Here is a 113,644-nt window from a genome sequence, read left to right on the forward strand (position 1 = left end):
GCGCGACAGCACTACCATCGCGCGTCCCGGCGTATATAAGGGCGAGGCAAGAGGCCTGCAAGCACCGTAGAGTGCAGGTTTTCGGGAATTTGAGGTCTTTTTTGGCAAGAAATTGGAAAGGTTTGGGGTTTCCGGAATGACGCGAGTTGTCTTGCGAGGGTTCGAAATCAGGAAAGGCTATATTGACCCTGCTGCCCAGGCACGGCTGATCGCGGCCCTTCGACCGATTCTGAAAGCGGCACCCTTGTTTCGACCCGTCACGCCTTCGGGCAAAGAGATGTCGGTAAGAATGACCTCGGCCGGGGATCTGGGATGGGTGACCGACAAGGCAGGCTATCGCTATCAGGACAAGCACCCGAAAGGCGGGGTCTGGCCTGAAATCCCCCCGGTCATTCTTGGTATCTGGCACGATCTGGTCAGCACCGAGCGCGCACCGGATTGCTGTTTGATCAACTACTACGGGGAAGGCGCCAAAATGGGCCTGCATCAGGACAAGGACGAGGCAGATTTTTCCTGGCCCGTTCTGTCGGTTTCCCTAGGCGATGACGCCCTGTTCCGGATTGGGAACACGACCCGTGGCGGCAAGACCGAGTCGATCTGGCTCGGCTCGGGCGACGTGGTAGTGATGGGCGGCCCGGCACGATTGGCCTATCACGGAGTCGACCGGATCAGATACGGATCATCCCGGCTGTTGCCAAAAGGCGGACGGATCAACTTGACGCTGCGGGTCGCATGTTAGCGGCGCGCGTTCCAGCTTTGTGAAACATGCTGGCGCGTGAAAAACTCAGCCATCAAACCGATCATCAACAAAGCTATCCCGACCCATAGCGCGTATTCCCAACTTGTGTTTCGCGGAAAGTAGTTTCGGAAGATGAAGCCCCGGCACTGGTCGATAATATGAAACAGCGGGTTCCAGGCGAACATCATCAGCAATCCGCCGCCCAGCGTGTTTGCGACGAACATCTTTCCCGAAAACACCATGTTCAGGCGACGGTAGATATTGGTGAGCATTCCCACAGTCGTCGGAAACCAGGGTTTCATCGCCATGAACACCAAACCCACGGCGCATCCGGTAAACCAGGCCAATATCAGCATCGCGAAAGCACCGCCGGGATCCTGCACCTCGATCGGGGCGACCGCGACGCTGTAGATGAACAGGATCACGAACATAGCCAGCAGTTGCTTGTAAAGAATACCGAGCGCCGCAGACAGGATCGTCACCATCACATTCATCGGCGAATGGAGCATCATCGGATTGTTCGCGGACCCAACCCCTGAAATCGCGCCTATTGACTGGATGTGCAGCATGAAGGGGAACACGCCGGACAGAACATACAGCAGAAATTCGCCCCTGATCTTTGGAATTCCGCCTCGGCCCATCAGTGACATGAGCAGGTAGAAAGCGGTTCCCATCACCACAAGCTGCAAAACATTGATCAGGATGGCGACTATTGCATTCGGATGTTGCGAGCGCACCTTTCGCACGGTGGCATGGAATACCAGCTCAGCCGTCGTGAAAGCGCCGCCCAGCAGCGTTTGGTTGCGCTTGAAATAGAACATTCAAAGGGTCTTTTCTGCTTCGTCGCCTCTAAACTGGCATGAATATCTTGCCGTTCCGTAACCGCCGCATCATAAGTCGATCGCGATTTTGGATCAACAAACCACAGGAACGGAGCTTTTTTGTGACCTACGATGCGCTTATTCCCGTCATCCGGCGACTGGCTCTGGAGGCAGGCGACAAGATCATGGAAATCTACGAGGCGGATGATTTCGATGTCAAAGTCAAATCCGACTCCAGCCCTGTGACCGAGGCAGACGAAGCCGCTGACGCATTGATTTCGGCAGGCTTGCGTGCGGCATTCCCGGATATTCTTCTGATCACCGAAGAACAGGCCGCTTCGCATTCGGAAAAAGGCGATACTTTCCTCATTGTTGATCCGCTGGACGGCACCAAGGAATTCATCAACCGTCGCGGCGACTTTACCGTCAACATCGCGCTTGTCGAAAACGGAGTGCCAACCCGGGGAGTGGTCTATGCCCCGGCGCGGGGTCGTATGTTCTTCACGTTGGCTGATGGCCGCGCGGTCGAGGAAACGGGCGCTTTCGACAAAAACAAGACCGGTCCTTTGACGCCCATATCAGTCTCTGAACCGGATAATTCCGGGCTTTTGGTCGTGGCGTCGAAGTCCCACAGGGATCAGGCCACCGAGGACTACATCAACAAATATCATGTGAAGGACAGCAAAAGCGCGGGTTCGTCGCTCAAGTTCTGTCTGGTTGCCACGGGCGAAGCGGATATCTATCCGCGCGTCGGGCGCACGATGGAATGGGATACGGCGGCAGGCCACGCGGTACTGGCCGGAGCCGGTGGCCAGGTTGTGCGTTTTGAGGACCATACTCCGTTGGTTTATGGCAAGGATGGCTATGCAAATCCGTTCTTTATTGCTTACGCTCCGGGTGTTGAACTGAAGGAAGCCTGATGTCCGTTCTGATTGCCATTCCCGCCCGTTACGCCTCGACCCGCTATCCCGGCAAGCCACTGGTTCCCCTGACCGGCGCAAAAGGCGCATCCATGACACTGATCGAACGGTCCTGGCGTGCAGCCATGTCAGTCTCGGGTGTCGATCGCGTTGTTGTTGCGACGGATGATGAGCGCATTCGCGACGTGTCCGAGGGTTTTGGGGCCGAGGTCGTGATGACCTCGGAAAACTGTCAGAACGGCACCGAACGATGCGCCGAGGCGCATGAGGTTCTGGGTGGCGGGTATGAAATCATCGTCAACCTGCAAGGCGACGCTCCGCTGACCCCGCATTGGTTTGTCGAAGATCTGGTTTCCGGCCTGCGCGCCGCCCCGGATGCCGGTGTTGCGACCCCTGTCCTGCGCTGTGACGGCAGTGCGTTGAACAGTCTGCTGAACGACCGCAAGCATGGCCGTGTAGGTGGCACGACGGCAGTGTTCGGACGCGATCACAGTGCGATGTACTTCTCGAAAGAGGTCGTCCCCTTCACGTCGCAGACATACGCCGGCGATGAAGCGACACCCGTGTTTCACCATGTCGGCGTTTACGCCTATCGGCCCGACGCCCTTGCGGCGTATCCGGGCTGGCCAACCGGGCCTCTGGAACAGCTGGAAGGCCTGGAACAGCTCAGGTTCATGGAAAACGGGCGCAAGGTTCTGTGCGTCGAGGTCGAGGCAAGGGGCCGTCAGTTCTGGGAACTGAACAACCCGCAGGACGTGCCCAAGATCGAAGAGATGATGGCAGCCATGGGGCTGGAGTGACGTCTTTTCCCCATGACTCTGACGGCGCCCCTGTAGAAACTGTGCCTCAACCAGCCCCAATGGATATGCCATGAAGACAATTCTTGTCACCGGTGGTGCCGGGTATATCGGCTCACATGCCTGCAAGGCGCTTGCGCAGGCAGGTTACCTTCCTGTGACCTACGACAACCTGATCACGGGTTGGCAGGATGCGGTGCAATTTGGCCCTTTTGAACAGGGCGACCTTTTGGACCGGGACCGCCTGGATGAGGTGTTCGCGAAACACAAGCCAGATGCGGTGATGCATTTCGCGGCGCTCAGCCAGGTTGGCGATGCCATGCGCCAGCCCGGCGTGTATTGGTCGAACAATGTCACGGGCTCGCTGACTCTGATTGAAGCAGCCGTCGAGGCCGGCTGTCTGGATTTCGTATTTTCGTCCACATGTGCAACGTATGGCGAGCACGACAATGTGGTTCTTGATGAATCCACGGCGCAGTATCCTCTGAACGCCTACGGGGCATCAAAACGCGCGATCGAAGATATCCTCAAGGATTTCGAGGCGGCTCATGGGCTGCGCCATGTCATCTTCCGGTATTTCAACGTTGCAGGTGCAGACCCCGAAGGAGACGTGGGCGAGTTTCACCGCCCCGAAACCCATCTGATCCCGCTGATGTTGGACGCGATTGACGGCAAGCGGGACGGTCTGACCGTCTTTGGCACAGATTATGATACGCCCGACGGCACCTGTATCCGCGATTATGTACATGTTTGCGATCTGGTAGATGCGCATATTCTGGGGCTGGGCTGGCTGGAACAGGGCAAAGGCAGCCGTGTCTTCAATCTGGGCACCGGGTCCGGGTTTTCCGTTCTTGAGGTGATCGAGCAATCCAGGTCCGTCACCAACCGTCCCGTGCCGTATACAGTGGGCCCTCGTCGGGCAGGAGATTGCACCAAGCTGGTATCTGGTTCTGTGCGGGCTGAAAATGAACTGGGATGGAAGCCAAAAAGATCTACGTTAGAGACGATGATCGCAGACGCCTGGCGCTGGCACCAGAACGGCCACTACGAAAAATGAGGACCCGGTGACATCCAGCTCTGCTTTGACACTTCCCCGGATCGGATGGGCACGGAAGTACAGGTTGCGCTGGAAACGCCGGCGGCTGCTCTGGAGGTCGCTGCGCAGCCGACATCAGTTGTCCTGCCAGAAGGATCAGACATCCCGAATCCAACGGGGTGACTTATTGGCCTTCGTCACCTTGCGCAATGAAATCATCCGCCTGCCCTGGTTCTTTCGTCACTATCGCGCCTTGGGCGTCGATCATTTTCTGATCGTCGACAACGGCAGCGACGATGGATCATCCGAGTATCTGCAAGATCAACCGGATGTCTCGGTGTGGAGAACCCATTCCAGCTATCGTGGATCGCGGTTTGGCCTGGACTGGCTGACCTGGTTGCAGATGCGCTATGGCCACCGCCACTGGTGCCTGATGGTGGATGCGGATGAACTGCTGGTCTATGCCCACTGCGACACCCGGTCCCTGCATGACCTGACAACCTGGCTGGACCGGCACGGGAAGATCGGGTTCGGGACGCTGATGCTGGACCTCTATCCCAAGGGCCCCTTGGGGGATGCGGCTTATGACCCGGACACCGACCCCACAAATCTGCTGTGCTGGTTTGATGCAGGACCGTATCGCGCGCAGCGGCAAAGCCCGATGGGCAATCTTTGGGTGCAGGGTGGCGCGCGGGAACGTATTTTCTTTACGCAAACCCGGCAAAGATCACCCACGCTGAACAAGATCCCGCTGATGCGCTGGTCGCGGCGCTATGCCTATGTGAACTCATGCCATTCTGCCCTGCCGCGCCGCCTGAACGAAACCTATGATGGCCCGGGCGGCGATACCCCGTCGGGCGTGTTGCTGCACACGAAGTTCCTGCCGGACGTTATCGAGAAATCCAATACCGAAAAGCAGCGACGCCAACATTTTCATGATCCGGACCAATTCGGGCCATACTACGATGGGATAATCAACCAGCCGGACATGTGGACCCCACAATCGGTGCGCTACACCGGGTGGAGCCAGCTGGAACAGTTGGGTCTGATGAACGGCGGAGGCTGGGATTGAAAACGAAAACAAGGGCATCAACCGCACGTTTACAGTTTGCGGGTTTTAAAGACGTTGCGTCAGAAGATGCAAAGATGGCATAAACCGGTGATGCCATGTCGTGCCAACTGTCACGGCTGGTTCGGGGAAAGCTCGCGTTATAAAAAGGTTGGGCAGTCACGTGAGCCTGTTTGAGTCCTACAAAATGAGATTGCGGCGCAAGCGCCGTATTCTGCGCTGCCTCAAACGACGCCGCGAGCTCAAGCCAGTCAGCAACAACACACAGGCCATACGGCGTGATGATATCCTGCTGATGAGCGTTGTGCGGAACGAGAAAATTCGCCTGCCCTTCTTTCTTGAATATTATCGCAAATTGGGCATCAACCATTTTCTGTTTGTCGACAACAACAGCGATGATGGCAGTTTTGAATTTTTAAAAGAACAGGCTGATGTTTCGGTCTGGCGGACGACGACCAGCTACAAACGGGCAAGCTATGGTCTGGACTGGTCGAACTATCTGCTGCGCAAATACGCGCACGATCACTGGGTGCTGAGCGTCGATCCGGACGAATTCTTCATCTATCCGTTCTGCGACACCCGTCCAATCCGAGCCTTGACGGACTGGCTGGATGGCAGTGCCGTGCGCAGTTTTGGCACGATGCTGATCGACATGTACCCCGAAGGTCCAGTGGACGCCGACCCCTATGCCGAAGGTCAGAACCCGTTTGAAATCGCGCGCTGGTTCGATCCCGGGAATTACATGATCACCAAGAACCCCGAATACAAGAACCTTTGGATTCAAGGGGGTCCACGGGCGCGCGTGTTCTTTCAGGACAACCCCTCCAAAGCACCGGCGCTGAACAAGATTCCGCTGGTAAAATGGAACCGGCGCTATGTTTATGTCAGCTCGACCCATTCGCTTTTGCCGCGCGGGCTCAACCAGGTTTACGACGAATGGGGCGGCGAAAAGGCCAGCGGGTCACTGCTTCATGCCAAGTTGATCAATACTCTTGGGGAAAAAGCCCGCGAAGAATTGCAGCGTGGCCAGCATTACCGGGGCTCGGGCGAATACAAGGCATATGCAACCCGGCTTGAGGAAAAGCCTGTTTTCTGGTGCGAATGGTCCGAGGCCTACATCAACTGGCGACAGCTTGAGATCCTGGGCCTCATGTCGAAAGGAAACTGGGCATGAGCGGTCTGGGTATTGTCATGTTGGTTCATACTTCGCTGGACCGCGCCGAGCAGGTCGCACGCCACTGGACAGCAGCAGGGTGCCCGGTGGTCATCCATGTGGATCGCAAGGTGGCAGACACTGTTTTTTCCCGGTTTGTTGCGTCCTGTTCGAACAATCCATCGATCGTGTTTTCTGACCGACATCGCTGCGATTGGGGTGGCTGGGGTATCGTTGCCGCCTCGCAAAGCGCGTCCGAGTTGATGCTGGAGCGTTTCCCCGAAGTTCGGCATGTATTTCTTGCCTCGGGGGCCTGCCTGCCCTTGCGACCGGTTCAGGAACTGATCGATTACCTGTCAGACCGGCCGCGTGTCGATTTCATCGAAAGCGCGACGACATCCGATGTCAGCTGGACCATCGGCGGGCTGGATCATGAACGGTTCACCCTGCGGTTTCCGTTTTCGTGGCGCAAGCATCGCAAACTATTCGACGCACATGTAAAACTTCAGCGTCTGATGGGCTTTCGCAGGAAAATCCCCGACGGACTGGTTCCGCATATGGGAAGCCAGTGGTGGTGCCTGACCCGCCAAACGCTGTCGGCAATCCTTCAAGACCCCAGGCGCAAGCTGTATGACAAGTATTTCCGTCATGTCTGGATTCCGGATGAAAGCTATTTCCAGACGCTGGCGCGCTTGTATTCCACGCATATTGAAAGCAGGTCCCTGACGCTGTCCAAATTCGATTACCAGGGCCGCCCGCACATCTTCTATGACGATCATCTGCAATTGCTGCGCCGATCGGATTGTTTTGTCGCCCGTAAAATCTGGCCCCGCGCAGAGCGATTGTACCAGGCATTCCTGACAGATCAGGCCGGGGCGATGAAACCGGCAGAGCCCAATCCGGGCAAGATCGATCGCGTGTTTTCCAAAGCGGTGGAACGGCGAACTCGTGGGCGCGACGGGCTGTATATGCAAAGCCGGTTTCCCCGCCATGGCAGTGAAAACGGTCTGACATCGTCACAATATTCCGTATTCCAAGGCTTTTCGGAACTGTTCGAGGATTTCGAACCTTGGTTGGCCGCAACCACCGGGGCCAGAGTCCACGGGCATCTATTCGGGCCGGAACGCGCCGAATTTTCGAAAGGAGAAGCCATAACAAATGGCGCCCTCAGCGACAGTGCGGCGCTGCGGGACTATAACCCGACCGCCTTTTTGTCGAACCTGATCTGGAATACGCGCGGTGAACGCCAGTGTTTCCAGTTCAGCCCGCGGGACACTCAGGAAATCAACTGGTTTCTGGCACGGGACAAGAACGCTCAGATTTCGGTCATCACCGGCGCTTGGGCGATCCCATTGTTCCGGTCCAATATGAATTTCTCGGAAATCCGAAGTGAGGCGGCGCGCCTGCAACAAATTGAAACCAAGCAGCTGGAGGTGCTGACATCGGTCTGGACCAAGGCGCGGATGCGCAGTTGGACGCTGGCCGACTTCATTGAATCTCCGATGGATGCCTTGCTGGGCATTCTAGAAGAAATCGGCATGCAGCAGACCAGCCATCTGACCGAAGTGCCAACCATGGTCGAACTGTCCGGATTCGGGAAGTTCCTGCAAAACCTCAAGAATCAGGGAATGCACCCATATCTGATGGGTGATTTCCCGGCGGACGATGTGTTCGGTCGCCAGGAAAAGCCATACCGAAAACCGTATCTGGTGCAGTGATTGCCCATGTCAGCCCATTTTGATTACTTCGTGATTCTGGCCGCCATGCGCACAGGTTCGAACCTGCTTGAGGCCAACCTGAACGCGCTGGAAGGGGTCACCTGTCACGGAGAGGCGTTCAATCCGCATTTTGCGGGCAGCCTGAAATCCGATCGTCTGCTTGGCCTGTCGCTGGAAGACCGGGATGCGGACCCCGTACGAATGCTCAAGGCGATCAAATCAGCACCGGGTGACATCAATGGCTTTCGATATTTCGAAGACCATGACCCACGTATCCTGAAACCCATGCTGAACGATCCGCGCTGCGCCAAGATCATTCTGACCCGCAACCCATTGGACAGCTACCTGTCGCTGAAAATAGCACAGAAAACGCAGCAGTGGCTGCTGAAGAATGTGAAACGCCGCGTCGACGCGCAGGTTGACTTCGACGCCGACGAATTTTCGGATTACCTGAACCAGCTGCAAGACCATCAGCTTATGGTGCAACGGCACCTGCAAAAGACAGGCCAAACCGGGTTCTTCATTCACTATGACGACCTGACCGAGCTGGAGGTCATAAACGGGCTGGCTGCATGGCTGGGGGTTGAGGGGCGGCTGACCCGACTGGATGATACCCTGAAACCGCAAAACCCGGCGCCGGCTTTGTCGAAGGTCACCAATCCTGATGAACTGAAACAAGCCCTGTGCGATCAGGATCGGTTCGGATTGCATCGGTCAACAAGCTTTGAGCCGCAGCGCGGCGCGTCGGTACCGCTTTATGTTGCCGCTGCAAGGTCTCCTTTGATGTATTTGCCCATTCGGGGCGGGATAGAGCCTGTTATCGTGCAATGGCTGGCTGATCTGGATGGATGTCAGACCGACAAGCTGATCACGGATCGAAATCGCAAACAGGTCCGGTCATGGAAGCAGGGCCATCCCGGTCATCGGCAATTTACCGTCCTGCGTCACCCTCTGGCCCGGGCACATACGGCGTTTTGCAGTCATATTCTGAATACGGGGCCGGGCAGCTATAAGATGGTGCGGAATTATCTTCGCAACCGGCTCAAGCTGCCGATTCCGGGGCAAGTGAGGGACAACAATTATTCTGTCGAACAGCACCGCGAAGCGTTTTCGGGCTTTCTGAACTTTCTGCGCCTCAACCTCAACGGGCAGACACCGGTCCGTGTGGACGGCACGTGGTGCAGCCAGTCCAGGACGTTGGAAGGGATCGCATCCTTCACTCTGCCGGATCTGATTCTGAGAGAGGAGGATCTGATGACCGATCTGCCGAATCTGGCGCGCAGCATGGGGCATTCAAACCCGCCTCAGCCTGGCTCCTGCGCACCGGATGAACCCTACGCTTTGCAGCTGATCTACGACAAAAACCTCGAAGCGCTGGCGGTTGACGCCTATCAGCGCGACTATGAGGCATTCGGGTTCAGTGACTGGGCGCCAAAAACGGCCTAAGGGCGCAGGGTTATCAGCGTACCTTTGTTAACCATCGCGTAAATCTCTTCGATTTCGTCATTCTTGACCGCGATGCATCCAGCTGTCCAATCCCGCTTCTTTTTTGCGCGTCTCCGCTCAGAACGCAGATTGGGTTCACCGTGGATGAAGATATCCCCACCCGGATCAACGCCCGCAGCCTTGGCTTTGGCGACATCCTGCGAGTTGGGATAAGAAATGCCCAGCGATAGGTGATACCGGCTTCTGGGGTTGCGACGGTCGATCAGATAGGTGCCCTCGGGCGTTCTACCGTCACCGCGCTGGTTCTTCGTTCCATTCGGGGCAAACCCCAAATCGACGTCATATTCCTTAAGGATCTTTTCGTTGTGCAACAAGTAAAGTTTGCGCGTGCCCTTGTTGACCACCAAAGAGGTCACCTCGGGTCCGTTGTAAGTCAGAAATCTTGGGCCGCTAGAGGCACAAGCCGAAAGGCTCAGCGTTGCCAACGCGCCTAAACCGAATACTCGACGATCCATGTTTCACTGCCTGCTCTGCTTTTTTTCGATCATTATGCCAAAAATTGGAAAAACTGAAATCACATTTTGATGTTCGACTGCTCGGCCAGTCTACGTTCAATGCTTTCCAGCCGTTCCAGAACCTCGTCGCGATAGGCATCGGTTTTAACCTCATCCTCGGCATGATGGGCATCCTGCATCGAATTGACGATCAGACCCACCAACAGGTTCACCACCGCAAAGGTCGTGACCATGATGAAGGGAACAAAGAAGACCCAGGCATAGGGATAGACCTCCATCACCGGGCGCACGATGCCCATCGACCAGCTTTCCAACGTCATGATCTGGAACAGCGTATAAGCAGACAGGCCCAGATCGCCGAACCAATCCGGGAACGTTTCCGAAAACAGCTTGGTCGAGATTACCGAACCGATATAAAACAGAATTGCCATCAGCAGAAACACGCTGGCCATGCCCGGAAGGGCCGAGATGAACCCTTCGACCACGCGACGCAGACGAGGCGCCACGGAAATCACGCGCAACACCCGCAGAATTCGCAGGGCGCGCAGCACCGACAGCCCCCCGGCGCTGGGAACCAGGGCAATTCCAACGATCAGGAAATCGAATATGTTCCAGCCATTTGTGAAGAACCTGCGCCCGGTGGCAATCAGCTTCATGGAAATTTCAGCCACAAAGATCGCCAGGCAAAGCCTGTCCAGCGCCACGATCAAAGGACCTGCCAGTTCCATCAGGGTCGGCGATGTCTCCATCCCCAAAAGAATGGCATTGAAAATGATCACGGCCGTTATGAACCGCCCGAAAACGGGCGCTTCGATAATATTCAGCAAACGCTGTTTGGACCCCATGTGTCAGCTTCCCCAGTAAGATCAAGATGCGGCGTTCAGAACAAACCGCGCAGCGAGTTCCGTATGTGACGACCACCGAAATTGGTCAACGACCTGTACCCATTCAAGGGTGTAACCCGCGTTAACCAGCGTTTTTGCATCGCGCGCAAAGGTGACGGGATTGCACGAGACATAAGCGATCACCGGGCGTTGCGCCTGTGCTATCTCGTTTACCTGCGCTTCGGCACCGGCGCGAGGCGGGTCCAGAACAATGGCGTCGAAAGATTTCAGCTCGTCCGGCATCAGCGGGCGGCGAAACAGGTCGCGGGCCTCAGTCGTGACGCGTTTCAGCCCCTGTGCCCTGCGCCAGCCCTGATCCAACGCCTCGATCATAGCGGCCTCGCCTTCAACCGCGTGAACTTCGGCGCTTTCCGCCAACGGCAAAGAGAACGTTCCGCTGCCTGCAAACAGGTCAGCGATACGTTTCGCACCCCGTGTAGCCTCGGAAACTGCCTTTGACAGAGCCTTTTCTCCGTCCTTTGTTGCTTGCAAGAAAGCTCCGGGGGGTGGCGTGACTCCGGCTGCTCCAAAGCGCTGAACCGGCGCATGCCGCATGGCAATAACCTCATCATCCCAACTGAGCCGGGCCAGCCCATGTTTCTCGGTCGCCTGCGCCAACGCCAGTTCCAAGGGGCCGTCCAGCGGCTTGCCACCTGTTACGGCCACATCCAGACCAGCTTCGGACAGTGTGAGCGTGACAGCCAGAACGCCCTTGCGGCTTGCGCCCAGGGTGGCCAGCGCCTCGGCCACGGGAATGGCCACGATCAAGGCCGGGTCAAGCAAGCGGCAATCGGGTATCTCGGTGATCGTGCCGGATGCACGACCGTGAAACCCCGACAATGTGCCCTTTTTCGTGCGCCTTACGGCAATCGTAGCCCGCCGACGTGACCGTTCGGGCGATGTGTGTATCGGGCGCAGGAGTGCTTCGAGATCCTGCGCCGTCAGCGCCTTGCGGACGACTTGCAGTTTCCAGTCGGCCACAAATGCATCGGATGCGTGCTGCAACTGGCAGCCACCACACGCTTTGTAGTGGCGGCAAGGGGCTTTGACACGGTGTTCGGACGGTGTCTCGACCCGGATATCGGTCAATTGCTGGCCAACAAGGGTGCCGCTGACGATCTCGCCGGGAAGGGTACGAGGGGCGTAAACAGGGCCATCGGCAATACCGTCGCCCTGATGTCCAAGCCGTGTGATTATGAATTGCTGCGTCATAAGAGGCCTGATAGCCGGGCTTTCGCAGCAAAAAAACCCTTATTCCGCAGCTTCTGCCTGAATGAACCCGCCCGACTGGCGGTGCCAGAACCGCGCATACAGCCCACCCAGGTCCAGCAGCGCCTCATGCGTTCCGGTTTCGGCGATCCTGCCCTCGTCCAAAACAACAATCCGGTCCATTTCGCTGAGTGTCGACAGCCGGTGCGCAATGGCCAGCACCGTTTTACCCTGCATCACCCGATGCAGCGCGGTCTGAATCGAAGCTTCAACCTCGGAATCCAGCGCCGATGTCGCCTCGTCGAGAACCAGAATTGGAGCATCTTTCAGAATGGCGCGCGCCAGAGCGATCCGTTGTCGCTGCCCGCCGCTGAGTTTCACGCCCCGTTCACCCAGATGAGCATCATAGCCTTTTCGACCATGAGCATCTTCAAGACTCAGGATGAAATCATGCGCTTCGGCCTTTTTTGCGGCCTCAATCATCTCGGCCTCTGAGGCGTCCGGCCGGCCATACAGAATGTTCTCACGAGCAGACCGGTTGAACATCGCCGTTTCCTGCGTGACCATACCTATCTGTCGGCGCAGGCTGTCCTGCGTCACCTGTGACACGTCCTGGCCGTCGATACGAATGGCGCCACTTTCCCAGTCATAGAGCCTGAGCAACAGTGAGACGAGCGTGGATTTCCCCGCCCCGGATGCACCGACGATGCCCAGCTTTTCGCTCGGGTTGACGGTCAGGCTCAAGTCCGTGACGCCACCGATATCGCGCCCGTAAGCAAAGCTGACGCCTTCGAAAGAAATCGACCCTTCGGTCACGTCTAGGTCCTTCGCCCCGCACATATCTTCGACCCGGTCACGCTTGGCCAGCGTTTTCATCCCGTTTTCGATTTCACCGACATTGGCATACAGCCCCATCAAGGTGAAACTGACCCAACCGGTCATCTGAGCAATACGGATCGAAACCGCCCCGGCAGCCACGATATCCCCGGCGGTCGCCATACCGCCCTGCCACAGCCACAAAGTCGCGCCCAGCAGCAAGACAGGCAGGACACCGGCCAGTGTCATGAGGATGAACCGGAAACTCGCCGACAGCTTGCCGAAATCCAGCGATTTTTCACGCAGATCCACCATCGATTCACGCGCCGCCTGATCTTCGAATTCCGAGTGGGCGAACAGCTTCACGGTTTTGATGTTGGTGATCGTATCGACCACCTGCCCGGACACCATCGCCCGCGCCCCGGCCCGCGCGGCGGAACGTTTGCGGATGCGCGGCAGATACCAGCGCACCAGCATGAAATACACAGCCAGCCATGCCGCGAAGGGCAGCATCACCAAAGGATGAATAGACCCTAACAAAAGCAAAGACCCCACCAGAGACGCCAGGGCAAACACAATCGCGCTGATCGTTTCCGACACGACCGAAGCCATGGCGTTCGATGTCTGCATCTGCTTTTGCGCGATCCGACCGGCAAAATCATCGTCGAAATAGGTCACCGACTGACCCAAGGTCCAACGGTTCAACTTGGCCAGAACCAAAGGTGTGATGTTTGGCATGACAATATAATTGTTCGACAAGGATGACAGGCCAAACAGGATCGGGCGAAGCAACATGAAGAAGGCGACCGCACCGAGGATCATCCACATATTAGCAGCGGTCAGAAAATTCTCGGGTCCGCTGGCGGTCGCCACATCAATCACGCGGCCCAGTATCCATGCCGTGACCGCCTCCATCGCGCCTGCAATGGCCGAGAAGAACGCCGCAACAAACAGCATCGGCCACGCCCCGGAAAGGCTCCAGCGGATGAACGCCCCCAACGTCTGCGGTGGGGGCGTTTCGGTGTTCCTGAACGGATAGATGAGGTCGGCAATCCTCATTCAGCGGCCTCCGGGTTCATGAAGCCACCAGATTGCCGCGCCCAGAATTGGGCGTAAAGGCCACCTTGCGCCAGAAGATCAGAATGCGTGCCTTCCTCGACGATACGGCCTGCATCCATCACCAGAATGCGATCCATCTGCGCGATGGTACTAAGCCTGTGGGCAATGGCGATCACGGTTTTTCCTTGCATCATGCCGTAGAGAGTTTCCTGAATTGACGCTTCGACCTCGGAATCTAGGGCGGATGTCGCCTCATCCAACAACAAGATCGGTGCATCCTTCAGGATCACCCGCGCCAGCGTCACACGCTGCCGCTGGCCACCTGACAGCTTCACCCCCCGTTCACCGACATGCGCGTCGTACCCGGTGCGACCCTGCGGATCCTGCAAATCGAGGATGAACTCATGTGCTTCGGCCTGTTTGGCGGCGGCGATCATCTGTGCCTCGGACGCATCCGGACGGCCATAGAGGATGTTGTCGCGCACCGACCGGTGCAGCAACGCGCTATCTTGCTGAACCATGCCGATATGGCTCCGCAGACTGTCCTGCGTGACATCCGCAATGTTTTGATCGTCTATCAGAATTGCGCCACGCTCAACGTCGTAAAACCGCAAAAGCAGCTTTACTAGGGTCGATTTTCCCGCGCCAGACCGCCCGATCAAACCAATCTTTTCGCCGGGCCGGACGGTCAGGTCGATATGGTCCAAACCGCCGGCCTCGCGACCATAGTGATGCGAGAGATCGCGGATCTGGATCTCACCCTTGCTGAGTTGCAGTGGCTTCGCAGTCGGTGCATCAAGCAAATCGATGGGCTGGGCAATGGTCTCCATCCCCTCGGACACGATACCAAGTTGGCGGAAAAAGCTGGTCAGGGCCCACATGATCCATCCGGTCATGGCATTCAGGCGCAGAGTCAAGGCCGTAGCCGCCGCAACAACGCCGACCGAAGCGCTGCCTTGCATCCACAAGGCAATCGCCCAGCCCACAACACCCACGATCAGCATACCGTTCAAAGTGACCAGAACGGCATCCATAATAGTGAAAATCCGCATTTCAATCTGAAATGTCCGACGGGTTTCCTCGATCGCCTCGCGGGCATAGTCCAGCTCTTGCGGGCCATGGGCAAACATTTTGACCGAATGGATGTTGGTATAGCTGTCCACCACCCGCCCCGTGACCGTCGAACGCGCATCCGAGGCCGCTTTTGACGCCGGACCAACACGCTGAACGGTCCAGCGCACCAGCATGGCGTAGAATCCGAACCAGATCAGCAGCGGGATCAACAAACGCGGATCCGCCGCATACAGCAGGATCGCCGCACCGATCAAATAGGCCAGCGAAAAGGAAATCGCGTCAAAAACCTGAAAGACCACTTCACCCGCCGCCGGAGGTGTCTGCATGATCCGGTTTGCAATCCGCCCGGCAAAGTCGTTTTCGAACCAGCCAACCGACTGACGCAACACGTGTTTGTGCGCACGCCAACGGATCAGCGTACCGAAGTTCGGCAAAATCGTATTGTTCAGCAGAAGTACGTCGACCAAATGCAGAAGCGGACGCAACAGCAACACAAAGGCTGCCATCAGCAGCAATTCCGTTCCGTGATTTTGCCAGACCTCTGCCGGCGTGCCGCCCAACAGATCCACGACGCGACCCATGTAGTAGATCAGCCCGATTTCAACACCCGCGACGATTATGGAAACCAGCGCCGCCCAGAAAAATACCCGAATAAAGGGCCGCGAATAATCCAGCATGAAGGGCCACAACCGCGTCGGCGGAGTGTCAGCCTCACGGTAGGCAACAAAAGGGTCAACAAGGTTTTCGAAATAGCGAAACATGGATAGTGCTCCGATTGAGCAGGAAAATAGACGTGCGAAGAAAGATGGCGCCTGAACACCACCCTTTACGGGGCAGGTGTCCCGGCTTTAGCCGAACCAGATCCCGTAATACATTCGCATTCCTCCATCCATGTGACAGGCGCACCTAAGCACAAAGGATCCGAGATGTCATCCCCTTTTGAGACTTCGCGCTAATGTGCCAGCAACTCTTCGCGTGACAGCGCAAAACCGGATGCGATCCAGCGTTTTTCCAGCTCGGCCAGCTTCTTGCCCAGCGCCGGGCCGGTGAAGTTGGGGATCAGATCCCTGGCCTGGACAGGGAAACGCGCTGCTGCGCCTGCATGCAGATCGCGCCGCAAATCTTCGGACCAGGGTTGTTCCAGAAAGGCGCAGCGCAAAAGCGTCTCGTGCAATCCCCCTTCATCGCCATAGCGGTATCCCAGTTCAGCAAAACTGGTTGTGGACTGTGCTTCTTCACGCATCCTGATCAGGCGTTGCAACTGCGAACGGCTCAACCGCAATGTCGCGGCATCATCGGGCGAGGCAATGGCTGCCAGACGACGCACCGGATCGGGATCGGCACCAGCCGCCTGTTCCAGCGCGATCAAAGGGGCCAAAGACCGATCGTCCGCCCCCGGCAGCACACGGGCCAAAACACCGGTACTGCGCATGGTCGCAACGGCAGTGGCCGGATCAGGTGACGCCAGCAATTTCAGCAGCTCTGCCCCGATCCGCTCGCGCGACAATGACTCCAGCCCGTCAAGATTGGCGCCGATGGCGGCCAGGGCATCGGGGTCGAAACCGCCATCCGGATCCCCGTACCAGGCGTGAAAACGGAAGTAGCGAAGCGAGCGGAGATAGTCTTCTCGAATGCGGTTCTCGGCGGTTCCGATGAACCGCACCAACCGGGCCTCGAGGTCGGGAAGACCACCCAGAGGGTCCAGCACGGTGCCATCAGGTTGGGCGTAGAGCGCGTTCATGGTGAAATCCCGTCGCGCCGCGTCTTCTTCGACATGATCGGAAAAAGCCACGACCGCGCGGCGGCCATCGGTTTCCACGTCACGGCGGAAGGTGGTGACCTCGTGCGGGATGCCCGCGCTGATCACTGTGATCGTACCATGCTCGATGCCGGTCGGAATGGCCCTGAGCCCGGCAGCCTGCGCCAGTTCGACGATCTGCCCGGGCTTTGCATCGGTGGCAATGTCGATATCCGACACTGGTGCGCCAAGCAGCGCGTTGCGCACGCATCCACCCACGAAAAGCGCCTGAGCCCCGGATGAGGTCAGCGCCGAACAGACCTTTTGGGTCGCTGGTTCACTGATCCAGGCTTCGTCAATCAGCATCATTCATTCACCCGTGCAGCAAGCCCGCGCAATATTCGGGCGGTCGCGCCCCAGATGTAATAGGGGCCGTACGGAACTGCGTAGTATCTGCGTCTTTGGCCGCGCCATCGGCGCGACTCGACCAGATAATTCTCAGGATTCAAAAGATGGGCAAGGGGGGTCGAGAAAACTTCGTCCACTTCTCCGGGTTCAGGCACGGGTTGGAACCTGTCCCGCAAAACTGCGACAACCGGTGTCACAGTGAACGAGGTCACGGTCTCATGCGTCGACAGAAATCCCAGGATCTCGGGCATTTCCGGGGGCAGGCCGATCTCTTCCTCAGCTTCCCGCAGCGCCGCAGCCGTAACATCAGCATCGGTTTCGTCCTGTTTGCCACCGGGAAAGGCGATCTGGCCCGGGTGATGCTTCAACGCGGATGAGCGTTTGGTCAGGATGACCTGCGGTGTGTCATCAGCCAGCGAAATGGCCACCAGAACACCGGCGGGTCGCAACCGTCGTCCGGGCGGCAGAACGGTATCCGGGTTCAGGTCAAAGTCGCTGGACCCGTGACCGGGGCGGCGCAGGGCCGCCCGGATCTTTTCAACCAGGTCATGCACCTTTGGGGTCTTCGGCATCGAACCCGACAGTTGCCGGGTCCAACACATAATGAGCCCCGCAGAACTGACAATCCGCGGTGACTTCGCCCTCGGGCGTGGTCATCTTTTCGATATCCTTGGCCGAATAGATCGACAGGCTCTGTCGCACACGATCCTCGGAACAGGTACAGCCAAATTGCACGGACTGCGCATCATAGACACGCGGCTGTTCCTCGTGAAACAGGCGAACCAGAAGGTCGGTCGGCGCAACAGAGGGGCCGATCATCTCCAATTCCTCGACGGTATCCAGCAGGATATTGACGCGACCCCAGTTTTCACCTTCTTCGCCGTCGACCAGTTCGGCAGCGGTCAGAATGTCACCGGTTCCTTCGCCCGACGCGGCAAAGGGCGACGCTTTGGGCATGTGTTGCAGCATGATGCCGCCTGCACGCCAATGCTCGCCCACGCCCGGCTCGGTCGATTTGCCGAAGCTCAGCGAAAACCGCGTCGGCAGCTGTTCGGATTGTGCAAAATACGCCTCGGCGCACGCACTCAGTGATCCACCGGCCAGCGGGGTAATGCCCTGATACGGCTGCGTGCCCTCACCCTGATCGATCATGATGGCAAAATACCCTTCGCCCACCTGATCGAACGGTGCGGAATTGGAAAGCCGGTCCCGGTCAAAACTGGCATAAGCCCGAATCTGGGCGGGCTGGCCCTCTTTCTGCGGCGCATAATAGTCGGTTGCGATCATGCGCACCGCCCCTTTGGACTGTACCTGCAACGACAGTTTCCAGCGCAACGCAACCGTTTGGCCGATCAACGCGGTCAGCAAGGCCATCTCGGCCACAAGCGCCTCGACCTGCTCGGGATAGTCATGCTGTTTCAGGATACCTTCCAGCACGCCATCCAGACGGGCCACGCGGCCGCGCATGTCGGATGCATCAAGTTGAAAGGGCAGGACAGTATCGTCCCACGCGATTTTTGTTCCAAGAGACATGGGGTTTCCTTACACGCCACGGGTTGGCATACCGGCACCATATAGGTCGTACAGATCGGGTTGAAAGGGGCCATACATGATCAGGCGGTTCGGTGAAACCCCCGAGACGGGGCGGAAATACACCCGAAGGGTTGGCGTATATGCCCTTTTGCCACGTGGCGGCCAATTGCTGTTGACCTGTCAGACCGAACCGGGCCCGGATCTGCAATTGCCGGGTGGAGGCATCGATCCGGGCGAATCACCGATTTCGGCCTTGCATCGCGAAGTCTATGAAGAAACCGGGTGGCACGTTGCCAACCCGCGTCGCATCGGCGCTTTTCGTCGGTTCACCTATATGCCCGAATACGATCTGTGGGCCGAAAAGGTCTGCCTGATCTACCGCGCCCGTCCCGTACGCCGCAAGGGCCCGCCGAGCGAGGCATTCCACGAAGCACTGTGGATGGAAGCCGCCGATGCCATTGAATTGCTGGGCAATGACGGTGACCGGCACTTTGCGGAAATGCATCTCAGTTCGCTTTAAGGCCCGTTATATTCAAAGAAAACGGCGGATACGTCATCCCCAATGCCATCTTTGGGCGAAATCTCCTGGGTCAATCGCCAGAACATGTCGTCCAGAAACTCCGACCCGCCCTTTTCAGAAATGCACTGCTGGGCCATCTGTCGCAAACCGTCTTCCTCTAGCAAACCGCCTTCGGCAAGCTGACATTCGGTAAACCCGTCTGAATACACCAACAGTTTGTCGCCGGGTTTCATGTGAATCTCGATTTGCTGAAAACTCGCATCTTCGATCAGCCCGATCGGCAACCCGCCATCACCCAGAAATTCAGTGCTGCCATCCTGCCGCAGCAGAAGCGGATGCGGATGCCCGGCCTGCACCATCTTGAGATGCCCGTTTCGAAGATCCACAATGGCGTAGACCATCGTAAAATATTCCTCGATCCCCTCATCCGCCATCAATCGGGAATTGAGCATGCTTGCGACGTCTTCCGGAGGCAGCAGTGCATAGAATTTGTTGAACCTCTTTTCCATTGCGACATTTTGATCGAAATGCTTGCTGGAAAGATAACCGCCCAGACGCGCCGTCATCATGGCCGAGGTGATGCCATGCCCGGATACATCTATGCTGTAGAACCCCAGCCGATTGACCCCGGGCGAGAACATGCCAACAAGGTCTCCTCCGATATGGCCGCAGGGTTTCAACAACAGGCTGACCCGGGATTTTCCAAAGCTCCGCGTAAATTCCGGAACCAGCGATTCCTGGATTTTTCGGGCCTGCATGAGGTCCTTGTCGATCGCGTCATGCGCCAGCCTGAGTTCTTCCAGCGCGGATTCGATCAGGCGGTTTTTCTGTGAAAGCTCGCGCTGCATGTCCAGAATGCGCGCGCCTGCGGATATGCGCGCCCGCAACTCATCCGCCTCCAGGGGTTTGATCAGAAAGTCGTCTGCCCCGGCATCCAGTCCGCGCGCAACCTCCTGCTTTTCACTTTTGGAAGTCAGAAGGATGAAATAACAATATTGATCGGTATCCAGGGCGCGAAACGCATTGCAGAACTCAAGCCCGCTCATCCCCGGCATGACCCAATCGCTGAGAACAAGATCAGGCGGATCGTCCAGACAATGCGCCAGGGCCGCATCGCCCGTATCGGCCTCGACCACCTCAAAGCCCCACTTTCTGAGCGATGCAACCAGGATGCGCCGCTGCAAACGGCTGTCATCAACAACCAGCACCTTACGGATCGCGCCGAAATCCAGATCTGATCTGGTTTCCTCAAGACTCGCCCTTGGCACCATTTACCCTCTGACCTGATGCGTTCATTCACACAGGGCGATCCTAGTGGCGACGGTTTTAACATCCGGTGAAGACCGAAGGCCGCAATCCCGCTTGGCTGTTAACCCGGTTTTTACTGGTGTTGCCTATTCCTGAAACCGCATGTTCAACAGCAGGTGACGCAGTATGATCCACTGGGGCAGAGTCCGACAATTGCGGGACGAGGTTGGCCCGGATGAGTTTGATGAGGTGGTCGACATCTTTCTGGAGGAAGTGCAGGAGGTCATCGCCCGCCTGCATCAGGATACAAGCCGGTCCGAGCTGGAACAGAACCTGCATTTCCTGAAGGGCAGCGCGCTCAGTCTTGGATTCGACCAGTTCTCGAAACTCTGTCAGGACGGCGAACGGCAGGCGGCCGCGGGTCAGGGCGAGGATGTCGATCTGCCCGCTATTCTGGCCGTATTTGACAGCTCGAAACAGAAATTCGAGGCTGAGCTGCGCCAGAATCTGGATTAAATCACGAACTGCGCCAGCGTTTCGTCTTCGGTTATATCCGTGTAGGTGAACCCTGCCTCATCCAGATGCGCGAACAGACGCATGAAGTTTTCAGGCTTGCGGGTTTCAATCCCGATCAGAACCGAACCGAAATTGCGCGCCGATTTTTTCATGTATTCAAAGCGGGCGATATCGTCCTCGGGGCCGAGAATACCCAGAAACTCCTTCAACGCGCCGGGGCGCTGCGGCAGGCGCAGGATGAAATACTTCTTCACCCCGGAATAGCGTTGGGCGCGTTCTTTGACCTCGGGCAGGCGTTCGAAATCGAAATTGCCTCCGGATGTCACGCAGACCACGGTCTTGCCCCGTACAAAGCTTTGAATATCGCCCACCGCTTCGATCGCCAGCGCGCCGGCGGGCTCCAGAACAATGCCTTCGACATTCAGCATCTCGATCATGGTGGTGCAGATTCGGTCCTCGGACAGAACCAGCACATCCGACAGATGGCGTGATTTCAACAATTCGAACGGTTTCTCGCCAATTCGGCCGACCGCAGCGCCATCGACAAAGGTATCCACATGATCCAGCGAAACAGGGTGCCCTGCAGCCAAAGCAGCGCGCAAACAGGCACCTCCGGCCGGTTCGACAAACAGACAATGGCTGCGATCCCCGAACCATGTGGCCACGCCAGAGGACATGCCACCGCCGCCAACCGGCAGAACGATATGATCCGGCACACCGCCCAATTGCTCTTCGATCTCGACCGCCAGTGAGGCCTGGCCTTCAATCACATCCGTATCGTCGAATGGCGACAGGAAATATCCGCCCTGTTGCGTGCACCAGGCTTGAGCGGCCGCCAGAGTATCATCGAAATAGTCGCCGGTCAGATGGATCTCGATATTGTCGCCGCCGAAAATGCGGGTCTTTTGAATTTTCTGCTGCGGTGTCGTTACCGGCATGAAGATCACACCCTTCACGTCCAGATGCTTGCACATGAACGCCACGCCCTGCGCGTGGTTGCCAGCACTGGCACAGACAAACAGGTCCTGCCCCTGCTGCTTGCGCATGGCATTGAACGCACCACGGATCTTGTAAGACCGCACCGGGCTGAGGTCCTCACGCTTGAGCCAGATATCGGCGCCGTAGCGGTCAGACAGATGGGCATTCCGCTGCAATGGCGTCGCCGGAAACACAGAGCGCATCGCCTGTTCGGCAGCGCGGGCGCGGGTCATGAAATCAGTCATGTCGATTTCCCTGCCCCATCATCGCGATAAGGGCAAGGAATACATATGTGTACGCCGCTCAGGACAGTTCGCGCTTTTCGATGAAGACGCCGTACATTGTGGTAAAGATACTGACGTTGATCATCGGAAGGATGAGCGTGCCGAAGAACACGGTCAGTAAAACGCCCAGCACCGGTATTATTGCCAAGGCGGCGAAAGCCAGCTGCACCAACACCTGGAACAGGAATGCAATGAGGAGCAGCAACAAGATTGCACCACTGACCCCGGATGTGTTGTTCCATGCCTCACCGAGCGATATGGGATTTCCTATCGCCGCCGCGGGCAGAATAATTGACAGGCGATAGAAGCATACGACCAGAAAAACGGAGTATGCAATCATCAGAATGATCGAAAGCCCTGCAAAACCTTCGCCTAATGCAGCAGCGACCAGACCGATGGGGATATAAGCGATCACCATCAAAATCCCCAACATCAGGAAGCGACCGAAATAGGCAAGAATCCTGTCGAAACGGAATGTCGGAAGTATTCCCGTGGGGTACTCTTCCATCAGGATGAAGCGGTGCCATGACACCGCGATCCAGAACATGGTGACGAACATTACCGCCAGCAAAACAACCACAAAAACAAAGGCTGAACCTGCGGTTACACCCGGTGGCAGATCGACTGCGTTTTCATCCAGCGCCTCAAGCGGAATACCAAGCGCCATGAACACGCCCACGATGATGATTGTCGCAATCAGGGCAGGGCCAACCGTAATCTGCAGCACCTGCTTGATGTTTCCAAATACCATCCGCACCGAATGCACAAATATTTGCCATCCCAACATTTGAAACCGCCCCTTCAACCAATGCTTGTTATTCTCTGCACCCGTTTCACCTCAATTCAGGTACTGCGTCAATCCTCACAACTTGCCCCCACGTCGAAAACCCGCTAGGGGCCAATCGTCTTACGCATAAGGGGAAGTCAGATGTCCGCGCCCAAGAAAGTTGTTCTGGCCTATTCCGGTGGCCTTGATACCTCGATCATCCTGAAATGGTTGCAGACCGAATATGGCTGTGAGGTCGTCACCTTCACCGCCGATCTGGGACAGGGCGAAGAGCTGGAGCCCGCTCGCAAAAAGGCCGAGCTGCTCGGGATCAAGCCCGAGAACATCTATATCGAGGATATCCGCGAGGAATTCGTGCGCGACTTCGTCTTCCCGATGTTCCGCGCCAATGCGCAGTACGAAGGTCTGTACCTGCTGGGCACGTCCATCGCGCGCCCCCTGATTTCGAAACGTCTGGTCGAAATCGCCGAAGCCACCGGTGCTGATGCGGTCGCCCACGGCGCGACCGGCAAGGGCAACGATCAGGTGCGGTTCGAACTGGCGGCCTATGCGCTGAACCCCGACATCAAAGTGATCGCACCCTGGCGCGAGTGGGATCTGACAAGCCGCACCAAGCTGCTGGAATTCGCCGAACAGAACCAGATCCCGATCGCCAAGGACAAGCGCGGCGAGGCCCCCTTCTCGGTCGATGCCAACCTGCTGCACACCTCGTCCGAAGGAAAGGTTCTGGAAGACCCTGCGGATATGGCGCCCGACTATGTCTATCAGCGCACCGTCCACCCCGAGGACGCGCCCGATCAGCCGGAATTCATCGAGATCGGCTTTGAAAAAGGCGACGCGGTCAGTATCAATGGCGAGGCGATGAGCCCCGCGACCATCCTGACCAAGCTGAACGAATATGGCGGCAAGCACGGCATTGGCCGACTGGACCTTGTTGAAGGTCGCTTTGTTGGCATGAAGTCGCGCGGCATCTATGAAACACCCGGCGGCACCATCCTGCTTGAGGCGCATCGCGGCATCGAATCCATCACCATGGACCGGGGCGCGATGCATCTGAAGGATCAGTTGATGCCGCAATATGCGGAACTGATCTACAACGGCTTCTGGTACTCGCCTGAACGTGAAATGCTGCAAGCCGCCATCGACAAGAGCCAGGAACACGTCACCGGCACCGTGCGGGTGAAGCTGTACAAAGGTCTGGCCTCGACCGTGGGCCGCTGGTCGGATCATTCGCTGTATTCCGAGGCGCATGTGACCTTCGAAGAAGACGCGGGTGCCTATGATCAGAAAGACGCCGCGGGCTTCATCCAACTGAACGCGCTGCGGTTGAAACTGCTGGCCGCGCGCGACAAGCGGTTGTCCAAGTGACCGAAGATGACGGTCTGAACGACGAACTGGAAATGTTCATCGAAGCGCAGGATACGGTCTGGGCCGATGTCCTGCGCGAACTGGAACGGGGGCAGAAGACCAGCCATTGGATGTGGTTCGTTTTTCCGCAACTGGCCGAGCTGGGCCAATCGCATATGGCGCAGCTTTACGGCATCGAAGATCTGGATGAAGCCAAGCGCTATCTGAACCACCCGGTACTGCGCCACCGTCTGACGCAAGCGGCCTCGTTGATGTTGCTGCATCAGGGGCGCGACGCCAGCGACATACTGGGCGGGGTTGACGCGAAAAAGCTTCGCTCTTCGATGACCTTGTTTTCCTCGGTGGCAGATGCTCCGGCCGAGTTCCAGGCCGTTCTTGACGCTTTCTACGATGGCGAGCCGTGCGCGCGAACCGTTCAGAGCCTTGGCGCATCGTGATCGGAAGTTCCAGTCGGGTCAGCCTTGCCTGTTCGATACCTGACGTTTTACGCATTCGGTAACTGCGAAAGGAACCCGGATGCTTCAGCATATCGCCGACGAAATTCAAAAAGGCCTGAACGGCAAAACCTTTGACGGCTCATTGAAATTCGATTGTGGCGAGGACGGCGTGATTGTTCTGGCCGACAGTCAGGCATCGACACGGGACCAGGAAACGGATTGCACGATCCGCATCTCGCAGGACAACCTGACCAAGCTTCTGACCGGAAAACTGAACCCGATGACAGGTGTCGCTTTGGGCAAGCTCAAAATCTCGGGCAATATGGGCGTTGCGATGAAACTGGGGCAGCTGCTGGGTTAAGCCGAAGGCAGGTTCACCGCGGAATTCCACCTCGCCGGGGCGCCCTGTCACTCCGCCAAGACGGCCTGCGCAAGCTGTTCCACTGACATCCGCCGCCGATAAACTTGCCTCACCAGACCGTGACATCAGATGTCAGGCAATTGAATGTCATTCGGGTTCGGGTCACCTTGGTGCCGAAAGGAGACCCGACATGTCACGAACCGCTTTTCTGGAAGCCTTCAAACCGGCCATTCTTTTCACCCTGATCACGTTGGCTGCGATGTTGCGCGCTCTGCCCGCCCCCGCGGCAGGGGCCGAAACGCTGACAGTTGCGGGGGGCTGTTTCTGGTGTGTTGAGTCCGATTTTGAATCGGTACCGGGCGTTGTCGGGGCTGTGTCGGGCTATACCGGCGGCAATTCGGCCAACCCCACCTATGATCAGGTCTCCAAAGGTAGCACTGGCCATTATGAAGCGGTTCAGATCACTTTCGATCCGGCCCGGGTGTCACGTGAAACGCTGCTGAACATGTTCTTCCGCTCGGTTGACCCAACGGATGCCGGTGGTCAGTTCTGCGACCGGGGCGACAGCTATCGAACCGCAATTTTCGTCTCTAACCCGAGCGAAAAGGCGTTGGCGGAACAGGCGAAGAAAAATGCAGAGCGGGCATTGGGCCAAAAGGTGGTCACCCCGATCCTGAACGCGGGCACGTTTTACCCTGCCGAGGCCTATCATCAGGATTACTACAAAGGGAACAAGCTGATCTTTACCCGCTTTGGGCCGAAACGTCAGCAAAACGCCTATAAAGCATATCGCAAAGCCTGTGGCCGTGACGCGCGTGTCAAACAGCTTTGGGGTTCAGATGCGCCTTTCGCCGGCTCTTAATCGAAGGACGCGTCGCGCACTTCTCTCAGATCGGGAATGACATCCGCAGTCCCGTGCCGCGTGACCATCAGGGCAGCGGCGCGGTTCGCTTGCAGAATGGCCTGTTCCATCGGCATTCCCCGATCCATTCCAGCCAGTACGTAGCCGGTAAAAGTATCACCTGCCCCGGTGGTATCCACGGCCTGCACCTTGTGGGCCGAAAATTCCACCGGGTCATTGCCCTGCTGCAAATACCGGGCACCTTTTGAGCCCAGCGTGACAATGACATGCCGCACGGGCAGGTCAGCCGCACCCATCCCGGTTTCCTGCCGCAATTGTTCGGCCTCGATCTCGTTCAGGATCAGGAAATCCAGATAGGGCAGAACCGCCTGAACCGCCTGTGCCTGAAACGGTGCAGCGGCATAACACACGGTCAATCCAAGTTTGCGCCCGAATTGCGCAGCTTCGACCTGTGCGTTGGTTTCATTCTGCAAGATCAGCAGATCACCGGTGCTTGCCGATGACAGCGCCTGCCCCAGATGGCTGATATCCAAAGCATGGTTGGCCCCCGGATAGAGGATGATCAGGTTCTCACCCTCGGCGTCCACCGCAATAATCGCGTGCCCGGTCGGCAGATCCACCTCAGAGATATAGCGTGTGTCCACACCATATTCCGTCAGTCGATCCTTCGCCCAGCGCCCATCATGCCCGACGGCACCGATATGGCTGACGCGTGATCCGGCCCGCGCAGCCGCCACTGACATATTGGCACCTTTCCCGCCAAGAAACCGGTCCAGCCCGTGGGCGGCCAGAGTTTCCCCTGGCGCAGGCAGATGCGGCAAGTCATAGACCATATCCGCGTTGATCGAGCCGAGGTTCCAGATTGTCATGGGTTACCCGATGTCGCACGAGGCCAGAATGGCCATGTTCAGAATATCGTTCGCGGTCGAGACGGTCGAGCAAATCTGAATCGGCTTGTCGACGCCCGACAGGATCGGCCCGATCACGGTGGCACCGCCCATTTCCTGCATCAGCTTGGTCGAGATGCTGGCCGAGTGCCGTGCGGGAACGATCAGGATATTCGCCGGACCGGTCAGACGCGAGAACGGATAGGCCGCTTGCTGTTCGACGTTCAGGGCGACATCCACCGTCATTTCACCTTCGTATTCAAAGTCGACGCCGCGCTGATCCAGAACAGCCGGGGCGCGGTGCATCTTTTCAGCACGTTCTGACACCGGATAGCCAAAGGTTGAGAAGCTGACAAAAGCCACGCGCGGCTCCAGCCCCATATGCCGGGCAACTGCGGCCGAACGTTCGGCAATATTCGCCAGATCGTTTTCGTCGGGCCATTCATGTACCAAAGTGTCGCCAATCAGGACAATCCGACCTTTATGCAACAAAGCTGTCACACCGGCGGCACCGTTGGCGGCATCGGCATCAAACACATGGTTGATCCGGTCGAGCACATGCGCGGACTTGCGGGTTGCGCCGGTGACCAGACCATCACCATGCCCATGGGCCAGCATCAGCGAGGAAAACACGTGCCGGTCCCGTGCGGCCAGACGGTGAATATCTTTACGGTCAAAGCCCTTACGCTGCAAACGCTCATAAAGGAAATTCGAATAGGTCTCGAGATGCGCGGTGTTGGCCGCATTCACGACCTCGATTTCACGCACAGCGTCGCCCAGGCCCGTGGCTTCCAGTTTGGTCTTAACATCGTCTGGCCGACCAACCACAAGCGCCTTGCCGAAACCTGACCGCTGATACATGACCGCTGCACGCAGCACGCGGGGATCATCGCCCTCAGCAAAAATCATGCGGCTTTGCGCCTGTCGCGCCCGGGCGTTCAGCCCGCGCAGGATGCTGGCGGTCGGGTCCATCCGGGATTTCAGACTCAGCTCATACGCGTCCATGTCGATGATCGGACGGCGCGCGGCACCGGTGTCCATCCCCGCCCTGGCAACAGCGGGCGGGATACGGTGGATCAGGCGCGGGTCAAACGGCGTGGGGATGATATAGTCCCGCCCAAAGGTCAGCGACTTGCCATAGGCCATGGCGACCTCATCCGGCACATCCTCGCGCGCCAGATTTGCAAGTGCGTGGGCACAGGCGATCTTCATCTCATCATTGATGGCGCGGGCATGAATGTCCAACGCACCGCGGAACAGGTAGGGGAAGCCCAGAACATTATTCACCTGGTTTGGATAGTCGCTGCGCCCGGTCGCCACGATGGCGTCCACACGGACCTCGTGCGCTTCTTCCGGGGTGATTTCCGGATCGGGATTGGCCATCGCAAAGATGACAGGATTGTCAGCCATGCTGGCAACCATATCCTGCGTGACCGCGCCTTTCACCGAAACGCCCAGGAACACATCCGCGCCCTTCATCGCGTCTTCCAATGTGCGCAGGTCGGTTGTGATCGCATGCGCCGACTTCCACTGGTTCATTCCCTCAGTCCGGCCCTGATAGATCACGCCCTTGGTGTCGCAGACGATGCAGTTTTCATGGCGGGCGCCCATCGCCTTGAGCAATTCGATACAGGCGATTCCTGCCGCCCCGGCCCCGTTCAGAACGATCTTCACATCCTCGATCTTCTTGCCCGAGATATGCAGAGCGTTCAGCAGACCCGCCGCGCAGATCACCGCTGTTCCATGCTGGTCATCATGGAAGACCGGGATGTCCATCTCTTCCTTCAGGCGCTGTTCGATGATGAAACATTCGGGCGCCTTGATGTCTTCCAGGTTGATGCCGCCGAAGGTCGGCCCCATCAGTCGAACCGCGCGGCAGAACTCATCCGGGTCTTCGGTGTCCAGCTCGATATCGATCGAGTTCACGTCGGCGAACCGTTTGAACAAAACGGATTTCCCCTCCATCACCGGTTTCGAGCCCAGTGCACCAAGGTTGCCAAGACCCAGCACCGCCGTCCCGTTCGAGATCACAGCGACCAGATTGCCCTTGTTGGTATAGTCATACGCGGTTTCCGGCGCCTCGGCGATGGCTTCACATGGGACAGCCACACCGGGGCTGTAGGCCAATGACAGATCCCGCTGCGTGGTCATCGGGACGGTGGCCTGCACCTCCCACTTGCCGGGGGTCGGGTCGAGGTGAAAGGCCAGCGCCTCTTCTTTGGTGATCTTCGCTTTGGGCATCGGATATGTCGTTTCTTTACATCTGTTGGGCTTTTGCCTCATAGCGCAGGCAAAGGCGCGTCTCAACGACAATACGTTTTCACCTTTCGTCGCAGGGGCCGGGTTTGTAAGGTCGCGCCGGAATACGCCAGAGGGGAGCAGCCTTGTCCAACGTCACGCCGATGATGGCGCAATACCTGGAAATCAAAGAGGCCCACGCGGATGCCCTGCTGTTCTATCGCATGGGCGATTTCTACGAGATGTTCTTTGAGGATGCCGTGAACGCCGCCGAGGCGCTGGACATCGCCCTGACCAAACGCGGCAAACACAACGGAACTGACATTCCAATGTGTGGCGTGCCGGTTCACGCCGCCGAAGGGTATTTGCTGACACTGATCCGCAAAGGGTTCCGCGTCGCTGTCTGCGAACAGATGGAAAGCCCCGCTGAAGCGAAGAAAAGAGGCTCTAAATCAGTCGTAAAGCGCGATGTCGTGCGACTGGTGACACCCGGTACGCTGACCGAGGATGCCCTGCTGGAAGCCCGTCGTCACAATTTTCTGGCTACCTATTCCGAGGTGCGCGACGAGGCCGCGCTGGCTTGGGCAGATATCTCAACCGGGGCGTTTCACGTGATGCCATTGACCTCGGTCCGGCTGAGCCCCGAGCTGGCCCGGCTGGCCCCATCCGAGCTGATCGTGGCCGACGGGGTGGAACAGCCTTTGCAGGAAACGGTACGAGATCTGGGAATTTCGCTGACACCAATTGGACGAGCCAGCTTCGACAGCACTGCGGCGGAAAAACGCATCTGCGGATTGTTTCATGTGAATGCTCTGGACGCGTTCGGGTCCTTCGGGCGCGCAGAAGTATCGGCGATGGGTGCCTTGATTGGCTATTTGGAGATTACTCAAAAAGGCAAACTACCCCTGCTGCAAACACCACTCAAGGAATCCGAGGACCGTGTTGTGCAAATCGACGCCGCCACGCGTCGCAATCTGGAACTGACTCGATCCCTGTCCGGCGGGCGCGCCGGATCGCTGTTATCCGTGGTGGATCGTACGGTCACGCCCGGCGGCGCACGGTTGCTGGAGCAGCGCCTGTCCAGCCCTTCGCGTACCCTCGATGTTATTCACGGACGGTTGGACGCGGTCAGTTTTGCCGCTGAAGACAGCCTGATCGCATCGGACCTGCGCGAGGCTCTGCGCAAAACTCCCGATCTGGACCGCGCCCTGTCGCGCCTGTCGCTGGACCGAGGCGGCCCGCGCGACTTGGCCGCCATCCGCAACGGGCTGGCGCAGGCGCAGGCAATTTCCGAAATCTGCGAAGGTCAGGACCTGCCGGTGCTGCTGGCGACTGCGGTGCAGAACCTTGTGGGCTTTGACGATCTGCTCGACCTGCTGGATCAGGCGCTGGTCGCCGACCCGCCGCTGCTGGCGCGCGATGGCGGCTTCATCGCGCCGGGTTTCGACTCCGAACTGGACGAGGCACGCACCCTGCGGGACGAAGGCCGCTCGGTCATTGCCGGGTTTCAGCAGAAATATGCGGAACATACCGGCATCGCTTCGTTGAAGATCAAGCACAACAACGTTTTGGGCTATTTCATCGAAACCACGGCCACCCACGCCGAGAAGATGCTGAACCCGCCCTTTTCCGAGACCTATATCCACCGTCAGACCACCGCCAACCAGGTGCGCTTCACCACGGTTGAACTCAGCGAGATCGAAACCCGCATACTGAATGCCGGCAACCTGGCATTGGAAATCGAAAAGCGGCTCTATCAAAGGCTTTCTGATGAGATTTTGAACCTCGCTGCGCGACTTAATCAAGCCGCCCGAGGGTTGGCCGAACTGGATATGACCACCGCGCTGGCAGATCTGGCCCGCGGTGAAAACTGGTGCAGACCACAGGTAGACGCGTCCCGGGCGTTCAGCGTTCAGGGCGGTCGGCATCCGGTGGTCGAGCACGCGCTGCGCCAGCAATCGGGCGATGCCTTCATCGCCAATGACTGCAACCTCAGCGCCGAGGACGGCGCCGCCATCTGGTTACTTACCGGTCCGAACATGGCCGGTAAGTCGACCTTTCTGCGCCAGAATGCGCTGATCGCCCTGTTGGCCCAGATGGGCAGCTACGTCCCGGCCGAGCAGGCGCATATCGGCGTGGTCAGCCAGCTTTTCAGCCGCGTAGGCGCGTCCGACGATCTGGCGCGGGGCCGGTCGACCTTCATGGTCGAGATGGTGGAAACCGCCGCCATCCTCAACCAGGCTGATGACCGGGCGCTGGTGATCCTGGACGAAATCGGGCGTGGCACCGCCACCTATGACGGCCTGTCCATCGCCTGGGCCACGCTGGAACATCTGCACGCCGCCAACCGCTGCCGCGCGCTTTTCGCCACGCATTACCACGAGCTGACCGCGCTGGCCGGTAAACTGGAAGGCGTCGAAAACGCCACCGTCGCGGTCAAGGAATGGGACGGCGAGGTGATATTCCTGCACGAGGTCCACAAGGGCGCCGCCGACCGCTCCTATGGCGTGCAGGTCGCGCAATTGGCCGGGCTTCCCGCATCCGTGGTCGAACGCGCCCGCGTGGTTCTGGACCAGTTGGAGAAAACGGAACGCGAGGGCGGCAAGCAGAAGGCGCTGATCGACGATCTGCCGCTGTTTTCCGCCTCACCGCCCCCGCCGCAGCCGGTCCCGAAAGCGTCGCCAGTCACCGATATGCTGGACCAGATCCTGCCGGACGAACTGACCCCGCGCGAGGCCCTCGATCTGATCTACAAACTGAAAGAGGCGGCCAGATCCTGACCGCCCCTTCATCTTTTCCCAAATACTCTCGCCGAAGGCACGCGCCCTTGGGCGCGTTTCAGCTTGCCGGGGTTGACGACACGCCCACCTGTGCCGGGCGCAGCAGACGATCGTGCAACATGAACCCTTCGGCGGACACCTGAATGATGTCTCCTGCCTTGGTTCCGGGGACAGGCGCCTCGAACATGGCCTCATGCACGTTCGGATCAAACCGGTCGCCCACTTCGGGTGTGATCACTTCGATTCCGTGCTTCTGGAACACGTCCTTCAAGGCGCGCATGGTCAATTCGACGCCTTCCAGCAAACCAGCAGCCACTTCTTTCTGCTCATCCGTCGCAGCTTCCAGGGCGCGCTTCATGTTGTCATAGACGGGCAGCATATCGCGGGCCAGCTTGGATCCGCCATACTGTTCCGCATCGCGGCGCGCCTTGTCGCTGCGCTTGCGCATGTTTTCGGCATCCGCCAGCGCGCGCATGAACTTGTCTTTATAGTCATCCCGTTCGGCCCGCAGCGCGTCCAGTTCCAGTTCTTCTTCACTGATATCCATCAGCTCTTCGGCCAGCTCTTCGGCCTCGGCGGTTGCGATATCGTCCAGAAAATCTTCATTCTTCGGCTCTGCCATCTTTTACCCTCTAGCTCCGGTCGGATATCAGCTTGCCGACCAGTTGCGCCGTATAATCCACGATCGGTACGATCCGCCCATAATTCAGACGTGTGGGTCCGATAACCCCCACCGCACCGATTATCTTTCGATCAGCGTTCATATAAGGAGACACCACCAAAGAGGAACCCGAAAGTGAGAAAAGTTTGTTCTCAGACCCGATAAAAATGCGCACACCCTCGCCTTCCTCGGTCAATTCAAGGAATTCGGCGATGTCTCGCTTGCGCTCAAGGTCATCGAACAGGGTGCGGATGCGGTCAAGTTCCTCGGCCTGACCGGGTTCGTTCAAAAGATTCGCGCGCCCGCGCACAATCAAACGGGCCGAGTCGCTTCCGTCTCCGTCCCAAACGGCCATTCCGCTTTCGACCATCTCACGGGCCAGAGTGTCGATTTCCTGCTTGCGCGCATCGATCTGCGTCTGCATTTGCCGCCGCACTTCGCTGAGTGTCCGTCCCTCGATAAGTGCGTTCAGGAAGTTCGCGGCCTCGCGCATGGAACTGGGTGTTTGCCCAGGCGGCGGCGTGAACAGCCGGTTTTCCACATGTCCGTCCGAGAAAACCAAAACCACCAAGGCCCGATCATGGCCCAGAGAAACAAATTCGATATGTTTGATTTCCGATTCATGCTTGGGCGTCAGAACCAGCGAGGCCCCTTGTGTCACGTTAGACAAGGCAGAGCCGACACGGTCCAGCATTCCACCAACATCACCCGTGTTAGAGCCTAATGTCTGCTCCAGTTTCTGCCGGTCATCGGCACCCAGGTCACCGACCTCAAGCAATCCGTCCACAAACATTCGCAGGCCTTGCTGCGTCGGGATTCGGCCGGCGCTGACATGGGGGCTATCCAGAAGGCCCAGAAACTCCAGATCCTGCATCACATTGCGGACAGTTGCAGCGCTGACTTTTTCTGACAACGTACGCGTCAAAGTACGGCTGCCGACGGGCTCTCCGCTTTCCAGATAGCTCTCGACAATCAGCCGGAACACTTCGCGTGACCGGTCGTTCATCTCGTCCAGAATCTTGCTCGCTTCGCTCATCCGTGTTCCCCTGCTCGTTCGTCATTAAATAGCAGGCAAATGAAAGGTCAATCGGGGTTGCATCGTAACGCTGCGGGGCGTTATCCCCAACCCAGCAAACAAAGGAATTCCGATGCGACCCTCTGGAAGAGATTTAAGTGAAATGCGCGCCGTTTCAATCGAGACGGGAGTCACGAAACATGCCGAAGGTTCCTGCCTGATCAAAATGGGCGACACCCATGTTCTGTGCACCGCTACGATCGAAGATCGCGTGCCGCCGTTTATCAAGGGCTCGGGCCTGGGATGGGTCACAGCCGAATACGGCATGCTACCCCGTGCCACCAATACGCGGATGCGGCGCGAGGCGGCCGCGGGCAAACAAGGGGGCCGCACGGTCGAAATCCAACGCCTGATCGGCCGCGCCCTGCGCGCCGGTGTGGATCGAGTTGCATTGGGCGAACGTCAGATCACCGTGGACTGCGATGTGATTCAGGCCGATGGCGGCACTCGCTGCGCCTCGATCACCGGCGGTTGGGTTGCGCTGCGTCTGGCGGTGAACAAGCTGATGAAAGCGGGCGATGTAATCTCGGACCCCCTAGTGGACCCTGTAGCAGCTGTGTCCTGCGGAATTTATGCCGGTCAACCGGTTCTGGATCTGGATTACCCGGAAGACAGCGAAGCCGGCGTCGACGGCAACTTCATCATGACCGGATCCGGCAAACTGATCGAAGTGCAGATGAGCGCCGAAGGCTCGGTCTTCAGCCGCACCCAAATGGATCAACTGATGGATCTGGCGGAAAAAGGCGTTTCCGAACTGGCGGCCGCGCAAAAGGCCGCCACCGCATGACCCGCAAGTTCGACGGCGACAGATTGCTGGTCGCCACCCACAACAAAGGCAAGCTTGAGGAGATGACCCATCTGCTCGAGCCCTTTGGCGTGACGGTCGTGGGCGCGGCCGAGATGGACCTGCCTGAGCCGGAAGAGACTGAAGACACATTTGTCGGCAACGCCCGGATCAAGGCCCACGCCGCCGCACAGGCCACCGGACTTCCCGCCCTGTCGGACGATTCCGGGATCACGATCGACGCGCTGAACGGCGCGCCGGGTGTATACACGGCCGACTGGGCCGAAACCGGAAATGGCCGCGATTTTCTGATGGCCATGACTCGCGCCCATGATGAGCTCGAAGCAAAAAACGCGCCGCACCCTCGCACGGCCCAATTCCGCTGCACTCTGGTTCTGGCCTGGCCCGACGGGCACGACGAAGTGTTCGAAGGCGTCGCGCCCGGTCATCTGGTCTGGCCGATCCGCGGCAAGGATGGGTTCGGCTATGACCCGATGTTTGTCCCCGACGGCTACGACATTACCTTTGCTGAGATGGATCGCTGGGAAAAGAACAAGATCAGCCATCGCGGTCGCGCGGTGGAAATGTTCGTGAAAGGCTGCTTTGGCGGATGATTGGCGCAACGGGGGCTTTGGCCTGTATGTGCATTGGCCCTTTTGCGAGGCCAAATGCCCCTATTGCGACTTCAACAGCCATGTTTCAAAAAATATCAAACAAAAACAATGGCTTAGAGCATATCTGTCCGAACTCAAGCGATCTGCTGCCGAAACGCCCGACCGGGTTCTGAACACGATCTTCTTTGGCGGCGGCACCCCGTCACTGATGGCGCCCGAGACCGTGGCCGCCGTGATCGACACCGCCCGCGCCCTGTGGCGGCCCGCCAATGACATGGAAATCACGCTCGAGGCCAATCCCGGTTCGGTCGAGGCCGGGCGGTTCGCCGCCTATCGCGATGCGGGCGTGAACCGGGTTTCGATGGGCATTCAGGCAATGAATGACGAAGACCTGAGGCGGCTGGGTCGCATCCACACCGCGGCAGAGGCCCGCGCCGCCTTTGACATCGCCCGCAACTGTTTCAACCGGGTCAGCTTTGACCTGATCTATGCGCGCCAACACCAGACACTGGACGCCTGGCAAGAGGAACTGACCCAAGCGCTATCGATGGCCATCGACCACCTGTCGCTCTATCAATTGACGATCGAAGACGGGACGGCCTTTGGGGATCGATACGCCGTCGGTAAGTTACGCGGCTTGCCCGAAGATGACAGTGCCGCCGACATGTATCTGGCCACGCAGGAAATCTGCGAAGCACATGGCTTGCCGGCCTATGAAGTTTCGAACCATGCCCGACCGGGCGCAGAATCGCAGCACAACCTGATTTACTGGCGGTATGGCGACTATGTGGGAATCGGCCCCGGCGCCCATGGGAGGATTACCCTGAATGGTCGGAAATACGCGACCGAAACCTATCTGAACCCCCAGCGTTGGCTTGATGCCGCGAATCAAGGCAATGGTGAAAAGAACCGCAGCGCATTGCCCCTTGAAGATCAGGCAAATGAATACCTTATGATGGGTATGAGAATTTCTGAGGGACTAGATATGGACATGTGGCAAGCCTTGTCTGGCCGCTCTCTTCCTTCTGAAGCCATAGATCATCTGACCGACATCAACATGGTTCGGCGCAGCAACGAGCGCCTCATCGCCACATCAGACGGGCGCGCCGTATTGAACGCAGTCATCCGGGAGCTGTTGGACTGAGCATGCAGTATCTTTGGGCCGGACTGGGATTGCTTTGTGTTGCTATGGCGGCTGTTGGAGTTGTCCTGCCCCTTCTTCCAACGGTGCCTTTTCTTCTGCTTGCCGCGTTTTTCTTCGCCCGCTCATCCTCGCGGCTGCACAATTGGCTTGTGACCCATAACCTTTTTGGGCCACTGATTCTTGATTGGCAAAGTTCCGGTGCCATTCGACCAGCCGCAAAAAAGGCGGCAACCGTCTCGATCGCCGCCGTTTTTGGACTCTCTGTTTTGTTGTCAGCACCGCCTTTTGTGTTGATCATTCAGGCGGTTGTACTGGGCGGTGTCATGATCTTTATCTGGTCACGGCCTAACGGCTGAGCTTGGCGCACAAGTCGTCCAGCTGATCCAGGTTTTCGTAGGTCAGAACAACTTGTCCCGTTTCCGTTCCGGCCTTGTGATTGATTGAAACTTTCATCGCCAGGATCGCGGACAGGTCTTTTTCCAACGCACGTGTGTCTGCATCCTTTCCAGCATCCAGATTTCTGGAGCGCGGCGCAGAACGCTCGGCAGTGCCTTGCTGCTGTTTTTTGACCAGAGCCTCGGTTGCGCGCACCGACAAGCCATCCTTGACGATCTGTTTCGCAAGTTCCGACGGATTCTCCGCCGTAATCAGCGCCCTGGCGTGGCCCGCAGATAATTTGCCTTCAATAACAAGGGTTTGAACATCCAACGGCAAGGACAGAAGCCGCAAAAGATTTGCGATGTGGCTGCGGCTTTTACCCAGGGCCTCGGCGAGCTTTTCCTGTGTGTGACCAAACCGGTCCATCAACTGCTTGTAGCCGGCGGCCTCTTCCACCGCGTTCAGATCCGCGCGTTGGATGTTTTCGATAATCGCAACTTCCAACACTTCCGTTTCATCGAATTCACGCACAATCACCGGGATATCATGCAGCTGCGCCATCTGTGCCGCGCGCCAACGGCGTTCCCCCGCGACGATTTCGTATTCATCGGACCCCGTCGAGCGAACGATCAACGGCTGAATAATACCTTTTTCCTTAACCGACGCTGCCAGCTCGTCCAGCTGCTCGGGCATGAATGTCCGGCGCGGCTGGTTGGGGTTGGCTTTCAGCTTTTCAATCGGGACTTTCAGATCCGGTCTGCGTGCATCCGTTGAAATCCGGCCTTCTGATTCAGGATTCACATCCGCCATAAGGGCAGACAACCCCCGCCCCAAACCTCTGGACTTTGCTTTCTTGGCGCTCATGTCGCCCTCCTCGTTCCCGCTCAGGCAGCGGTCTTATTGTTCTTGTGCAAGATCTCACGAGCAAGATGCCGATAGGCCATGGCCCCAAGCGATCCCGAGTCATATTGCAAAACAGGCAGCGCATATGACGGCGCTTCGCTGACCCGCACATTTCTGGGTATCTTCGTTTTAAAGACCATCTCACCCAGATTGTCACGCGCGTCCTTTTCAACCTGACGGGACAAGTTGTTGCGGTTGTCATACATGGTCAACACAATACCTTCGATTCTCAGATCTGGATTCGCCGTTTGGCGGACCTCTCGAATCGTCAGCATCAGCTGTGAAAGCCCTTCAAGAGCAAAGAACTCGCTCTGCAGCGGAACAAGCACCGAATGCGAAGCAACCATTGCATTCACGGTCAACAAGTTTAAGGATGGCGGGCAGTCAATAAGCACGAAATCCAGTTCAAACGCATCTATGGCTGGCTGCCTCAAAGCATCATGCAAAAGATAGCTGCGTTTTTCGTTGGAGATCAGTTCAATATCGGCGGAACTCAGATCAACGGTCGCCGGAACAACGAAAAGACCTTCGATTTCAGTCTCCTGAACGACGGCTTCCAATGGCGCGTCGTCGAGGATCAAATCATAAGTTGTCCAGTCTCGATCTTCGACACCCAAACCTGTCGAAGCGTTCCCCTGCGGGTCAAGGTCAACCACCAGCACCCGACACCCGGATTCGGCCAATCCTGCTGCAAGGTTGATCGCTGTGGTTGTTTTTCCGACCCCGCCCTTCTGATTGGCAACAGCAATTATCCGAGGCCCTGAAGGTCGAGACAAATCAACCACGTGATACTCCATTTATCTTAAGGATAACGGCTTGAGGTTCAGTTAAACTTGTAATCGCCTCAGCCTCGAAATTCCATTCCTCACGTGCGTCTTCCAGCTCTTTTTTCCAATTTGCGCCTTTGGGCAACAACGCTGTCCCGTTGGTGTGTAAATGCCTGTCACAAAAGGACAACAGGGTGCGCAAGTCAGCCAGTGCTCGAGCAGAAATTATGCTTGCAGCCAAAGGATCAACCGATTCAATCCTTTTTGAGATCACCGTGCATTTTATGCCGCATTCCCGCGCAACACTGCGCAAGAAAGCTGATTTCCGCTGGTCGCTCTCGATCATATTGAATGCGGCGCCTGGGTTTTCTTCCGCAGCGATGATGGCGCAGACCATACCAGGGAATCCGCCTCCGCTTCCCAGGTCTGCCCAGGTGTCAAAACTGTCAGCGCACCGATAGACTTGCACCGAATCAAGTATATGCCGATCCCAGATATGCTCCAAACTGTTCTTAGACACGAGGTTGATCTTAGAATTCCAACGCTTCACCAGATCAACATAGGTCACGAGGCGATCGAATGTTTCACGTGAAACATTCAGGTCTTCAAACTTCGAATAATCAACCATCATGCCTGACGAGCTCTTTGATCCCGGCGCAGTTTTGCCAGAACGAGCGTCAGCGCTGCCGGAGTAACGCCCTCGACACGGCTTGCCTGAGCGATATTGGCGGGTTTGGCCTGCGACAGCTTCTGTTTCATCTCCGAAGACAGGCCGTCCAAGGCAAAATAGTCGAACTCATTCGGGATAACATAGGATTCATCCCGCTTCATTGCTTCGACATCCCGCTTTTGTCTGGCAATGTAGTTGGCATACAAGGCGTCCCTCTCGATTTGAAGCCTGATCTTTGGGTCAACGTCCTGCAAATCAGGAACGAGAGGCAACAAATCTTCAAATGAGGTATCGGGAAACGCCAGAATTGCCATCCCATCCCTTCGGTTTCCGTCCTGATTAACGTTTATACCGGCAGCGAGAACTTCCTTAGGCGTATAAGTGCGTTCCGTCAGCTTTGACTTCACACTCTCAAGTTGGTTCATTTTATCTTCGAACTGAACCTTACGACCTTCTCCGACGCACCCCAATTCCAAACCAAGCGGAGTCAGTCGTTGATCAGCATTGTCGGCACGCAGAGATAGCCGGAACTCCGCGCGTGACGTGAACATGCGGTAAGGTTCGGCAACTCCTCGAGTCGTTAAATCGTCGATCATTACGCCAATATAACTGTCGGATCGTGTAAAATGGATAGGCTCCCGCCCTTGGGTCTCTAACGCCGCGTTGAGTCCGGCCACCATGCCCTGAGCCGCAGCTTCCTCATATCCTGTGGTCCCATTTATCTGGCCCGCTAGATATAGTCCGGGAACAGCCGGCAAGGATAAAGAAGCACTCAGGACGCGCGGATCAACATAGTCGTATTCGATTGCATATCCCGGTTGCAGAATCTCTGCATTTTCCAAGCCTTTGATCGACCGCACATAGTCCAGCTGAACATCCTGGGGCAGAGATGTCGATATGCCGTTCGGATAGATTGTGTGGTCGTTGACCCCTTCGGGTTCAAGGAAGATTTGATGCGATTCCTTGTCGGCGAAGCGTACGATCTTGTCTTCGATCGAAGGGCAGTAACGCGGGCCTACCCCATCGATGTGACCGCCATACATGGCAGATTTCGAAAGATTCGCCGCAATGATCTCATGAGTTCGCGCATTTGTATGCGTAATTCCACAAGAAATCTGAGGCGCGACAACGGATTTCGACATGAAAGAAAACAGGGTTGGTTCATCGTCGCCGTCCTGCCTTTCAAGATCGGACCAATCAATGCTCCGCCCGTCCAGACGCGGTGGTGTTCCGGTTTTCAATCGCCCCATGGGAAGATCATATCCATCCAACCGCTCAGCCAGTTTGATGGAAGGCCGATCCCCCATTCTCCCTCCTGGGCGAGACACGTCACCGATATGGATGACGCCCCTTAGAAACGTACCGGACGTCAAAATAACGGCGCGCGCGGAAAGTTCTGATCCATCGGAAAGAACAACACCTGCAACCTTTTCGCCGTTCATCAGGAAATCGACAACCTCGCCGACAACGACGGACAGGTTATCCTGCTTCTCCGTTACCTGTTGCATGGCAAGACGATAAAGGGCGCGATCCGCCTGCGCTCTCGGCCCCTGAACGGCTGGCCCCTTTCGACGGTTCAATAATCGAAACTGAATGCCCGCCTGATCCGCCACCCGACCCATGACGCCATCCAAAGCGTCAATCTCACGCACAAGATGGCCTTTCCCCAAACCGCCAATCGCTGGATTGCAGGACATGACGCCAATGTCCGTTGCGGACAGCGTCACCAGCGCAGTTGTAGCACCCATTCTGGCTGATGCATGAGCGGCCTCGGTTCCGGCGTGACCTGCGCCGATGACGATGACATCAAACTTCGAATGTTTCACGTGAAACACTCCTTATTTTCCCAAACAGAAGCTGGAGAAGATTTCATCCAGCAGAGTTTCCACGTCAATTCTGCCCACCAAGGATTCAAGGGCGCGTATGGCGGTTCTCAGCTCCTCTGCCGCTATATCATACAGGTCTGGGCCTGATTCCAGAACCGAGATTGCAGATGTGAGTGAGTCCAATGCTCTGGTGATTGCAATGCGGTGACGTTCCCGAGTTGCAATACCATGGGTAGTGGTTCGCTGGCGCAAAACACACGATATCTGGTCTACTAACGCATCTATTCCCTGGCCAGATTTCCCTGAAACACCCTTTTCCCCGATCCCTCTAAGATCTGCTTTGGGCAAAACATGTATATCATCTTCCCGCATCTCCACCCCCAGGTCCTTCGGTGTTTCAGACAGGAAAACGCGAAGGTCGGCGGCCTCTGCTCTGCTGCGCGCAAGCTCGATACCCAGGTTTTCGACATGATCTTCGGTCTCTCGCAGGCCTGCCGTATCCAGCAAGGTCACCGGTAAACCAGCCAGATCCATTCGAACTTCGATCACATCGCGCGTGGTCCCGGCATATTCCGAAGTAATGGCCGCCTCACGGCCTGCCAAAGCATTCAAAAGAGTGGATTTTCCCGCATTTGGAAGGCCGACGATCGCAACCTCGAACCCTGTACGAATTCGCTCGGCAATCTTGACGCCATCTGCTTCGCGATGAAGGTCCGACATGACGCCTTGGATCAGCTCGCGCACTTCCGGCGTCACATCGGTTGGAACTTCTTCATCAGCAAAATCGATGACAGCCTCCAACAGGGACGCAGCCCGTATCAAATCCCGACGCCACCGTTCAGCCAACGTGCCCAGCTCGCCCGCCAGAATGGTCTGAGCCTGCTTACGTTGTGCTTCCGTTTCTGCATCGATTAGATCGGCCAGGCCTTCGACCTGAGTCAGGTCCATCTTGCCGTTTTCCAGCGCCCGTCGTGTGAACTCACCCGGTTCAGCGATGCGCAATCCTTCCGTATCCGACAGGCAACGCAGAACGGCGTTAACAGAGGCGGTGCTTCCATGAATCTGAAGCTCGGCCACGTCCTCACCGGTAAAACTGGCCGGGGCCTGGAAGGTCAAGACCAATCCGTCGTCCAAACGTGCTCCGCCATGATCGGTCAGAGTGCGCAGGACCATGCCACGCTTTGGCAGCGCACCCCCCGTCAGGCGCGCCGCAGCTGAATGAGAGTCCGGACCCGAGAGGCGGATGACCGCCACCCCGGCTTTGCCCTGCGCGCTGGCCAAGGCGAATATCGTATCCATTCGAAGGCCTCGCTAGAGTTAAAGACCAGTGTCAGGTGTTCATGGAATCGAAGAATTCGCTGTTTGTCTTTGTCTGCTTTAACTTGGACAACAAGAACTCGATTGCGTCGGTCGTGCCCATCGGGTTGAGGATACGCCGCAGAACGAAGGTCTTGGCCAGATCGCCCTTGTCGACCAAAAGATCCTCTTTCCGCGTGCCGGATTTGAGAATGTCGATGGCCGGGAACACTCGCTTGTCCGCGATCTTGCGATCCAGAACGATTTCCGAGTTTCCAGTACCTTTGAATTCTTCAAAGATGACCTCGTCCATCCGGCTGCCGGTATCAATCAGTGCAGTTGCGATGATGGTCAGCGAACCACCCTCTTCAATGTTCCGCGCCGCGCCAAAGAAACGCTTGGGCCGTTGCAGGGCGTTTGCGTCCACACCACCGGTCAGAACTTTACCCGAGGATGGGACCACTGTGTTAAAGGCCCTACCAAGTCTTGTGATCGAATCAAGAAGAATAACAACATCTCGTTTATGCTCGACCAAACGCTTGGCTTTTTCGATGACCATTTCCGACACAGCCACGTGGCGCGTCGCGGGTTCATCAAAGGTCGAGGATACCACCTCGCCCTTCACTGAACGCTGCATGTCGGTGACTTCTTCCGGGCGTTCGTCGATCAGCAGGACGATCAGGTAGCATTCCGGGTGGTTGCGCTCGATCGAGTGCGCGATGTTTTGCAGGATCACCGTCTTACCGGTGCGCGGCGGCGCCACGATCAACGACCGCTGGCCCTTGCCGATCGGCGCGACCAGGTCGATCACCCGTGCAGACTTGTCCTTGATGGTCGGATCCTCGATCTCCATCTTCAGCCGCTCATCCGGATAAAGCGGCGTCAGGTTGTCGAACAGGATCTTGTGCCTGGCCTTTTCCGGGTCTTCGAAGTTGATCTTGGTCACCTTTGTCAGCGCGAAATAGCGCTCATTCTCATCCGGGGCTTTGATCTCGCCTTCCACGGTATCCCCTGTCCGCAATGAGTGCTGGCGGATCATCTCGGGTGAGACGTAGATGTCATCCGGGCCGGGCAGATAGTTCGCCTCGGGCGAGCGCAGGAAGCCGAATCCGTCCTGAAGCACTTCAAGCACGCCATCGCCACCAACGGTCCAGCCTTCATCGGCGCGTTCACGCAGGATCTGGAACATCATCTCGCCCTTGCGCATGGTCGAGGCGTTTTCAATCTCCAGCTCTTCGGCCATCGCCAGAAGGTCTTTGGGGCTTTTGGCTTTCAGATCAGCAAGATTCAGGGATTCGGTTGTCATGATATATACCTTCACCGCTGACAGCGCGGCACGAAGTGGAATTTCAGTATGGAAGATACGCCGCCCGGACGGGCGTGTTGACCCCTACATAAGCGCAGTGCGGGGCGGAGTCAAACATGCCCTCAGAACTTCAGAACAACCGCCAGAACGATGGCAACCATCAAAACGGTCGGGACCTCGTTCATCATGCGAAACTGCCGCCCACTGAGCGTGTTTCGCCCTTCCAGAAAATCCTTGCGTCGCGCCATCAGCCAGTGATGAAACCAGGTCATGCCGATCACGGCAGCGCCCTTGACCCAAGGCCAGCTCCAGTCCCATCCCACGATGCCCGGCGTGAACACCATGATCAAACCACAAACCCACGCAACGATCATCGCGGGTCTCATGATCACACGCAGCAGCTTTTCTTCCATTTCAAAGAAAATGTCCTGTGCGCCTTCGACGGCCTGCGCCTTTTCGACGTGATAGACGAACAACCTGGGCAGGTAGAACAGGCCGGCCATCCACGAAATCACCGCCATGATATGGAGTGACTTCACCCATGGGTACAAAGTGAACAGAAGATCGGTCATTTCGGCTCCGGGCGTTGTTCGGGACCCTCCCTAATAAAAAAATAAGAAAAGAAAAAGGATGATGGTTTTGTAGGGTGAGTAAAATCCGTGGATTACTTTTTTACACAAGTGTTTTCCCCAGGTGGACAGAGCACGGAATTTTTCAGGTGATTCTGTTGGCTGATATTTTTATTATTTAAAATCAATAGCTTAATAACAGTATTCCTTGTTCCGCTTGGGGATAACTGGTAGGAGAATTTGGGATATCGGGGTTTTCCAGAGAAACCGACTTATCCTTGTCCGGACGGGATGAGATTTGAGCGACTCTGGGATCTCTGGCGCGAAATCCCCGGGGTTGCGTGTCAACCGGAAAACCATACAAAGCACCCCTGAACTCTCAATGATTTGCGCACGGGGTTTTCCACATGTCTGTCCCCATTCTTCTTGCTTCCGGGTCCGCCATTCGCGCGCAGCTGCTTGAAAATGCAGGCGTACCGTTTGTGGTTCAAACCGCGCGCGTGGATGAAGAGACGGCCAAACGTGCCCTGCTGGCTGAAAACGCATCACCACGGGACATTGCCGATACACTCGCAGAAATGAAGGCGCGGAAGGTCAGTGACAAAAATCCCGGTGCCATGGTCCTGGGATGCGATCAGGTTCTGGATTTTGACGGTCAGCTGATGTCAAAGCCGGAAACCCCCGAACAGGCGTTGGCCCAGCTGAAAGCCATGCGAGGCAAGCGTCACATGCTTTTGTCCGCAGCGGTGATCTATCAGAATGCTCAGCCGGTCTGGCGGCATGTGGGGCAGGTACGATTGCGGATGCGGGCCAGTTCCGACGCCTATCTGAAAGATTACGTCGCGCGAAACTGGGACAGTATCCGCCACGCCGTCGGAGCTTACAAGCTGGAGGAAGAAGGTGTCCGCCTGTTCGCCACCATTGACGGCGACTATTTTAACGTTTTGGGTATGCCCCTGTTGGAGCTGCTCAACTTTCTGGCTGTCAAAGGGGTAATCGATCAATGACGGACTATCGGGTTCCTTTGGCCGGTGTGATTGGACATCCCATTGGTCACTCACGATCCCCCAAACTGCATGGTCATTGGCTTAAGACATACGGTCTTGCCGGTCATTACATCCCGATGGATGTGGCACCCGCCGACCTGGAAACTGTGCTGCGCACCCTGCCCAGGGCGGGTTTTGTCGGCGCCAATGTGACCGTTCCCCACAAGGAAGCCGCCTTGAAGATCGCGGATCATGCGTCTGACCGCGCAACAGTGATAGGTGCGGCGAACACTCTGGTGTTTCGTGAAGATGGCTCGATCCACGCGGATAACACTGACGGGTACGGGTTCATGGAGAATCTTCGCACTGGTGCTCCGGACTGGAATGCAAAGGACGGACCGGCTGTTGTCTTCGGGGCCGGAGGGGCCGCGCGCGCCGTGTTGCAGGCATTATCTGACGCGGGTGTTCCGGAAATCCTGCTGACCAACCGAACCCGCGCCCGTGCGGATCATCTGAAAGAGGAATTCGGTCAACGTATCCGCGTGGTGGATTGGGTTCAGGCCGGAAATGTCATCGAAAACGCAGAGCTCGTGGTGAACACCACCTCGTTGGGCATGCAGGGCCAACCGGAATTGCGGGTTCCGCTTGATGGGTTGCAGCCCGGTGCCGTGGTGACAGATCTGGTTTATGCGCCATTGAAAACCCGCCTGTTGCAAACCGCTGAACAGGCAGGATGCACCGCAGTCGATGGGCTGGGCATGTTGCTGCATCAGGCAGTGCCTGGTTTCGAACGCTGGTTCGGCGTGCGCCCCGAAGTTGATGCTGATGCGCGTGCGGCGGCCTTGGCATGAGTTTTGCGCTTGGCCTGACCGGTTCTATCGGCATGGGGAAAAGCACAACGGCGCAGATGTTCGTCGAAAAAGGTTGTGCCTTGTGGGATGCGGACGCGGCGGTGCATCGCCTGTATTCTAGGGGGGGCGCGGCCGTTGGCCCCATGGAACGATTGTTTCCGTCGGCCATTCAGGACGGTGCGGTCAACCGGGAGTCGCTAAAACAGATAATTGCCGCCGATCCTGCTGCGCTGAAGGCCATCGAAGCCATCGTCCACCCTCTGGTCGCTGCTGACCGCGCGGCATTTCGTGAAAGCGCGACACGTGACATCCTGGTGTTCGATATTCCGCTTCTGTTTGAAACGGGCGGTGACGCGGCAATGGACGCGGTGGCGTGTGTTTCGATCCCGGCCGACGAGCAAAAGCGGCGTGTCATGGAACGGGGCACAATGACCGAGGCGCAGTTCGAGCAAATCCGCGCCAAGCAGATGCCGAATGAAGAAAAATGCGCGCGGTCGGATTACGTCATCGTGACCGACACTCTGGACCACGCCCGCGCGCAGGTGCAGGATGTGGTCAGGCAGATACGGGCGGGGATGGCAGATGCGTGAAATTGTACTCGACACCGAAACCACGGGTTTCGATCCCGAAAGCGGTGATCGGATCGTGGAAATCGGCGCCGTTGAACTGTGGAACCACGTCGCAACGGGTGAGACGTATCACGTCTACATCAACCCCGAACGTTCGATGCCGGAAGAGGCATTTGGCGTGCATGGCATCGGCCCGGACCTGTTGGAAAACCCACGCCCGCCCGAAAAGGGTGAAGTGACGCTGAAAGACAAACCGGTTTTTGCCAAGATCGGTCACGCTTTTCGCGAATTCGTCGGCGATGCGCGGCTGGTGATCCACAATGCATCTTTCGACATGAAGTTCCTGAATGCCGAACTGAAATGGATGGGTGCCCCGCTCATCCCGATGGAACAGGCGCTGGATACGCTGGCAATTGCGCGCAAACGGTTTCCCGGCTCTCCGGCCTCACTGGATGCGCTTTGCCGTCGCTTCAATATCGACAACTCGAACCGTGTACTGCACGGCGCGTTGCTCGACTCTGAAATCCTGGCCGAGGTTTATCTTGAGCTGATCGGAGGACGACAGCCCGATTTTGGACTGTCAACATCTGCATCATCCGTGGCAGGCGGCAGCGATGATTGGCGACCGGCACCACGAGCAACGCCACTGCCGTCTCGTATTACCGAGGATGAACGCGCGGCACATGATGCATTCATAGAAAAACTGGGCGACAATGCCCTGTGGACCCGCACCTGAACCCGTCAGGCACGGGCCGAACCCTCAGGCGTCTGTCTTCTGGGACTGTTCGGCCTGACGACGCATCAATTCGTTGCGGTACAGGGCGACGAAATCGATATTGTCCAGATTCACCGGTGGGAAACCGCCGTCGCGAGTGATGTCGCTGACGATGCGGCGCAGGAACGGGAATAGCATCCGCGGGCATTCGATCATCAGGAACGGGTGCAGCTGGTCTTCCGGCACACCTTCCACGTGGAACAGGCCGCAATAGTCCAGTTCACACAGGAACAGAACGTCTTCCAGGCCCTTGGCTTTGGATGTCAGGTTCAGCTTGATCGACACTTCGAACTGGTGGTCAGCCGGGCGCTTCTTGGCGTCCAGATTCACCTGAACCGCGATTTCGGGCTGTACGTCACCGGAAACACCCTTCTGGGCCATCACGTTCTCAAAGGACATGTCGCGGATGAACTGCCCCAGAACGCGCATCTGAACTTGCGGGGCGGCTTTGGCCGCAGTGTTTTCTGCAGCTTTTTCTTCGGCCATGGATCTACTCCAAAAATGAAATTCGCCACTGCTTATCAAGTTGGACGCGGCACCTCAATGCCGGTGGGGGCCTTCCACCCATTTAGACGGCTTTGACGGATCATTTTTCGGGCGGACCTCGGTAAAGTCACCATCTATGATGTCACCCTGATCGAACGGGTTTCCGCGAGATTGAAAACCGGGGCCTTGACCCATCTGAAACTGGGTAACGGTGACTTTCGATCTGAGATACCTGAAAACCGCAACCCGCACGCCGGGAACAAGCAACGCAAATCCAATGGCATCAGTGAAGAATCCCGGTGTAAGCAACAAAGCGCCCGACAACAGGATCATCGCACCATGGGCCAGCGGCTCGGTCGGGTCGTCCAGTTCGGCAAACGACCGTTGCAGGTTTCCCAACGCCATGCGACCTTGTGTCCGCACCAAAACAGTGCCCAAAACCGCCGTTAGCACTACGATGGCAAGGGTTGGCCACAAGCCGATCAACCCGCCAACCTGAATAAACAGCGCGATTTCGATGATGGGCACCAACAAAAATGCCAAGAACAGATACATCTGCGTTATCCTTTCCCTTAGGCCGGGCTGTGGACTTGCCACCTACGGTCACCTACATAGTGGCATGAGGCCGCGTATACAAAGCCGCGGTTCTGAAAAGAGGATGAAATGAACGAACCCATGATCCAGTTGCTGGTCCTGGCCGGAATTGCCGTTTTCCTGATCCTGCGCCTCAAGAGCGTGTTGGGCACGCGTGAAGGTTTTGAGAAACCGCCTGTGCAGCAGCAGCCCGAAGCGCATAAGTCGCGCCGCGATTTCGAAGTGATCGAAGGCGGCCCGGATCATGACATCACAGACCATGTCCCGGAAGACAGCGAGCTGGCACAGACGCTGGCGGCGATGAAACGCGTTGAACCCGGTTTTTCCGTCACCGAGTTTGTTCAGGGTGCCCGCGGTGCCTATGAAATGATCGTGATGGGGTTTGAGAAGGGCAACCTGGACGAGATCCAGCCATTCCTGTCGGAAGAAGTTTTTGAATCCTTCGTTGCGGGCGTCGCCGCACGAGAAGATCAGGGCCTGACGATCGAGGCCGAGTTCATCGGTGTCCGAGAGACGACCCTGACGGATGTGAAATTCGACAAGGATACCAATCAGGCCGAGATCACCATGAAATTCGTGGGTGAACTGACTTCGGTCGTGCGGGATCGCGGTGGCGATATCGTCGAAGGCAGCCCCAACACCGTGAAACGCCAAAAGGACAGCTGGACCTTTGCCCGTGTGATGGGCAAGGACGATCCTAACTGGCTGCTTGTTGCCACGGACGCATGATTGCCACGCTCCGGTCGCTTTTACTGGTGGGTGCAATGACCACTGCCAGCGCTGCCGGGGCCGAGGCAACGCGATCCATTCTGTCGTTCGATGATCTGCGTGGCTGGGCCGAGGATGACCACGGTGCAGCCCTGTCCGTTTTTCTGAACACCTGCGGGGATCTGAAGGATCCCGATTGGCGGGCCCTGTGCGGTGTGGCAAGAACCTATGATGCCGAAGCGGCACGGTCGTTTTTTGAGCTCTTTTTTCGCCCTGTTCTGGTCGAAAATGGTGAGGATGCCCTGTTCACGGGGTATTTCGAACCCGAACTTGATGGTGCGCGTACCCGGACGGATCGTTTCAAGTATCCCATCTACAAAATGCCGCCCGAGGCCCGCGCTGAGGGGCCCTGGCTGAGCCGACGAGAAATCCTGACCGGTGATGTCATGCAGGGCCGCGGGCTTGAGATTGCCTGGGTCGATGACCCCGTAGAGTTGTTTTTTCTGCAAATCCAGGGTTCGGGCCGCGTTCGATTGCCGGATGGCGGCGCTTTGCGCGTCGGGTATGGCGGTGCGAACGGGCATCCCTACAGGTCAATTGGCGTGGAACTGGTGCGGCGCGGCATTCTTGGCGCGCATGAGGTCAGCGCGCAGATGATCCGCGCCTGGGTGCGCAAGAACCCCGAGGCCGGCGCGGAACTGCTTCTCCACAACCCATCATACGTGTTTTTCCGCGAAGTTTCACGTGTCGCGCCCGAGCTTGGGCCGTTGGGCGCCATGAACCGATCTGTCACCACGATGCGCAGCATTGCGGTTGACCCGGCCTATACCCCGTTGGGCGCGCCGGTTTGGGTGGAAAAAGACGGCAAGAAACCGATCCGCCGCCTGATGATCGCGCAGGATACAGGTGCGGCCATCAAAGGCGCGCAGCGGGCCGATATCTTTTTCGGAACGGGGGACGAAGCCGGTCATGCCGCGGGTAAGCTGAAGGATCCGGGTCGGATGGTGCTGTTGCTGCCCATCCAGCGTGCCTATGCCCTGTTGCCGGATGAATTCTGATGACCCGGCGCAAACTGACAAGCGAAGAGATCGAGCTGTGGCGCAAGGTCGCCAAACAGGCCGAGAGGCTGCACCCCGAGATTCCGCAGACGATCCATCCGACCTCTTTGCCGAAACCCAAGCCCAAGAAAACGCCGAAACCCCGTTTTCAGGCATTCGAACTTGGACAGGCCCATCAGTCGAAACCGAAACCGAACGACCTGAAGCCTTCGGTGACGGATGCGTTGCGCAATGCACCGGTTCAGATGGACAACAAGGCCTTTGGCCGGATGAAGCGCGGCAAGCTGAAACCCGAAGGCAAGCTGGATCTGCACGGTATGCGGGTGGCTTCGGCCCACCCGGCGCTGATCCGATTCATCCTGAGCGCGCAAGCACAGGGTAAGCGTCTGGTTCTGGTCGTGACCGGCAAAGGCAAGGATCGGGACGAGCCCGGTCCGATTCCGACGCCGCGCGGTGTTCTGCGAAATCAGGTTCCTCATTGGTTGTCGATCCCACCGCTGGCGCAGGCGGTGATGCAGGTCACGCCGGCTCATATAAGCCACGGCGGAGACGGGGCGTATTACGTGTATCTCAGGCGCGTGCGTTAAAGGTCGCGACGGGCGCGGGAAATACCGACCCAAACAAGGCTGCATACCAGCACGAAGAACAGGCCAATCCAGAAAAACTGAACGCTCAGCGGGATACCAAGGTCAATCAGAACGCCGGTCAGACCGGGACCGATGGCTGACCCCAGTACCATGACAGCCGCAGCCAACGCCTTGATGGCCCCTATATGCCGGGTCCCATAGAATTCTGCCCAGAACGCGCTGGGCAACGTGCTGTTCGCTCCGACCGTCAGGCCAAGAAACACCAACCCGATCGTCGCGCCGCTGATTGATTCAGTCATGCTCAGAACCACAAACCCAACCGCCATCGGAAGCTGATAGAATGGCATGATGCGCGCAGTGCCCCACTTGTCCAATGCCCAGCCCGCAGCAAACATCGACAGCAGTGATACTCCGGTAAAGACCGGGAACAGAGCGACCAGTTGGATATGCTGCCAGCCTTTGACCTCGGCGAAATAGACCTGATGGAAGAAAAACGCGGTGATGAATGCCGATGGCGCAAGCACGGCGGGCACTATGAACCAGAACAAGGGGTCAAACAGCGCGTCGCGACGGCTCCAGTGACGACCCTGCATCCCAATGGCAGAGGATTCGCTGGCAAGGCTTTGCGGTGTTCGTTCCTCGCGCAACAGCCGCAACAGAACGGGAATTCCCAAGGCGGTCATCCCCGCCGCGACGACCCACAGCCAACGCCAGTCCAGGTAAACCATGGCCGCAACAAAGATCAGGGGCAGCAGGGCCTCACCGATGGCATAGCCGATGGATGCAATGGAAAGCGCCTTGCCCCGCGTGACCGTAAACCACCGCGCCATGGCGACCACGGCCAGATGTGTGCTCATCCCCTGACCCAGCAGGCGCAGCAGAAAAATCACCACTGGCAACAGAAGCAGCCAGGTATTCAGCGCCATGGCAAGGGCGGCTAGGGCCAACCCAGCCAGAACCGCCGGACCCAGCACCCGGACGCGAAGGATATCCGTCAGCCCTCCGGCCCAGATCATCACGATGGCCGACAGGGTTGTGCCCAATGTGTATAGCCCACCCCACGCACCGTGGCCGAGGCCGAATTCCGCGCGGATTTCACCGGCAAAGATCGAGATGAAGAATGTTTGCCCGAAGCTGGATAAAAACGTCAGAAGAACGCCGGCGCCAAGCCAGGTGGCATTGTCCAGAAGATACCGACGCAGCTTGAACCGCGTCACGGAGTGGTAACCTGTGCCTGCCCGGTTTCCGTCAGAACAATTTCAGTGGCTCCGTCTGGATTGCGCTCGCTAGGTGGTACCAGAATATCAATGGCTGGTCGGTCTTCCCGCCCGAAGGTATTGTTGACCCGCCGCAATGAGTTGAGGATCGACAACAAAGCCGGAGAGGTCGCGGCAACGAAATGCGAGGATGCGGCATCACTGTTGAAAGCAGTCGTGTCGATCACGCTGATCGGGAATTCCTCGAGCGAGTCAACCGAACTGATGTTCCCCAACCGCTGGCCCTCATCCGTGCCACGCAAGCGGCCCGAGATGTTCAGAATCTTGTCCTTTTGGGACACCATTACGATGAACGGATCGGGGGGGTTGTCGATACGTTTCATCTGCGATCGAAACAGATCAAGATCAAGATCAGGCGAGATCAGAACGACCCCTTCGATGTTTCGCTTGGCCCAGCCGGGTTTCTGCAATTCGGTTTGCCGTATCATCTCCATCGTCAACGCACCGCCCATGGAATGTGCGACCAGAATAACGCGTTTGACACCCATAGCTTTCAGTTCGCGGATGGTCTGTTCCAACCCGTCGCGGGCGAACAGCATACTGTCCAGATCATAGGCATATCCATAGCCCGTCGCGCGGCTGGGCCAGGAATACACCAGCGTTGATCCGGGGAGGCCGATGTCATGTGTCAGCTGCGCCGCGCGGAAGATCGTTTCGGTCTGGGTCGAATTGTAGCCGTGCACAAAGATAGTGACATCATCCTGTCCTCGCAGGTGTTTGCGCAGCCCCTGCGGTCCATCCAACTCGGTCACGTCCGCCAGAACGAATTCTTTCCGCGGATTCGGGTTCGCGTAGGAGAAGCGGAGCGTACCCGGCGTATGCGTGGGTGGGATAGAAACCGTCGTTTCCAGAAACCTGAGCGTTTCACCGCGTCGGAATCCATAGGAGCCATCGGCCTCACGCGCGCGGGTCGTGCTTGCGAAGATGGTTTCAGGTGTTCCGATGTTCACGGCACCGGGCACGACCTCGGACACCGTCCGGTCGACACAGGCGCTGAGCGAAAGGCATATGAACAGAATGACGAAATATCGCAGCACGGGCCAGACCTCGGGGTGACTTGTGCACACGCTATCCTATTCCTGCGCGACGTCCAGCATGGCAAGACCAAAACAACGGCAAAAAACGGCTGGCCGTGTTACAAAACGTAACGGCTCAGATCAGAGGACTTGGTCAACTCACCAAGATTGTCGTTGACGAACTGTGCATCAACGGTGATCTCCGAACCGGCTTTGTCCGGTGCAGCGAAGGACAGTTCTTCGAAAACCCGCTCCATGACCGTGTAAAGACGCCGCGCGCCGATGTTCTCGATGCTCTGGTTCACGTCAGCTGCAATCTTCGCCAATGCCGCGATGCCGTCCTCGGTAAAACTGACGGTCACGTCTTCGGTGCCCATCAACGCAGTGTATTGCAAGGTCAGGGCATTGTCGGTTTCGGTCAGGATGCGCACGAAGTCTTCTTCGGTCAGGGCGCGCAGTTCGACACGGATCGGCAGGCGCCCCTGCAATTCCGGCAACAGATCCGACGGTTTGGCGATGTGAAACGCACCCGAGGCGATGAACAGGATATGGTCGGTTTTGACCGGACCGTGCTTGGTGCTGACGGTGGTTCCCTCGATCAAGGGCAGAAGGTCGCGCTGCACGCCTTCGCGGCTGACATCGCCGCCACGTGCGTCAGAACGGGCGCAAACCTTGTCGATCTCATCCAGAAATACGATGCCGTTTTGTTCGACGGATTCCAACGCGGTGCGGGTGACGGTTTCATCATCCAGCAGCTTGTCGGCCTCTTCCCCGATCAGCGCATCATAGCTTTCGGCGACGGTCATGCGTTTCTTGACGGTCCGTCCACCAAAGGCCTTGCCGAAGATGTCGCCCAGATTCATCATGCCCATCTGACCGCCCGGCTGCCCCGGAATGTCAAACATCGGCATCGGGTTCGAGGTGTCGGACAGTTCCAGCTCGATCACCGTGTCGTCCAGTTCGCCGGCTTTCAGCTTTTTTCGGAAAATCTCGCGCGTGCCTTCGCGCGCATCCGCGCCAGCAATGGCTTCGATCACGCGGTCTTCGGCGGCCTGATGCGCTTTGGCCTTGACGTCTTCGCGCATGAACTCGCGGGTTTGCAGGATGGCCGCATCCGCCAGATCGCGCACGATCTGTTCTACGTCTCGGCCGACATATCCGACTTCGGTGAACTTGGTGGCCTCGACCTTGATAAACGGCGCGCGGGCCAGTTTGGCCAGACGGCGGCTGATTTCGGTCTTGCCGACGCCGGTAGGGCCGATCATCAGGATGTTCTTGGGATATACTTCCTCCCGGATGTCGTCCGGCAATTGCTTGCGGCGCCAGCGATTGCGCAGGGCGACGGCAACGGCACGCTTGGCGTCCTTCTGCCCGATGATGAAGCGATCCAGTTCCGAGACAATCTCGCGCGGGGTCAGGTCGGTCATGTTTAATTCTATCCGTTTGTTTCGCAACGGAACCTAATCATAAGACACGAAAACACAAGCTGATCACGGAAAACTCACACCAACTCACACGTAGCACACGGAAATTGGCGGCGATGTGAATCGTCACGGAACGGTGTGTGCCCCATAGTCTTGCGTGACGGGCAGGTCGCCCGCGACATTCATATGGAGATACCTTATCATGATGACTCGTCGTTCGCTTTTTGCGAAAGCTGCCGCCACGGGCGCTGCTCTTGCTTTGGTTGGCACCCGGGCTGCTTTGGCCGGAGGTGCCAAAAAGAAAGGCACGTTTGAAGGCAGGTCGAACCACATCACCAGCGGATCGGTGAAGCTGGTCAAGGACGGCGAGCGTTACATCGTCGAGTTGGGCGATGATTTCTCGCTGGACGGCGGCCCTGACCCACGGGTGGCCTTTGGGAAAGATGGGACCTATGCGCCCGACACCAAGCTGGGCGCGCTGTTGAACTTGACCGGCAGCCAATCCTATGCCGTTCCGCCGACCATGGATGTTTCTGGCTACAATGAGGTGTACATCTGGTGCGAGGTCGCGGGTGTGCCGCTGGGTGTTGCGTCGCTGAAGTAATTCTTTCGGTCAGCGGCCGGCTCCTCCGGTTGCTGACGCACCGTTAGGTAACAAAGTCGTCGTCTGTTACACTTGTCCCAAGGCATTGGAGCCGGGGACGAATTTAATGACGAAAATTGCCAAGATTACCCTTCTGTTTGTGGTGTTTGTGGATCTGATCGGACAGGGGCTGGTCTTTCCCATCATCAACTCGCTGATCATGGAAACGAAATCCGGGTTTCTGCCCGAAAACACGCCCGAGGGGCGCAGGCATTTCTATTACGGCCTCGTGATCGGGTGCTTTTTCCTGTCGTGGTTTTTGGGCGTTGTCTATGTCTCGAAAGTATCGGATTCGATCGGGCGCAAGAACGCTTTGCTGGTGTGCCTGGGCGGTGCTCTGGCCGGTTATGCCCTGACCATTGCCGCGCTTTATCTCAACAACCTTCTTCTGCTGATCGTCGGGCGTTCGATCACCGGATTCACTGCGGGCAACCAACCCATTGCGCAAGCGGCGATGATCGACGGCAGTACCGACGCGACAGACCGGGACCGGAACATGGGCTATATCGTGACGGGCGTCAGCTTTGGTCTTGTGGGCGGGCCGATCATCGGCGCGGTCTTGTCTGACGCCGCCCTGCTGGGCGGCTTCGCCACGCTGAGAACGCCCTTTTACGGCGCATTTGTCCTTGTGCTGATTGCAATTTTTCTGGTCCTGTTTTTCTTCCAGGATACCCGAACGGATCGCGCGCCCTTTGTTTTCCGTCCCCGTGACATAACAGACAGCCTGATGGCGGTGCGTGGTCATCCGATGGTGTTGAAGATCCTGCCGGTCTATTCGTTCTTCATGATCGCCAATGTCACCTTCTACGTCTTTGTCGACAATTTCCTGACCAGCGCCTTCGGATACGGAGTCATCGGCGGCAGCGTGGCGATGGTCGTCATCGGTGTGGCGCTGGCCTTCTCCAGCACGTTTTTAGTGAAACCCGCGCAGGAGAAATTCAGCAAACATGCGATAATCCGCACATCGCTCATCGTCATGGTGATTTGCGGCTTCGCGTTCGCCTTCAGCCCAAGCGGCGTGTTCAGTTATGTGCCGGTCTTTTTCTTCTATTTCCTGTTCGGAATCGCCTACCCCACCATGCTTGGGCTGTTCTCTTCCAGCGTCAGCGAAGCGGATCAGGGCTGGGTCATGGGTGTGACCACTGCCGTGTTCTGCCTTGCGGGCGGGATCATGTCGCTGATCGGGGGCGGATTGATGAGCATCGATATCCGCGTGCCCTATTACATCGTCATCATCGCAGCGATCATTGGCCTGATCGGCATGCATCGCCGCTGGAAAGGCAAGGAGATCTCGGCGCTGTTAGCCTGAGATCGTCTCAACCGTCAGCTTGCCATTGGTATAGACACAGATATCGGCCGCGATGGCCATTGCCTGACGCGCGACCTCTTCCGCCGACTTGTCACTGTCCATCATCGCGCGGGCAGCGGCCAGGGCAAAATTGCCCCCGGATCCGATGGCAGCCACGTTGTGTTCAGGTTCCAGTACGTCACCCGCCCCGGTGATCACGAACATGTCCTTGCCGTCCGTGACGATCAGCATCGCTTCGAGCTTTTGCAGGTATTTGTCGGTGCGCCAGTCTTTGGCCAATTCCACAGAAGCACGGGCAAGTTGGCCCGGTGTCGCCTCGAGCTTGGCCTCCAGCCGTTCCAGCAACGTGAAGGCGTCGGCCGTCGACCCGGCAAAGCCGGCGACAACTTCGGACCCTCCGGGAGACAGGCGACGCACCTTGCGGGCCGTGCCCTTGATCACGGTTTGACCAAGGCTGACCTGCCCATCACCGGCTATGACGATCTGACCGTCTTTCTTGACGCCAATGATCGTTGTGCCGTGCCAACCGGGAAAGTCGTTGTCTGCCATGATCGTCTCCGTTTTCGCTGGCGGTATATATGGGCTGGGTCGCAGGTTGGCGCAACCCGTTCTTCAGTTGCTTAAAAGATATGCAAAAAACGCATTCCGGGGTTACCGGACCAGCAATTGTGAGTCCGGGCATGCAGGACTACATGAGGCTCACAACCGACAACGGGTCGGCTGTTTCTTCACTAAGGACCGCGCACATGGCAACCACAGCTAACATTCATGCGCCGCTCGGAGCAGCTACCATCCTGCACGTAGTGGACGCGTTCACCAATGTCGTCAACACCGTTGTCGAATGGAAAGAATCCCGCAAAACCCGCAAACTCCTGTCGGAACTCAGCGACGCCCAGCTTGACGATATCGGCCTGAGCCGCGCAGACATCGCCGATTTCTGATGTTCCCGCAGATCGCCAATTCATGACAGCCGCACGGATTTCCGAGCGGCTTTTTCTTTTTTTAGCCCTGAACGTATTTTCCGGAAAGATCAGGCAGAAAAGCCTCGATCGCCGCAGTTGCTACCACGTGCCGCGTTCCCGCTTCTTCGTCGACAACGTCAAGCCCACCTTTGACTGCGCGAACCTCGGCCCTGCCCCGCGGCAGATCCGAGGCAACCAGATCGCAATCCACCTGTTCAGGATCCTGCACGCCGATCGTGACGCTGACGCGCATTTCGGAATGGTCGATCCCCAGTTTTGAAAACAACGTGATAGATGAATGGTGCAAAGCGTCCTGCACCGCGCGGCGGGCTGCCTTGGTATAGTCCCGGCCATACAGGTCGTTACCTGTTCCCATCTCCAGAATGATGCGTTTTTCACTCATTGTGTGGGCTCTATGTCGAAGGAAACGATCAGGGCAGCGTTGGCGATGACCGTGTGCCCGTCACTGTGGGGCTTTGCGATGTCCAGCCCGCCTTGGGTGACAGTGATATTCGGATGACCATAGGGAAAGACAGCTTTCAACGCTTCGGTGTCCACCTGATCCGGCTGCTGAACCCCAATTTCGGCATCAATGATCATCGCCTCTTTCGGAAACCCGAACAGTTCCGCCATGTTGACCGAGTTGTGCCAAAGCGCATCCTTGATCGCCCGCAGTGACGCCTGGGTATAGTCCATCCGGCGCAGGGATGTGCCCATCCCGAATTCCACAAGGACGCGCGTTTTTGCCATTGGTGTCTCCGATGTCTTCAATAGAAAAGGCGCCCCGATCAGAGGCGCCTTCGAGATAATCTGTTAGGACCAGATCAGATGGATTCGTCGATCCAGCTTTGCAGGGCGGCTTTGGGCGCCGCGCCCGCGCGGTTGGAAACGACCTGACCGTCCTTGAAGATGAACAGCGCGGGGATGCCACGCACGCCCATGGCGGCGGCTGAGTTCGGGTTGCTGTCCACATCGACCTTGGCGATTTTGACCTTGTCGCCATACTCGGCCGCCAGCTCTTCCAGCGCAGGGCCGATTTGCTTGCAGGGGCCGCACCATTCGGCCCAGAAATCCACGACCACGGGAACGGTCGAATTCTTGACTTCGGCGTCAAAGGTGTCGTCGGTTACGGCTACGGTCGACATATTCTGTCTCCTGAATGGGGTAAACTTGGGAACAGAACGTATGTGCCGCATCGGGTAAGGTCAAGATATCCGGGTGCGGGCCAAAGCATCTGTCACAAGATCGTGTGGCAACCACATCAGGCGCGCCGTGCGGGTCCACAGAATGGCGGTACGAATGCTGCGATCCGGATAGATCTGCGCCAGCGCCTGCGCGTATGCCCCCATCTGTCGCAACAGGCCTTCGGGGCAGTCTTCCGCGCGGTCTGGAACGGTGGCATTTGATTTGAAATCAATCACATGCACTTCCGATTCTGATAGGATCAGACGATCAACAAACCCATGCATCCGCTGCCCGTTCAGAGCGGCTGTAATGGGCACTTCGGCCAACGTGTCAGGCGCGAAGACGGGCTGCAAACCTTCCGCTGTCAGCACAGTTACGGCTTCGCTCAATATCTCTTGCTGGTCCGTTTCGTGCATATCGGGCAGCAACCGCGCGCAAAGCTCTGGCCAAAGGTCTTTCTCGGCGACGGGAAGGTGTTCCAGCAACAGGTGCAGGCGGGTTCCGCGCAGTTTGGCCGCATCTTCATCCAGGCCGGCATCGCCGGGCAACGCTTTAGGGCCACCCAGATCCGAAGGGCTGAGCGTGACGGCAGGCGCAACCGGATCCGGTGCCGGATGTTGGAACATGTCCGGCAATTCGACCTGCTGAACGACAGTGTTCGGTTGATCGATCAAGGGCAGCGCGTCCCAATCCCCGTGGGACAGACGGCGGATATCGGTACCCGGCACCTGAGCGGCCCCGGCCCGATCCATCGCCGCCTCGACCATCTGATACCAGCTGTTGCCGTCTTTCCCCAAATCACCTGCCGCCGCCACGATCAGCCACTTTTCCGCTCGTGTCAGAGCCACATATAGCAGCCGAAGCCGTTCGTTTTCCTCACGGCTGCGCGCCTCTTCCCGCGCCTGCGAGATCAGGTTTGGTGATGCGTCCGCCGACACTTTCCACAAGGGTGTTCCGCCGGCCAGCATGATCTCTGCGTCACGCGGAGGCTGGCGCTTGCCGGTATCCGGCAGGATGACGATCGGCGCCTCCAACCCTTTTGAACCATGAACGGTCATCACCCGGATTCTGTTGCCGACGCCGCTCATCTGTCGTTTGATCTCCAGATCGTCGGTCTGCATCCAGACCAGAAATCCCGTTAGGCTGGGGATATCCGTTCGCTCATAGGCCAGCGCCTGCGACAACAGCGCGTTGATACCGTCTTCGGCTTCCGCCCCCAACCGCCCCAACAGCTTGCGCCGTCCGTCATGGCGGGTCAGGATACGTTCGATCAGATCATAGGGGCGCAGAAAGTCGATCTGGCTGCGCAGATCATTCAGCACAGACAGTGTTTCCGGAAACTCTTCCGCGCGGTTGCGCAGTGCGGCCCAAAGGAACTGTTCCTTCCGACGGTGCGCCAGATCGAAAAGCTGCTGTTCGGACCATCCGAACAAGGGGGACTTGAGAACCGTCGCCAGAGACAGGCTGTCTTCGGGCGTGGCCAGAAAGCTGAGCAGGGCCGCAAGATCCTTGACCGCCAGTTCAGCGCCCACTTTCAGCCGATCTGCTCCGGCGATGGGCAGGTGCAGCGCCTTGCAGGCACGGATGATCTCGGCAAACAGGTCCGAGCGGCGTTGCACGAGGATCAGAAAATCCCCCGGCTGCACTTTTCGACGAACGAATCGGCCGGATTTGCCATCTTCCGGGATCGTCTCGTCCCGTTCGATCATGTCTTTGATCGACTGTGCAACTTTCTCGGCCAGAATGACGGTGTGATGCCGTGCGCCCGGACGATCGACCGGATCGGTCCAATCCCCGTCTTCGGCATCCGCAACTTTTTCGACAACGGGCCAAAGATCAACACGACCCGGCAGATCGGCCTTGAAAGCACGGTGCTGACTGTCCTTGTGAAACCCCGCATCAGAGCGGTTATCAAACAGGATATCGACCACGGTCAGGATCGCGCTGGAGGATCGGAACGAGTATTCCAACGTCGAATCCCACAGTTTAGAGCCTGATTCAGCCAGTTTCCGGCCAAACTCTTCCTGCATTCTGTCAAAGGCCTGTGGATCGGCGCCCTGAAAGGAATAGATCGATTGTTTCTTGTCGCCGACGACGAAGATCGTGCGCTCGACCCCGGATCGGGCCCCTTCCCCGCTGGTGAATTCCTGTGCCAGTTTCTCGATCACGTCCCATTGATCGGGGCTGGTGTCCTGCGCTTCGTCCACAAGAATATGATCGATGCCACCGTCCAGTCGGTACAGCACCCATTCGGCCACTGCCGGATCGTTCAACACCTGCCGCGCGCGCAGGATCAGGTCGTCGAAATCCAGCCAGCCGCGCAATTGCTTGCGCCGTTCATATTCCGGCAGGAAGGCTGCGGCAAAGCGGTGCAGAACCGCGGTTTTCTGCGCCGCGACCAGCGCCAGACGCTGTTCTCGTGCGGCTTCGATCCGCAGCATGAAGGCCTCGAGCTGCGGCATCCGGTCGGCCAACACACCTTCGCGCAGGGGTTTGGTGGGAAAAGCGTTGAGTTTGGCCGTGAAGGGTTCCTTTGCGCCCTTCCCTGTCAGAAACACGCTTTCCAACATGGGTAGATGTATCAATCTGGCTTCGTTGAATGCGGCCAGTTTTGCAGCGGCCTTGGCATTGTTGCCTCCGCTTTCGGTCAAAGCGGGCAGTATGGACTGGATGAGTTCGACTTCGCCACCAAGAAAAACCCGGGCAAGCAGCGCTGTTTCGTCAAAACCGGCGGGCAGACCGAAGCGTTGCAGCAGATCGGACCATTCGAGCGGCTGCGCAAAAAGACTGCGTTTTTGCGTGATCGCAGCGGTCAGTTTATCAAACCCCGTGTCCGTGACGAACCGGGCCACATCTTCAATCAACCCGGCCTGCGGGCCCGCGGCGAAATCCTCGACAATTTCCTCTTGCAGCAAGGCTGCTGCGCGGTCTTCCATTTCGGTGAACTGCGGGCTAACGCCAGCCTCCAGCGGAAAGCGTCGCAACAATGACGCGCAGAACGAGTGGATGGTCTGGATTTTCAGACCACCCGGCGTTTCGATGGCGCGGGCAAACAGGGTGCGTGCTTGCGCCAACCGGTCCGAGCCGATTTCGCCGGGTACACCAAGGTCGGTCAGCTCCACCAACAAGGGGGTATCATCCAGCATGGCCCATTTGCCAAGGCGCTTGAACAACCTGTTCTGCATCTCGCTGGCGGCGGCCTTGGTGTAGGTCAGGCACAGAATGTGCTGAGGCTGGACCCCGCCCAGCAGCAGACGCGCCACACGGTCGGTCAGAACCCGGGTTTTGCCGGACCCGGCGTTGGCCGCCAGCCAGGTCGAGGCATCGGGGCGCGCGGCCTGTACCTGCCGTTCGGTTGCGTCGTTGCGCGGGCTCATGTCAGATCCTCGGGGTATGTTTCCGATGTCCGGTCCCATTCGCCGAACCGCGCCAGGTGATCATAATCACCCATATCCGTATCCTTGTGCAGCATGCGCCGGGACGAAAACCCCTGATCAGGCTCTAAATAGGCGGAAATCAACTCTTTCAGTTCGGCAAGAACCTTGTCGGTCGGTTCTTTCGCCAGGGGCGCCGCAACCTCCTTATAGCTGCCACCCATACCGATGAAGATGGCTTCGGCCACGCTTGTCGGGTCAAGGCCCTCAATCCCGCCCTGCTCGGCCATGGCCGCCTCGATCAGCAACTGCTTGTCAAATTTGGATTGCTGGCTTTCCGTCGGTGGTGCGCCGGTTTTATAGTCGATGATGCGCAACGCGCCCCGGCTGTTGCAATCGATTCTGTCCGCGCGCCCGACAATGGTGAAATCCAGGGGGCGCAGCGCCAGTTTCATCACCGCCTCAAACGCCACGGGGCCACTATCCTTCCGGCGCGCGAGCTCTGCCCCGAGGAAATCATCCGCGATCCGCTCAAGCCGGGCCAACCACAGTTTACGGGCCGTCGGCCAGGCAACGTGTTGATCCAACAGAGCATGCGCCCGTTTCAGGAAATTGTCCCGCGTCAGCAAAGCGCTGTCGAGGACGCTGTCCTTGATGAAACGCTCGAGGATTTCGTGAATCACAATGCCTCTCAGCAAGGCATCGGGGGCCTGTACAAGCGGATCTAGCGGTTTCAGCCGAAGCACATGTTTGGCGTATATCGCGTATGGATCGCGGATCAGCCTCTTTATCTCGGTCACAGACAGACGGCGCGGACGTGCGGCGGCCGGTGGGCGCGGAGAAGGACGCGGTGCGGGGTCGATCGGCGGCGCATCTTCCAGTGCCTCGGACCAGTTCAACCATTTTTCGCCGTGAGCGCGCATTTTGGCCAGAGCTTCGGGGCCACCCTGACCCGGCAAACCCTGCAAAAGGTTGGTCAGTCGGTTCAGCCAGCGCGACGGAACCGTCTCGGCATCATCCGAGCGGATCGCGCGGGACAACCATACTTCGGGTGCGCCGATGGCCTGCTGGAAGTCATGCGCAGACAGGCCGATCCGGCGTTCGGGCAGCAACAAGCCGGCTTTGTCACGCATCTGCCGGTTCAGCCAGGGATCGGGTGTTGGCGCCTCTGGCCAGCTTCCTTCATTCAACCCGCCAAGGATCAGCAGGTCGGCGCCCTGCACCCGTGCCTCGAGCGTGCCCCAGATCATGATGTGCGGATGCGGCGCATCCCGGTCACGAACCTCTTCACCCGCAAGCAGAGCACCCAGCAGATCGGCAAAGTCATGGGCCGTCATCAGGCCGCCATGCTGCGCCTCTGCACTGAGAGAACTCAGCACCTCCAGCGCCTTTTGGCCTGCGTTTTTGTCCCACAGAGTACCTGTTTCACCCGTGCTGCCGGCCGAGATCGCCTCGGCCAGTGTCATCAAACGCTCCACCCAGTCTGCGAGGTGTAGTTCACTGGTGATCTGCTGGTCGCAGAAATGCTGCACGACCCATTTCACCCAGCTTTCCTGGGCCTCTTTACGCACCGCAAAAGCCGCAAGGCTTGCACTGTCAGGAAAGGGCGGGCCGTGACGGCGCAGGTCAAGTTCCAGGTCACGCGTGTGTAACAAATGAATTCCGCGGTCACCGCCGTCATGACATAGCGGATGCTTCAAAAGGGTCAGCAGCGCCTCGCCTTCCAGACGGCGTGTGAACAGGTTGGCCACATGGCGCAGAAAACGTCCCGGCGGGGAAAGTTGTAGCGGCAGGCCCGCACTGTCGTCCGGCACGATGTTCCACCGATCCAGCGCGGCGCTGACCTGGCGTGTCAACATGCGATCCGGCGTGATCAGAGCGGCGGTCTGTTCTGTTTCCGCCGCTTGCCGCAGGCGCAGGGCGATGGCCAATGCCTCGGCGCGAGGCGATTGAGCCTCGACCAGCGTCAGGCCGTCGGTTGCGCCTTTTATATCGGACAGTCCGGGGCCTTCGGTCATCCAGGCGTCAGTGACGGGCGCCGGACGTAAAGATAGTGATATCAAGCGGTTACGCGAGGTTGAGGGGGCCGATAAGTCCGTCCATGGGGTGATCTGACCCGGTGCAAGTTCCAGCGCGCGCATCAACTTGCGGAAACGGTATTGTGGGTGATCTTCAGACGTCAACGCATCATCCAACCCCTGCCAAATGTGATCCGGCTGGTCGAAATCAAATCCGGGCAGCACCAATGCCCCTTGCGGCAGGCGCGCGATGGCTTCCATCAACATCAGGGTGGTGCCACGGGACCCGGTAGAGCCCGCCAGAATGACCGGGTGTTGCGGGGGGGCAATCTGCCATCGCGTGATCAGGTTTTCGACCACGCGGCGCTGGCGGGCCTGTGCATCCATCGTCTGCCTGCCGGTGTCGATGAATTTATCCGCGATGCCGATAAAGGCTTGTGCCCGCGACCAGTGTCCGGACATGTCGCTGACGTCCAGCTGCCGGATCGCTTCGGGCGATACGCCTTCGCCCTGCATTTCGTCAATCAGCGCGGCCAGACTGTCGGACAGGTCAAAGATCGATGACCGGGCGGCAAGGTCCGGCTGTTGCTCCAGCAGTTTGGACACAAGCTGAGTCAACTCAAGACGCCGCCGCAGAGGCGGGATAGCAGGCGGGATCCGCGCCAGATCAACCCTTTCACCCAAGTCCGTCACCAACGAGAGACGGGGCAGAAGGCAAGGTGGCCCCTGATTGAACAGATCGCGGACGCGCCGTTCCATGCGTCGTGTGTTCAGCACCAACTCTACCCGCGCCAAAGCGTCGGGCGGGCCCGAACAGCGCTGCCGCAGGCCATCGACCAATGCCTTGGGGAAATCCGTGCCGGGAGGCACGGCAAATACACGGGGTAAGGTGCCGGATTCAAACATCAGCCAGCAAACCCTCGGCCAGCGCGATGCCTTCCGGACGACCTACATCGCACCAGCGTCCCGGGTATTCGACCGCAAAAAGCCGACCTTGATCAAGCATCTGGTTCCAGAGCAGGTTGAGTGAAAACGCAGTTTGCGAGAACGAATGCAAACCCTGGGCCCTGAGGATCTGGGCCCCGCCGTAAACCAGACCAGGACCGCGCGTGATCCGTCCATCTTTTCCAGCGGTGAAATCACCCGATCCAATATGACCAACGGTTCGCGCAACTGGAACACACATCAGCAGCGCATCCATACGACCCGGGTCCCAGGCGTGCTGCAACAGGGTCAAAGGGTTTGGTCCGGACCAGATCGCGTCCGTGTTCAACGTGAATACGGGGTCGGTGCCCAGCATCGGCAAAGCTGCCCGCAATCCGCCACCTGTTTCCAGAATTTCAGGGTCTTCCCGAGACAGCAGAACGCCCTTGGGGCCGAGATGCGCCGCGAGTTGATCAGCGTGATAATGCAGGTTGGCAACGGTACGGACGGGATCAAGATCTTCGACAAGACCCAGCGCATGATCAATCAGTGGTCGCCCCGCCACTTCGATCAATGGCTTGGGCCGGTCTTTGGTCAGCGCGCCCATACGGGTGCCGAACCCAGCTGCGAACAGCATTACGGCAAATGGCGATCCGGTCATTGCGTTCTCAACTTGGCCAGGTTTTCCGGTGTGGGTCTGGGCAAAGCTTCGTGCAGCAGGGACGCCACCGAAACCAGGGCAGGGTGATCCAGATCGCGCATCAGATGTGCCCAGACGGCCGGGATCATGTCCACATAGTGAGGCTTGCCATATTCCGTCGCCAGACGTGCGAAGACGCCAAGGATACGCAGGTTTCTCTGGGCCCCCAAAACACTGTAGGCCGTGCGGAATTCATGGTCGTCCATACCTGACGCGGAGATATAGTGGTTGATCATCTGCATTTCGATCCCGGCCGAGACATCTCGGCGTACATCCTGTAGCAGAGACACCAGATCGTAGGCCGGGTGCCCCAGCATGGCCAACTGAAAGTCCAGCAACCCGACGCGCTTCACGCCTTCGCGCTGCGGCAGCCACAACAGGTTTTCTGCGTGATAATCCCTGAGAATGACCACTTTCGAACCGGATGTTTCACGATGCAGGATATCCGCGAACCGGTGCTCGAACCGGGACAGGGCGTCTTCATCACATATTCCCAGGATACCGGCCGCATACTTGGTGAAAGCCAATGCCGCCAGTTCCGTCATCAGGGACGGATCATAAGACGGCAAGGCAAGAGAAGGCGCCCGATGCAGGTGGAGCAGCACGTCGGTGGCGGCGCGGTACAATTCGCGCTCTTTGCCCGGGTCTTTTTTCAGGACGCGCGCAAAAAGGTCATCACCCAGATCTTCCAGCAACAGAAAACCGTACTGGGCATCTTCGGCGTAGATTTCCGGCGCGCTCAGACCAACCGATCGGAGGTATTCGGCGACCCGCACAAAGGGTTCAACATTATCACTTTTTTCAGGTGGCGCGTCCATCAAAACCGCAGTGCGCCCGTCGGTTGGATCAATCAGCCGTTCGTATCGGCGGTTCGAGGCATCGCCTGCCAGTGGCGTACGTGTTGCTCCGGCCCAGGGTGTTTGTGCAATCAGGGCCTCGGCCAGGACCGTCCTGTTGGTCATGCAGTTCTCTCCAGTTTTTCCGCCCATTTCGGAGCAGTCCAAGACAGGGTCACACAGCGGAAATCGATATTGTTAGGGTCTGTTTCAAAGGTCAACGTCAACGCACCTTGGGGCGCCGACGGGCCCAGCTTGTCCGGCCATTCCACAAGGCAGATTGCGGTATCGAAAGCGTCCGTCAGGCCCAGTTCGTCAACTTCTTCGGCCGCGCTCAGACGATACAGGTCGCAATGCCATATTTCCCCTGATGGCGTGTCGTAAGCCTGGACCAAAGTGAAAGTTGGCGAGGGCACATCTTCGGGTTCTGCCATCAATGACTGAATGAGGTTGCGCGCGAAATGCGTCTTGCCGCTGCCGATCGGGCCCTCCAGCAGAACAACATCGCCCGGGCGCAGTGATGTTCCCAGTTGGCGTGCGAAAACTGCGGTTTCTTCGGGCGATTTGAAAGTCAGAGATCGGGCGGTCTGTGTCATGCCGCCACAATGGCCTTGCGCCTGACCGGCTGCAACCCGGTTCAGGCGCTGATCTGTTCCATCGCGGTGGATTTCGAGGGAAACTCGGATTGCGTAAACCGCACGATTGTCGCGCCGTTATGAACCGGTGTGACGGTGCAATCCACGGTTATGCCGGTTCTCATCTGGATTTCAGCTGTCCATTCGGCGCGGTTTTCCCGCATTTCGACAAAATCCCGCACCTCACCCAAAACCGGCGTCGCAATACAAAGGTCTTGCCAGCGTCGCGTGACATCGGTGACCGTTTCGCTTTGGAACCCGACCTCGTGCGCGTCTCCCCACAGCTTTTGATACGCATAGTTGGTGAAGGCCAGCGTACCGTCATCTGCAAAGACGGCAATCGCGTCCGCCAGTTTGTCCAGGATGGACTGCATCAGATCCATTTCTGATCGAAAGCGCCGCGTCAGGGTGATTTCGGCTGTGATATCCTCGAATAGAAACGCCACTGCGCCGTCCGGGTGAGGGCGGCCGCTGACGGAATAGACCGATCCGGATGGCAGCGACCACGTCTCGTGGTAGTTTCCATCTTCAGCCGCTTCGAGAAGGTCGTTCATCTGACGCCGCCAGCTGCGGTAATTCTTCGGTTCGGGCATCATGTGTTGATCCCGCAAGCGGTCGAAGAAACTGCTCAGGCTGGGGCGGCAACTGAGGAAATCGGGCGGCAACGTGGTCAGATCGATCAGGGCCGGGTTGAACAGGGCCAGTTGCCGATTGCGGTCAAAAATGGCGAGACCAATGGACAATTGGGCAAAGGTCTTGGTCATGGTCTGCACGAATTTGCGCTGGGCGGTTTCCGCCTCGACAATCGCGTTGACGTCAACGGCATAGCATAGATGACCGTTCTCGTGTTCGATCCGAGTCAAATCGAACCAAAGCTTGCGATCAGTATCTGCAACATCCACCGACACGCGGGTTTTTCCGGTAGGTCTTGTGGCATCCTCCGGGCTTTCAAAAAGCGGCGCAGTCAGATCGGCGTCCTGATCACGCGCCTTTTGAACAAGTGCGACATAGGCGGCATTGCACCATTGCACCCGATTGTCGTTATCCGCCAACCATACAGGGTAAGGGGCCAGATCCATTGCCAGACGAGTCGGTTCGCCTAGGGTAACCGATCCGGCCGAGGAGGTCCTGGCGCATTCGCAAAGTCGAACGCGGACGATACCGTCGATCCACTCACACACGACTTCTCGTTCAATCGTGCAGTCAATGGCCGATACCAAGATTTTGCCCTGATCGCGCACTTTGTCGGAAGTTTCGGGAAAGGTGGGGAAATCCCTTTGCAACAAGCGCCGCAGGTCCAGCCAGCTTTCAATATGCTCAAACCCGGCCAGTGCGAAATCAGAATGGCTGATCAGTTGGTTGCCATCGAAAAGGAATACGGCATCAAACAGCGAGGTGTTCGAAAACAAACCAAAAGCCTTGTCGCGCTGAGCCCGGCGTGGCAACAGCCACAGAACGGCGAAACAGCACGAAACAAGACTGATCGCGGCCAGAATAATCCAATCGGCCATCAAATTCCCCAAGCCTGAACGATACAAGGACAGACTATGCGTGGGATTGGTTAACGGTCTCTTAATTCACACCTGGATGCGCGTGTTGGATCCCGACGGGACCGGGGTGTCACCCTTCTGTGCATCGATCAGTTTGCGTGGCCAGGTCACCTTGACGATTGCCCCGCGCCGTTCAGGATTGTCGGTCAGATGCTGGTAGGGGTCCGAACCATTGGCGAATTCCAGTTCGGCGCCGCTGCGTTCCAGCAGGGTTTTGGCGATGAACAATCCCAGGCCCATCCCTTCGTATTCCGGGCGTGCTCTCTGATCGGATTCTGCCCGTCTTCGGCGCATAAACGGATCCCCGATGCGTCCGATCATGTGGGGCGGATATCCCCGCCCGTCATCCATGATGCTGACGGTGATCCTGCTGTCGGTCCATTCGGCCTCGACCCAGACATTTGCGCGGGCGAAATCCACGGCATTCTGAATCAGGTTGCGCAAACCGTGAATGATCTCGGGTTTGCGCAGGATCGAGGGCTGCTGAACATCCCCGTCTTGCGCGGGGCCTTCAGAGAAATGAACCTCTTTGCCGCGACCGACATGTGGTTCGGCCGCTTCGTTCACCACTGTCGAAAGCGGTGCCTGCCGCAGGTGCAGATCATCTTTGCCCGCCCGCCCCATGTCGCGCAGAATGTCACGGCAACGGTCTGCCTGCTCGCGGATCAAAGCGGCGTCATCTTTCAGGTCCGGACGGTCGTCCAGTTCTTCGATCAGTTCCGCGCTGGTCAGTTTTATCGTCGCCAGAGGCGTGCCTAGTTCATGCGCGGCAGCGGCGACGACGCCGCCCAGATCGGTCAGCTTCTGTTCGCGCGCCAGCGCCATATGCGTGGCGGCCAGCGCTTCGGACATGGATTGGACTTCGGAACTGACGCGGTGGGAATAGGCGCCGATGAAGACGATGGCGATGATGATCGCGGCCCAGTTTCCAAACAGAAGGATATCGGGGATATCCAGAACAAGCCCCAGACTTGTCCGCAACGGAAGGTGAAATTCCGCCAGCACAGTTGTCAGAACGATTGCGACGGCGCCGACAATCAGGGTTGATCGTGTGCTCATGACATTGGCTGAAATCGTGACCGGGCCCAGCAGAAGCAGCGCAAACGGATTGTTCAGCCCGCCGGTCAAATAGAGCAGAATTGACAATTGCAGCAGGTCGAACAGAACCATCAGGAAGTTTTCAAACTCGGTCAGGCGCTTGTTTTGCGGAAACAGCAAAATGGCGGTCAGGTTGCCCATGACCGAGATTCCGATGGCCAGGTAGCACAGGCCCAGTTCTAGCTGCACGTCATAGTATCGCTGGGCCACCGTGATTGCGGTGAGCTGGCCGATGATGGCCACCCACCGCAAAAGGATCAGGGTTCGCAGGCGAATCCAGCTGCTGCGTTCCTGGCCGCGCCAAAAAGTCTGATTGGATTCTGCCATCGGTCGCTTATGTCCTGTTGCATCGGCTGGTCATCTTGATAGGTGTCCCGGCCGGAACGATCAACAACCCCCTGAGACCGGATAATCGAAATGACCCGCCTTCTCGCAATTCTCGCAACTCTTGTTCTGGCTATCGGACTTGGGGCCATGTGGATTCTGACACGGGGTGGCGGGTCCGATGACAAGTTTGCACAATGTCGGTCCAGCCAGATCGCCGGGGGTGCCGCCGCAATTGGTGGACCATTTGAACTGGTGAACGGTAAAGGCGAGACGGTTACGGACAAAGATGTGATTACCGAACCGACGCTGGTTTACTTCGGATACACGTTCTGCCCGGACGTTTGCCCGTTCGACATGTCCCGCAACGCCGAGGCTGTCGATATTCTGGCTGAACGCGGGCTGTCGGTGACACCTTTGTTCATCTCGATTGACCCGGATCGCGATACGCCCGAAGTCATGGCCGACTATGCTTTCAATCTCGGGGGCAAGACGATCGCCCTGACCGGCTCGCCCGAACAGGTCAAGGCGGCCAGCAAGGCCTACAAGACCTATTACAAAGCGCATGACAAAGGCGACGAATTCTATCTGGTTGACCATTCCACCTTTACGTATCTGGTTACACCCGAAAATGGATTTCTGGAGTTCTTCAAGCGCGAAGACACGGCCGAACAGATGGCGGACAAGGTTGAATGCTTCCTGGAACAGGCCGCGTCGTAACAAGGTTGTTTGACCTTTGTTCCCGCGCTGCTATTACTCATGTTCGAGCCAAAGGCATGAAATAGCGAAAGACCTAACATATGGCAGACACTTCTCAGCTTGACATCGGCCCTGACAAATCCCTGCTTTTGGTTGATGATGACGAGCCGTTTCTGAGACGTTTGGCCAAGGCCATGGAAAAGCGTGGCTTCGAGGTTGAGACAGCAGGATCCGTCGCGGCAGGGCGCGCGATATCCACCGCCCGGCCCCCGGCTTATGCCGTCGTCGATCTGCGGTTGGAGGATGGCAACGGATTGGACGTTGTCGAGGTATTGCGGGAAAAACGCCCCGACAGCCGTGTTGTTGTTCTGACCGGATATGGTGCGATCGCGACCGCCGTCGCGGCAGTCAAGATCGGCGCGACCGACTATTTGTCAAAGCCTGCGGATGCCACCGACATCACGAACGCATTGCTGGCAAAGGGTGACGAGATGCCCCCGCCGCCGGAAAACCCCATGAGCGCGGACCGTGTGCGCTGGGAACATATACAGCGCGTCTATGAGCTGTGTGACCGGAATGTCTCCGAAACCGCGCGACGGTTGAATATGCATCGGCGGACGTTGCAGCGGATACTGGCGAAACGCAGCCCGCGTTAGGTCTGCCGGCCGCTCGATGACGGTTTAGTGACTTGTAACCTTGGACCCTGTCGAGGACTGTTCGGCACATCTGGAATCTTTTGTCAGAACAGGACCACTTTATGATCGGATATGTAACCGTTGGCGTTTCGGACATGGCGCGCGCCAAGGACTTCTATACCAAGCTTTTCGCGGACAAGGGCGCGAAAGTGGTTATAGACGCAGGCCGGATCGCGTTCATCGGCAACAAACCCGACGCGCCGATGCTGGCGGTGTGCGAGCCCTACGACGGCAATGTCTGCGCCGCCGGAAATGGCAACATGGTCGCCTTTGCAGCCGACTCCAAGGATGAGGTCAAGGAACTGTATGACAAGGCAATCAGCCTGGGTGCGGTGGACGAAGGCGAACCTGGTCAACGAGTGCCCGACAGGTTCTATGGTGCCTATGTGCGTGACCCGGATGGCAACAAACTGTGCTTCTACGTCTTTGGCTGAAACAGGGCGAACACAAACCCTGCCTAAGTTTCAGACAGGTCTGCGGGCAGCGGAGCTGACCGTACCCATTCAGTAGCTTCAGGGTGAGCAGGAGATTTCTGCGCAGAGCTGCCGCGCCAGCTGACGATATCCGATTGCGTTGGGATGCAACCCGTCCGATGTCCAGTCGGCGGTTTTTTCGGCGAACCCGTCCGGCGGGGTCAGAAACGTGCAGTTCGCCATATCCTGACAGGCCTGTTGTGCAGCCGAATTGAAGGCCGTTCGAAACGCCTCTTGTTCCGCGGTCCAGTTTGCACCGGTGACGGGCAACACAGCACGCCAGATCAACCTGTCAGCAGGCATGAACAGGGCCTTCAACTGTGCGACATAGCCTGCAATCTTCTCTGGCGGTGTGGCCGTCAGAGCGTCATTGACCCCGATTCCCAGATACCATGTCGGGACATGGGCAATCAGTTCCGGTTTTGCTCTTGCGATCAGGCCCGGGGTGGTGTCGCGGCTGATCCCAAGGTTCAGCGCGTTGGGCAGGACGTTGCTGGTCAACCACCCTTCGATTATGGAATCGCCGATGAAAGCGATCTGAATATCCGGTGAGGCGAGCGCCTGAGAAATCGGCCGCTCGTGCAGCCAGACCATGAGCTTGTAGTGATCGGTTTCCGTGACCGGGACATATGTGCCCGAGATTTTTCTGAGCGCCTTCGAGACACACCCGGTTTCGACCAACGCCGCCGCAAGACCAAAAGTCAGCACGACGTTGACGACAAGCAAAACTCGGGTTCCGGTCTTTGTTTTCATCTTTCTTCCACCAGTTCCCCCGTACCACTCACCGCATTCGGAAAGCGCCTCTCAGATCTGAGCGATCAATTCTGCGTGCCGCGCCGTAAAGGCGTGCCGCACCTCGACCGGGGGGCGCAGCCTGATCTGTAAACCCGCCATGATCCCCCTCTCCGGGCGACCAAAGAATTTCGTGGCTTCGGCCTCGGAAAACCCGGCAATCTGTGTCGCCTCCATCCAGGCGCTGATCTTGTCGGCCTTCTTGATCTGGCGCTTCACCGTTTTCGGCACCTCAGCCGGAAGTCCAAACCGTATATGGATTGCTGCCGCCAGCCGGTCGTCCAACGCGCCATAATCTGGGCCGACGGCGGATTTCACGGGTGAGATCATATCGCCGATCACATATTCGGGCGCGTCATGTAACAGGGCCGCCAAACGCCATTTCATGGGTGTTTTTGGGGCAATACGGCCAAAAATCTCTTCAACCAGCAGGGAATGTTCGGCCACGGAATAAGCGAAATCGCCGTTTGTCTGACCGTTCCAACGAGCGACAAAGGCAAGGCCGTGTGCGATGTCTTCAATCTCGATATCCACCGGTGTCGGGTCCAGCAGGTCCAGCCTGCGACCCGACAGCATCCTTTGCCACGCTCTGGGTTGTGTTGCCATTCTGCCATGCCTTGTGAAGTTGGACACGTTCAATTCGCGTTTTTATGGTATGATGTACCTGTCTGGATCACACGCTGCCAACATTTTCTTGAGCGTTCGTGCTTTGAAACGGCGCGGTATGATCCCGACATTAAAGACTGAGGGGGGTGCATTCTCCTCCCAGTGTGCCCCTCTCGAACTGAAACACGTATCGAAAGGAGCACCCTATGTTCAAACGTTTATTCGCAATCGCACTGACCTTCGGAATGGCCGCCACCGCGCCGCCTGCCTTTGCCCAGAATTGTGCGGCACGGGATCACATCATATCCAGATTGCAGGAGAATTATGCCGAGGAATTGGCCTTTGGCGGCCTGCAAAAAACACGCGGCGCGCAATCGGTGATGGAGGTTTGGACCTCGAAAGAAACGGGAAGTTATACCGTTTTGGTAACCAATGCGAACGGTATCAGCTGTATTGTTGCCGTTGGCACCGATTTTTTTGAAGCGATACCAAAGATCGAAATTGAAGGCACACCAAGCTGATATTGGCCATATCGTTTCCGATCACAGTCTTCAAAGTTGCCACCTGCCCCAAGGAATGCTAGGGGCAGCCGGGACTGTGATTTACCGGAAAATGGAGCACCTGATGGCCGGGGACTATATCGTTAAAGACATTTCATTGGCTGGCTTTGGCCGCAAAGAGCTGGACATAGCCGAAACCGAGATGCCGGGCCTGATGTCCCTGCGCGCGGAATACGGCGACAGCAAGCCGTTGAAAGGGGCGCGTATCGTCGGGTCGTTGCACATGACCATCCAGACGGGCGTTCTGATAGAAACGCTGGTGGCGCTGGGTGCGGATGTGCGCTGGGCGTCGTGCAACATCTTCTCGACCCAGGACCACGCCGCCGCCGCGATTGCCGAGGCGGGTATTCCCGTCTTCGCCGTCAAGGGCCAGACACTGGAAGAGCACTGGGATTATCTGGACAAATCCTTCCTGTTCGAGGAAGGCCCGAACATGATCCTGGATGATGGCGGCGACGCGACGCTGTACATCCTGCTGGGTGCCCGTGCCGAAGCGGGTGAGGACATCATCCCTGTTCCGGGTTCGGAAGAGGAAGAGGTGATCAAGAAGCAGATCGCCAAGCGTATGGCGGCAAGCCCGGGCTGGTTCACAAAGATGCGGGATCAGATCAAGGGTGTTTCCGAGGAAACCACCACTGGTGTGAACCGCCTGTATCAGCTGGTCAAGGAAGGGCATCTGCCGTTCCCGGCGATCAACGTGAATGACAGCGTCACCAAGTCGAAATTCGACAACAAATACGGCTGCAAGGAATCGCTGGTCGACGGTATCCGCCGCGCCACCGACACGATGATGGCCGGCAAGGTTGCAGTGGTCTGCGGTTACGGTGATGTGGGCAAAGGCTCGGCCGCGTCGTTGCGCGGTGCTGGTGCCCGTGTGAAAGTCACCGAAGTCGACCCGATCTGCGCCCTGCAAGCCGCGATGGACGGGTTCGAAGTGACCCTGCTGGAAGACGAAGTTGCCACCGCGGATATCTTCATCACAACCACCGGCAACAAAGACGTGATCCGCATCGAGCATATGCGCGAGATGAAGGACATGGCCATCGTCGGCAACATCGGCCACTTCGACAACGAAATTCAGGTGGCCAGCCTGAAAAACCACAAATGGACCAACATCAAGGAACAGGTGGACATGATCGAGATGCCCTCGGGCAACCGCATCATCCTTTTGTCCGAAGGCCGTCTGCTGAACCTGGGCAATGCCACCGGGCACCCGTCCTTCGTGATGTCGGCCTCGTTCACCAACCAGGTTCTGGCCCAGATCGAGCTGTTCACCAAGGGTGACCAGTACGAGAACAAGGTCTACATCCTGCCCAAGCATCTGGATGAGAAAGTGGCCCGCCTGCATCTGGATCGCATCGGCGTGAAGCTGACGCAGATGGATGCGGATCAGGCCGCGTACATCGGTGTCAAACCGGAAGGTCCGTACAAGCCGGAACACTACCGCTACTGATCGCAGTTTGGGTATGACGCAGAAATCTGGGCGCCGCCGGTATTTGTACCTGGCGGCGTCTTTCTTTTTCAGGCTGGCGGTTGTTGTGATCCTTTTGGGCGGTGGTGTCTGGTGGGTGTTGGCGCATCCCGAAACGCCGATACCGTCACATTGGAACCCGTTGCGTGATCTGAAGGTAACCGCCCCGATCACACCCGTCACCAAGCTCCAACTGAACCGCGCATTGGCGAGCGAAGCACAGTGCCGGGCCGCTCTGGAAGACGCAGGTGTTCGGTTTGAGGCGATGGCGGACCTGGTTGTCGATCAGAATTGCGGCATCGCTGGTCGGGGTCGTCTGACCAAATTGGTGACATCAGGGATCGAGGATGTTGAAACCAGTTGCGCCACGGCTTTGCGCCTGACCATGTGGGAATACCACGTCGTGCAGCCCGCCGCACGCGATCTGCTTGGGTCCAACGTTTCCCGATTGCGCCATATCGGCAGTTACAATTGCCGCCCCATACGCACCGCGCAGGGTGAAAACGGTGGGTGGAGCAGCCATGCCCGCGCGGATTCGATAGATATCGTCGGTGTGGATACCGTTGACGGTCGGACGCTGACCTTGTTGTCAAACTGGCAGGGCTCCGGACCGGAAGGCGCCTTTTTTCGACGGATCTGGCGCGGGGCCTGCGGTTGGTTTCGCGTGGTTCTTGGACCCGATTTCAATCGTTTGCACGCGGATCATTTCCACTTGCAAGGCCCGGGGTGGGGCTATTGCCGCTAGGCTTTTCAGCAAGAAACGTGCAGGCTGCGACCAAGGGGGAGAAATCGCAAATTTTTTTCCTTTTGGAAAAGCCTGCGACGCGGCTAGTCTTTCGATCATCGGTAAAAGGTGCCGGGTAAACGGATCAAGGAGACTAGGATATGGGCAAGCGCGACGAGCTGATCGCCAAATACGCAGAAGACCTGAAAACCAAATGCGGGATGGACCCCGATATGGACCTGCTGACCAAGGTCACCATCGGTTGTGGTCCGGCGATCTATGACGCAGATGCGGCAACTGTCGCGGCCAGCCAGGACTCGGAACTGGAAACCGTCAAGAACAACTTCCTGATCAAAAAGCTGGGTCTGGCAGATGGCCCCGAGCTGATGGAAGGGATCAACAAAGCCATGGAAACCTATGGCATGTCCGAGCGCAACAAGTACCGTGCCGTTGTCTATTATATTTTGACCAAGCATTTCGGAAAAGAATCCGTTTACAGCTGACCCGGTCGATTCTGCCAAGCGCCCGCCGAGATTCTGGCGGGCGTACTTAATTTGAGTTTCAATTTAAAGACTTGGCATTTGAAACCAAGGGTGCGGTTGCGCTAAGTTCAACCTGTGACCAGGACGGTCAGAACCAGATATTTCCATACGCGTGTGGTGAGTAGGGAGCACGCGGGGGTAGGGAAGGTTCTGTATCGTCAGAGCCTTCCCTCGTTTCTTATCTGAGTTCGCCAAGAATACGCGCAATGAAATTGTCGAATGCCGTGGGCCTTGGGTCCGAATTCCTGGATGACGCGCCACCGCTGCCTGCCAAGTAGACTTCTATCCGCCCCGGACGGGTCTTGCTGCCCGAATTCGTGAAGTCCCTCAATATTCCGCCAAGAGCATCAGCTGCCAGCGCCGCGTTTTCAGCGTCGCTTGGATGGTAGAAACGAACCTGTGTTTCTCTGACCCGAAAACCCACGCGGTCTGTTGACACAACCGTCGCGCGGCCCTGTGTAAGCAGTTCCAAAGCCCGGCTGCTGGCGTCTTGTGACACTCTCAAGGGAACAAAAAGCGAGACTTCCAGATCAATGGGGGATTGTGCGGGCGAAAGCGGTTTAACCTCTGCATAAGACGGGGCTGCAGAAAAAGTGATCTCTTGCTGGACAGGGTCCAAAACCATCAAGGACGTCTGCGAAAAGCTGTCTTTGTTCGACCGGTTGGTGTGGCGCCACGGAGGTTCGGCAGAAGCTGGAAACAGGGTTTGAAAATCCGCAGAAGAAGCGGTGGCCAAGATGGGTTCGAGCTGTGGCGGAATGAATATGGCTGGCGGGGACAAAGACACGACCGGTTCCGCTTCTGGGGTTGGGGGTCTTGGTTCCACCCTGTCTTGGTCATCCGCAGCCGAAATGCCTTCGGCAGGAACGGGTGGCGTCACGAGCGCCTCAACCGAGACGCTCTGGTCGAGAGATGCGCCTGTGATCGCACCCTCGGCCTCTTCGATGGTTGCGGGGGTGGAAACGGGCGCGACTTCGGAAGACGCTGAATCGGCGAGGTCCTCGGCTGCTTGTGTGTCTCGTGGGGCCGGTGACTCAGCGATTCTGACGGTGGGCGCTCTGTCTGAAAGCAGCTCCTCGATTTCAGGAAGAGTTTCAGTCGCCGCATCCAGGCTGGCTGGTGGCCTTCCACCGGTGGAGCGCCAAGTTCCGGCAATATGTGTGACCGCCCATTGCAGGATCGCGCCGCAAACCAAGGCGGCCAGAATAATACCTGCTCTGACCAAGGGTTTTTTCCTGGTTTTTGGTTCTTCCAAATGCAGGGAACGGACCCGGTCTGATACGATCTCTTCGATTTTGGTTTCGTCTGGCCGGGGCAGGTGCTCTGTCTCGGAAGGTTTCAGGGTGGGCTTTTCCTGCGCTTCACCCTGCGCCCCGCTGAGCAGTCTGGCACGCTTTTCACGCGCCTCTTTCAGGCGCGCTTCCCAGTTTTTTGAATTCTTCGCAGCAACGGCGTCTTCGAATATCCCATTGCCGCCTTCGTCGTCAGACATGGGTTTTTGCTTTCAAGAAAGACCGATCTTTATTCGAACACCACCCGGCAATTTCGATCGCACAAAACCGCGACCGACATGATCTCACCCGGCAAAGCCCAAGGAAAGATAGCATCTTGCCAGGGGTTTGAGAAGTTCTGCGCCCGGCGCCATTTTCCCGTTCAATCAGGCTGGGTTTCACCCAGCATGCAAATCACCCGCCAGTCATCCTCGGTCACGGGTTGCACCGACAAGCGAGAATTCTTCACCAGCACCATGTTGGCCAGACGCTCGTCCGCCTTGATCTGGTCCAGCGTTACGGGTTTGGAAAAGGGCCGCACGGCTTTGATGTCGACACACTCCCACCGTTCATCATCGGTGGTGCTGTCGGGATGGGCCTCGGCACAGACTTCGACAATGCCAACAACGGACTTGTCCTTTTGCGAATGGTAGAAGAACCCCCGGTCCCCAACTTTCATCTGACGCATGAAATTGCGCGCCTGATAATTGCGCACTCCGTCCCATTCCTCGCCCGCGTCGCCCTTTGCGACTTGCTGATCCCAACTCCAGGTCGACGGTTCTGACTTGAACAACCAATAGGCCATCAACCGATCACCTTTTTCCACGGGATCAGCTCAACCGATTGGAACAATCCTGCCTTTGCGTAAGGGTCGCCGTCGGCCCATGATTGTGCTGCGGCCAGGTCCTCCACATCGAGGATTATCAATGAACCGATCATGGCGTCACCGTTCAGCAACGGTCCGGCCTGTGACACGACGCCGGTTTCTTCGATATAGGCCAGGTGGGCCGAGCGGTTGTCCAATCGGGTTTGCAACGCGTCTGGTTTGTCACGAGCGATGAGGGCGATCAGCATGTTATTCCTCCTTGAGGGGTCGATTTAGCAGGTTTTGAATGGCTTCGGTGACACTGTAGGCGCCATGGCTCAGGTCCGCCACCGTGGCGCTGATGGGCATATCCAGCCCCTCCCTGGCGGCAATGTCCGACATGGCACGAGCGGTGGCGACGCCTTCAACCGTTGTTTGGCTGTCAAAGGGTCGATTCAGACCCAAACTAAGGCCAAAACGATAGTTTCGGGACAGTTCGGAAGAGCAGGTCAGCACAAGATCCCCCAGTCCGGACAAACCCATCAGGGTGTCTGGGCGCGCGCCGCGCATCGCGGCAAAGCGCTGCATCTCAGCAAACCCGCGGGTCATCAAGGCCGCCCGGGCGCTGTCTCCCAGACCTGCGCCGATGGCGGCACCGCAGCCAATGGCCATGACATTCTTCAGTGCGCCGCCAAGTTCAGCGCCGATCGTGTCTGTGGTGCGATAGAGGCGCAGGTTCGCTGTCGTCAGTTCGGCCTGAAGCGCCTGGCCTAGTTCCGTATCCTCGCAAGCCAGCGTCAAAGCGGTGGGCAGGCCATGTGCAATGTCATCTGCAAAACTGGGCCCGGTCAGCAGCGCGACGCGGGCGTCCGGCACGCCCTCTTTGATGACCGCGACAGGTCCAAGCCCCGAGGTCAGTTCAATTCCCTTGCAGCAGGCCACCAGAGTCTTGCCGCGCAGGGCCGGGGCGTGATCCTGCAAAGCGCTGCGCAATTTCTGCATTGGGACGGCTAACAAAAGCGTGTCAGCCCTGAGCGCCTCGGCGATATCCGCGGTCACGGTGATGCCCTTGGGCAAGGTTATGTTGGGCAGCCGGGTTGCATTTTCGCGCGTCTCGCGTATCTGCTGCGCCTGATCGGCGTTTCTTGACCACAGTGTCACTGGCCCGTTGCCTGCCAGTGAGATAGCCAGAGCAGTGCCAAACGCACCGGAGCCCAGAATGGATACGCTCATGCCTTGGCCCCTTTCTTGCCGCCGCCCAGCATGGCCGGGCTGTGCTGATCCAGAGGCCAGCGAGGGCGGGCGGTCAGGTTTAGCCCGTCCCGCGCGCCGGTACGAAAGCGTTCCAGGCCAGCATAGGCTATCATCGCCGCGTTGTCCGTGCACAACGCCAACGGGGGGGCGGTGAATCTGGTGTTCTTTTCAGCACAAACAGACTCTAATGCAGACCGAATGGCCGAATTCGCGGCAACCCCTCCGGCAACGGCAATCACGGGTTCAGACGGAGAGGTTTCCAGATACAGATCAATCGCTCGCCGGGTCTTTTCGGCCAACGTGTCCACAATCGCCTGCTGGAATCCAGCGCACAGATCTGCGCGGTCCTGGCGCGTCAAGCCACCCTTTTCGTTCACGATCTGGTCGCGCATCCGCATCAAGGCCGTTTTCAATCCCGAAAAGGACAGATCGCAACCGGGTCGGTCCAGAAGCGGCCTGGGAAATCGAAAGCGTTTGGGATCACCGGCGCGCGCCTCGGCTTCGACGGAAGGGCCACCAGGTTGCGGCAGGCCCAGAAGGCGGGCGGTTTTGTCGAAGGCCTCGCCTGGTGCATCGTCGATGGTGCCGCCAAGGCGGGTAAAATGTTCGGGCCCGTGGGCGATCAGGAATTGGCAGTGGCCGCCAGACACCAGAAGCATCAGGTAGGGGAAGGCAATGTTGTCCGTCAGTCGTGGTGTCAACGCGTGACCAGCAAGGTGATTGACACCTACCAGCGGCAGACCGGTTGCCGCACTGATCCCCTTGGCGCACATGACGCCTGACATGACCCCTCCGATCAGACCCGGCCCGGCGGTGACCGCAACGGCGTCCACGTCCTTCAGGGAAAGACCAGCGGTGTCCAGCGCTTGCAGAACGCAGACATCCAGCTTTTCCGCATGCGCCCGGGCCGCGATCTCGGGCACGACGCCACCAAAAGGACTGTGCAGTTCGGTTTGGCCATGCACCACGGATGACAGGATTTCGGCCTTGGCGCCCGTCGTTTGGCGCACGATGGCCGCGGCGGTATCGTCGCAGCTGCTTTCCAATCCCAGTACGGTAAGTGTTTGCACCATCACCCTGATCCGTTGCATCATGATCTAACGGCGGGGTATCACCCTGCGCGGATGCAAACAATCCTGAAGGGCCAAGGGGCCGCACGTTGTATTTGTTGATGACCCGCCCGCGCGCTGCCTCTGAACGGTTCGTCGCGCAGCTGCCGACCCGCACCAAATCCCGGGTTCAGGTCATCTATTCTCCGATCATGGAAATCCGGCCGCTGCCGGTCGAGGTTGAGACCGAGGGTGTGCAGGGATTGATTTTCACGTCGGCCAATGCGGTGAACGCGGCGGCCCTGAAAGGTGTGGACCGCAACCTGCCCGCCTTCTGCGTCGGACCGACAACGACCAGCACAGCGAAGGGTTGCGGCTGGCAGGCCGAAATGGTCGGGGCCACGGCGGAAGAACTGGTGGGACATCTGCTGAAGCGGAGGCCCAAAAGCCCGCTGTTGCATTTGAGGGGTGAGAACACGCGCGGCAATGTTGCCGGTCGACTGACCGAATCCGGCTTGACCGTGGGGGAACTGCCAGTCTACCAGCAATTGCTGTTGCCGCTAACATCCGAAGCGACCCGGGTGGCAGCTCTGGATTCGCCGGTAATCGCACCGCTTTTTTCACCAAGAACGGCGCGACATTTTGCCGATATTTGGACCGGATCCGCGCCTTTGTGGTTGGCCGCAATCAGTCAGGCCACGGCGGATCCCCTTTATTCATTGGACTATGCGCGCCTGAAGATCGCAAAGAAGCCGACACCAAAGAAAATGCGTAAGGCTGTCAAAAAGCTTGTGAAACATGCGTTGCGGGTTGAGGGCGGCGCGGTCCCCGATTAACTTGAGTGGGGCTGTTATTCATCTGAATTTGGATTCGATAAGGGGAATATTGCGGTGGCTGGTAAGAAAAAGTCCGAAGAAAAGCCGGTGGAAACCCCCAAGGCAGATGACGTCGTCGAACCCGAACTGCAACAGGAAGATACACCTGTTGACCCGACTGAGGCCGTAGAAGAAGAACTTTCCGAAGCCGAAGCCGAAGCCGAAGCCGAAGCCGAAGCCGAAGCCGAAGCCGAAGCCGAAGCCGAAGCCGAAGCCGAAGCCGAAGCCGAAGCCGAAGCGTCGACTGAAGATACTGCCCTGGTCGAAGAAAAAGTGGTCGAGCGTGTCGTTGAAAAGCGTGGCGGATTTGTTCCCGCTTTGCTGGGCGGTGCCATCGCTGCCGCCGTCGGGTTTGCGCTGGGCAATGGCGGGTTGTTGTCAACTGGCTCGGACAGCTCGGATACCTTGGCAGCGTTGGAATCCAAACTGGCAGACCAGTCCGACCAAATTGCCAAGCTGTCTCAGGCGCTTGCAAACAGTCCGGATGTTGCTGGTTTGACGGATCAGGTCAAAGCGCTGTCCGACAAATTGACACCCGTGGAAAGTGACCTGAGCGCGATCAATTCCACAGTGGATACGCTGTCAGGCCAGATCGGACCATTGTCAGAGCGCATTGCGACGCTTGAGAAAACCCCGATCGAATCCAGCGTGTCGCCCGAATCCATGGCCGCCTTCGAAGCTGAGCTGAAGAAGCTTCAGGACTCTCTGGCCTCGCAACGGGCCGAGGTTGAAAAAATGGTTTCCGACGCTCAGGCGCTGGAGGCGAAAGCAACAGCCGATGCGCAGGCTGCGGCCAATGCCGCTGTTCTGTCCCGCTTGCATGGGCAACTGGATGCGGGTCAACCCTATTCCGATCTGGTTGCAGAACTGAAAGCAGGCGGTGTGGATGTACCGGATGCCCTGTCCGGGCCGGCTGAGAAGGGTGTTGAAACACTCTCTTCTCTGCGCGATAGTTTCGCGCCTGCGGCCCGAACCGCGCTGGCCCAAGCCCGTGAAGCCGACAAGGGCACCGGCCTGATCGCATTCCTGCAACGTCAAACGGGTGCACGCTCGGTCACGCCACAGGAAGGGGATGGACCAGATGCCATCCTGTCACGGGCACAGGCTGCGCTTGCGGACGGAGACCTGGCCAAAGCCTTGAGCGAACTGAAATCACTTCCCGAAGCGGCACAGGCTGCAATGTCCGATTGGGAACAGGCGGCCAAAACACGGGTCGCCGCCGTCGATGCGGCGAATACACTGGCTTCCAGCCTGAACTCGAACTGAAGGACCTGCCATGCTGTGGTCACTGTTTAAGATCCTCGTTTTTGTTGCGATTATCGGCCTGCTGGCGTTGGGCGGTCACTTCCTGATGCAAACCAGTGGCGGGGTTCAGATCACCGTCGCGGGCACGGAATTCACGCTCGGGCCGCTTCAGTCAGTGATCGCGCTGGCTGTGTTGGTTTTTGCGGTCTGGCTGTTTTTCAAGTTGCTCAGCTTGCTGATCGCAACGCTGAAATTCCTGAACGGTGACGAAACGGCCCTGTCTCGGTATTTTGACCGCAATCGCCAGCAAAAGGGATACCAAGCGCTGGCTGATGGTCTGTTGGCGCTGGCCTCGGGCGAAGGGCGCGTGGCGATGACCAAAGCCAGCAAGGCCGAAAAACTGCTGAACAAGCCCGAGCTTACCGACCTGCTGGTGGCACAGGCCGCCGAGATGACCGGGGACACGAAAAAGGCATCGGACACTTATAAAAAACTGGTGACCAACAGCGCCACCCGTTTCGTTGGCGTGCGCGGGATCATGAAGCAGAAGCTGGCCGAAGGTGATGATGAAACGGCCCGCAAACTGGCCGAGAAGGCCCTGGCGATCAAACCACGTCATGAAGAAACGCAGGACGTGCTGCTGAACCTGCAAACCAAGGCGCAGGATTGGGCCGGTGCACGTTCGACTCTGACGGCCAAGTTGAAGGCCGGGTACTTGCCGCGCGATGTCTTCAAACGGCGTGACGCGGTTTTGGCCTTGTCCGAAGCCAAGGGAATTCTGGACGAAGGTGCGACGGTCGAACAGCAGGAGCGCGCGATTGAAGCCAATCGCCTGTCGCCTGATCTGGTGCCAGCCGCTGCCATGGCGGCCCGCGCGTATATCGCCAAAGGCAAACCCCGGGCCGCAACCAAGATTCTGAAAAAAGCATGGGAGGCTCAGCCGCATCCGGATCTGGCCCATGCCTTTGCCGACATCGTGCCGGATGAAACCCCTGATCAACGGATCAAGCGGTTCACCGCGTTGACCCGGATTCACCCCGAAAACATGGAAACGCGTCTGATATTGGCCGAACTGAACATCGTGGCCGAAGACTTCCCAGAAGCCCGCCGTGCGCTGGGCGATGTGGTCGAAACGCAGGGAGATGCGCGCGCCTATACGTTGATGGCCGCTATCGAACGGGGCGAGGGGGCCTCGGACGCCATTGTGCAAGGCTGGTTGGCCAAAGCGCTGAATGCGCCGCGTGGTCCGCAATGGGTGTGCACCAATTGCCATGATATCCAACCTGAATGGGGACCGGTCTGCCAGAACTGTGGCAGCTTCGACACGCTCAGCTGGCAGACACCACGAACACCCGAAATCGCAAGCGCGACCGGCGTACATATGTTGCCTTTGATCGTTGGTGCGCTCGAAGATCAATCCGAAGAGCCAGAAGTCATGGAGCCCGCGGACGAGGATGATGTGGTCGAAGTGACACCAGAGTCGGCAGAGGTGGCAGACGAAGGCGAGGTTCAAAAGCAGGCCTGAGCCCTGCAACGCCTTTTTTGCAGCCGGCCTGATCCTCCGCATTCCAAGGGGCAGGATGTTGGTGACGGCGTCGGGCCGTCAGGCATTTCTGGGCAAAACACATGATCCGCCACAGCGGTGCCATTGACAGTGTTGGTGCCTCTTCGCCGGTCTTTCGCGGTTTTCGGCCCAGATCCTGACGGTACGTGCATTTGTTCGTAGTCAGCGCCTCTGGCTGCGCTGATTGCGCGCCCTCTTTCGCCGCGTCGTCCCTGCGTAGGGTTGATACAGCTCTTCCCAAAAATGGGTTTCCGCCGTGACAACCACCCACTTGTCCGTTGGCGGGACGTCCACGACTCCGAACATGATCACATCTCTTACCAACCCGCCGTGATTTCGCTGATTGTATGCTGACTTCGTCAATTCCAGCCCAAGCAGGTCAAGTGAGAGAAGGCCGCGTGTCGGGCCGAAGCTTTGTATCCGCGTCAGTTCGATTGCTTCCTTCAAGCATGTTTTTGCCTGGTTCCATTCATTGAGATTAATGTGGTGCCGCGCTTTTTGGTGAAGCCAAACCGGACGCCAGCGGTCCGAAGGGTCAAGCTCTTTCGTCTCACTCAGCAGTTTGTCGACGCGTGCCTTGTCGCCCTTCTGACGAGTCGCTTCAAGCGCGTCCCGGAACCAAACGCCCTCCAGCGCAGTTCCCTTTGCGATTGCCGCGAGTCGGTTCGTCGAGGCGGCCCGGATCACGTCAGGAACGTTCGCATCCTGCGCAAGATTGTTCAGAAACCAAAGGCGCGTTTCCCTTTCTATTTCTTCCACGGCAGCCTGACGATCCAGTCTTTCACAATGCCACTGGTGATCCTGAAATTCGGTCACGACGTTTTTTAATGACTGGTTTTCGCGTTCAAAGATTTTTCTGAACGCGTCGCGATCCCCGGAACCGGGGATGTAAGCCTGTAGTCGATCACCGTCTTGTATCTCGGAAAAGCGTCGGCTCAGGCGTTCACAGATACCTGCGCGTGTTGCATCCGGATACCGGAAATTCGAGGGCAAGATTGTCGCAAGCGCACTCACCATCCAAGGAACGCAAGCCTTCAGTTTGGCCTCGAAATGTTGGTCCTGAGCCCATATTCCCTCCCCAGCCGTGTTGCGATGGGCTTCCAGCGTCAGGTTGTAGACCAGCTTGAAGATGTGGGTCAGTTCCAGAATGCGGTTTTCACGGGGATCGGCGCATGTGGGCTGAACATCCGGGCAAAGCAGTTTGAGAAGGCGCAGGTAACCTTCCTGCATCGCGCGCGCGAACAACAACATTTGGCGAATGGTCTTCATGCTGCGCCGCGCGAAGCGCCGACTTACAAGAAAGGTAAATCTTGCCTTTTCGTCCTCCGGCGGAAGCCCATTCAGGGCGCGGCTCAGGGCGTCTTCTGAAATGTTTAGGTCAAAACGCAACCGTGGGATGGTAAGATTCCGGGCCTGAATGAAATTCCGGGCCGACTGGTAGTTGTATTCCAGATCTTGGCCCGTGTCGTATTCCCAGCATCCGGAAAACGGTAGTCGGGATCCCAAGTTTGGTCCTGTATCCCCGGACTTAGTCAACCTGTCGGGAAATGTGCGTGCGATACTGTCCTGGTCAGGAAGAGCCATGCCTTGTTGCCAGCGATAAAGGGCCCGCGCGATTTTTGCTTTGGGGTCTTTGTCCGGGTTGCAGATTCCATTTTCGATATGATCTTCCGCCAAACGAACAGCGTAGCCCTCAACTGACAGACCGATCAGATCGAAGGCCCAATCCAGAACCTGTTGAACCGGAAGCCGAAGCCTTGATGGGTCTGCAGGATCCGGTTCCGGCAAAAACCAAAACCGCCCGTCCGGCAAACCGTCATCCGAACGGTCGTTGATCATCCAGAATGCGGCCCGTCGGGCAGCGCCCGGCACGTACAGGTGAATCAAAAGCTCCCAGACAATATGTTGGATCGGCGCATCGAATGCCCAAAGCTCCTGCTCGATCCGCCAAAAGGACATTACCACTTCCCAGATATTTTGTTCGGCATCCCGGACTGCGCTCTCATCAAACTCAAGAGCAACGCAGAGCTCTCTACAACTTCTACGGTGCTCTTTTTCGATCTGCTTCATCGAAAGCTCTCGCCGAAGAAGGCGCGTTTTTTCTCGCTTGCCCATTACCGAGCCAAAGAAAGACCGGGACAGTTCGACAAAGATGGCTTCCGGAGGAGGTACAAGTGCCAAGAGAACCCTCATAAACAGTGTAACTGCTTGACAATAAGTATTATTATGAAGGGGGGCAACGCCGGGAAATTGGTTTGCACGTTTTGTGTCAGATATTTTGAAGCGCGCCGGTGGCAGGTTCGAATCATGTAATGAACATGGAGAACCAAACGTGGAAACTTCCCTGAAACACAGCATCGACCAACTGGTCATCAATTGGCACGTCAACGAAGCTTGTAACTACCGGTGCGTGTATTGCTATGCCAAGTGGGAACGACCGTCTTCAGCGCGCGACGTGATCCGCCAGCCGGACAACACAGCCAAATTGCTGCGGTCGCTCTGGGCTTTTTTCGATCCTGCGAATTTGAAGAACCCTTTGAATGGCACTTTGACTTGGCGGCGTGTCCGTCTCAATTTTGCTGGCGGTGAGCCATTGTTGTGTCGCGCTGACCTGATCCGTGCCGTTGAGATGGCCGCCCAAATCGGGTTTGATGTTTCGATCATTACCAACGGCAGCAGGCTTGATGCGGAAACCATGTCTGCCCTGGCGCCGCATCTCGATTGGCTGGGAGTAAGCCTGGATGCAGCTGACATGCGCACGAACAAGGCGATCGGCCGCGAAGATCGCCGCTCTCGGCAGTTGGATCCAGAGGCTTTGAGGGACAGCGTCGCAACGGCACGCTCAAACAACCCTGACCTGAAGCTGAAGATCAATACGGTTGTGAGTTCTCAGAATCACGAGGCGGACTTGACTCGAGTCATTGCGCGACTGTCACCCCACAAGTGGAAGATCCTCCGGGCGCTGCCAATGACAACCACGGCCGGCATGGTGACGGATGAGCAGTTCCGGGCCTTTGTGCACAGGCACCGCTCGTTGACGGACACCATACGCGTTGAAGACAACGCAGACATGCTGAAGTCGTACCTGATGATTGATCCCAAGGGCCGTTTTTTTCAGAACCACAATGATGCCCTGAAGGAAGGGTACCGATACAGCAGACCCATACTGGATGTTGGGCCGGGTGCGGCCTTGGAGTCCGCCGGATTCTCGGCGTTCGGTTTCGCCAACCGTTATCGATGAGCTTTTCGATGCAGAAGTATTGCAGCGTTAAGGACGTAAACAAGGTGATCGGGAAGCTTCCGGAGGCTGACAGGGCCGTCAAACGCGGCCGGGTTCATGGGCGGCAATATGCGCGTTCTGCTTGAGAAATTATCCCGGCAGATAACGGCAGATGTGATGCGTTCCTTATCTTCTCAGCCCGTCAGCGGCGACCAAGCTGCTGAATCTGCGCGCAAATGATGGGTTGGCATTGCCGCCTCAGCAAAGGTGGGTTTGTCCGGTTTCACCGTTTTTCGAACCGGATCAACCTGCCAAAACCGTCAGATGAATGCTTCGAGCCCATGACGGAGGTGCTGTGGCGCCACTTTTGGCCAACACAGAACTCTATCCACTGAAGTCCCGCACCGTCGTGCTGACCACAAAGCGGTTGATCTTTCGGCTCAGGCATTCAACGTGCACCCGCTCGCGCCAAGAGTCTTGGCAAGACCTGGCCCGTCGACTGAAGGCCAGAAACTCAATCAATTGTAATCGCGCATTTCGTATCGTATTCAAAGGGCATCATTCCAGATGCGGGGCAGCCGGTATGAGAGACTTGCATGAAAGCTTCAACGAACTGACCGATGCCGATTGGCTTCAGCTATGGCTGGCTAAAGCTGAAAACAAAGGAGGCGAGCTTGCAAGCGCTCTGCCCGACTTTCCTCCAAATGATATTCAAGTCGAATATGTCGGAAGCGCGCTTTCCAGTGCAATCAGAGAAGCGTATGGTTTTTACGTGCACGCAAAGCAGATGTTTTCAACGCACGGCGAAAACCCGAGCAAGAACGATTGCTTTTTGGATTTCGGATGTGGTTGGGGACGGTATATTCGCCTGTTTTCTAAAGATTATCCAAGTCGATCAGTATTCGCGGCGGATGTAAATGCCAACATCATTGATGAGTGCCGGAAAAGAGATCTGCCGGGCGAGTTCATGCAAATTTCGCCATTGGGCGCGTTTTCGCTGCCCGACGGCAAGATTTCGTCTGCAATGGCGTATTCAGTTTTCACGCATCTGCCAGAGGATGTTCATTTGCATTGGCGTAACGAGCTGGCGCGCGTTACCAAACCCGGCGCTGTACTGGTGATCACGGTCCAGCCGAGGCGGTTCCTGAGATACATTGAAAATCGCGGACGCGAAATATTGGGCCCGAGAATACTTGGAAACAGAATAGGTTTGCTTCGTCACTTCCAACTTGGAAAACGAAGAGGTTCGAACGCTTGGCACAAGCTACTCGCAGAGTCCGCAGACAGGGTGCCCGAGTTTGCCGCGCGTTATGACAGCGGCGAACTGGTCTTCATGGAAGGTACCGATGGCAACAAGACTTACGGCGATGCGATCGTGCCCGTTTCCTATATCGAGGAGAACTGGGCCCCGGACTTCAAAGTTGTTGAGGTCATAGATGACAAATCCAGGTTTGCTCAATCGGTCATCACGCTCAAACGGATTTGAACGCCAAGCAATTCACACAGGTTTTCGATCCGGACAAAGCAGTCAGATCCCGGGTTGCAGCGTTCAACGCGTGCGCAAAAGCAATTACCGAGAAAACAATCTTCGGCGTTGTCCCGCGTTGCAGGCATTCGCCCAGGCCTCCTGACCGGTAAACCGGCTGCTGGTGCGGCAGGACGTTGCCATGCGTTCGACAAATCCCCAGATGACGATAATTCCATTCCCATAGTCCTGAGCCACTTGGTTTCGCCAATGCGAACAAGCCGCCAGCATCAGCCAATTTGAATGGCTTTGGACTTCGCCATGCCGTTCGAATCTAGAGATCGGAAAGTGCCATTGGGGGCATCAAGCTCGTGTTTTTGGGGTAAAGCCCCAACCAAACCCTCACATGTCGTGTTTTTTGCGGGTATCGAGCGTTCCACCACGTTCCGGGCGATAACCGAGAATCGGTAAAACACTCAATGAAATTGAGCGTTTACGGCCATCTATGTTCGGAAGAGATGGTGCCCAGGAGAGGACTCGAACCTCCACGTCCATACGGACACTAGCACCTGAAGCTAGCGCGTCTACCAATTCCGCCACCTGGGCAGGTGTCGTGGAGGGGCGTTTAAGCCTAGTCGCGGGGGGCGTCAACCAGATTCGGTGAGATTTTTTAAAGTTTTTTGAGTTCGGTTCCCGGCCGGTGTTTTTCGCGCATGGTTTTCAACACCGTCGCGGCGAATTAGCGCCTTGTTTGACTGGCCTGCGGGCGCTAGTTCTAGGGCGCAATTTCTCAGCAGGAGCCCTCTCATGTCGAAACTGGTGACGATTTTTGGCGGATCGGGATTTGTCGGTCGCTACATCGCGCGGCGCATGGCGAAAGAGGGGTGGCGTGTCCGGGTGGCTGTACGTCGTCCGAACGAGGCCATGTTCGTCAAACCCTATGGTGCCGTGGGTCAGGTCGAACCGGTGCTGTGCAATATTCGGGATGACGCCTCGGTGGCGCTGGCGATGCAGAGCGCCGATGCGGTTGTGAACTGCGTGGGTGTGCTGAACGAACTTGGCAAGAACGGGTTTGATACCGTGCAGGCCGAAGGAGCTGAACGCATCGCGCGTTTGGCGGCCGAGCAGGGCATCAAGCGGATGGTTCATATCTCGGCCATCGGTGCGGATGCGAATTCAGCCAGCGCGTATTCCCGGACCAAAGCACATGGTGAAGCGAGCGTGTTGAAACATATGCCAGACGCCGTGATCCTGCGTCCTTCGGTGATCTTTGGCACCGAAGACCAGTTCTTCAACCGTTTCGCCGGAATGACCCGCATGGGACCGTTCCTGCCTCTGGTCGGGGCCGACACAAAATTCCAGCCGGTTTACGTAGACGATGTGGCGCAAGCTGCCGTCAAAGGCGTTCTGGGGCAGGCAGAGCCGGGTATTTACGAGCTTGGTGGCCCCGAGGTTAAGACCTTTCGTGCCTTGATGCAGCAGATGCTTGAAGTGATTCACCGTCGCCGCGTCATCATCGGCCTGCCGTTCTTTGCCGCGCGGATTATGGCGGGTGTGCTGGATATCGTTAAATTTGTCAGCTTCCAGCTGTTCCCCAACAACATTCTGACGCGCGATCAGCTTAAGAACCTGCGTTACGACAATGTTGTCGCCGAGGGCGCAAAGTCTTTTGCAGACCTTGGGATCGTGCCGACCACGCTGGAATCGGTGTTGCCGGAATACCTGTGGAAATTCCGCCCCTCGGGTCAGTATGACGACATTCAGAACTCGGCCAAAAACCTGCGTATCTGATCAGCTGTAGGCCATGATCAAAAGTATCACGCCTAGAATGACGCGGTAGATGACGTAGGGTGTGAAACTGATGCTGCGCAGAAGCCGCATCATCAGGCTGAGCGCCAGCAGGGCCGAAAGAAAGGCAAACAGCGCTGCAACGGCCCCATCCCGGGCCAGTTGCATATCGGCGTCGCGCACCACATCCAGTGCCAGCAGTGTGCCCGACGCCAGGATTGTCGGGATCGACATCAACATCGCGATCCGCGCGCCGTCTTCACGGGTATATCCCAATTGCCGCGCGCCGGTTATGGTTATCCCGGAACGGGACGTGCCTGGGATCAGGGCAAGAACCTGCCACAGACCCATGATGAGCGCGTCGCGTATTCCCCAGTTTTCGGCCCCTTTGGTTTCAGGAGCCTTCTGATCCACCCAGTACAGCAGCAGACCGAAACCCAGCATTGTCCATCCGATGACCGTGATCGAGCGCATGGCCTGGCTCAACCCGGTGACATGCAGAATGAGGCCCGCGATCACGGTAGGAACAGTTGCAACGATCAGGCCCAGAGCAAGCCGGGCCTGCGGTGTGTCGCCCCGCCCGGTCAACGCGCGCGGCACACCGGAAAGGGCCTGTTTTACATCCGACCGGAAATACAGCACCACGGCGCCCAGGGTTCCCACATGCACCGCGACATCAATGGCTTGACCCTGGTCCTGCAACCCCGACAGGTTGGGCAGCAGGATCAGGTGACCAGATGAGGATATGGGCAAAAACTCAGTGATTCCCTGAATGATTGCTACGAGAATCAGGTGAAACAAACTCATCTGCCCTGCCGTGCTGCTGCCACGTGTTCTTTGTGGGTTATGGGTATAAGGGCGATGAAAAAAAGGAAAGCGCGCATATAGGTCCGAATCGGATCTAAAATTTCCAATTATTTTCCACTTTTCTTGAAGGCACGCTGCATTTTTTCAATTTAGGTCAGTATAATTGACTTTTCATCCAAAAGCGCATCCCGTAAAGAAACGGAACCTAGCCAATTCATGGAGTCTGACCCGTGGCCAAGCAACCGATGCTGAAATTTGTGCAGATCGACCGCGTCATGCCGGAAAAGCGTGCTGCCAATGACCGCAAGGACGACTTTGACGAGATCTATTCCGAGTTCGCCGCTGAAAAAGCAGCCGAGCAGGCGAGTCGGTGCAGCCAATGCGGTGTTCCTTACTGCCAGTCGCATTGCCCGTTGCACAACAATATTCCCGACTGGTTGCGCCTGACTGCGACCGGACGCCTGGAAGAAGCCTATCAGGTAAGTCAGGCCACCAATACTTTCCCTGAGATCTGCGGGCGCATCTGTCCGCAGGACCGCCTGTGCGAGGGCAACTGCGTGATCGAACAGTCGGGCCATGGAACGGTCACGATTGGTTCGATCGAGAAATACATAACGGATACCGCATGGGAAAAAGGCTGGGTCCAGCCGGTTGCTCCATCGGCCGAACGCGCTGAAAGCGTGGGTATCATTGGTGCAGGCCCTGGTGGATTGGCCGCTGCGGATATGCTGCGCCAGGCTGGTATCCAGGTCACGGTATACGACCGCTATGACCGTGCCGGTGGCCTGCTGATGTATGGCATTCCGGGGTTCAAACTGGAAAAAGACGTTGTTCAGCGCCGCAATGACCTGTTGGCTGATGGTGGGGTCGAGTTTGTTCTGAATTGCGACGTGGATGCGGCCAAGTTCGAAGAAATCCGGGCCAGGCATGATGCCGTTATCATTGCGACCGGTGTCTACAAGTCGCGCGACCTGGCAATGCCGGGCAGCGGTCTGGCCGGGATCGAAAAGGCGATCGACTTCCTGACAGCCTCGAACCGGAAAAGCTTTGGCGACGAGGTCGAAGAATTCGACAACGGTCGCTTGAACGCCGACGGCAAAAAAGTCGTCGTGATTGGCGGCGGTGACACTGCGATGGATTGCGTGCGCACTTCGATCCGTCAGGGCGCGACTTCTGTCAAATGTCTGTATCGCCGGGACCGGGCCAACATGCCGGGGTCACAGCGTGAAACGCAGAATGCCGAAGAAGAAGGCGTGATCTTCGAATGGCTCAGCGCACCCAAAGGGTTCACGGGTGAAGACACCGTCAAAGGTGCTATCGTTCAGAAGATGCGCTTGGGACAGCCAGACGCATCCGGTCGTCAGGCCCCCGAAGTGATTGAAGGCGCGGACTATGTCGAAGACGCCGATCTTGTGATCAAGGCGCTTGGATTCGAACCTGAAGACCTGCCGACGCTGTTCGGACAACCTGATCTGCCAGTCACCCGCTGGGGTACGATCAAGGCGGCGTTCCAAACCGGCGAGACCGAAATGGACGGAGTCTATGCAATCGGTGACATCGTGCGCGGTGCCTCGCTGGTGGTCTGGGCGATCCGGGACGGTCGTGACTGCGCTGATGCGATCATCGAACGCTTCAATGCTAAATCTGCCGTTGCGGCCGAATAATCCCGGCGATCAGGAGGCTTCGAAATGCCTGAATTGCAAGGCCAATGCATGTGTGGCGCAGTTACGGTGACGGCAACTCCGGCGCGGGATGCGCTGGGGGCCTGCCATTGCGACCAGTGCCGGCGCTGGACCAGTTCCATGCTGGTGACGTTTCAAGCCGAAGAAGGCTATGCCGCGCTTGGACCGGTCAAAACTTTCACTTCCTCTGACTGGGCCGAGCGCGCCTTTTGCGCCGATTGCGGCTCGGCGCTTTGGTATCGGATCACGCTCCCGGGCGAGATGCACGGCCAGACGCAAATGGCGGCAGGTCTGTTTGACAACGCCGCAGGCAACCCGCTGAAACTTGAACTTTACATCGACAAAAAGCCCCAGGGCTACGCGTTCGCAGGCGAACGCCGGCAGATGACCAAAGCCGAGGTCGAAGCCATGTACGCCCCCTCTGACGAAGGAGACAGCCAATGACCAAATATGATGCCGATTGGGTGCGGGCCGAAGAAGCCAAGCGCAAATGGATGGCTGAAAATGGTCTCTATTCCGAGGAAGAAGAGCATTCTTCCTGCGGTGTGGGTCTTGTTGTGTCCGTGGATGGGAAAGCGTCGCGCAAGGTCGTTGATGCCGGTATCGACGCGCTCAAGGCGATCTGGCACCGCGGCGCGGTTGATGCTGACGGCAAGACCGGTGATGGCGCGGGCATTCACGTGCAGATTCCGGTCTCGTTTTTCTACGATCAGATCCGGCGCACGGGCCACGAGCCCAAATTGGACGAACTGATCGCTGTTGGTCAGGTTTTCCTGCCGCGCACCGACTTTGGCGCACAGGAACAGTGCCGGACCATCGTGGAAAGCGAAGTTCTGCGCATGGGCTATTACATCTATGGCTGGCGTCACGTGCCGGTCGATGTCACTTGTCTGGGTGAAAAAGCCAACGCCACCCGGCCCGAGATCGAGCAGATCCTGATCTCGAATTCCAAAGGTGTGGACGAAGAGACCTTCGAGCGCGAGCTCTATGTCATTCGTCGCCGTATTGAAAAGGCCGCCTCAGCTGCCGGTATTTCCGGGCTGTACCTGGCGTCGCTGTCGTGCCGTTCGATCATCTACAAGGGCATGATGTTGGCCGAGCAGGTTGCCGTCTTCTATCCCGACCTGATGGACGAACGGTTTGAATCCGCCTTCGCAATCTACCACCAGCGCTATTCCACCAACACTTTCCCGCAATGGTGGCTGGCGCAGCCTTTCCGCATGTTGGCGCATAATGGCGAGATCAACACGCTGAAAGGCAACATCAACTGGATGAAAAGCCACGAGATCCGCATGGCGTCCTCGACGTTTGGGGATTATGCCGAGGATATCAAGCCGATCATCGCCGGAGGATCGTCGGATTCGGCCGCATTGGACTCGGTTTTCGAAGTTCTGGTGCGCGCGGGCCGCTCGGCGCCCATGGCGAAAACCATGCTGGTTCCGGAAAGCTGGTCGAAACAGGCGGTGGAACTGCCGCAGGCCTGGCGCGACATGTATTCCTACTGCAACTCGGTGATGGAGCCGTGGGACGGCCCCGCCGCGCTGGCCATGACGGATGGCCGCTGGGTCTGTGCTGGACTGGACCGCAACGGCCTGCGTCCGATGCGTTACGTCGTGACTGGCGATGGTCTTGTCATTGCGGGATCCGAGGCCGGTATGGTGCCGATTGATGAGTCCACAGTGACCGAAAAAGGCGCGCTGGGCCCCGGTCAGATGCTGGCTGTCGACATGAAAAAGGGCAAGCTGTATCGCGACACCCAGATCAAGAACAAGCTGGCGAGCGCATTGCCGTTTGGCGAGTGGGTCGGCAAGATCAACGATCTGGACGAGGCGCTGGCAGGTGTGACCGAAAAGCCGATATTCTCGGGCGAAGATCTGCGCAAACGCCAGATCGCGGCAGGCTATTCGGTCGAAGAGCTGGAGCAGATTCTTGCGCCCATGGCCGAAGACGGCAAAGAGGCGCTGGCGTCCATGGGTGACGATACGCCCTCGGCGGTTCTGTCCAAGCAATACCGCCCGCTCAGCCATTTCTTCCGGCAGAACTTCAGTCAGGTCACAAACCCGCCGATCGACAGTTTGCGCGAATACCGCGTCATGTCCTTGAAAACCCGGTTCGGAAACCTGAAGAACGTGCTGGATGAGGACAGCAGCCAGACCGAGATCATCGTTCTGGAAAGCCCCTTTGTCGGAAACGCACAATGGAATGAACTGGTTGGGCACCTCAACGCTCCGCTGGCCGAGATCGATTGCAGCTTTGAGCCCGGTCAAGGTGCGCTGAGCGCTGCTTTGGCACGTGTCAGAGCCGAAGCTGAAGAGGCGGTACGGTCTGGCGCCGGGCATCTGGTGCTGACCGACATGAACTCGGGTGAAGATCGGGTGGCGATGCCGATGATCCTTGCCACCAGCGCAGTGCACTCACACCTGACCCGTCAGGGCCTGCGGACGTTCTGTTCCTTGAACGTACGCTCGGCTGAATGTGTCGATCCGCATTACTTTGCGGTTCTGATCGGCTGTGGCGCGACCGTTGTGAACGCCTATCTGGCCGAAGACTCGCTGGCCGATCGTATCGATCGTGGGCTGCTGGACGGTACCCTGACCGAAAATGTCGCGCGCTATCGCGAAGCCATCGACCAGGGCCTGTTGAAGATCATGGCCAAGATGGGGATTTCGGTGATCTCGTCCTATCGCGGCGGTCTGAATTTCGAGGCTGTTGGCCTGAGCCGCGCGATGGTGGCCGAGTATTTCCCGGGTATGACCAGCCGTATTTCCGGCATCGGCGTCAAGGGTATCCAGGCAAAGGCCGAAGAAATCCACGCCAAGGGCTGGAACAGTGGTCTGGACGTGTTGCCGATCGGTGGTTTCTACAAGGCACGGAAATCGGGTGAAACCCACGCGTGGGAAGCGACCTCGATGCATATGATGCAGATGGCGTGCAACAAGGCGTCCTATGAGCTGTGGAAACAGTATTCTGCCAAGATGCAATCGAACCCGCCGATCCATCTGCGCGACCTGATGGATTTCAAACCATTGGGTAAACCGGTGCCGATCGAAGAGGTTGAATCGATCACCTCGATCCGCAAGCGCTTTGTCACGCCGGGCATGTCGCTGGGCGCGCTGTCGCCTGAGGCGCACAAGACGCTGAACGTGGCGATGAACCGGATCGGTGCGAAATCCGACAGTGGTGAAGGGGGTGAAGACCCGGCGCATTTCGTGCCGGAGCCGAATGGTGACAACCCCTCGGCCAAAATCAAGCAGGTGGCCTCGGGCCGGTTTGGTGTGACCGCCGAATATCTGAACCAGTGCGAAGAGCTGGAAATCAAGGTTGCCCAAGGGGCGAAACCGGGCGAGGGCGGTCAGCTGCCGGGCATGAAGGTCACTGACCTGATTGCGCGTCTGCGGCACTCGACCAAGGGCGTTACGCTGATCTCGCCGCCGCCGCATCATGACATCTACTCGATCGAGGATCTGGCTCAGCTGATCTATGACCTGAAACAGATCAACCCGCGCTGCAAGGTGACGGTGAAACTGGTGGCGTCTTCCGGCGTTGGCACGATCGCTGCCGGTGTGGCCAAGGCGAAGGCCGATATCATCCTGATCTCGGGGCACAATGGCGGTACGGGTGCCTCACCCGCGACCAGCATCAAATATGCCGGTCTGCCATGGGAGATGGGCCTGACCGAGGCGCATCAGGTTCTGGCGATGAACAACCTGCGCGACCGGGTGACTCTGCGCACTGATGGCGGCCTGCGTACCGGGCGCGACATCGTCATGGCGGCGATGATGGGGGCCGAGGAATACGGCATCGGCACCGCCGCCCTGATCGCGATGGGCTGTATCATGGTGCGTCAGTGCCAGTCGAACACCTGCCCGGTTGGTGTCTGTACGCAGGACGAATCCCTGCGCGCCAAGTTCACCGGCAACGCCGACAAGGTGGTGAACCTGATCACCTTCTACGCGCAGGAAGTGCGCGAGCTGCTGGCCAGCCTTGGCGCGCGTTCCGTGGATGAAATCATCGGTCGGGCCGATCTGCTGGCGCAGGTTAGCCGGGGTTCGGCGCATTTGGACGATCTGGATCTCAACCCGCTGCTGATCACCGTCGATGGTGCGCATAACATCGTGTACAATCGCGACAAGGATCGGAACGCCGTGCCCGACACGCTGGATGCCGAGATCGTGCGCGATGCGGCGCGGTTCCTGAAGGATGGCGAGAAGATGCAGTTGTCATATGCCATCCAGAACACGCACCGCACCGTCGGAACCCGCATTTCCAGCCACATTGTGCAGAATTTTGGCATGCGGAACACGTTCCAGGATGACCACCTGCACGTGAAACTTCAGGGTTCGGCCGGTCAGTCCTTGGGGGCTTTCGCGGCTCCGGGTCTGAAGCTGGAAGTGTCGGGGGATGCCAATGACTATGTTGGCAAGGGCCTGTCTGGCGGCACGATCGTTGTGCGCCCGCCGCAGGTCAGCCCGCTGAAGGCGGACGACAACACGATCATCGGCAACACGGTTCTCTACGGTGCAACTGACGGCCATCTGTTCGCGGCTGGCCGCGCGGGTGAACGATTTGCCGTGCGCAACTCGGGTGCCAAAGTTGTGGTTGAAGGATGTGGCTCGAACGGGTGTGAGTACATGACCGGCGGCGTGGCCGTGATACTTGGTGACATCGGGGCCAATTTCGGTGCCGGGATGACCGGTGGCATGGCATATCTGTATGATCCCGAAGGCAAGGCCGAAGCGTTGATGAACAAGGAAACGCTTGTGACCTGCCCGGTCACCGTGGACCATTGGGTGGATCAATTGAAAGCCCTGATCACGCGTCACGCCGAGGAGACCTACAGCCGCAAGGCCGCGGATATTCTCCAGCATTGGGACGTGGAAAAGGGCAACTTCCTACAGGTTTGTCCCAAAGAAATGCTCAACAAACTCAGCCACCCGCTGAGCGAAGAAGTCACGGCAGTTCCGGCCGAGTAAGCCTAAATTCCATCAAAATACTGGACCCGCGTGCCATCTACAGCACGCGGGGCCCTGATTATTGTGAGGTTTCAGTGGAATTCTTGCCTGCTCTCCCGAATTTCGCCATGCTTTTTTCACCTTGTAGTGTTAGCCATGGCCTGTTTCGGTTTCTAATGGTGACAGAGTAGGGGCAACAGGATGCCAACGACATATCGCGATCAGTTCTTCACCTTTGATCCTGCAAGCCCGCCACCAGCGGGGACGGCCGTCGCGGTCAGCAATTTCACCCTGACTGATGCGAATGATGACAATCTTATTGACGCACCCAGTGGTGACACGGTCAACGGGCAAGACGTTACAAATTCCTGGCCAGGCGATACTGTAACGATCAACGTGTCAGGCGTTGGGAACGTGACCTATACAGGAACCACTTTCTACCTGGCCGATGGGTCTCGGGCTTTCACCCCCACAGACGGCCAGGTGCTGCAGCCCGGAACGCTGGTGTCGACCACTTTTGTTAACACGTCAGGCCCGCTGAATGTCGGTAACCTTGGGCCGCCGTGCTTTACGGCCGGGACCATGATCGCCACACCGGAAGGTGAGCGCGCGGTTGAGGATTTGAAGGTTGGTGATCTGGTCATCACGGTGGATCACGGACCACAACCCTTGATCTGGGTTGGGTGTACAACCGTCGCAGCCGAAGGCAAACTGGCTCCAATCCGTTTCGATGCCGGGGTGTTCGGTCTGGATCGCCCCTTGCTGGTTTCACCGCAGCACCGGATGCTGATCGAAGACTGGCAGGCGTCCTATCTGTTCGGCCATACCGAAGCGCTGGTTCCGGCGCATACTTTGGTCAACGATGACACCGTGACACGGGTCGAGGGCGGTGAGGTTGAATATTTCCATCTGTTGTTCAAACAGCATGAGATCGTTTTCGCCAACGGAGCGAAAAGCGAAAGCTATTATCCCGGGCACGCGTTGTCGGCTTCGGATCGCGAAACACAAAGCGAAGTGCTGCACTTGTTTCCCGAGTTGACCGGGCTTGATCCGATGTCGCTGAAAACCGCGCGCCCGATCGTTCATCCGCGCGAGGCGCGCGCTTTCGCGATTTAGGCCGTTTCAAACCGGAACCTTGCGTCGTATAGCTGAGACATGGCGAAGAAAGCAGCCCGCAAATCCGGCGGAAAAAAACGCAAGGCATCCAGAAAGAAGGAACCAGTGGCGCGGCAGATTCGCCGCTGGGCAACGCGAGCGGTCATGGCGGTTCTGGGCCTCGTGGTTGCTCTGGTCCTGATTTATTCGGTGGTGAACCCTCCTGTCACCCACACCATCTGGTCGGAATGGCGCCGGCTGGGAAAGGTTGAACGCGAATGGGTTCCGATCGAAGACATGGCACCGATCATGGCAAGATCAGTTGTTGCAGCCGAGGACGCAAATTTCTGCCTGCATTGGGGCTTTGACGTCGAAGCCATCCGCGATGCGCTTGAGGATGGCGGCAATCGTGGTGCCTCGACCATCACGCAACAGGTGGTGAAGAATGTGTTCCTCTGGCAGGGTCGCAGCTGGGTGCGCAAGGCTTTGGAAACCTCGATCACGCCGGTGGTTGAAATATTCTGGAGCAAACAGCGTATTCTTGAGGTGTATCTGAATGTCGCCGAAACCGGAAATGGCGTATTCGGGGTCGAAGCTGCGGCGAAACGCTATTTCAACACCAGCGCGGCAAAGCTGACTTCGGTTCAAGCGGCGCGGATTGCGGCAATCCTGCCGTCCCCGCGCAACCGATCGGTCACGGATCCGACTGCGCGCACCCGCAGACGGGCGGCTTCGATCCTCGATGGGGCGGCCACCATCCGCGCAGATGGTCGCGCAGATTGTTTCGAGGATTGAAACCCGCTATCTGCCAAGGCTAAATCTGTCGGGTATTCACTGGTTCGAATGGAAGTTCATGGCGCGTCTGTTTCACGTTCCCCTCTCTCCGTATTGTCGTAAGGTCCGTCTGTCGCTGGCGGAGAAGAAGATCGAAGTTGAGCTGGTAGAAGAGCGATACTGGGAACAGGATCCTGATTTTCTGCGGCGCAACCCGGCGGGAAAAGTGCCCGTATTGCGTCTGGACGGGCAGATCATGTCGGAAAGCGCGGCTATCTGCGAATACATCGAAGAAACCCGCCCAGAGCCACCTTTGATGCCGAAAACCCCCGAAGCCAGATTCGAAGTAAGACGCCTTGTCGGGTGGTTCGACGACAAATTTCACCACGAGGTGACATCGAAGCTGTTGTATGAGCGAGTGAACAAAAAGGTGACAGGACAGGGGTATCCGGACAGCAAGAATGTCAAACAGGGTGCCAAGGCGATCAAATACCATCTGGATTACATGGCGTGGCTGCTGGATCACCGCCGTTGGTTGGCGGGGGATCAGATGACATTGGCGGATTTTGCGGCCGCGGCACATCTGTCTTCGCTGGATTACATCTCGGACGTGGACTGGAACCGCAGCCAGGTGGTCAAGGACTGGTATGCCAAGATCAAGTCTCGACCGGCATTTCGGTCAATACTGGCGGATCAGGTGCCAGGGTTCCGACCGCCGCCCCATTACGCTGATCTGGATTTCTGATAGGGTGCGCGATGGGGGGCTGTCTGCCCCCCATCGCGCCATGGGCGCGATTCCTCCCGAGGATATTTTTGGCCAGATGAAGAGCGGATCGGATCTTAAGGAAAAGCTGGTGCAACAAGCCCAGGCAGAGGGGTTTGTTGCCTGTCGCGTGTGCCGTCCTTGGGATGTTCCACAGGTGCCGAAACGATTGCGGGCCTATCTGGACGCCGGGTACCACGGGCAAATGGGATGGATGGCCGAGCGCACGCATTGGCGTGGCGATCCTGCCGCCCTTTGGCCCGCGGCGCAATCGGTGGTCATGTTGGCCGAAAGCTATACGCCGGAACATGACCCGACGGAGATCTTGAATCACCCGGATCGTGGTGCAATTTCCGTCTATGCGCAGAACAAGGACTATCATGATCTTGTCAAGAAGCGGCTGAAGCGGTTGGCGCGATGGCTGATTGCCGAAGCCGGAGGCGAGGTGAAAGTATTTGTCGATACCGCGCCAGTTCCCGAGAAGGCGCTGGGATATGCCGCCGGATTGGGGTGGCAGGGCAAGCACACCAATCTTGTAAGCCGCGAATGGGGAAATTGGGCCTTTATAGGGTCTGTTTTCACTACTCTGGACCTGCCGACAGACAATTCAGAGATCGATCATTGCGGGTCGTGCCGCGCCTGTCTGGACAGCTGCCCGACCGATGCGTTTCCGGCCCCGTATCAACTGGATGCACGGCGGTGCATTTCATATCTGACCATTGAACATAAGGGCCCGGTGGACCATGAGCTGCGCGGTAAGTTGGGCAATCGGATCTATGGCTGCGACGATTGTCTGGCGGCCTGTCCATGGAACAAGTTTGCCGTCGCAGCGAGCGATATGCGCTATGCCGCCCGTGACGATCTGAAAGCGCCCGGCTTGGAAGAACTGGCGGCGCTGGACGATGCCGCTTTTCGCGCAAAGTTTTCGGGCTCGCCGATCAAACGTATCGGCCGGGACCGGTTCGTGCGCAATGTTCTGTATGCCATTGGAAACTCGGGACAGCCAAAACTGAAAACAGTGGCTCAGCGTCTGTTGGAGGACCCGGATGAGACCGTGGCAGAGGCGGCGCGCTGGGCGGTGGAACAACTGTCATAATTGCCGCAAACAGGCTGGACGTGTCGTGCATAACCGCTAAACCCATCCACAGCGAACAGACAGGAGGACCCGATGACGTTGTCTTTGGGGGTAGATACGGGCGGGACCTATACCGACGCGGTGTTGATCAGGGATGAGAAAGAGGTCATCGCCTCGGCCAAGTCGCTGACCACTCGGGAGGATCTGGCGATTGGTGTGGGCAAGGCGATCTCGTCTGTGCTGGCAGAGGCGCAGGTCACACCGGATCAGATCTCGATGGCGTCATTGTCGACGACGCTGGCCACGAATGCTCTGGTCGAGGGGCAGGGTGGCCGTGTCGCGTTGATCTATATCGGGTTCAAGGACAGTGATCTTGAAAAACACGGGCTGAAAGAGGCGCTGAAGGGCGATCCGGCCCTGGTGATTGCCGGTGGGCATACCCATTCCGGTGGGCAAGCTGCCGCTTTGGATGTCGCAGCGCTTGAGGCCTTTTTGGATTCGCATAAGGGAATTTCCGGATTCGCGGTTGCTGCTCAGTTCGCCACCCGCAACCCGGTGCATGAGTTGGAAGCGGCGCGCATAATCTCGGAAAGGACCGGGGCGCCGGTGACCTGTTCGCATCACTTGTCCGCCAAGCTCAATGGTCCGAAACGCGCGGTGACGGCTGTGCTGAATGCGCGGCTGATCGGGATGATCGACCGATTGATCGGGCGTGCACAGGATCAACTGCATGCGCTGGGAATTTCGGCGCCGATGATGGTGGTGCGCGGCGATGGCGCCCTGATGAGCGCGGAACAGGCCCGGGAACGGCCGATCGAGACTATTCTGAGCGGGCCTGCGGCTTCTATCGTCGGGGCGCGATGGCTTACCGGAGCGGACAATGCGCTGGTCTCGGACATCGGGGGAACGACCACTGATGTGGCGCTTATCCGGGACGGAAAGCCCGCGATCGATCCGGCCGGGGCGCAGGTAGGTGGGTTTCGCACCATGGTCGAAGCCGTGGCGATGCGAACCCACGGTCTGGGCGGTGACAGCCAGGTGCATGTTGTGGCCGAAGGGTTGCGGGGCGGTGTGTTCCTGGGCCCGCGTCGCGTGTTGCCCGTTTCGCTGATCGCGTCAGAAGCGCCCGACGTTGTGCATTCAGTACTGGATGAACAATTGCGGGCCACGACTGTGGGCGAGCATGATACGCGTTTTGCCCGCCGCGTGCCCGGCATCCATGCCGAAGGAGTCGGTGCGCGGGAAGAAAGCCTGCTGGAGAGGCTGGGAGATCGCGTTCTGCCCCTGAGCGCCTTGCTGCGGTCGCGGATGGAGAACGGGGCGCTGATGCGCCTGGTCGATCGCGGAATCATCCAGGTGTCTGGGGTTACGCCATCTGATGCCAGCCACGTGTTGGGGCGGGTTCGTGCCTGGGATGTCGATGCGGCGCGCAAGGCATTGGAACTGATGGCACGCAAACGGGTCGGGTCAGGGGATATGTTGGCAAACTCTCCCGAAGCGTTGGCACAGATGATCGTGGATCAATTGACGGAACAGACCAGTTTGACCTTGTTAGAGGCTGCTTTTGACGAAGAGCAGGTTGGTTTTGGTCTGCCTTCGCAAGACTTGGCGTGTCATGTGCTGACACAGCGCGGGTTGGCACAACACCGTGGGTTGCTGTCGCTGAGCGCTGCTTTGAATGTGGATGTGGTTGGCCTTGGGGCGTCGGCCCCCAGCTATTACCCTGCGGTGGGTGAACGGCTGCACTGCCGAATGATCTTGCCGGAACATGCGGGCGTGGCCAATGCGATTGGTGCTGTCGTGGGGCGGCTGACCCTGCGTCGCTCGGGCACGGTCACATCCCCGGCGGAAGGGCGATATCGTGTGCATCTGGAGGATGGCCCGAAGGACTTCGCCGCGTCAGAGGACGCCTTGGCCCTGTTGGAAAAGGTTTTGATGTCCGAAGCAGAGGGCGCAGTACGAGAAGCCGGCGCAGAAGACATTCGCGTGATCGTGGATCGTGACATCAAAACCGCGCGAGTCGAGGCAAAGGACGTTTTTGTCGAGGCCCTGATCACGGTCGAGGCAAGCGGGCGCCCGAGGGTGGCCGCAGGCTAGCCCCCCTGAAAGCTTCAGAGGGGCCGGGCAGGTGGTGCTTTATTCTGCTGCGCTTGAGCGTTTGGGCAGGACCCAATCCTGACGCGGGAAGTGGCAGGTATAGCCGTTCGGGATCCGCTCCAGGTAATCCTGATGCTCTGGCTCGGCTTCCCAGAAGTCTCCGACAGGTTCGACTTCGGTCACGACTTTTCCGGGCCACAAGCCGCTGGCATTCACGTCGGCGATGGTGTCCAGGGCCACCTGTTTCTGCGTGTCATCCACGTAGTAGATCGCAGATCGATAGCTCATGCCGAGATCGTTGCCCTGACGGTTGACCGTGGTCGGGTCATGGATCTGAAAGAAGAATTCCAGCAGGTCGCGATAGCTGATCCGGGACGGGTCGAACCAGATCTCGATGCCTTCGGCGTGAGTGCCGTGGTTGCGATAGGTCGCGTTGGGTACGTCGCCGCCGGTATAGCCGACACGCGTACGCGACACGCCCGGCAGTTTGCGGATCAGGTCCTGCATCCCCCAGAAGCAGCCCCCGGCCAGTACAGCGCGTTGCTCGGTCATCAGATATCCTCCACATGAATCAGGTATTCGCCATAACCTTCGGCTTCCATCTCATCCCGATGAATGAACCGAAGCGAGGCAGAGTTGATGCAGTACCGCAAACCGCCATGTTCACGCGGACCGTCCGGGAAGACATGCCCCAGATGGCTGTCGCCGTGTTTCGAACGAACCTCGGTCCGGATCATGCCATGCGTGGTATCGCGGAACTCTTCGACATGTTCGTGCACGATCGGCTTGGTGAAACTGGGCCAGCCACATCCGGATTCGTATTTGTGGGTCGAGGCAAACAGCGGTTCACCCGATACGATATCCACATAAATGCCGGGTTCCTTGTTGTTCAGGTATTTCCCGGTGCCCGGACGTTCCGTACCACTGCGCTGGGTGACGTGAAACTCTTCGGGCGAAAGCGCAGCAATGGCCGTGGGGTCTTTGGTATAGCGAGTCATGGATCCTCCGGCTGAAATAGTGTTTGCGCCATTATCTGGGGGCTGCGGGGTGGAAAGCAAAGCGATATTTCAAACCGCTCTCGCAGTCGTGCAAGTGATCTGAACAACAAAGTCACGCGTATCTGAATAAAAGGGAGGACAAGACATGATGAGATTGCTGCTTTTGACTGCCCTGATCTTGCTGGGCCGCGCCGTTCAGGCGGCGCCGCTGACCGGTGAGTTCGACTCGATCGACGGAGGCACATTGGCCATCGAAGAGTGGCGCGGCCAACCTATCCTGGTGGTCAACACCGCGTCCCAGTGTGGGTTTACCGGGCAATACAAGGCTCTGCAAAGGGTGCATGAGGACTATTCCGGCAAAGGGCTGGTCGTTCTTGCGGTTCCGTCGGATTCGTTCAATCAGGAACTTGGGTCCGCGGAAGAGGTGAAACAGTTCTGCGAGATGAACTATGGGCTGACCCTGCCGATGACGGATATCACTCCGGTCAAAGGGGCTGACGCTCACCCGTTCTACAAGGCCGTTGCCGCGCAGACCGGGTTCACGCCCAAGTGGAACTTCAACAAGATCCTGATCAATTCTGAGGGTGAGGTCGCAGCGACCTTCGGGTCAAATGTCAAACCCGATTCCCGCAAACTGCTGTCTCAGGTCGAGGCTTTGCTGCCTTGAACGGGTTGGCGTGAAAGCTGAACCGCAAGAATGCCAAGGGTTGTAACGGTGACGCCAACCGCATCCATGGCGCCGAGTTTCTCACCCAGCAGGATCGCCGCGATGGTGACCCCGAACACGGGGTTCAAAAAGTGGAAGGTGGCGGCTCGTACGGCTCCGATCCGGTCCAACAGCAGGAACCAGATCAATGTCGCCAGCAAACCGGGGAAAAGGGTTGTGTAGGTAAAGGCCAGCGCCAGTGGCAACGTCGGGTGGATGTAAATGGTTTCAAAGACCGGAGCAGCCGCAAACAGCGCGGCTGAACCAACCAGCATCTGCAGGCCGACGACCATCATGAAATTCCCGCCGGATGTTGCACCGCGAACGGCCAACGTTGCGAAGGTCAAGGCAAGAGCACCCACACCGCAAAGCGCGACGCCGAACATATCAACGCCCGCGCTGATCCGGCTGCTCATGATAAGGGCGACTCCGGCGAAACCGGCGAACAGACCCAAAACACCCAGTGGCCGCAGCTTTTCGCCGAAAATCAACCACCCCGCCAGCGCCACCAACAAGGGCATGGTGGATGCGATTATGGCCGCGACCGATGCCTCGACCGTTTGCATCGCATAAAAATTTAGACCCAAATACAGGGCATTTTGGCAGATCCCGAACAATATCGTTGCGCGCCACTGGTTTCGGGTCAGGTGCCAGCTTTGCCCCATCGCGCGGGCAATCATGACCCCCAGAACACCAGAGATCAGAAACCTCAAGGCCAGCGAAAACAGAGGGGACGCATCCGCCACGATAATACGCGCCGAGGTAAAGGCAGATGACCAGATCAGGGCAAATGTCAGCCCCATGGTTATGGCGCGCAGATCCATGGAGACCCCCTGTCACTTTGCGCGGACTGTTTCTGATTTTGGGATCGGTCGCAAGCGGTGCGCGTCAAAAAAGACACATGCGTGATGCAAGAAAAGTCTTGCGCATGTTTATATTGATTGACCAGCCAATTAAAGATATCGGCGGCAGGACCTGACATATCAAGGGAGGTTTGTCGGTGCTTCTGGAGTACATTCTATCGTTCGGCGTCCTGCTGGCATTGGGGCTGGTCGCTTTCTTCGTCGTGAAATGGTGGAACCTGCGCTGTGTCGGCGTGACACCGGTTCATCTGTTCACGTTCATCGCGATTCTGTTCACATCCGGCCTGGATGTCGGCCTGATCATGTTTCCACTGACCGAATTCGGAGGATACGCCGATGACCCGGCCTATGCCTTTGCCAACCCGCTGGCGATCGAGTTCGGATTCTGGGGTTTTCTGATCTGGGCCTTCTATTTCCTGACGGCCTTCTACTTCTGCGTGATCGAACCCCGCGTGAAGTTCTTTGAGATCCCGCTGGTCAAGCTGATCAACAACGTGGTGATCATTGGCACCTGTGCCTTCACCGCCAGCCTGTTCCTGATCTACCTGCCCGGCTATCTGCCCGAGGTCGGCGATGGTGAATCCGTCGTTACCACCTTCTACATCATCGTGTTTGTCGTCATTCTGGCGGCGGCCTATTCCTCGACCGATCTGAAATACGTTCGCATCCTGTCCGTAGGTTCGACCTTTTTGTTCCTTGCCCTGATTCTGGGCATGTGGGCAGCCGCAGGTATGGGCGTGACCGGGTTTGTGGAAACCGGCAGAAATATCGGCGCCTATTTCGCCAACCTGCACAAGTTCGTCCTGCCATTGACCGACTATCACGCGTTCTACCTGTTCTGGTGGTTTGCATGGTCGATCATGATCGGACAGTTTACGTCGCGCTTTGTGGGTGGCCTGACCACGTGGCAGTTGCTGGCGGCGCTGTTGATCTTCCCGTCGATCCCGCTGGGGATCTGGTTCACCGTTCTTTACTATTACCACCTGAACGACATCAGTACCGCTGGCATCACCAACATTGCGATGGTGATCGTGGGTGTGACGTTCGTGATCAACTCATTGGACTCGCTGATCCGTCTGTACACAGACAACCTGAACCTGACCGTCGAGCGGTTCGGAAAGGCGATCTACGTGGCGGGCAACGTCGCACTGCTGTTTGTCCTGACCCTGTTGTTCCAAAGCCAATGGCTGCAAATCCAGTGGATTGGAGCAGTCGTGGTTGGACTGTATCTGGCTTGCGTCGTCTATATCCTGATCACCAAACGCCAAGAGGTATTGAGCATCGACTCGATGCCAGAAGATCGTGATCTGGACTTCCACAAGGTTGAAACGGTCCACTGACCGGACCAGAGACACGGAACAGAAACGGGCACCTCTGGTGCCCGTTTCTATTTTTACCGACAATATCGCGGCTTTGGACAATCTGCGGGCTTTTCAACCGCGCGACATCCCAACCCGGGCGGCGGCTGCCTTTACGGTACGATCAAAAGGAATGTTGCCCGCGCTGCGATCAACTCGCCCGTGAAATGAAGTTGGGCAAGGCTATTCGTCAACCGCCGGATAGATGAACCCGTTTACCGGGTAGGGATTGCCGTAGTGGCCCGGTTGGCTTTCAACCCGAACCAACGTCCAGTCATTGTTTTTGGAGACGTCCCTGACGCCCATCTTCAACGACACCTTGTTTCGGTGCCAGTTGGCATGATTCACGATGACTTCCCGGTCGGTGACGATATCGGATACGACAGCCACATGGCCCAGGGGCATTCCTCGGGTCGCCCGAAACGACATAACCGCACCAACAACCGGTTCCTTGCCGCGCTCAAACACTTGCTGCGCCCGTCCCCACCAGTCTTTCGCATTGCCGCGAATTTCAATACCGCTGAGGTCTCGGGCGTAGGGCACGCACCATACTCTTTGACCTCTGGCCCGCTTTTTCGAGACCTCTTGCAGCGCCATCAACTGGCGTTCAGGGTCGAGATTCGCATTGGTGGTGTTTTGCGCGCAGGCAGAGACAAGAGTGATAAGACCCACCGCAATCGCGGAACGGGCGCTGCCGGACAAGCACGGCCAAGTTGTTTTCTTTTTACAGACGCAGTTTTGCAAGATATTTCATTGCCGGTTCGAAGACTGACGAAGTTGTAAGGTGATCAGACAAGTCTTGAAAAGAGGCCCGCAAACACCATGGCAAGATTTTGCCAGTTCTCTGACCCAGGTTCAGGTCAATGGCTGCCCTTGAAGGCGCATTCTCACCTTGGTGGCGAATACCGGGCCGAAATATGTTGTGCGAAACGGGTTCAAAACCCGCAGGCACAGAATATTCAAGACGATAGAAAAAAGAGCCCCCCAAAGGCGGCCCTTTATCGTTGGCTAAAAAGTTGAAATCAGCCGTTTACGCTGTCTTTCAGTGCCTTGGCGATGGTCATTTTCACAACCTTGTCGGCTTCCTTGGTGAAGGTTTCACCAGTGGCCGGGTTGCGGACCTGACGCTCGGGCCGCTCGCGGCAGTAGATTTTGCCGACGCCGGGCAGGGTCACTGCGCCACCGGCCGAAACTTCGCGGGTAATCAGGCCGGTGATGGCCTCCAGCGCAGAGTTTGCGGATTTCTTGTCGGTTCCCATTTCCTCAGCGAGAGCAGCAACCAGCTGAGTCTTTGTCATAGGCTTTGCCATTTCTTGGTCTCCTTAACGTGCCCGATCTATAGGGCCTCACCGCGTAACTGTAACGGGATATTGTGGCCAAACACAACGAATAGTAGCGCTGAAACCCCTAAAAATATGGGGAAAACGTTGCTTTTTTGCGTCAGAGGAAGGCCGTTTCGTCGAAGGAGCGCAGTTTCCGGCTGTGCAAACGCTCCAACGGCATGCCGCGCAGATGCTCCATCGCTTTGATGCCGATGGCCAGATGTCGGCTGACCTGAGTGGTATAGAACGAAGACGCCATGCCCGGCAGCTTCAATTCTCCGTGCAGGGGTTTGTCCGACACGCACAGCAAAGTGCCATACGGAACGCGGAACCGATAGCCGTTCGCGGCAATGGTGGCACTTTCCATATCCAGCGCGATTGCCCGGGATTGGCTGAGTCGCTGGACCGGGCCGGACTGATCACGCAATTCCCAGTTTCGGTTGTCGACCGAGGCCACAGTGCCCGTCCGCATGATCCGTTTAAGCTCATACCCTTCCAGTTCCGTCACCTCGGCCACGGCGTGTTCCAGCGCCACCTGAACTTCGGCCAGAGGCGGGATCGGCACCCAGACGGGCAGATCGTCATCCAGGACCTTGTCTTCGCGCAGATAGGCGTGGGCCAGAACGAAATCGCCCAATGCCTGCGTATTGCGCAACCCGGCGCAATGGCCAACCATCAGCCACGCGTGCGGGCGCAGAACGGCGATATGGTCGGTGGCGGTTTTTGCATTGGATGGGCCAACACCGATGTTCACCAAAGTAATCCCCGAACCATCTTTGCGCTTCAGGTGATAGGTCGGCATTTGCGGCAGTTTCAACGGTTGTTCGATAGGTGCTTTGGGGTCCGTGATTTCGGCATTGCCGGTTGAAACAAAGCTGGTATAGCCGCTGGCAGGGTCCGCCAATTGTTCTCGGGCGTAGTTTTCGAATTCCGAGACATAGAACTGGTAGTTCGTAAACAACACGTGATTCTGAAAGTGACCTGCATCGGTGGCGGTGTAGTGCGCCAATCTGGCAAGCGAATAATCCACGCGCTGGGCGGTGAAAAGGGACAAGGGCCCAACAGCATCCTCATGGACATGCACGCCATTGACGATGTCATCATTGGTGGTTGTCAGGTCCGGAACATCAAACACATCGCGCAGGGTGAAGTCGGCTGCGCCCTGATGAGGCACGACCAGATCAGGATTGTTTGCCACGGCAAAATGCACCGGAATCGGTGTGTCCGACGCCGCAATTGTCACAGGCTGACCATGGTTCTTGATTAACAGGGCAATCTGTTGGGTCAGGTAGGATCTGAACAGATCCGGGCGCGTCACCGTCGTGGCATGAACACCAGGTTCAGACACATGGCCAAAGCTCAGGCGGCTGTCGACTTGGGAATAGGTCGAGGTTCTGATGCGAATTTCCGGATAATAGGCTCTGAATCGTGCGGCAGGTGCCCCATTTTCCATGGCGTCCGCAAAGCTGTCGCACAGGAAATTGGTCGCCTGCACGTACAGCTCTTCCAACCGGGCGACAGCGGCGGCGGGATCGGTAAACTGTTCTGGCGCGGGTGCTTGTGGTGTCAGGAGTGTCGTCATGCCAATGGTTCCAGAAGTTCTATTTTTTCGAATGTGCGTACGTCGACCAACCCGAGATCCGATATTCGAAGCTCGGGAATCACGACCAGCGCCAGCAATGAATGCTGCATGTACGCGTTGTTCAGATGGCAGCCGCAGTCCTGCATCGCCTGCACCATCCTGTCGGCCTTGGCCGCGACTTCGGCGGCGGGACTGTCGGACATCAGGCCTGCGATCGGCAGTTCGACCAGCGCCAGTTCCTGCCCGTCCCGGAACAAGGTGATGCCACCGCCCACTTCGGCCAGACGGTTGGCGGCCAGCGCCATCTGATCGCGGTCCGTACCGACGACGATCATGTGATGACTGTCATGCGCCACGGTCGAGGCCATGGCCATTTTTCCCTGATAGCCAAAGCCCGAAACAAAAGCGTTGGTGACGCCCCCGGTGGCCCGGTGCCGCTCGACCAGCGCGATCTGGCACACCTCGCCTTCGCCCTCGACCAGCCCGCCTATGATCGGCAATTCGGCCTTCAACGCCTTGGTCGGGGCCTGGTTTTCCACCACGCCGATGACGTTGGCCTGAACTTTGTTGGCCCCTTCCGGTGCCTTGATCTCAAAATCGGCCGACGTCAGCGCATGCCCCAGATGAACGGTATGGCGCGATTTTTCGGGCCAGTTCAGATGTGGACAATCCACTTTGATTGCACCGTTTTCCGCGACAACCTGCCCGCGGGATATCACCATCTCAACCGGCAGTTCGGCTAGATCCGAGCTGAGGATGATATCCGCCCGCCGCCCCGGAGTAACGGAACCGATCTCGCGTTCCAGCCCGAAATGCGTTGCCGTGTTGATCGTGGCCATTTGCAGCGCGACCAGGGGGTCGCATCCGCAAGCAATGGCATGGCGCACGACGCGGTTCATATGCCCGTCATTCACCAATGTGCCGGAATGACAGTCATCTGTACAAAGAATGAAGTTGCGCGGATCCAGCCCTTTTTCTGTCACGGCCGTAATCTGGCTTTCCACATCATACCAAGCCGATCCCAGACGCATCATCGAGCGCATCCCCTGCCGAACCCGTGCAATGGCGTCGGCCTCGCATGTGCCTTCGTGATCATCCGCCGGGCCACCCGCCACGTAAGCCGCAAAATCAGGCCCTAAATCAGGCGAAGCATAGTGCCCTCCGACCGTTTTCCCGGCCCGTTGAGTGGCTGCAATCTCGGCCAGCATCTTGGGATCAGCATGGATCACGCCCGGGAAATTCATCATCTCGCCCAGCCCGATGATACCCGGCCAGTTCATCGCCTCGGCCACGTCTTCGGGCGTGATCTCATAGCCCGTCGTCTCCAACCCCGGTGCGGAAGGCGCGCAGGATGGCATCTGAGTGAAAATATTGACCGGTTGCATCATGGCTTCGTCATGCATCATGCGCACGCCGTCCAGACCCAGCACATTGGCGATCTCATGCGGATCGGTGAACATGCTGGTCGTTCCATGCGGGATGACGGCACGGGCGAATTCGGCTGGGGTGAGCATCCCGGATTCGATATGCATATGCGCATCACACAAGCCGGGCAGAATGTAGCGCCCTTGTGCTTCGATGATTTCCGTATCCGGCCCCACGCAATGCGAGGCATCCGGTCCGACGAATGCTATGCGCCCGGCAACAATCGCCACAGAATGATCCGGCAGCAATTCGCGGCTGTGTACGTTCACCCAGGTTCCGCCCTGAATGACCATGTCCGCCGCCTCGCGTCCGGCTGCAACTGCGATCAATTTGGGGGCGACATCGGGCCAGCTTGGGAAAGGTGTGTATTCCATGGCTCAACTTTCACGAATGCGTCAGCGGGTGCAACCCCGGTTCTTCGATGTTGGGGATTCCTCATACATGTTGGGCACGTCTTTTGGTTCTGGCGCGCGCGTTTCCCATTACACCTCAGACCCGATCTCACGCCGCACCCAGTTGGCAAAGGCCACGGCGCCGGGTGTGTCCTCGGCCTGCGGGGACAGCAGCAGATAGTAGGACTCGGGCATTCGCGCACGGTGCTTGAACGGCGCGACCAGCTGACCGCGCTTGATCAGATGACTGGCGATCGTGTCATGTGCCAGGCAAAGGCCACCGCCAGCCATGACCGCTGACAGGCAAACCAGATAGGTCGTCGCGTAGGTTATCGTCGAATTTTCCCAATTCAGACCCTGATCTTCCGCCCAGCTTGGCCAGTTGGACAGCAAGTTGGAGCAGTCGAAAAGTGGCTGTTCCTGGAGGTTTTCCAAGCATACCGGATAGTCTGGTGCGCAGACCGGATAATAGTGTTCGGTGCGCAGAATTTCGGTTCGGACCGTGTCGGACGGACGAAGCGAGAACCGAATCTCGACCGCTGCGCCTTCGGCCATTTCGCGCGGTTCCCAAA

General features: G+C 57.7%; 108 protein-coding genes and 1 tRNA gene (1 of these 109 running past the window's edge). 52 read left to right on the forward strand and 57 right to left on the reverse strand.

Annotated elements, in window-relative coordinates; all coding sequences use genetic code 11:
• Positions 1-136 precede the first annotated feature (136 nt).
• Entirely contained in the window at positions 137-739 is a 603-nt protein-coding gene (locus ACR0FB_RS10745; RefSeq protein WP_480486160.1) for an alpha-ketoglutarate-dependent dioxygenase AlkB family protein, read from the forward strand.
• Here the strand turns inward: ACR0FB_RS10745 and ACR0FB_RS10750 are convergent.
• On the reverse strand, positions 736-1,560 hold the full coding sequence (locus tag ACR0FB_RS10750; RefSeq protein ID WP_480620607.1) for an ABC transporter permease: 825 nt from the start codon (positions 1,558-1,560) through the stop codon (positions 736-738). The two genes, ACR0FB_RS10745 and ACR0FB_RS10750, sit on opposite strands and share 4 nt — an antisense overlap.
• 122 nt (positions 1,561-1,682) lie before the next feature.
• Here ACR0FB_RS10750 and cysQ point away from each other — a divergent pair, with 122 nt between their 5' ends.
• From cysQ to ACR0FB_RS10785, 7 genes are all read left to right on the forward strand, one after another.
• On the forward strand, positions 1,683-2,480 hold the full coding sequence (gene cysQ, locus ACR0FB_RS10755; RefSeq protein WP_480620609.1) for a 3'(2'),5'-bisphosphate nucleotidase CysQ: 798 nt from the start codon (positions 1,683-1,685) through the stop codon (positions 2,478-2,480).
• A complete protein-coding gene (locus tag ACR0FB_RS10760) occupies positions 2,480-3,280 on the forward strand; it encodes a 3-deoxy-manno-octulosonate cytidylyltransferase family protein (protein ID WP_171724024.1) in 801 nt (266 codons plus the stop codon). The genes cysQ and ACR0FB_RS10760 overlap by 1 nt, the downstream gene beginning before the upstream one ends.
• Before the next feature lie 70 nt (positions 3,281-3,350).
• A complete protein-coding gene (gene galE / locus ACR0FB_RS10765; RefSeq protein ID WP_171724023.1) occupies positions 3,351-4,334 on the forward strand; it encodes a UDP-glucose 4-epimerase GalE in 984 nt (327 codons plus the stop codon).
• A gap of 7 nt (positions 4,335-4,341) precedes the next feature.
• Positions 4,342-5,385 (forward strand): glycosyltransferase family 2 protein, encoded by a 1,044-nt coding sequence (locus tag ACR0FB_RS10770; RefSeq protein WP_480620611.1) that lies wholly within the window; start codon positions 4,342-4,344, stop codon positions 5,383-5,385.
• A gap of 184 nt (positions 5,386-5,569) precedes the next feature.
• Positions 5,570-6,556: a glycosyltransferase family 2 protein gene (locus tag ACR0FB_RS10775; protein WP_480491792.1), complete on the forward strand. Its 987-nt coding sequence runs from the start codon at positions 5,570-5,572 to the stop codon at positions 6,554-6,556.
• Entirely contained in the window at positions 6,553-8,253 is a 1,701-nt protein-coding gene (locus ACR0FB_RS10780) for a DUF5927 domain-containing protein (protein WP_480620613.1), read from the forward strand. Before ACR0FB_RS10775 ends, ACR0FB_RS10780 begins: the two co-directional genes overlap by 4 nt.
• A gap of 6 nt (positions 8,254-8,259) precedes the next feature.
• Positions 8,260-9,699, forward strand: coding sequence for a nodulation protein NodH (locus tag ACR0FB_RS10785; RefSeq protein WP_480491682.1), 1,440 nt, complete (start codon positions 8,260-8,262; stop codon positions 9,697-9,699).
• Here ACR0FB_RS10785 and ACR0FB_RS10790 read toward each other — a convergent pair.
• From ACR0FB_RS10790 to hslO, 8 genes are all read right to left on the reverse strand, one after another.
• Positions 9,696-10,214 carry a L,D-transpeptidase family protein gene (locus tag ACR0FB_RS10790; RefSeq protein WP_171230125.1) on the reverse strand — a complete coding sequence of 173 codons (519 nt, stop codon included), beginning with the start codon at positions 10,212-10,214 and terminating at the stop codon, positions 9,696-9,698. The genes ACR0FB_RS10785 and ACR0FB_RS10790 overlap by 4 nt on opposite strands.
• Before the next feature lie 59 nt (positions 10,215-10,273).
• Entirely contained in the window at positions 10,274-11,059 is a 786-nt protein-coding gene (locus tag ACR0FB_RS10795; RefSeq protein ID WP_480491680.1) for an ion transporter, read from the reverse strand.
• Between the two features lie 21 nt (positions 11,060-11,080).
• Positions 11,081-12,310, reverse strand: coding sequence for a class I SAM-dependent RNA methyltransferase (locus ACR0FB_RS10800; protein ID WP_480620614.1), 1,230 nt, complete (start codon positions 12,308-12,310; stop codon positions 11,081-11,083).
• Positions 12,311-12,349: 39 nt separating this feature from the next.
• Positions 12,350-14,182, reverse strand: a complete 1,833-nt coding sequence (locus ACR0FB_RS10805) for an ABC transporter ATP-binding protein (protein WP_210093141.1) — start codon at positions 14,180-14,182, stop codon at positions 12,350-12,352.
• Positions 14,179-16,017 carry an ABC transporter ATP-binding protein gene (locus ACR0FB_RS10810; RefSeq protein WP_171724017.1) on the reverse strand — a complete coding sequence of 613 codons (1,839 nt, stop codon included), beginning with the start codon at positions 16,015-16,017 and terminating at the stop codon, positions 14,179-14,181. Before ACR0FB_RS10810 ends, ACR0FB_RS10805 begins: the two co-directional genes overlap by 4 nt.
• A gap of 191 nt (positions 16,018-16,208) precedes the next feature.
• Positions 16,209-17,363 carry a CCA tRNA nucleotidyltransferase gene (locus ACR0FB_RS10815; RefSeq protein WP_480620616.1) on the reverse strand — a complete coding sequence of 385 codons (1,155 nt, stop codon included), beginning with the start codon at positions 17,361-17,363 and terminating at the stop codon, positions 16,209-16,211.
• Positions 17,360-17,974 (reverse strand): CoA pyrophosphatase, encoded by a 615-nt coding sequence (locus ACR0FB_RS10820; protein WP_209834366.1) that lies wholly within the window; start codon positions 17,972-17,974, stop codon positions 17,360-17,362. The genes ACR0FB_RS10815 and ACR0FB_RS10820 overlap by 4 nt, the downstream gene beginning before the upstream one ends.
• Positions 17,949-18,935: an Hsp33 family molecular chaperone HslO gene (gene hslO / locus ACR0FB_RS10825; protein ID WP_209834369.1), complete on the reverse strand. Its 987-nt coding sequence runs from the start codon at positions 18,933-18,935 to the stop codon at positions 17,949-17,951. Before hslO ends, ACR0FB_RS10820 begins: the two co-directional genes overlap by 26 nt.
• 76 nt (positions 18,936-19,011) lie before the next feature.
• Here hslO and ACR0FB_RS10830 point away from each other — a divergent pair, with 76 nt between their 5' ends.
• On the forward strand, positions 19,012-19,455 hold the full coding sequence (locus ACR0FB_RS10830) for an NUDIX hydrolase (RefSeq protein ID WP_171635384.1): 444 nt from the start codon (positions 19,012-19,014) through the stop codon (positions 19,453-19,455).
• Here the strand turns inward: ACR0FB_RS10830 and ACR0FB_RS10835 are convergent.
• A complete protein-coding gene (locus ACR0FB_RS10835; RefSeq protein ID WP_171635382.1) occupies positions 19,452-20,726 on the reverse strand; it encodes a PP2C family protein-serine/threonine phosphatase in 1,275 nt (424 codons plus the stop codon). The two genes, ACR0FB_RS10830 and ACR0FB_RS10835, sit on opposite strands and share 4 nt — an antisense overlap.
• A 163-nt stretch (positions 20,727-20,889) precedes the next feature.
• Here ACR0FB_RS10835 and ACR0FB_RS10840 point away from each other — a divergent pair, with 163 nt between their 5' ends.
• A complete protein-coding gene (locus ACR0FB_RS10840; RefSeq protein ID WP_170345824.1) occupies positions 20,890-21,219 on the forward strand; it encodes an Hpt domain-containing protein in 330 nt (109 codons plus the stop codon).
• On the opposite strand, the gene ilvA is transcribed toward ACR0FB_RS10840, so the two are convergent.
• Both ilvA and ACR0FB_RS10850 read right to left on the reverse strand, forming a co-directional pair.
• A complete protein-coding gene (gene ilvA / locus ACR0FB_RS10845) occupies positions 21,216-22,442 on the reverse strand; it encodes a threonine ammonia-lyase IlvA (RefSeq protein ID WP_480620618.1) in 1,227 nt (408 codons plus the stop codon). The two genes, ACR0FB_RS10840 and ilvA, sit on opposite strands and share 4 nt — an antisense overlap.
• 58 nt (positions 22,443-22,500) lie before the next feature.
• Positions 22,501-23,160, reverse strand: coding sequence for a hypothetical protein (locus ACR0FB_RS10850; RefSeq protein ID WP_480620619.1), 660 nt, complete (start codon positions 23,158-23,160; stop codon positions 22,501-22,503).
• 249 nt (positions 23,161-23,409) lie between these two features.
• Here ACR0FB_RS10850 and ACR0FB_RS10855 point away from each other — a divergent pair, with 249 nt between their 5' ends.
• From ACR0FB_RS10855 to msrA (ACR0FB_RS10870), 4 genes are all read left to right on the forward strand, one after another.
• Entirely contained in the window at positions 23,410-24,636 is a 1,227-nt protein-coding gene (locus ACR0FB_RS10855; RefSeq protein WP_152459598.1) for an argininosuccinate synthase, read from the forward strand.
• A 32-nt stretch (positions 24,637-24,668) separates the two neighbouring features.
• Positions 24,669-25,073 carry a DUF1810 domain-containing protein gene (locus ACR0FB_RS10860; RefSeq protein ID WP_210093252.1) on the forward strand — a complete coding sequence of 135 codons (405 nt, stop codon included), beginning with the start codon at positions 24,669-24,671 and terminating at the stop codon, positions 25,071-25,073.
• A gap of 79 nt (positions 25,074-25,152) precedes the next feature.
• Entirely contained in the window at positions 25,153-25,434 is a 282-nt protein-coding gene (locus ACR0FB_RS10865) for an SCP2 sterol-binding domain-containing protein (protein ID WP_210093134.1), read from the forward strand.
• Between the two features lie 259 nt (positions 25,435-25,693).
• On the forward strand, positions 25,694-26,296 hold the full coding sequence (gene msrA / locus ACR0FB_RS10870) for a peptide-methionine (S)-S-oxide reductase MsrA (RefSeq protein WP_480620680.1): 603 nt from the start codon (positions 25,694-25,696) through the stop codon (positions 26,294-26,296).
• Here msrA (ACR0FB_RS10870) and ACR0FB_RS10875 read toward each other — a convergent pair.
• Positions 26,293-27,165 carry a ribokinase gene (locus ACR0FB_RS10875; RefSeq protein WP_171724011.1) on the reverse strand — a complete coding sequence of 291 codons (873 nt, stop codon included), beginning with the start codon at positions 27,163-27,165 and terminating at the stop codon, positions 26,293-26,295. The genes msrA (ACR0FB_RS10870) and ACR0FB_RS10875 overlap by 4 nt on opposite strands.
• 3 nt (positions 27,166-27,168) lie before the next feature.
• A complete protein-coding gene (locus tag ACR0FB_RS10880; protein WP_171724010.1) occupies positions 27,169-29,424 on the reverse strand; it encodes an NADP-dependent malic enzyme in 2,256 nt (751 codons plus the stop codon).
• 161 nt (positions 29,425-29,585) lie between these two features.
• Between ACR0FB_RS10880 and mutS the strand changes: the two genes are divergently transcribed.
• Positions 29,586-32,201, forward strand: coding sequence for a DNA mismatch repair protein MutS (mutS, locus tag ACR0FB_RS10885; RefSeq protein ID WP_480620681.1), 2,616 nt, complete (start codon positions 29,586-29,588; stop codon positions 32,199-32,201).
• A 58-nt stretch (positions 32,202-32,259) separates the two neighbouring features.
• Here mutS and ACR0FB_RS10890 read toward each other — a convergent pair whose 3' ends face one another.
• The gene (locus ACR0FB_RS10890; protein WP_171116719.1) at positions 32,260-32,823 is read right to left on the reverse strand and encodes a nucleotide exchange factor GrpE; all 564 of its coding nucleotides are present in this window, start codon (positions 32,821-32,823) and stop codon (positions 32,260-32,262) included.
• Positions 32,824-32,833: 10 nt separating this feature from the next.
• A complete protein-coding gene (hrcA, locus tag ACR0FB_RS10895) occupies positions 32,834-33,898 on the reverse strand; it encodes a heat-inducible transcriptional repressor HrcA (protein WP_152459604.1) in 1,065 nt (354 codons plus the stop codon).
• 112 nt (positions 33,899-34,010) lie between these two features.
• Between hrcA and rph the strand changes: the two genes are divergently transcribed.
• The 4 genes from rph to ACR0FB_RS10915 are packed head-to-tail and all read left to right on the forward strand — an operon-like array spanning position 34,011 to position 36,835.
• Positions 34,011-34,724, forward strand: a complete 714-nt coding sequence (gene rph / locus ACR0FB_RS10900; RefSeq protein ID WP_171635367.1) for a ribonuclease PH — start codon at positions 34,011-34,013, stop codon at positions 34,722-34,724.
• Positions 34,721-35,335: an RdgB/HAM1 family non-canonical purine NTP pyrophosphatase gene (rdgB, locus tag ACR0FB_RS10905; RefSeq protein WP_171635366.1), complete on the forward strand. Its 615-nt coding sequence runs from the start codon at positions 34,721-34,723 to the stop codon at positions 35,333-35,335. The genes rph and rdgB overlap by 4 nt, the downstream gene beginning before the upstream one ends.
• Entirely contained in the window at positions 35,325-36,479 is a 1,155-nt protein-coding gene (hemW, locus tag ACR0FB_RS10910) for a radical SAM family heme chaperone HemW (protein ID WP_480620621.1), read from the forward strand. Before rdgB ends, hemW begins: the two co-directional genes overlap by 11 nt.
• A gap of 2 nt (positions 36,480-36,481) precedes the next feature.
• Positions 36,482-36,835 (forward strand): YbaN family protein, encoded by a 354-nt coding sequence (locus tag ACR0FB_RS10915; RefSeq protein WP_171724007.1) that lies wholly within the window; start codon positions 36,482-36,484, stop codon positions 36,833-36,835.
• Here ACR0FB_RS10915 and ACR0FB_RS10920 read toward each other — a convergent pair.
• The 7 genes from ACR0FB_RS10920 to ACR0FB_RS10950 form a co-directional block, all read right to left on the reverse strand.
• Complete coding sequence (locus ACR0FB_RS10920) at positions 36,825-37,721, reverse strand: ParB/RepB/Spo0J family partition protein (protein WP_480620623.1); 897 nt, start codon at positions 37,719-37,721, stop codon at positions 36,825-36,827. The genes ACR0FB_RS10915 and ACR0FB_RS10920 overlap by 11 nt on opposite strands.
• Positions 37,722-37,741: 20 nt before the next feature.
• Positions 37,742-38,545 (reverse strand): ParA family protein, encoded by an 804-nt coding sequence (locus ACR0FB_RS10925; RefSeq protein WP_152459610.1) that lies wholly within the window; start codon positions 38,543-38,545, stop codon positions 37,742-37,744.
• Positions 38,538-39,155 carry a 16S rRNA (guanine(527)-N(7))-methyltransferase RsmG gene (gene rsmG, locus ACR0FB_RS10930; protein WP_480491786.1) on the reverse strand — a complete coding sequence of 206 codons (618 nt, stop codon included), beginning with the start codon at positions 39,153-39,155 and terminating at the stop codon, positions 38,538-38,540. Before rsmG ends, ACR0FB_RS10925 begins: the two co-directional genes overlap by 8 nt.
• Positions 39,155-41,023: a tRNA uridine-5-carboxymethylaminomethyl(34) synthesis enzyme MnmG gene (mnmG, locus tag ACR0FB_RS10935; protein WP_480486184.1), complete on the reverse strand. Its 1,869-nt coding sequence runs from the start codon at positions 41,021-41,023 to the stop codon at positions 39,155-39,157. Before mnmG ends, rsmG begins: the two co-directional genes overlap by 1 nt.
• 12 nt (positions 41,024-41,035) lie before the next feature.
• Positions 41,036-42,322 (reverse strand): tRNA uridine-5-carboxymethylaminomethyl(34) synthesis GTPase MnmE, encoded by a 1,287-nt coding sequence (gene mnmE / locus ACR0FB_RS10940; protein WP_171724003.1) that lies wholly within the window; start codon positions 42,320-42,322, stop codon positions 41,036-41,038.
• A gap of 31 nt (positions 42,323-42,353) precedes the next feature.
• Complete coding sequence (rho, locus tag ACR0FB_RS10945) at positions 42,354-43,625, reverse strand: transcription termination factor Rho (protein WP_171635359.1); 1,272 nt, start codon at positions 43,623-43,625, stop codon at positions 42,354-42,356.
• A gap of 122 nt (positions 43,626-43,747) precedes the next feature.
• The gene (locus ACR0FB_RS10950) at positions 43,748-44,197 is read right to left on the reverse strand and encodes a CopD family protein (RefSeq protein WP_171171524.1); all 450 of its coding nucleotides are present in this window, start codon (positions 44,195-44,197) and stop codon (positions 43,748-43,750) included.
• A 404-nt stretch (positions 44,198-44,601) separates the two neighbouring features.
• On the opposite strand from ACR0FB_RS10950, the gene ACR0FB_RS10955 reads away from it, so the two are divergent.
• The 4 genes from ACR0FB_RS10955 to dnaQ are packed head-to-tail and all read left to right on the forward strand — an operon-like array spanning position 44,602 to position 47,336.
• Entirely contained in the window at positions 44,602-45,201 is a 600-nt protein-coding gene (locus tag ACR0FB_RS10955; RefSeq protein ID WP_152459616.1) for a Maf family protein, read from the forward strand.
• Positions 45,198-46,031, forward strand: coding sequence for a shikimate dehydrogenase (locus ACR0FB_RS10960; protein WP_171635358.1), 834 nt, complete (start codon positions 45,198-45,200; stop codon positions 46,029-46,031). Before ACR0FB_RS10955 ends, ACR0FB_RS10960 begins: the two co-directional genes overlap by 4 nt.
• A complete protein-coding gene (coaE, locus tag ACR0FB_RS10965) occupies positions 46,028-46,621 on the forward strand; it encodes a dephospho-CoA kinase (protein WP_480491661.1) in 594 nt (197 codons plus the stop codon). The genes ACR0FB_RS10960 and coaE overlap by 4 nt, the downstream gene beginning before the upstream one ends.
• The gene (dnaQ, locus tag ACR0FB_RS10970) at positions 46,614-47,336 is read left to right on the forward strand and encodes a DNA polymerase III subunit epsilon (protein WP_171724000.1); all 723 of its coding nucleotides are present in this window, start codon (positions 46,614-46,616) and stop codon (positions 47,334-47,336) included. The genes coaE and dnaQ overlap by 8 nt, the downstream gene beginning before the upstream one ends.
• Before the next feature lie 24 nt (positions 47,337-47,360).
• Here the strand turns inward: dnaQ and secB are convergent, their stop codons facing one another.
• Positions 47,361-47,861 carry a protein-export chaperone SecB gene (secB, locus tag ACR0FB_RS10975; protein WP_152459620.1) on the reverse strand — a complete coding sequence of 167 codons (501 nt, stop codon included), beginning with the start codon at positions 47,859-47,861 and terminating at the stop codon, positions 47,361-47,363.
• Positions 47,862-47,915: 54 nt separating this feature from the next.
• The gene (locus ACR0FB_RS10980; RefSeq protein ID WP_152459621.1) at positions 47,916-48,416 is read right to left on the reverse strand and encodes an FxsA family protein; all 501 of its coding nucleotides are present in this window, start codon (positions 48,414-48,416) and stop codon (positions 47,916-47,918) included.
• A gap of 108 nt (positions 48,417-48,524) precedes the next feature.
• Here ACR0FB_RS10980 and ACR0FB_RS10985 point away from each other — a divergent pair, with 108 nt between their 5' ends.
• Genes ACR0FB_RS10985 through ACR0FB_RS10995 form a run of 3 tightly spaced genes read left to right on the forward strand, consistent with a single transcriptional unit; the run spans position 48,525 to position 50,808 of the window.
• A complete protein-coding gene (locus ACR0FB_RS10985) occupies positions 48,525-49,184 on the forward strand; it encodes a Tim44/TimA family putative adaptor protein (protein WP_152459622.1) in 660 nt (219 codons plus the stop codon).
• Positions 49,181-50,221, forward strand: a complete 1,041-nt coding sequence (gene mltA / locus ACR0FB_RS10990) for a murein transglycosylase A (protein WP_480620625.1) — start codon at positions 49,181-49,183, stop codon at positions 50,219-50,221. The genes ACR0FB_RS10985 and mltA overlap by 4 nt, the downstream gene beginning before the upstream one ends.
• The gene (locus ACR0FB_RS10995; RefSeq protein WP_171723997.1) at positions 50,221-50,808 is read left to right on the forward strand and encodes a Smr/MutS family protein; all 588 of its coding nucleotides are present in this window, start codon (positions 50,221-50,223) and stop codon (positions 50,806-50,808) included. The genes mltA and ACR0FB_RS10995 overlap by 1 nt, the downstream gene beginning before the upstream one ends.
• Here the strand turns inward: ACR0FB_RS10995 and ACR0FB_RS11000 are convergent.
• The 3 genes from ACR0FB_RS11000 to hslU form a co-directional block, all read right to left on the reverse strand.
• On the reverse strand, positions 50,805-52,025 hold the full coding sequence (locus tag ACR0FB_RS11000; protein ID WP_480620627.1) for an MFS transporter: 1,221 nt from the start codon (positions 52,023-52,025) through the stop codon (positions 50,805-50,807). The two genes, ACR0FB_RS10995 and ACR0FB_RS11000, sit on opposite strands and share 4 nt — an antisense overlap.
• Complete coding sequence (locus tag ACR0FB_RS11005) at positions 52,022-53,122, reverse strand: alpha/beta fold hydrolase (RefSeq protein WP_209834481.1); 1,101 nt, start codon at positions 53,120-53,122, stop codon at positions 52,022-52,024. Before ACR0FB_RS11005 ends, ACR0FB_RS11000 begins: the two co-directional genes overlap by 4 nt.
• A 98-nt stretch (positions 53,123-53,220) precedes the next feature.
• Positions 53,221-54,528 carry an ATP-dependent protease ATPase subunit HslU gene (hslU, locus tag ACR0FB_RS11010; protein ID WP_480620628.1) on the reverse strand — a complete coding sequence of 436 codons (1,308 nt, stop codon included), beginning with the start codon at positions 54,526-54,528 and terminating at the stop codon, positions 53,221-53,223.
• A 199-nt stretch (positions 54,529-54,727) separates the two neighbouring features.
• Here hslU and ACR0FB_RS11015 point away from each other — a divergent pair, with 199 nt between their 5' ends.
• The gene (locus ACR0FB_RS11015; protein ID WP_209834389.1) at positions 54,728-55,129 is read left to right on the forward strand and encodes a DM13 domain-containing protein; all 402 of its coding nucleotides are present in this window, start codon (positions 54,728-54,730) and stop codon (positions 55,127-55,129) included.
• Between the two features lie 106 nt (positions 55,130-55,235).
• Complete coding sequence (locus tag ACR0FB_RS11020) at positions 55,236-56,477, forward strand: MFS transporter (protein WP_171635340.1); 1,242 nt, start codon at positions 55,236-55,238, stop codon at positions 56,475-56,477.
• Here the strand turns inward: ACR0FB_RS11020 and hslV are convergent.
• A complete protein-coding gene (gene hslV / locus ACR0FB_RS11025) occupies positions 56,469-57,026 on the reverse strand; it encodes an ATP-dependent protease subunit HslV (protein WP_171635337.1) in 558 nt (185 codons plus the stop codon). The genes ACR0FB_RS11020 and hslV overlap by 9 nt on opposite strands.
• A gap of 197 nt (positions 57,027-57,223) precedes the next feature.
• Between hslV and ACR0FB_RS11030 the strand changes: the two genes are divergently transcribed.
• Entirely contained in the window at positions 57,224-57,418 is a 195-nt protein-coding gene (locus ACR0FB_RS11030) for a DUF1127 domain-containing protein (protein ID WP_171635335.1), read from the forward strand.
• A gap of 61 nt (positions 57,419-57,479) precedes the next feature.
• On the opposite strand, the gene ACR0FB_RS11035 is transcribed toward ACR0FB_RS11030, so the two are convergent.
• From ACR0FB_RS11035 to regB, 10 genes are all read right to left on the reverse strand, one after another.
• On the reverse strand, positions 57,480-57,842 hold the full coding sequence (locus tag ACR0FB_RS11035; RefSeq protein ID WP_210093120.1) for a Lin0512 family protein: 363 nt from the start codon (positions 57,840-57,842) through the stop codon (positions 57,480-57,482).
• A complete protein-coding gene (locus tag ACR0FB_RS11040; RefSeq protein ID WP_480620631.1) occupies positions 57,839-58,189 on the reverse strand; it encodes a Lin0512 family protein in 351 nt (116 codons plus the stop codon). Before ACR0FB_RS11040 ends, ACR0FB_RS11035 begins: the two co-directional genes overlap by 4 nt.
• A 74-nt stretch (positions 58,190-58,263) precedes the next feature.
• The gene (trxA, locus tag ACR0FB_RS11045) at positions 58,264-58,635 is read right to left on the reverse strand and encodes a thioredoxin (protein ID WP_348539528.1); all 372 of its coding nucleotides are present in this window, start codon (positions 58,633-58,635) and stop codon (positions 58,264-58,266) included.
• A gap of 9 nt (positions 58,636-58,644) precedes the next feature.
• A complete protein-coding gene (gene addA, locus ACR0FB_RS11050) occupies positions 58,645-62,001 on the reverse strand; it encodes a double-strand break repair helicase AddA (protein ID WP_480620633.1) in 3,357 nt (1,118 codons plus the stop codon).
• Complete coding sequence (gene addB / locus ACR0FB_RS11055; protein WP_480620635.1) at positions 61,998-64,922, reverse strand: double-strand break repair protein AddB; 2,925 nt, start codon at positions 64,920-64,922, stop codon at positions 61,998-62,000. The genes addA and addB overlap by 4 nt, the downstream gene beginning before the upstream one ends.
• Positions 64,915-65,601 carry a nucleotidyltransferase family protein gene (locus ACR0FB_RS11060; protein ID WP_171723988.1) on the reverse strand — a complete coding sequence of 229 codons (687 nt, stop codon included), beginning with the start codon at positions 65,599-65,601 and terminating at the stop codon, positions 64,915-64,917. The genes addB and ACR0FB_RS11060 overlap by 8 nt, the downstream gene beginning before the upstream one ends.
• On the reverse strand, positions 65,598-66,602 hold the full coding sequence (locus ACR0FB_RS11065; protein WP_480620637.1) for an aminoglycoside phosphotransferase family protein: 1,005 nt from the start codon (positions 66,600-66,602) through the stop codon (positions 65,598-65,600). Before ACR0FB_RS11065 ends, ACR0FB_RS11060 begins: the two co-directional genes overlap by 4 nt.
• Positions 66,599-67,072: a tRNA (adenosine(37)-N6)-threonylcarbamoyltransferase complex ATPase subunit type 1 TsaE gene (gene tsaE / locus ACR0FB_RS11070; RefSeq protein ID WP_480620638.1), complete on the reverse strand. Its 474-nt coding sequence runs from the start codon at positions 67,070-67,072 to the stop codon at positions 66,599-66,601. The genes ACR0FB_RS11065 and tsaE overlap by 4 nt, the downstream gene beginning before the upstream one ends.
• A 41-nt stretch (positions 67,073-67,113) precedes the next feature.
• Positions 67,114-68,622 (reverse strand): PAS-domain containing protein, encoded by a 1,509-nt coding sequence (locus tag ACR0FB_RS11075; protein ID WP_480620640.1) that lies wholly within the window; start codon positions 68,620-68,622, stop codon positions 67,114-67,116.
• Between the two features lie 66 nt (positions 68,623-68,688).
• Positions 68,689-70,086 (reverse strand): sensor histidine kinase RegB, encoded by a 1,398-nt coding sequence (regB, locus tag ACR0FB_RS11080; protein ID WP_171635312.1) that lies wholly within the window; start codon positions 70,084-70,086, stop codon positions 68,689-68,691.
• Between the two features lie 90 nt (positions 70,087-70,176).
• On the opposite strand from regB, the gene ACR0FB_RS11085 reads away from it, so the two are divergent.
• From ACR0FB_RS11085 to ACR0FB_RS11095, 3 genes are all read left to right on the forward strand, one after another.
• Complete coding sequence (locus tag ACR0FB_RS11085) at positions 70,177-70,803, forward strand: SCO family protein (protein ID WP_480491641.1); 627 nt, start codon at positions 70,177-70,179, stop codon at positions 70,801-70,803.
• Between the two features lie 80 nt (positions 70,804-70,883).
• Positions 70,884-71,438, forward strand: coding sequence for an ActR/PrrA/RegA family redox response regulator transcription factor (locus ACR0FB_RS11090; protein ID WP_152459641.1), 555 nt, complete (start codon positions 70,884-70,886; stop codon positions 71,436-71,438).
• 101 nt (positions 71,439-71,539) lie between these two features.
• A complete protein-coding gene (locus ACR0FB_RS11095; protein ID WP_171635307.1) occupies positions 71,540-71,911 on the forward strand; it encodes a VOC family protein in 372 nt (123 codons plus the stop codon).
• Positions 71,912-71,989: 78 nt separating this feature from the next.
• Here the strand turns inward: ACR0FB_RS11095 and ACR0FB_RS11100 are convergent, their stop codons facing one another.
• Both ACR0FB_RS11100 and ACR0FB_RS11105 read right to left on the reverse strand, forming a co-directional pair.
• Positions 71,990-72,703, reverse strand: a complete 714-nt coding sequence (locus ACR0FB_RS11100; protein WP_480620642.1) for an SGNH/GDSL hydrolase family protein — start codon at positions 72,701-72,703, stop codon at positions 71,990-71,992.
• Between the two features lie 51 nt (positions 72,704-72,754).
• Positions 72,755-73,348, reverse strand: a complete 594-nt coding sequence (locus ACR0FB_RS11105) for an HD domain-containing protein (protein WP_171635303.1) — start codon at positions 73,346-73,348, stop codon at positions 72,755-72,757.
• 206 nt (positions 73,349-73,554) lie between these two features.
• Here ACR0FB_RS11105 and ACR0FB_RS11110 point away from each other — a divergent pair, with 206 nt between their 5' ends.
• From ACR0FB_RS11110 to ACR0FB_RS11125, 4 genes are all read left to right on the forward strand, one after another.
• The gene (locus tag ACR0FB_RS11110) at positions 73,555-73,869 is read left to right on the forward strand and encodes a hypothetical protein (protein WP_171635301.1); all 315 of its coding nucleotides are present in this window, start codon (positions 73,555-73,557) and stop codon (positions 73,867-73,869) included.
• Between the two features lie 103 nt (positions 73,870-73,972).
• Positions 73,973-75,361 carry an adenosylhomocysteinase gene (ahcY, locus tag ACR0FB_RS11115; protein WP_171116646.1) on the forward strand — a complete coding sequence of 463 codons (1,389 nt, stop codon included), beginning with the start codon at positions 73,973-73,975 and terminating at the stop codon, positions 75,359-75,361.
• A gap of 13 nt (positions 75,362-75,374) precedes the next feature.
• Positions 75,375-76,124 carry an extensin-like domain-containing protein gene (locus ACR0FB_RS11120; RefSeq protein WP_480620644.1) on the forward strand — a complete coding sequence of 250 codons (750 nt, stop codon included), beginning with the start codon at positions 75,375-75,377 and terminating at the stop codon, positions 76,122-76,124.
• A 140-nt stretch (positions 76,125-76,264) separates the two neighbouring features.
• Complete coding sequence (locus tag ACR0FB_RS11125) at positions 76,265-76,606, forward strand: DUF2853 family protein (protein WP_171171577.1); 342 nt, start codon at positions 76,265-76,267, stop codon at positions 76,604-76,606.
• A 217-nt stretch (positions 76,607-76,823) separates the two neighbouring features.
• Here the strand turns inward: ACR0FB_RS11125 and ACR0FB_RS11130 are convergent, their stop codons facing one another.
• The 5 genes from ACR0FB_RS11130 to tsaD form a co-directional block, all read right to left on the reverse strand.
• Positions 76,824-78,137, reverse strand: a complete 1,314-nt coding sequence (locus ACR0FB_RS11130) for a hypothetical protein (protein WP_480620646.1) — start codon at positions 78,135-78,137, stop codon at positions 76,824-76,826.
• Positions 78,138-78,298: 161 nt separating this feature from the next.
• Positions 78,299-78,721, reverse strand: a complete 423-nt coding sequence (locus ACR0FB_RS11135) for an EVE domain-containing protein (protein WP_171723979.1) — start codon at positions 78,719-78,721, stop codon at positions 78,299-78,301.
• Positions 78,721-78,990: a YciI family protein gene (locus ACR0FB_RS11140; RefSeq protein ID WP_171116638.1), complete on the reverse strand. Its 270-nt coding sequence runs from the start codon at positions 78,988-78,990 to the stop codon at positions 78,721-78,723. Before ACR0FB_RS11140 ends, ACR0FB_RS11135 begins: the two co-directional genes overlap by 1 nt.
• A gap of 1 nt (position 78,991) precedes the next feature.
• Complete coding sequence (locus ACR0FB_RS11145; protein WP_480620647.1) at positions 78,992-79,954, reverse strand: NAD(P)H-dependent glycerol-3-phosphate dehydrogenase; 963 nt, start codon at positions 79,952-79,954, stop codon at positions 78,992-78,994.
• On the reverse strand, positions 79,951-81,048 hold the full coding sequence (tsaD, locus tag ACR0FB_RS11150) for a tRNA (adenosine(37)-N6)-threonylcarbamoyltransferase complex transferase subunit TsaD (protein WP_480620649.1): 1,098 nt from the start codon (positions 81,046-81,048) through the stop codon (positions 79,951-79,953). Before tsaD ends, ACR0FB_RS11145 begins: the two co-directional genes overlap by 4 nt.
• A gap of 86 nt (positions 81,049-81,134) precedes the next feature.
• On the opposite strand from tsaD, the gene ACR0FB_RS11155 reads away from it, so the two are divergent.
• Genes ACR0FB_RS11155 through ACR0FB_RS11165 form a run of 3 tightly spaced genes read left to right on the forward strand, consistent with a single transcriptional unit; the run spans position 81,135 to position 84,669 of the window.
• Entirely contained in the window at positions 81,135-81,860 is a 726-nt protein-coding gene (locus ACR0FB_RS11155; protein ID WP_480491632.1) for a uroporphyrinogen-III synthase, read from the forward strand.
• Between the two features lie 54 nt (positions 81,861-81,914).
• Positions 81,915-83,165 (forward strand): COG4223 family protein, encoded by a 1,251-nt coding sequence (locus ACR0FB_RS11160; RefSeq protein ID WP_480620651.1) that lies wholly within the window; start codon positions 81,915-81,917, stop codon positions 83,163-83,165.
• Positions 83,166-83,175: 10 nt separating this feature from the next.
• On the forward strand, positions 83,176-84,669 hold the full coding sequence (locus tag ACR0FB_RS11165; protein ID WP_171635285.1) for a heme biosynthesis protein HemY: 1,494 nt from the start codon (positions 83,176-83,178) through the stop codon (positions 84,667-84,669).
• A gap of 201 nt (positions 84,670-84,870) precedes the next feature.
• On the opposite strand, the gene ACR0FB_RS11170 is transcribed toward ACR0FB_RS11165, so the two are convergent.
• The gene (locus tag ACR0FB_RS11170; RefSeq protein WP_480620653.1) at positions 84,871-86,889 is read right to left on the reverse strand and encodes a hypothetical protein; all 2,019 of its coding nucleotides are present in this window, start codon (positions 86,887-86,889) and stop codon (positions 84,871-84,873) included.
• 97 nt (positions 86,890-86,986) lie between these two features.
• On the opposite strand from ACR0FB_RS11170, the gene ACR0FB_RS11175 reads away from it, so the two are divergent.
• Together ACR0FB_RS11175 and ACR0FB_RS11180 are read left to right on the forward strand one after the other, a co-directional pair.
• A complete protein-coding gene (locus ACR0FB_RS11175; protein WP_480894882.1) occupies positions 86,987-87,949 on the forward strand; it encodes a viperin family antiviral radical SAM protein in 963 nt (320 codons plus the stop codon).
• Positions 87,950-88,511: 562 nt separating this feature from the next.
• Positions 88,512-89,414 (forward strand): class I SAM-dependent methyltransferase, encoded by a 903-nt coding sequence (locus ACR0FB_RS11180; RefSeq protein WP_480620657.1) that lies wholly within the window; start codon positions 88,512-88,514, stop codon positions 89,412-89,414.
• Positions 89,415-89,912: 498 nt separating this feature from the next.
• On the opposite strand, the gene ACR0FB_RS11185 is transcribed toward ACR0FB_RS11180, so the two are convergent.
• A tRNA-Leu gene (locus ACR0FB_RS11185) sits at positions 89,913-89,999 on the reverse strand.
• Positions 90,000-90,200: 201 nt separating this feature from the next.
• Here ACR0FB_RS11185 and ACR0FB_RS11190 point away from each other — a divergent pair.
• Positions 90,201-91,184, forward strand: a complete 984-nt coding sequence (locus ACR0FB_RS11190) for a complex I NDUFA9 subunit family protein (RefSeq protein WP_171635274.1) — start codon at positions 90,201-90,203, stop codon at positions 91,182-91,184.
• Here the strand turns inward: ACR0FB_RS11190 and ACR0FB_RS11195 are convergent, their stop codons facing one another.
• On the reverse strand, positions 91,185-91,988 hold the full coding sequence (locus ACR0FB_RS11195) for an undecaprenyl-diphosphate phosphatase (protein WP_171635272.1): 804 nt from the start codon (positions 91,986-91,988) through the stop codon (positions 91,185-91,187).
• 230 nt (positions 91,989-92,218) lie between these two features.
• Here ACR0FB_RS11195 and ACR0FB_RS11200 point away from each other — a divergent pair, with 230 nt between their 5' ends.
• From ACR0FB_RS11200 to ACR0FB_RS11235, 8 genes are all read left to right on the forward strand, one after another.
• The gene (locus tag ACR0FB_RS11200) at positions 92,219-93,652 is read left to right on the forward strand and encodes an NAD(P)-dependent oxidoreductase (protein WP_480620659.1); all 1,434 of its coding nucleotides are present in this window, start codon (positions 92,219-92,221) and stop codon (positions 93,650-93,652) included.
• A gap of 24 nt (positions 93,653-93,676) precedes the next feature.
• The gene (locus ACR0FB_RS11205) at positions 93,677-94,114 is read left to right on the forward strand and encodes a GFA family protein (RefSeq protein ID WP_152459664.1); all 438 of its coding nucleotides are present in this window, start codon (positions 93,677-93,679) and stop codon (positions 94,112-94,114) included.
• Positions 94,111-98,643: a glutamate synthase large subunit gene (gltB, locus tag ACR0FB_RS11210; RefSeq protein WP_171635267.1), complete on the forward strand. Its 4,533-nt coding sequence runs from the start codon at positions 94,111-94,113 to the stop codon at positions 98,641-98,643. The genes ACR0FB_RS11205 and gltB overlap by 4 nt, the downstream gene beginning before the upstream one ends.
• Before the next feature lie 180 nt (positions 98,644-98,823).
• Positions 98,824-99,738 carry a Hint domain-containing protein gene (locus ACR0FB_RS11215; RefSeq protein WP_171723967.1) on the forward strand — a complete coding sequence of 305 codons (915 nt, stop codon included), beginning with the start codon at positions 98,824-98,826 and terminating at the stop codon, positions 99,736-99,738.
• Positions 99,739-99,777: 39 nt separating this feature from the next.
• Complete coding sequence (gene mtgA / locus ACR0FB_RS11220) at positions 99,778-100,512, forward strand: monofunctional biosynthetic peptidoglycan transglycosylase (protein ID WP_480620661.1); 735 nt, start codon at positions 99,778-99,780, stop codon at positions 100,510-100,512.
• A gap of 58 nt (positions 100,513-100,570) precedes the next feature.
• Positions 100,571-101,236: an FtsZ-binding protein FzlA gene (gene fzlA / locus ACR0FB_RS11225; protein WP_171635778.1), complete on the forward strand. Its 666-nt coding sequence runs from the start codon at positions 100,571-100,573 to the stop codon at positions 101,234-101,236.
• 76 nt (positions 101,237-101,312) lie between these two features.
• Positions 101,313-102,350 carry a tRNA epoxyqueuosine(34) reductase QueG gene (gene queG / locus ACR0FB_RS11230; protein WP_171635259.1) on the forward strand — a complete coding sequence of 346 codons (1,038 nt, stop codon included), beginning with the start codon at positions 101,313-101,315 and terminating at the stop codon, positions 102,348-102,350.
• Positions 102,351-102,422: 72 nt separating this feature from the next.
• Positions 102,423-104,426 carry a hydantoinase/oxoprolinase family protein gene (locus ACR0FB_RS11235; protein ID WP_480620663.1) on the forward strand — a complete coding sequence of 668 codons (2,004 nt, stop codon included), beginning with the start codon at positions 102,423-102,425 and terminating at the stop codon, positions 104,424-104,426.
• A 39-nt stretch (positions 104,427-104,465) separates the two neighbouring features.
• On the opposite strand, the gene msrA (ACR0FB_RS11240) is transcribed toward ACR0FB_RS11235, so the two are convergent.
• Together msrA (ACR0FB_RS11240) and msrB are read right to left on the reverse strand one after the other, a co-directional pair.
• Entirely contained in the window at positions 104,466-104,978 is a 513-nt protein-coding gene (gene msrA / locus ACR0FB_RS11240; protein ID WP_480620665.1) for a peptide-methionine (S)-S-oxide reductase MsrA, read from the reverse strand.
• Positions 104,978-105,424 carry a peptide-methionine (R)-S-oxide reductase MsrB gene (gene msrB / locus ACR0FB_RS11245; RefSeq protein ID WP_170345953.1) on the reverse strand — a complete coding sequence of 149 codons (447 nt, stop codon included), beginning with the start codon at positions 105,422-105,424 and terminating at the stop codon, positions 104,978-104,980. The genes msrA (ACR0FB_RS11240) and msrB overlap by 1 nt, the downstream gene beginning before the upstream one ends.
• Positions 105,425-105,569: 145 nt before the next feature.
• Here msrB and ACR0FB_RS11250 point away from each other — a divergent pair, with 145 nt between their 5' ends.
• Complete coding sequence (locus tag ACR0FB_RS11250; RefSeq protein WP_171635255.1) at positions 105,570-106,091, forward strand: glutathione peroxidase; 522 nt, start codon at positions 105,570-105,572, stop codon at positions 106,089-106,091.
• Here ACR0FB_RS11250 and ACR0FB_RS11255 read toward each other — a convergent pair.
• Positions 106,067-106,954: a DMT family transporter gene (locus tag ACR0FB_RS11255; protein WP_171635254.1), complete on the reverse strand. Its 888-nt coding sequence runs from the start codon at positions 106,952-106,954 to the stop codon at positions 106,067-106,069. The genes ACR0FB_RS11250 and ACR0FB_RS11255 overlap by 25 nt on opposite strands.
• A 182-nt stretch (positions 106,955-107,136) precedes the next feature.
• On the opposite strand from ACR0FB_RS11255, the gene ACR0FB_RS11260 reads away from it, so the two are divergent.
• On the forward strand, positions 107,137-108,333 hold the full coding sequence (locus ACR0FB_RS11260) for a BCCT family transporter (RefSeq protein ID WP_171635777.1): 1,197 nt from the start codon (positions 107,137-107,139) through the stop codon (positions 108,331-108,333).
• A 201-nt stretch (positions 108,334-108,534) separates the two neighbouring features.
• Here the strand turns inward: ACR0FB_RS11260 and ACR0FB_RS11265 are convergent, their stop codons facing one another.
• The 5 genes from ACR0FB_RS11265 to ACR0FB_RS11285 all read right to left on the reverse strand — a co-directional run.
• Positions 108,535-108,894, reverse strand: a complete 360-nt coding sequence (locus tag ACR0FB_RS11265; RefSeq protein ID WP_348539561.1) for a CHAP domain-containing protein — start codon at positions 108,892-108,894, stop codon at positions 108,535-108,537.
• A gap of 479 nt (positions 108,895-109,373) precedes the next feature.
• Positions 109,374-109,661 carry an HU family DNA-binding protein gene (locus ACR0FB_RS11270; RefSeq protein WP_117871130.1) on the reverse strand — a complete coding sequence of 96 codons (288 nt, stop codon included), beginning with the start codon at positions 109,659-109,661 and terminating at the stop codon, positions 109,374-109,376.
• 130 nt (positions 109,662-109,791) lie between these two features.
• Positions 109,792-111,255, reverse strand: coding sequence for an AMP nucleosidase (locus tag ACR0FB_RS11275; protein WP_171635253.1), 1,464 nt, complete (start codon positions 111,253-111,255; stop codon positions 109,792-109,794).
• On the reverse strand, positions 111,252-113,054 hold the full coding sequence (gene ade / locus ACR0FB_RS11280) for an adenine deaminase (RefSeq protein WP_480620667.1): 1,803 nt from the start codon (positions 113,052-113,054) through the stop codon (positions 111,252-111,254). The genes ACR0FB_RS11275 and ade overlap by 4 nt, the downstream gene beginning before the upstream one ends.
• 108 nt (positions 113,055-113,162) lie before the next feature.
• Positions 113,163-113,644 carry the 3' portion of a LysR substrate-binding domain-containing protein gene (locus ACR0FB_RS11285; protein ID WP_480620668.1) on the reverse strand. 388 nt of this gene lie beyond the right edge of the window, so only the last 482 of its 870 coding nucleotides appear in the window; the start codon falls outside the window, past its right edge — the gene reads right to left on this strand; it ends in the stop codon at positions 113,163-113,165.

This window comes from Ruegeria sp. P10, from assembly GCF_056534925.1.

Coding starts and splice junctions, on each gene's coding strand:
- ACR0FB_RS10745 (WP_480486160.1), top strand. CDS start 137: ATGACGCGAGTTGTCTTGCGAGGGTTCGAAATCAGGAAAGGCTATATT.
- ACR0FB_RS10750 (WP_480620607.1), bottom strand. CDS start 1,560: ATGTTCTATTTCAAGCGCAACCAAACGCTGCTGGGCGGCGCTTTCACG.
- ACR0FB_RS10760 (WP_171724024.1), top strand. CDS start 2,480: ATGTCCGTTCTGATTGCCATTCCCGCCCGTTACGCCTCGACCCGCTAT.
- galE (WP_171724023.1), top strand. CDS start 3,351: ATGAAGACAATTCTTGTCACCGGTGGTGCCGGGTATATCGGCTCACAT.
- ACR0FB_RS10775 (WP_480491792.1), top strand. CDS start 5,570: ATGAGATTGCGGCGCAAGCGCCGTATTCTGCGCTGCCTCAAACGACGC.
- ACR0FB_RS10780 (WP_480620613.1), top strand. CDS start 6,553: ATGAGCGGTCTGGGTATTGTCATGTTGGTTCATACTTCGCTGGACCGC.
- ACR0FB_RS10785 (WP_480491682.1), top strand. CDS start 8,260: ATGTCAGCCCATTTTGATTACTTCGTGATTCTGGCCGCCATGCGCACA.
- ACR0FB_RS10790 (WP_171230125.1), bottom strand. CDS start 10,214: ATGGATCGTCGAGTATTCGGTTTAGGCGCGTTGGCAACGCTGAGCCTT.
- ACR0FB_RS10795 (WP_480491680.1), bottom strand. CDS start 11,059: ATGGGGTCCAAACAGCGTTTGCTGAATATTATCGAAGCGCCCGTTTTC.
- ACR0FB_RS10800 (WP_480620614.1), bottom strand. CDS start 12,310: ATGACGCAGCAATTCATAATCACACGGCTTGGACATCAGGGCGACGGT.
- ACR0FB_RS10805 (WP_210093141.1), bottom strand. CDS start 14,182: ATGAGGATTGCCGACCTCATCTATCCGTTCAGGAACACCGAAACGCCC.
- ACR0FB_RS10810 (WP_171724017.1), bottom strand. CDS start 16,017: ATGTTTCGCTATTTCGAAAACCTTGTTGACCCTTTTGTTGCCTACCGT.
- ACR0FB_RS10815 (WP_480620616.1), bottom strand. CDS start 17,363: ATGATGCTGATTGACGAAGCCTGGATCAGTGAACCAGCGACCCAAAAG.
- ACR0FB_RS10820 (WP_209834366.1), bottom strand. CDS start 17,974: ATGCCGAAGACCCCAAAGGTGCATGACCTGGTTGAAAAGATCCGGGCG.
- hslO (WP_209834369.1), bottom strand. CDS start 18,935: ATGTCTCTTGGAACAAAAATCGCGTGGGACGATACTGTCCTGCCCTTT.
- ACR0FB_RS10830 (WP_171635384.1), top strand. CDS start 19,012: ATGATCAGGCGGTTCGGTGAAACCCCCGAGACGGGGCGGAAATACACC.
- ACR0FB_RS10835 (WP_171635382.1), bottom strand. CDS start 20,726: ATGGTGCCAAGGGCGAGTCTTGAGGAAACCAGATCAGATCTGGATTTC.
- ACR0FB_RS10840 (WP_170345824.1), top strand. CDS start 20,890: ATGATCCACTGGGGCAGAGTCCGACAATTGCGGGACGAGGTTGGCCCG.
- ilvA (WP_480620618.1), bottom strand. CDS start 22,442: ATGACTGATTTCATGACCCGCGCCCGCGCTGCCGAACAGGCGATGCGC.
- ACR0FB_RS10855 (WP_152459598.1), top strand. CDS start 23,410: ATGTCCGCGCCCAAGAAAGTTGTTCTGGCCTATTCCGGTGGCCTTGAT.
- ACR0FB_RS10860 (WP_210093252.1), top strand. CDS start 24,669: ATGTTCATCGAAGCGCAGGATACGGTCTGGGCCGATGTCCTGCGCGAA.
- ACR0FB_RS10865 (WP_210093134.1), top strand. CDS start 25,153: ATGCTTCAGCATATCGCCGACGAAATTCAAAAAGGCCTGAACGGCAAA.
- msrA (WP_480620680.1), top strand. CDS start 25,694: ATGTTGCGCGCTCTGCCCGCCCCCGCGGCAGGGGCCGAAACGCTGACA.
- ACR0FB_RS10875 (WP_171724011.1), bottom strand. CDS start 27,165: ATGACAATCTGGAACCTCGGCTCGATCAACGCGGATATGGTCTATGAC.
- ACR0FB_RS10880 (WP_171724010.1), bottom strand. CDS start 29,424: ATGCCCAAAGCGAAGATCACCAAAGAAGAGGCGCTGGCCTTTCACCTC.
- mutS (WP_480620681.1), top strand. CDS start 29,586: ATGATGGCGCAATACCTGGAAATCAAAGAGGCCCACGCGGATGCCCTG.
- ACR0FB_RS10890 (WP_171116719.1), bottom strand. CDS start 32,823: ATGGCAGAGCCGAAGAATGAAGATTTTCTGGACGATATCGCAACCGCC.
- hrcA (WP_152459604.1), bottom strand. CDS start 33,898: ATGAGCGAAGCGAGCAAGATTCTGGACGAGATGAACGACCGGTCACGC.
- rph (WP_171635367.1), top strand. CDS start 34,011: ATGCGACCCTCTGGAAGAGATTTAAGTGAAATGCGCGCCGTTTCAATC.
- rdgB (WP_171635366.1), top strand. CDS start 34,721: ATGACCCGCAAGTTCGACGGCGACAGATTGCTGGTCGCCACCCACAAC.
- ACR0FB_RS10915 (WP_171724007.1), top strand. CDS start 36,482: ATGCAGTATCTTTGGGCCGGACTGGGATTGCTTTGTGTTGCTATGGCG.
- ACR0FB_RS10920 (WP_480620623.1), bottom strand. CDS start 37,721: ATGAGCGCCAAGAAAGCAAAGTCCAGAGGTTTGGGGCGGGGGTTGTCT.
- rsmG (WP_480491786.1), bottom strand. CDS start 39,155: ATGGTTGATTATTCGAAGTTTGAAGACCTGAATGTTTCACGTGAAACA.
- mnmE (WP_171724003.1), bottom strand. CDS start 42,322: ATGGATACGATATTCGCCTTGGCCAGCGCGCAGGGCAAAGCCGGGGTG.
- rho (WP_171635359.1), bottom strand. CDS start 43,625: ATGACAACCGAATCCCTGAATCTTGCTGATCTGAAAGCCAAAAGCCCC.
- ACR0FB_RS10950 (WP_171171524.1), bottom strand. CDS start 44,197: ATGACCGATCTTCTGTTCACTTTGTACCCATGGGTGAAGTCACTCCAT.
- ACR0FB_RS10955 (WP_152459616.1), top strand. CDS start 44,602: ATGTCTGTCCCCATTCTTCTTGCTTCCGGGTCCGCCATTCGCGCGCAG.
- ACR0FB_RS10960 (WP_171635358.1), top strand. CDS start 45,198: ATGACGGACTATCGGGTTCCTTTGGCCGGTGTGATTGGACATCCCATT.
- coaE (WP_480491661.1), top strand. CDS start 46,028: ATGAGTTTTGCGCTTGGCCTGACCGGTTCTATCGGCATGGGGAAAAGC.
- dnaQ (WP_171724000.1), top strand. CDS start 46,614: ATGCGTGAAATTGTACTCGACACCGAAACCACGGGTTTCGATCCCGAA.
- secB (WP_152459620.1), bottom strand. CDS start 47,861: ATGGCCGAAGAAAAAGCTGCAGAAAACACTGCGGCCAAAGCCGCCCCG.
- ACR0FB_RS10980 (WP_152459621.1), bottom strand. CDS start 48,416: ATGTATCTGTTCTTGGCATTTTTGTTGGTGCCCATCATCGAAATCGCG.
- ACR0FB_RS10985 (WP_152459622.1), top strand. CDS start 48,525: ATGAACGAACCCATGATCCAGTTGCTGGTCCTGGCCGGAATTGCCGTT.
- mltA (WP_480620625.1), top strand. CDS start 49,181: ATGATTGCCACGCTCCGGTCGCTTTTACTGGTGGGTGCAATGACCACT.
- ACR0FB_RS10995 (WP_171723997.1), top strand. CDS start 50,221: ATGACCCGGCGCAAACTGACAAGCGAAGAGATCGAGCTGTGGCGCAAG.
- hslU (WP_480620628.1), bottom strand. CDS start 54,528: ATGACCGACCTGACCCCGCGCGAGATTGTCTCGGAACTGGATCGCTTC.
- ACR0FB_RS11015 (WP_209834389.1), top strand. CDS start 54,728: ATGATGACTCGTCGTTCGCTTTTTGCGAAAGCTGCCGCCACGGGCGCT.
- ACR0FB_RS11020 (WP_171635340.1), top strand. CDS start 55,236: ATGACGAAAATTGCCAAGATTACCCTTCTGTTTGTGGTGTTTGTGGAT.
- hslV (WP_171635337.1), bottom strand. CDS start 57,026: ATGGCAGACAACGACTTTCCCGGTTGGCACGGCACAACGATCATTGGC.
- ACR0FB_RS11030 (WP_171635335.1), top strand. CDS start 57,224: ATGGCAACCACAGCTAACATTCATGCGCCGCTCGGAGCAGCTACCATC.
- ACR0FB_RS11035 (WP_210093120.1), bottom strand. CDS start 57,842: ATGAGTGAAAAACGCATCATTCTGGAGATGGGAACAGGTAACGACCTG.
- ACR0FB_RS11040 (WP_480620631.1), bottom strand. CDS start 58,189: ATGGCAAAAACGCGCGTCCTTGTGGAATTCGGGATGGGCACATCCCTG.
- trxA (WP_348539528.1), bottom strand. CDS start 58,635: ATGCGGCACATACGTTCTGTTCCCAAGTTTACCCCATTCAGGAGACAG.
- addA (WP_480620633.1), bottom strand. CDS start 62,001: ATGAGCCCGCGCAACGACGCAACCGAACGGCAGGTACAGGCCGCGCGC.
- addB (WP_480620635.1), bottom strand. CDS start 64,922: ATGTTTGAATCCGGCACCTTACCCCGTGTATTTGCCGTGCCTCCCGGC.
- ACR0FB_RS11060 (WP_171723988.1), bottom strand. CDS start 65,601: ATGACCGGATCGCCATTTGCCGTAATGCTGTTCGCAGCTGGGTTCGGC.
- ACR0FB_RS11065 (WP_480620637.1), bottom strand. CDS start 66,602: ATGACCAACAGGACGGTCCTGGCCGAGGCCCTGATTGCACAAACACCC.
- tsaE (WP_480620638.1), bottom strand. CDS start 67,072: ATGACACAGACCGCCCGATCTCTGACTTTCAAATCGCCCGAAGAAACC.
- ACR0FB_RS11075 (WP_480620640.1), bottom strand. CDS start 68,622: ATGGCCGATTGGATTATTCTGGCCGCGATCAGTCTTGTTTCGTGCTGT.
- regB (WP_171635312.1), bottom strand. CDS start 70,086: ATGGCAGAATCCAATCAGACTTTTTGGCGCGGCCAGGAACGCAGCAGC.
- ACR0FB_RS11085 (WP_480491641.1), top strand. CDS start 70,177: ATGACCCGCCTTCTCGCAATTCTCGCAACTCTTGTTCTGGCTATCGGA.
- ACR0FB_RS11090 (WP_152459641.1), top strand. CDS start 70,884: ATGGCAGACACTTCTCAGCTTGACATCGGCCCTGACAAATCCCTGCTT.
- ACR0FB_RS11095 (WP_171635307.1), top strand. CDS start 71,540: ATGATCGGATATGTAACCGTTGGCGTTTCGGACATGGCGCGCGCCAAG.
- ACR0FB_RS11100 (WP_480620642.1), bottom strand. CDS start 72,703: ATGAAAACAAAGACCGGAACCCGAGTTTTGCTTGTCGTCAACGTCGTG.
- ACR0FB_RS11105 (WP_171635303.1), bottom strand. CDS start 73,348: ATGGCAACACAACCCAGAGCGTGGCAAAGGATGCTGTCGGGTCGCAGG.
- ACR0FB_RS11110 (WP_171635301.1), top strand. CDS start 73,555: ATGTTCAAACGTTTATTCGCAATCGCACTGACCTTCGGAATGGCCGCC.
- ahcY (WP_171116646.1), top strand. CDS start 73,973: ATGGCCGGGGACTATATCGTTAAAGACATTTCATTGGCTGGCTTTGGC.
- ACR0FB_RS11120 (WP_480620644.1), top strand. CDS start 75,375: ATGACGCAGAAATCTGGGCGCCGCCGGTATTTGTACCTGGCGGCGTCT.
- ACR0FB_RS11125 (WP_171171577.1), top strand. CDS start 76,265: ATGGGCAAGCGCGACGAGCTGATCGCCAAATACGCAGAAGACCTGAAA.
- ACR0FB_RS11130 (WP_480620646.1), bottom strand. CDS start 78,137: ATGTCTGACGACGAAGGCGGCAATGGGATATTCGAAGACGCCGTTGCT.
- ACR0FB_RS11135 (WP_171723979.1), bottom strand. CDS start 78,721: ATGGCCTATTGGTTGTTCAAGTCAGAACCGTCGACCTGGAGTTGGGAT.
- ACR0FB_RS11140 (WP_171116638.1), bottom strand. CDS start 78,990: ATGCTGATCGCCCTCATCGCTCGTGACAAACCAGACGCGTTGCAAACC.
- ACR0FB_RS11145 (WP_480620647.1), bottom strand. CDS start 79,954: ATGAGCGTATCCATTCTGGGCTCCGGTGCGTTTGGCACTGCTCTGGCT.
- tsaD (WP_480620649.1), bottom strand. CDS start 81,048: ATGGTGCAAACACTTACCGTACTGGGATTGGAAAGCAGCTGCGACGAT.
- ACR0FB_RS11165 (WP_171635285.1), top strand. CDS start 83,176: ATGCTGTGGTCACTGTTTAAGATCCTCGTTTTTGTTGCGATTATCGGC.
- ACR0FB_RS11180 (WP_480620657.1), top strand. CDS start 88,512: ATGAGAGACTTGCATGAAAGCTTCAACGAACTGACCGATGCCGATTGG.
- ACR0FB_RS11190 (WP_171635274.1), top strand. CDS start 90,201: ATGTCGAAACTGGTGACGATTTTTGGCGGATCGGGATTTGTCGGTCGC.
- ACR0FB_RS11195 (WP_171635272.1), bottom strand. CDS start 91,988: ATGAGTTTGTTTCACCTGATTCTCGTAGCAATCATTCAGGGAATCACT.
- ACR0FB_RS11205 (WP_152459664.1), top strand. CDS start 93,677: ATGCCTGAATTGCAAGGCCAATGCATGTGTGGCGCAGTTACGGTGACG.
- gltB (WP_171635267.1), top strand. CDS start 94,111: ATGACCAAATATGATGCCGATTGGGTGCGGGCCGAAGAAGCCAAGCGC.
- ACR0FB_RS11215 (WP_171723967.1), top strand. CDS start 98,824: ATGCCAACGACATATCGCGATCAGTTCTTCACCTTTGATCCTGCAAGC.
- mtgA (WP_480620661.1), top strand. CDS start 99,778: ATGGCGAAGAAAGCAGCCCGCAAATCCGGCGGAAAAAAACGCAAGGCA.
- fzlA (WP_171635778.1), top strand. CDS start 100,571: ATGGCGCGTCTGTTTCACGTTCCCCTCTCTCCGTATTGTCGTAAGGTC.
- queG (WP_171635259.1), top strand. CDS start 101,313: ATGAAGAGCGGATCGGATCTTAAGGAAAAGCTGGTGCAACAAGCCCAG.
- ACR0FB_RS11235 (WP_480620663.1), top strand. CDS start 102,423: ATGACGTTGTCTTTGGGGGTAGATACGGGCGGGACCTATACCGACGCG.
- msrA (WP_480620665.1), bottom strand. CDS start 104,978: ATGACCGAGCAACGCGCTGTACTGGCCGGGGGCTGCTTCTGGGGGATG.
- msrB (WP_170345953.1), bottom strand. CDS start 105,424: ATGACTCGCTATACCAAAGACCCCACGGCCATTGCTGCGCTTTCGCCC.
- ACR0FB_RS11250 (WP_171635255.1), top strand. CDS start 105,570: ATGATGAGATTGCTGCTTTTGACTGCCCTGATCTTGCTGGGCCGCGCC.
- ACR0FB_RS11255 (WP_171635254.1), bottom strand. CDS start 106,954: ATGGATCTGCGCGCCATAACCATGGGGCTGACATTTGCCCTGATCTGG.
- ACR0FB_RS11270 (WP_117871130.1), bottom strand. CDS start 109,661: ATGGCAAAGCCTATGACAAAGACTCAGCTGGTTGCTGCTCTCGCTGAG.
- ACR0FB_RS11275 (WP_171635253.1), bottom strand. CDS start 111,255: ATGACGACACTCCTGACACCACAAGCACCCGCGCCAGAACAGTTTACC.
- ade (WP_480620667.1), bottom strand. CDS start 113,054: ATGGAATACACACCTTTCCCAAGCTGGCCCGATGTCGCCCCCAAATTG.